At 38.2% G+C, this 83,382-nt stretch carries 59 protein-coding genes; 40 read left to right on the top strand and 19 right to left on the bottom strand.

Annotated features, from left to right (window positions below):
• Positions 1-602: M57 family metalloprotease (locus D9O48_RS18215; protein ID WP_126974432.1), on the top strand; the 602-nt coding region annotated here is incomplete at its 5' end.
• Positions 603-770: 168 nt separating this feature from the next.
• On the opposite strand, the gene D9O48_RS18220 is transcribed toward D9O48_RS18215, so the two are convergent.
• Together D9O48_RS18220 and fbaA are read right to left on the bottom strand one after the other, a co-directional pair.
• Positions 771-1,829, bottom strand: a complete 1,059-nt coding sequence (locus tag D9O48_RS18220) for a class I fructose-bisphosphate aldolase (protein ID WP_126974433.1) — start codon at positions 1,827-1,829, stop codon at positions 771-773.
• Between the two features lie 368 nt (positions 1,830-2,197).
• The gene (fbaA, locus tag D9O48_RS18225; RefSeq protein ID WP_126974434.1) at positions 2,198-3,265 is read right to left on the bottom strand and encodes a class II fructose-bisphosphate aldolase; all 1,068 of its coding nucleotides are present in this window, start codon (positions 3,263-3,265) and stop codon (positions 2,198-2,200) included.
• A gap of 420 nt (positions 3,266-3,685) precedes the next feature.
• On the opposite strand from fbaA, the gene D9O48_RS18230 reads away from it, so the two are divergent.
• From D9O48_RS18230 to D9O48_RS18265, 8 genes are all read left to right on the top strand, one after another.
• Complete coding sequence (locus D9O48_RS18230; RefSeq protein WP_126974435.1) at positions 3,686-4,441, top strand: helix-turn-helix domain-containing protein; 756 nt, start codon at positions 3,686-3,688, stop codon at positions 4,439-4,441.
• A gap of 27 nt (positions 4,442-4,468) precedes the next feature.
• The gene (locus D9O48_RS18235; protein ID WP_126974436.1) at positions 4,469-5,617 is read left to right on the top strand and encodes an FAD-dependent oxidoreductase; all 1,149 of its coding nucleotides are present in this window, start codon (positions 4,469-4,471) and stop codon (positions 5,615-5,617) included.
• A gap of 400 nt (positions 5,618-6,017) precedes the next feature.
• The gene (locus tag D9O48_RS18240) at positions 6,018-7,016 is read left to right on the top strand and encodes an alpha/beta fold hydrolase (protein ID WP_126974437.1); all 999 of its coding nucleotides are present in this window, start codon (positions 6,018-6,020) and stop codon (positions 7,014-7,016) included.
• Positions 7,017-7,026: 10 nt separating this feature from the next.
• Positions 7,027-8,274 (top strand): MFS transporter, encoded by a 1,248-nt coding sequence (locus D9O48_RS18245; RefSeq protein ID WP_126974438.1) that lies wholly within the window; start codon positions 7,027-7,029, stop codon positions 8,272-8,274.
• A gap of 38 nt (positions 8,275-8,312) precedes the next feature.
• A complete protein-coding gene (locus tag D9O48_RS18250) occupies positions 8,313-9,107 on the top strand; it encodes an SDR family NAD(P)-dependent oxidoreductase (protein WP_126974439.1) in 795 nt (264 codons plus the stop codon).
• 41 nt (positions 9,108-9,148) lie between these two features.
• A complete protein-coding gene (locus tag D9O48_RS18255) occupies positions 9,149-10,093 on the top strand; it encodes an aldo/keto reductase (RefSeq protein ID WP_126974440.1) in 945 nt (314 codons plus the stop codon).
• Positions 10,094-10,168: 75 nt separating this feature from the next.
• Positions 10,169-10,552: a DoxX family membrane protein gene (locus tag D9O48_RS18260; protein ID WP_126974441.1), complete on the top strand. Its 384-nt coding sequence runs from the start codon at positions 10,169-10,171 to the stop codon at positions 10,550-10,552.
• Between the two features lie 351 nt (positions 10,553-10,903).
• Entirely contained in the window at positions 10,904-13,222 is a 2,319-nt protein-coding gene (locus tag D9O48_RS18265) for a cation:proton antiporter (protein WP_126974442.1), read from the top strand.
• A 281-nt stretch (positions 13,223-13,503) separates the two neighbouring features.
• Here the strand turns inward: D9O48_RS18265 and D9O48_RS18270 are convergent, their stop codons facing one another.
• The 3 genes from D9O48_RS18270 to D9O48_RS18280 form a co-directional block, all read right to left on the bottom strand.
• Positions 13,504-14,601 (bottom strand): hypothetical protein, encoded by a 1,098-nt coding sequence (locus tag D9O48_RS18270; protein ID WP_126974443.1) that lies wholly within the window; start codon positions 14,599-14,601, stop codon positions 13,504-13,506.
• A gap of 70 nt (positions 14,602-14,671) precedes the next feature.
• Positions 14,672-15,490 carry a helical backbone metal receptor gene (locus D9O48_RS18275; protein ID WP_126974444.1) on the bottom strand — a complete coding sequence of 273 codons (819 nt, stop codon included), beginning with the start codon at positions 15,488-15,490 and terminating at the stop codon, positions 14,672-14,674.
• 1,556 nt (positions 15,491-17,046) lie between these two features.
• Positions 17,047-18,411 (bottom strand): pyridoxal-phosphate dependent enzyme, encoded by a 1,365-nt coding sequence (locus D9O48_RS18280; protein ID WP_126974445.1) that lies wholly within the window; start codon positions 18,409-18,411, stop codon positions 17,047-17,049.
• An 80-nt stretch (positions 18,412-18,491) separates the two neighbouring features.
• On the opposite strand from D9O48_RS18280, the gene D9O48_RS18285 reads away from it, so the two are divergent.
• The 5 genes from D9O48_RS18285 (at position 18,492) to D9O48_RS18305 (ending at position 24,799) form a co-directional block, all read left to right on the top strand.
• Positions 18,492-19,154 carry an alpha/beta fold hydrolase gene (locus tag D9O48_RS18285; RefSeq protein WP_126974446.1) on the top strand — a complete coding sequence of 221 codons (663 nt, stop codon included), beginning with the start codon at positions 18,492-18,494 and terminating at the stop codon, positions 19,152-19,154.
• 249 nt (positions 19,155-19,403) lie between these two features.
• Positions 19,404-21,662, top strand: coding sequence for a Tex family protein (locus D9O48_RS18290; RefSeq protein WP_126974447.1), 2,259 nt, complete (start codon positions 19,404-19,406; stop codon positions 21,660-21,662).
• A gap of 365 nt (positions 21,663-22,027) precedes the next feature.
• On the top strand, positions 22,028-23,101 hold the full coding sequence (locus D9O48_RS18295; protein ID WP_126974448.1) for a hypothetical protein: 1,074 nt from the start codon (positions 22,028-22,030) through the stop codon (positions 23,099-23,101).
• A gap of 103 nt (positions 23,102-23,204) precedes the next feature.
• Positions 23,205-24,122: an ABC transporter permease gene (locus D9O48_RS18300; RefSeq protein ID WP_126974449.1), complete on the top strand. Its 918-nt coding sequence runs from the start codon at positions 23,205-23,207 to the stop codon at positions 24,120-24,122.
• Entirely contained in the window at positions 24,119-24,799 is a 681-nt protein-coding gene (locus tag D9O48_RS18305) for an ABC transporter ATP-binding protein (RefSeq protein WP_126974450.1), read from the top strand. The genes D9O48_RS18300 and D9O48_RS18305 overlap by 4 nt, the downstream gene beginning before the upstream one ends.
• A gap of 63 nt (positions 24,800-24,862) precedes the next feature.
• Here D9O48_RS18305 and D9O48_RS18310 read toward each other — a convergent pair whose 3' ends face one another.
• On the bottom strand, positions 24,863-26,437 hold the full coding sequence (locus tag D9O48_RS18310; RefSeq protein ID WP_126974451.1) for a S41 family peptidase: 1,575 nt from the start codon (positions 26,435-26,437) through the stop codon (positions 24,863-24,865).
• Between the two features lie 91 nt (positions 26,438-26,528).
• Here D9O48_RS18310 and D9O48_RS18315 point away from each other — a divergent pair, with 91 nt between their 5' ends.
• The 9 genes from D9O48_RS18315 to D9O48_RS18355 all read left to right on the top strand — a co-directional run bounded on the left by D9O48_RS18315 (position 26,529) and on the right by D9O48_RS18355 (position 40,539).
• A complete protein-coding gene (locus tag D9O48_RS18315) occupies positions 26,529-27,383 on the top strand; it encodes an N-acetylglucosamine kinase (RefSeq protein WP_126974452.1) in 855 nt (284 codons plus the stop codon).
• A 7-nt stretch (positions 27,384-27,390) separates the two neighbouring features.
• Positions 27,391-28,212 (top strand): N-acetylmuramic acid 6-phosphate etherase, encoded by an 822-nt coding sequence (locus tag D9O48_RS18320; protein ID WP_126974453.1) that lies wholly within the window; start codon positions 27,391-27,393, stop codon positions 28,210-28,212.
• 750 nt (positions 28,213-28,962) lie between these two features.
• Positions 28,963-32,280 carry a SusC/RagA family TonB-linked outer membrane protein gene (locus D9O48_RS18325; protein WP_126974454.1) on the top strand — a complete coding sequence of 1,106 codons (3,318 nt, stop codon included), beginning with the start codon at positions 28,963-28,965 and terminating at the stop codon, positions 32,278-32,280.
• 19 nt (positions 32,281-32,299) lie between these two features.
• Positions 32,300-33,871 carry a SusD/RagB family nutrient-binding outer membrane lipoprotein gene (locus D9O48_RS18330; RefSeq protein WP_126974455.1) on the top strand — a complete coding sequence of 524 codons (1,572 nt, stop codon included), beginning with the start codon at positions 32,300-32,302 and terminating at the stop codon, positions 33,869-33,871.
• 148 nt (positions 33,872-34,019) lie between these two features.
• Positions 34,020-35,444 carry an alpha-L-fucosidase gene (locus tag D9O48_RS18335; protein WP_199750619.1) on the top strand — a complete coding sequence of 475 codons (1,425 nt, stop codon included), beginning with the start codon at positions 34,020-34,022 and terminating at the stop codon, positions 35,442-35,444.
• Between the two features lie 16 nt (positions 35,445-35,460).
• Positions 35,461-38,133: a glycoside hydrolase family 3 protein gene (locus D9O48_RS18340; RefSeq protein WP_126974457.1), complete on the top strand. Its 2,673-nt coding sequence runs from the start codon at positions 35,461-35,463 to the stop codon at positions 38,131-38,133.
• A gap of 104 nt (positions 38,134-38,237) precedes the next feature.
• Positions 38,238-39,479, top strand: a complete 1,242-nt coding sequence (fucP, locus tag D9O48_RS18345) for an L-fucose:H+ symporter permease (protein WP_126974458.1) — start codon at positions 38,238-38,240, stop codon at positions 39,477-39,479.
• Complete coding sequence (locus tag D9O48_RS18350; RefSeq protein WP_126974459.1) at positions 39,476-39,805, top strand: L-rhamnose mutarotase; 330 nt, start codon at positions 39,476-39,478, stop codon at positions 39,803-39,805. The genes fucP and D9O48_RS18350 overlap by 4 nt, the downstream gene beginning before the upstream one ends.
• 167 nt (positions 39,806-39,972) lie before the next feature.
• Positions 39,973-40,539 carry a hypothetical protein gene (locus tag D9O48_RS18355; RefSeq protein WP_126974460.1) on the top strand — a complete coding sequence of 189 codons (567 nt, stop codon included), beginning with the start codon at positions 39,973-39,975 and terminating at the stop codon, positions 40,537-40,539.
• Positions 40,540-40,599: 60 nt separating this feature from the next.
• On the opposite strand, the gene nagB is transcribed toward D9O48_RS18355, so the two are convergent.
• The 12 genes from nagB to D9O48_RS18415 all read right to left on the bottom strand — a co-directional run bounded on the left by nagB (position 40,600) and on the right by D9O48_RS18415 (position 59,556).
• Complete coding sequence (nagB, locus tag D9O48_RS18360) at positions 40,600-42,519, bottom strand: glucosamine-6-phosphate deaminase (protein ID WP_126974461.1); 1,920 nt, start codon at positions 42,517-42,519, stop codon at positions 40,600-40,602.
• Positions 42,520-42,751: 232 nt separating this feature from the next.
• On the bottom strand, positions 42,752-44,149 hold the full coding sequence (locus tag D9O48_RS18365) for a DUF4434 domain-containing protein (RefSeq protein WP_199750621.1): 1,398 nt from the start codon (positions 44,147-44,149) through the stop codon (positions 42,752-42,754).
• 23 nt (positions 44,150-44,172) lie between these two features.
• Complete coding sequence (locus D9O48_RS18370; protein WP_126974463.1) at positions 44,173-45,681, bottom strand: DUF5018 domain-containing protein; 1,509 nt, start codon at positions 45,679-45,681, stop codon at positions 44,173-44,175.
• Between the two features lie 6 nt (positions 45,682-45,687).
• The gene (locus D9O48_RS18375) at positions 45,688-47,859 is read right to left on the bottom strand and encodes a hypothetical protein (RefSeq protein WP_126974464.1); all 2,172 of its coding nucleotides are present in this window, start codon (positions 47,857-47,859) and stop codon (positions 45,688-45,690) included.
• A 48-nt stretch (positions 47,860-47,907) separates the two neighbouring features.
• Complete coding sequence (locus tag D9O48_RS18380; RefSeq protein ID WP_126974465.1) at positions 47,908-49,050, bottom strand: hypothetical protein; 1,143 nt, start codon at positions 49,048-49,050, stop codon at positions 47,908-47,910.
• A gap of 21 nt (positions 49,051-49,071) precedes the next feature.
• Positions 49,072-50,169, bottom strand: coding sequence for a hypothetical protein (locus D9O48_RS18385; protein WP_126974466.1), 1,098 nt, complete (start codon positions 50,167-50,169; stop codon positions 49,072-49,074).
• Between the two features lie 22 nt (positions 50,170-50,191).
• Positions 50,192-51,316, bottom strand: coding sequence for a hypothetical protein (locus D9O48_RS18390; protein WP_126974467.1), 1,125 nt, complete (start codon positions 51,314-51,316; stop codon positions 50,192-50,194).
• Between the two features lie 16 nt (positions 51,317-51,332).
• On the bottom strand, positions 51,333-52,013 hold the full coding sequence (locus D9O48_RS18395) for a DUF3823 domain-containing protein (RefSeq protein ID WP_126974468.1): 681 nt from the start codon (positions 52,011-52,013) through the stop codon (positions 51,333-51,335).
• A gap of 12 nt (positions 52,014-52,025) precedes the next feature.
• Positions 52,026-53,918: a RagB/SusD family nutrient uptake outer membrane protein gene (locus D9O48_RS18400; RefSeq protein ID WP_126974469.1), complete on the bottom strand. Its 1,893-nt coding sequence runs from the start codon at positions 53,916-53,918 to the stop codon at positions 52,026-52,028.
• Between the two features lie 11 nt (positions 53,919-53,929).
• On the bottom strand, positions 53,930-57,028 hold the full coding sequence (locus tag D9O48_RS18405; RefSeq protein ID WP_126974470.1) for a SusC/RagA family TonB-linked outer membrane protein: 3,099 nt from the start codon (positions 57,026-57,028) through the stop codon (positions 53,930-53,932).
• A 62-nt stretch (positions 57,029-57,090) separates the two neighbouring features.
• Complete coding sequence (locus D9O48_RS18410; RefSeq protein WP_126974471.1) at positions 57,091-58,323, bottom strand: sugar MFS transporter; 1,233 nt, start codon at positions 58,321-58,323, stop codon at positions 57,091-57,093.
• 15 nt (positions 58,324-58,338) lie between these two features.
• Entirely contained in the window at positions 58,339-59,556 is a 1,218-nt protein-coding gene (locus D9O48_RS18415) for an AGE family epimerase/isomerase (protein ID WP_233589277.1), read from the bottom strand.
• A 193-nt stretch (positions 59,557-59,749) separates the two neighbouring features.
• Here D9O48_RS18415 and D9O48_RS18420 point away from each other — a divergent pair, with 193 nt between their 5' ends.
• The 17 genes from D9O48_RS18420 (at position 59,750) to D9O48_RS18495 (ending at position 82,824) form a co-directional block, all read left to right on the top strand.
• Complete coding sequence (locus D9O48_RS18420) at positions 59,750-60,985, top strand: ROK family transcriptional regulator (protein WP_126974472.1); 1,236 nt, start codon at positions 59,750-59,752, stop codon at positions 60,983-60,985.
• A 421-nt stretch (positions 60,986-61,406) separates the two neighbouring features.
• Positions 61,407-62,270 (top strand): prephenate dehydratase, encoded by an 864-nt coding sequence (locus tag D9O48_RS18425; RefSeq protein WP_199750623.1) that lies wholly within the window; start codon positions 61,407-61,409, stop codon positions 62,268-62,270.
• Between the two features lie 86 nt (positions 62,271-62,356).
• On the top strand, positions 62,357-63,523 hold the full coding sequence (locus D9O48_RS18430) for a pyridoxal phosphate-dependent aminotransferase (protein WP_126974474.1): 1,167 nt from the start codon (positions 62,357-62,359) through the stop codon (positions 63,521-63,523).
• 1 nt (position 63,524) lies between these two features.
• Positions 63,525-64,373, top strand: coding sequence for a prephenate dehydrogenase (locus tag D9O48_RS18435; protein WP_126974475.1), 849 nt, complete (start codon positions 63,525-63,527; stop codon positions 64,371-64,373).
• Positions 64,374-64,530: 157 nt separating this feature from the next.
• On the top strand, positions 64,531-66,243 hold the full coding sequence (locus tag D9O48_RS18440) for a DEAD/DEAH box helicase (protein WP_126974476.1): 1,713 nt from the start codon (positions 64,531-64,533) through the stop codon (positions 66,241-66,243).
• A gap of 87 nt (positions 66,244-66,330) precedes the next feature.
• The gene (locus tag D9O48_RS18445; protein WP_126974477.1) at positions 66,331-67,419 is read left to right on the top strand and encodes a chorismate mutase; all 1,089 of its coding nucleotides are present in this window, start codon (positions 66,331-66,333) and stop codon (positions 67,417-67,419) included.
• A 33-nt stretch (positions 67,420-67,452) separates the two neighbouring features.
• Positions 67,453-67,884 carry a transposase gene (locus D9O48_RS18450; RefSeq protein WP_126974478.1) on the top strand — a complete coding sequence of 144 codons (432 nt, stop codon included), beginning with the start codon at positions 67,453-67,455 and terminating at the stop codon, positions 67,882-67,884.
• Between the two features lie 30 nt (positions 67,885-67,914).
• A complete protein-coding gene (gene aroB, locus D9O48_RS18455; protein WP_126974479.1) occupies positions 67,915-68,934 on the top strand; it encodes a 3-dehydroquinate synthase in 1,020 nt (339 codons plus the stop codon).
• A gap of 3 nt (positions 68,935-68,937) precedes the next feature.
• Entirely contained in the window at positions 68,938-70,194 is a 1,257-nt protein-coding gene (gene aroA, locus D9O48_RS18460) for a 3-phosphoshikimate 1-carboxyvinyltransferase (protein ID WP_126974480.1), read from the top strand.
• A gap of 14 nt (positions 70,195-70,208) precedes the next feature.
• Complete coding sequence (locus D9O48_RS18465) at positions 70,209-71,222, top strand: chorismate synthase (protein WP_126974481.1); 1,014 nt, start codon at positions 70,209-70,211, stop codon at positions 71,220-71,222.
• Between the two features lie 55 nt (positions 71,223-71,277).
• A complete protein-coding gene (locus D9O48_RS18470; RefSeq protein WP_126974482.1) occupies positions 71,278-72,141 on the top strand; it encodes an SMP-30/gluconolactonase/LRE family protein in 864 nt (287 codons plus the stop codon).
• A 538-nt stretch (positions 72,142-72,679) separates the two neighbouring features.
• Complete coding sequence (locus D9O48_RS18475; RefSeq protein WP_126974483.1) at positions 72,680-76,195, top strand: hypothetical protein; 3,516 nt, start codon at positions 72,680-72,682, stop codon at positions 76,193-76,195.
• A gap of 61 nt (positions 76,196-76,256) precedes the next feature.
• On the top strand, positions 76,257-77,486 hold the full coding sequence (locus D9O48_RS18480; protein WP_126974484.1) for a hypothetical protein: 1,230 nt from the start codon (positions 76,257-76,259) through the stop codon (positions 77,484-77,486).
• A 16-nt stretch (positions 77,487-77,502) separates the two neighbouring features.
• Positions 77,503-81,924 carry a DUF6443 domain-containing protein gene (locus D9O48_RS18485; RefSeq protein ID WP_126974485.1) on the top strand — a complete coding sequence of 1,474 codons (4,422 nt, stop codon included), beginning with the start codon at positions 77,503-77,505 and terminating at the stop codon, positions 81,922-81,924.
• Positions 81,924-82,223: a hypothetical protein gene (locus D9O48_RS18490; RefSeq protein WP_126974486.1), complete on the top strand. Its 300-nt coding sequence runs from the start codon at positions 81,924-81,926 to the stop codon at positions 82,221-82,223. The genes D9O48_RS18485 and D9O48_RS18490 overlap by 1 nt, the downstream gene beginning before the upstream one ends.
• Positions 82,224-82,344: 121 nt before the next feature.
• Positions 82,345-82,515: a hypothetical protein gene (locus D9O48_RS18825; protein WP_158624942.1), complete on the top strand. Its 171-nt coding sequence runs from the start codon at positions 82,345-82,347 to the stop codon at positions 82,513-82,515.
• 9 nt (positions 82,516-82,524) lie between these two features.
• Complete coding sequence (locus D9O48_RS18495) at positions 82,525-82,824, top strand: hypothetical protein (RefSeq protein WP_126974487.1); 300 nt, start codon at positions 82,525-82,527, stop codon at positions 82,822-82,824.
• Between the two features lie 9 nt (positions 82,825-82,833).
• Here the strand turns inward: D9O48_RS18495 and D9O48_RS18500 are convergent, their stop codons facing one another.
• Positions 82,834-83,037, bottom strand: coding sequence for a hypothetical protein (locus D9O48_RS18500; RefSeq protein WP_199750625.1), 204 nt, complete (start codon positions 83,035-83,037; stop codon positions 82,834-82,836).
• Positions 83,038-83,382 lie beyond the last annotated feature (345 nt).

Here is an 83,382-nt window from a genome sequence, read left to right on the forward strand (position 1 = left end):
TAGAAGGCGATCTTTTTATCAGTAATGATCATCTCCTGCAAGCTGAAAATTATGCCATTCAATCATTAAATAGTAATGAAGAACATTACAGGCATGTGAATCTGGTGACCGGTTTACCACGGGTGATTTCAATCAGAGTGAATGCTTCGTTACCTGCTTCTTACATTACAGCTACCAATGCTGCTATCGCGCGCTATAATGCTTTAGGGTTAAGTTTAACTTTTACCAGAGTAACTACCGGAGGGAGTATTGTTATCAATGGAGTTACCGGTACTTCTTATCTCTCTATGTCAGGCTTTCCGACTGGGGGTAATCCGTATGGTAGTATAGATTTGAACAGATCTTACCTGGACACCTGGGCCAGTAATACAGTAGTTTCTGTTATTACTCATGCAATCGGTCACTGTATCGGGTTTCATCATACTGATTATTATTCTGCTACTGCTTGTAACATGGATATCGTTTCAGGACCGTCCGGTATCCCTGTGATTATTCCCGGAATTCCTTCAAGTGTACCTTCATGGATGAACAGTTGTATCAGTAATGGAATGAATATCCCTTTTAGTGTAGATGACGTATTAGCTCTTAATTATGTTTATTAATTTTAATACTACAATTTTTAAATTGCTTGTTTATGCCTGGAGATTACCTTATTAAGGTATTGGGCTAACAGGTCATCCGTTTTGTTAATAAGGAAAATAAAAGAATGGAGAGTAGAGAACCTATTTCATTCTCCACTCTCCATTCGTAATAATTAATTTTTCACTCTATTAAGCGATCGTAATAGAATCATCCAGATAAACATCCTGTACTGCGTTCAGTAATTCTATACCTTCATTCATCGGACGTTGAAATGCTTTTCTGCCCAGGATCAATCCCATACCACCGGCTCTTTTGTTGACTACTGCAGTATAAACCGCATCTGCCAGATCGCTCGAACCTTTACTCTCACCACCACTGTTGATTAAACCAACACGACCGTTGTAACAGTTGAGAATCTGATATCTTGTTAGGTCAATCGGATGATCTGAGCTTAGTTTATCGTATACCAGTTTATGTGTTTTACCATGTTTGGTAGCAAGGTAACCGCCATTATTGGTAGGTAATTTTTGTTTGATAATATCTGCCTGTAAGGTAACTCCTAAATGGTTTGCCTGGCCGGTTAAATCGGCACTGGTGTGATAATCAACACCGTCTACTTTGAACGAGTTGTTTCTGGTATAACACCAAAGAATAGTTGCCATTCCTAATTCGTGTGCCATTTCAAATGCTTCCGCTACTTCTTTTAACTGGCGTGCACTTTCTGCAGATCCCCAGTAAATAGTAGCACCTACCGCGCAGGCACCCATTTCCCAGGCATTTTTAATAGTACCGAACATCGTTTGGTCAAAACGATTCGGCATGCTTAAAAATTCATTGTGATTGATCTTTACGATAAAAGGAATTTTGTGGGCATATTTTCTACTCATTAATCCTAAAACACCATAAGTAGAAGCAACGCCATTACACCCGCCTTCCATAGCCAGTTTAATTATATTTTCAGGGTCGAAATAAATAGGATTCGGTGCAAATGCTGAACCTCCGCTGTGTTCAATACCCTGGTCTACCGGAAATATACTGCAGTAACCTGTATCTGACAGTCTTCCGTGCGACAATAATCTTTGTAAGTTGTTTAACACCTGGTTACTTCTGTTACTGTTGATCCATTGTTTGTCTACATGATCTGCAGAAGGTAGGTGAATTGTGTTGGAAGGGATTGTTTTACACTGATGGTCTAATAAATACGCTGCTTGATCTCCTAACAGATCAATCGTTTTTTCTGATGGCATAACAAGTCTTATTTTGTGTTTGAAGGATCGGTTCGTTTGTCTGATAAGCCACAAAGATAATGTCACTTTCAGCAGAAATAAAAGCCGCAGCGCCTCTCAGATTGACGGTTGATTTGAACGCTGTGTAAGAATGAATCGAAAGAATTGACGAGATATTAAGAAATCAATACGAGCGTTGAATGAGACTAGCCTATACTTATAAGATATTGAATTTTAATGAAATTTCCAAAAAACACATAAATTGCTGTAATTCAACTTGTTATTACTTGTAATGGAATTTTGCAAAAGCTGCGTTTACTGCACACGCTTTTTATTGCCTTGTAATTAAAAATGGAGAATGAATTTCATTCCCCATTTTTAATTTTTAATTATGAATTTCTATTAATGCAGTTCAGATCTTCAAATGCTACTTCTAAGCGTTTGTTGAAGCTCTCTTCACCTTTTCTCAACCAAACGCGTGGGTCATAATGTTTTTTATTCGGTTTGTCAGCTCCTTCTGGGTTACCTAACTGGCCTTGAAGATAAGCTTCGTACTTTTTGTAGTTGTTCAGTACGCCTTCCCAGAATGCCCATTGTAAGTCAGTATCGATGTTCATTTTGATAGCACCATAGCTGATAGCTTCTCTGATCTGGTGTTGAGGTGAACCTGAACCTCCATGGAATACAAAGTATACCGGTTTTTCACCTGTACCGTATTTCTGCTGGATATAATCCTGGCTGTTTTTCAGAATTTCAGGGCGTAATTCAACATTCCCCGGGCTATAAACACCGTGTACGTTTCCGAAAGCAGCAGCAACACTGAATAAGTTACCTACTTTTTTCAGCTCTTCATAAGCGTAAGCTACATGCTCAGGTTGAGTATATAATTTATCGTTTTCAACACCGCTATTATCCACTCCGTCTTCTTCGCCACCGGTAACACCTAATTCGATTTCAATACCCATACCTAATGGTTGCATACGTTTGAAAAACTCAACACTGGTACCGATATTTTCTTCGATTGGCTCTTCTGATAAATCAAGCATGTGTGAACTGAATAAAGGCTGGCCCTTTTCTTTATAGAATTGTTCGCCTGCATCGATCAAACCACTGATCCATGGTAACCATTTGTGAGCAGCATGGTCTGTATGTAAAACTACAGGAACCCCGTAGTATTTAGCAACATTGTGAATATGTAATGCACCGGAAATAGCACCTGCGATATTTGCCTGTAACTGATCGTTCGGCATTCCTTTACCTGCAATAAACTGAGCACCACCATTCGAAAACTGAATGATCACTGGTGAGTTAACTTTTGCGGCTGTTTCTAAAACTCCGTTAATGGTATTGGTACCGATTGTATTTACGGCAGGAAGGGCATACTGGTTTTGTAATGCATCTTGATACAATGCCTCTAATTCTTCACCGAATAATACCCCTGACTTGAATTTACTCATGGTATAAACTGATTTTTAATTGCGCTTGTCATTTACGGGCTCTAAGATACAGCTATATTTTTCCAACCTAAAATATTTCATTATAGAATTTTCTTAATATTTCATTGAGGTTTCGTTTGCTTTCACACAAACAACTGTAAGTTTTTTACTCATTGGTATTGGGTATATTCCTGTACTGTCAATGCCCTGTGTCCGGTAGCAGGTTTCATTCGCTTTCTTTTCTTTGCGAATACTTGTGTAATTTAATTTCCGGTGCTGAGGATTTTCTTTTTTAGATTTCATCACGATTGTAAATGAGGTGATTATCCGATTATAAATCTTTAACGCCATGAAACTAATCCGCAGATTCGTTCCGTATTTTGAGATAAGTGTATTATATCTTAAACTTGCCTTATACCGCACCTTAATCTTCTACTTAAAATGAGTAAAGAAATTGAATACCATATTGTGACACCCGATGCACTGTTGGCGGATTTTGTGGACAGCTTCTGGTGTTTGTATAATCATTCTGATACTGATCAGGAAGTGGTGGTTCTTCCTGATGGAAGAATTGACCTCTTTTTTTCCCGGTCTGCTACCGAACCATTTCATATCACTTTACTGGGTCTCAGTACTTATCCGGAAAAAGCAATGATTAAAGCCGGAACCAGCACGTTTGCCGTCAGCTTTAAACCGTTGGCGATTGAGTATATTTTAAATGAATCAGTGGCTGACATTATTAACAATGCTAAAAATATGCCTCCGGATATCTGGGAAATCAATACTATTAATTGTACGGATTTTAATGGATTTTGTAATGAAGTGGCTACCAAAATAAAAGAACGGATTCCTCATGATGTTGATGACAGAAAAAAAAGTCTTTTTCATTTGCTGTATCAATCAAATGGAGCACTTACCGTAAAAACATTGTCTGAAGAAGTATTCTGGAGCAGCCGGCAGATTAACCGCTATTTTAATCAGCTCTTAGGACTTTCTATGAAAACCTATAGCAGTATTCTTCGTTTCAGAGCTTCTTTCCCACATATTAAAAAAGGGAAACTTTTTCCCGAACAAAACTTTACAGATCAGTCTCACTTTATTAAAGAAGTAAAAAAGTTATCCGGCGTTTTACCAAAAGAACTTAAACAGAATCAAAACGGCCGATTTATACAATTTTCAACACTCAACGAAAAATAATTTTGTACCGTAAATAAATCATACGGTATGTTACTGAATAATAAAAAAATAGCCATCGTTGGTGGAGGACCGGCAGGTTTAACACTCGCCAGACTTTTACAGCTGAAAGGTGCAGTTGTACAGGTATATGAACGCGATTTTAATGAACGCGTTCGATCGCAGGGAGCAACACTTGATTTGCACGAAACATCTGGTTTGGAAGCGATCAGAAGAGCAGGAGTCTTAGCCGAATTTTATCAAAAGTATCGCCCTGAAGCAGGCTTACTAAGAGTAGTAAAGAATAATATGGAAATTGTATTCGATGACCATGTTGCCGGTAAAATCAGTGAACAACGCCCTGAAATAGACAGAGCAGATCTGCGGGATATTTTATTACAGTCATTGCAACCCGGAACAGTCGTATGGGATTGTCATTTTCTTTCAATGGAAAAAGCTGCGGAAGGGTGGGAGTTATTTTTTAAAGACGGCCGTTCTTTTTATGCCGATATCGTTATTGCCGCAGATGGAGCAAATTCAAAAATCCGTCCGCTCATAACAACAATACAACCGGTTTACTCGGGTATAACAATTGTTGAAGGAAATATTTATTCTGCAAAGACACATGTACCGGATTTATGGTCGCTGGTGAAAGGAGGAAAAGTGTTTGCCCTGGGAAATGAACAGTCTCTTATATTAAGTACTAAAGGTGACGGTAGCCTGTCTTTTTATTCAGGAACTAAAATTGACGAATACCGGGCATCATCCGGAGTAATAGATTTTACCAATCAGCAACAGGTATTCCATTGGTTTAAGACAAGCTTCAGCAATTGGAGTAAGGAATGGGAGGTACTGTTTCAGACTGATCAGGCCGAATTTATCCCTCGCCCCCAATATCATTTTCCGGCAGATCAATATTGGAAAACACAATCGAACCTGACGATGATCGGAGACGCAGCACATCGTATGCCGCCTTATGCGGGAGAAGGTGTAAATATGGCTATGCAGGACGCGTTTGAATTGGCTGAATGTATGACCGGTACAACGTTTAACACGATTCAGGAGGCAATCAATGCTTTTGAACAAAACATGAGAAAGCGTGCAGCTGAGGTAACGCAGATGTCGCTGGAAGCTACTGAACAATTACACTCGCCACAGGCTATTCGTTGGATATTGAAGGCTTTTCAAGGCACACATTAAACGTTTACAGTGATTACCGTCACCGGCCGGCCAGCCGGTTTTTTTATGTACTTATTTATATAGGCCATTTGTTATGATAACGTGAATATTGTTAAAATACAAGATAATCTTCTTTTTTTACAACTGATTATACTGTCATAATCATCAATTTTGTAAGCGCAGACCAGGTAATTGTAAATAACCCCATGCCTGGTGTTGATAATGATAACAATCTATTAAAAACATTTGGGGTTATTTTTTGTTGAATAAAACAGCACTCTTCCGAAATTTTCTTTTAACGATTTCAGCTTTGCTCCGAAACGGAAAATAAACTTTATTATTCCGCGGTCACATTTTTGTAAGATAATTAGTATCAATTATATGATTTTGTTCACCAGGATGTTCTATTAAACCATCTACTATGAAAAAATTATCCCTGACTATTTTATCGTTGTTTGCTTTCATTATTGTTATGGCGCAAACTGACCGGCCTGTACTTGACATCATGCTTACTAATTATAAGTATCCGTTCGAAGTAAAATACCTGAGTTTGCAGAACCAACAGGAAAATTTACAAATGGCTTACATGGATGTGCGTCCTGTTAAGCCGAATGGAAAAACAATCGTGTTATTACATGGTAAAAACTTTAATGGAGCATATTGGAAAACAACTATCAATGAGCTGGTCAAAGATGGATACAGAGTGGTGGTACCCGATCAGATAGGGTTTGGTAAATCATCTAAACCGGCCCATTACCAATTTACATTTCAGCAATTGGCAGTAAATACTAAAGCATTGCTCGATGAGCTAAAGATAGACCGGGTATTTTTGTTAGGACATTCGATGGGAGGTATGCTGGCCACCCGCTTTACTTTAATGTTTCCTGAGCGTGTGGGTAAATTAATACTTGAAAATCCAATCGGACTTGAAGATTGGAAATTGGTAGCACCTTATACATCAATTGATGAGAACTACCTCAAAGAGCTTGAAGTGGATGATGCATCTACCCGGCAATACCAGCTCAGATTTTATTACGATAATAAATGGAAACCGGAATATGATGAATGGGTTTATTTATTAACCGGTTGGACGAAACACCCCGAGTATCCTATTGTAGCAATGAATAATGCGCAAACCAGTGATATGATTTTTACACAACCCGTAGTATATGAGTTTGATAAAATAAAAACCCCCACTTTACTGATAATCGGTACACGCGATCGAACAGCTATTGGTAAAAATAATGTGAAAGATGCAGGTATCAGGGATAAGATGGGATTGTATAACGAATTAGGTAAAAAGACGCAACAAAAAATAAAAGGTTCAGAGCTGGTAGAATTTGAAAATGTAGGCCATCTGCCACATATAGAAGTTTTTGACCGGTTTATAGAAGTTTTGAAGTCGTACCTGAAAAAATAAATGAATGTAGATGACTACTACACAGCAACCGCTCTCTAAATCATTATTGTTGTTAATGGCTGTTACTACCGGGCTGGTGGTAGCTAATAATTATTATAATCAGCCGATGTTAGGATTAATGGCTGATTCATTTGGCGTTTCTGAATTTGAAATCAGCAATGTTCCTATGCTCACGCAAATAGGATATGCCATCGGGTTATTGCTGATCGTTCCTTTGGGGGACATGCTAAAGAGAAAAAAACTGATCCTGATCGATTTCGTACTGATCATATTGTCTTTGCTTTTTGCCGCTTATTCTACTACACCTTTTCAACTGAAGTGTGCCAGTTTTATGATCGGGCTAACCTCTGTGGTGCCGCAGATCATGGTACCAATGGCTGCTCAGTTATCGACAGATGAAAAAAGAGGTGCAGCCATCGGCACAGTAATGACCGGTATGTTTATAGGTATTTTAGGATCACGCACTGTTAGCGGTTTTGTAGGTGCATATCTGGGATGGCATGAAATGTTTCTGATTGCCGCAGGTATTATGCTTGTTTTGTTCATTGTACTGGCAAGGTATCTCCCTGAAATTTATCCTGACTTTAAAGGAACTTACACTCAGCTCATCACCTCGATAGTTGTACAGTTCAAAGAAAATCCTAAACTACGACTGGCAGGTTTCAGAGGTGCGCTGGATTTTGCCTGTTTCAGTATATTCTGGACGACACTTGTTTTCTTACTGGCTGAACCTCCTTTCAAAATGGGGAGTGATATAGCAGGAGCTATCGGATTGGTTGGAATAGCAGGCGCACTGATAGCCTCTGTAGTAGGAAAACTCAGTGATAAAATGAGTAAAAATAAAATCATCATCATAGGTATTGTTATTGTGTTGATCTCGTGGGTTATTCTTGGGTTCTCTAAAGAAAGCCTTATCGGTATTATTCTGGGTGCTTTTATTTTAGATATAGGAGTACAATCGGTGCATATATCAAATCAAACCATCATTTTTGAAGGTAACCCTGTAGCCCGAAACAGAATCAATACAGTATACATGGTCATGTATTTTACCGGTGGTGCACTTGGCACTTTTATTGGCGGATATATCTGGCATTTCTTTAAATGGGATGGTATTGCAGTAACAGGCATTGTACTCAGTGTGCTGATATGGATTGTACACGTAATGGGAAACAAAATAATGAGAAAGAATACTGTTATTACAAAAGAAAACCTGCAGGGTGACCCTGAACTCTGTTCACCCGCAAACAATATTCAATAAGTAATCACTCTATCGTATTAACAATAAAAAATATTTCAATGGATTTAAAGTTAAAAGATAAAATAGCTCTGGTAACCGGGTCTACAGGTGGTATCGGACTGGCTATTGCAAAAGGATTACTGAAAGAAGGGGCAGTGGTTTATATCAACGGTCGTACACAATCTAAAGTAGATGATGTGAAAAATCAGTTACAAAGTGAAATTCCTGATGCAAAAGTTAAAGGTATTGCTGCTGATTTTTCTAAAGTAGAGGAAATAAATGCTTTACTGAAAGCATTGCCTGATATTGATATTCTGGTTAACAATGTAGGAGTGTACGGAGATCAGCCTTTCGAAACCACTGGCGACGACGTCTGGTTGAACGATTTTAATATCAATGTAATGAGCGGAGTGCGTTTGTCTCGTTATTATGCTCCAAAAATGCGTGAAAAAAACTGGGGCCGCATCATCTTTATCTCCAGTGAATCGGCAATTAACATTCCCGATGATATGATTTTATACGGCGTTACAAAAACGGCTTATTTGTCATTGAGCAGAGGGCTGGCTAAACACCTGAAAGGTACCAACGTAACAGTTAATGCTATTTTGCCGGGTCCGACGATTGCCGAAGGTTCTGATCAGATGTTTGAACAGATCGCAAAGGAAAAAGGTATTCATCAATCGGAAGCTCCTTTAGCTTTTATCAGAGAAAAGAGACCGTCTTCTATTATACAACGGTTTGCAACGGCAGAAGAAGTGGCCAATCTGGTGGTATATACCGTAAGTCCGTTGGCTTCGGCTACCACCGGCGCCGCCTTACGTGTAGACGGTGGCGTGGTAGATACAGCATTTTAGTATGGATGTAATAAGAATAGTAAAACCTTAAATAAAATGGTATGAATAAGATTAAAATTGCTAATACAGATCTTGAAATAGCGCGTATTAATTTCGGCGGAAATGTTTTTGGGTGGACATTGGATGAAAAACAATCTTTCGATATGCTGGATAAGTTTTATGATGCCGGATTCAATTTCATTGATACCGCTGATACGTATTCATGGTGGGTGAATGGCACCGGTGGACAGTCGGAAACTATCATTGGCAAATGGTTGAAAAACCGCGGTAATCGAGATAACGTGGTCGTTGCTACAAAAGTGGGATCAGAAACAAAAGAACATGGATACGATATCAGTAAAAAACATATACTGAAATCAGTGGATGAATCTTTACAACGCTTACAAACAGATCATATCGATTTGTATTATACACATTTTGATGATAATGTAACACCGGTAGAGGAAACACTGGAAGCTTATAATGAAATTGTGAAAGCCGGTAAAGTAAGATACATTGCTGCCTCCAACCTCAGCCCTGCCAGATTGAAAGAGTCGTTAGAGGTAGCGGAGAAAAGCGGATTTCCTAAGTATGTAGCTTTGCAACCCCATTATAATCTGGTGGAAAGAGAAAAATATGAAACGGAATATTCAGCATTAGTAGAAAAACATGGATTGACTGTTTTTCCTTACTGGTCGCTTGCTGCAGGTTTTCTAACAGGTAAATATCGCTCTGAAGCTGATTTAGGAAAAAGTGTAAGAGGCGGAGGAGCAAAAAAATACCTGAATGAAAAAGGATTGGAAGTATTAGCTGCATTAGATACGGTAGCTGCAAAACATACCTCCCAACCTGCTACCGTTGCGCTGGCCTGGTTGCTGAACCAACCTCATGTAGGTGCACCGATAGTAAGCGCAACCAACGAAAAACAATTAAAAACCTTGTTTGATGCTCCTGAATTGCAATTAGATGCCGAAGACCTGGAAGTGTTGAATCAGGCAAGCAAATAAAGTGGATGATTTTAATTTAAAATTTATAATACCATTACCGATACATCCTGTATAGAACTATTCTAATATCAAAGCATGAAGAATTTTAAAACAATGTTTTTTTATTTACGTCTTCCTGTGGCAATGTCATTGCTCGGCCATGGATTGGTACGATTACCCAAGCTACAGGCATTCAGCAGCTGGATGGTAGAAACGATGGAGAAATCTGCTATTCCTGCTGCTTTGATTATACCTTTTAGTTATATACTACCCATTGCAGAAGCAATTCTGGGTGTTTTGTTAATGGTTGGTTTTCAGTTTCGTTATACATTAATGGCTGCTTTGATTTTGATGAGTGTATTGATTTTGGGTAGCAGTTCTATTGAAAACTGGAGTGCTATTGAAGCTCAGTTGATACATGCCGTTTATTTGGGTGGATTGTGGTGGTTTTATGAAAAAAATATTTCTGTTACGCCCTGATAATCTTTATATAATGACTTTCTGCGGGGCTGAAATTTTGAAACAGAACGATCCTGATAGGAAAATGAAGAAATGTAGGGTGAAGACATAGCTGTGAAAAGTTCACAGTCAGATCTTTCACCTGCTCTCTTCATTTTTTTGTTTCGGCTACTTCGAAAGTATTTGAAATCAGCTTTCTGTAGAGTGAAGTTTACTTCAGAATATCCAATATTATCATTGTTTGAAGTCCAAAAAAAATCTGAAAAAATATTATCTTCGTAAGCCTTGTAAAAGGTGTTGCCTGCAGTTAAAACATGTCGTAACTACAACCGGGAATATTCTCATTTGATCTTAAAAAATTAGGAGAAGCGTATGGGTAAATACAGAAATTTGATATTTTATGTTGCAACGATTGGTGGATTTTCAGCACTCATTTATTGGATTGCTACTATCGGAAAGGGCTTAGAAACAGGAAAAGAAGTTATTAAGGTAACATCTGAAAAATCGCAATGGGTCGAATTTCTGGATTCATTTTCACATAATATTCAACATCCTTTAGCATTGTTATTAGCACAAATTGTAACGATTGTAATTGTTGCACGTTTATTCGGATGGATTTGTGTTAAAATCGGGCAACCTTCCGTTATAGGTGAGATGATTGCAGGTATTTTATTAGGGCCTTCTTTTATCGGAATGTATTTTCCTGAATTTTCTGCCGCTCTTTTCCCTGTTCAGTCATTAGGTAACCTGCAGTTCCTGAGTCAGGTGGGATTGATTTTGTTTATGTATATCGTGGGTATGGAAGTAGATCTGAAAGTTCTCAGAACACAGGCTCATGATGCAGTGGTGATCAGCCACGCAAGTATTATTTTTCCTTTCGCCTTAGGCTTTGGCCTGGCTTATTTTATTTATTCTTCTTTTGCACCGGCAGGAGTAGAGTTCTTGTCTTTTAGTTTATTTATCGGTATAGCAATGAGTATTACCGCCTTTCCGGTGCTTGCCAGAATAGTACAGGAAAGGGGAATACAAAAAACCAAACTGGGTACCATTGTAATTACCTGCGCTGCCGCAGATGATATTACCGCCTGGTGTATTCTGGCTGCCGTAATTGCAATTGTAAAAGCCGGTTCATTAACCAGTTCTTTATTTGTAATTGTATTGGCGATAGCATATGTACTTCTTATGATTAAAGGTGTTCGCCCTTTCTTAAAAAGAATAGGTGAATTATATCCTACCAAAGAAACCCTTAGCAAACCAATCATTGCTATTTTTCTGTTGGTACTGATACTTTCGTCTTATCTGACTGAAATTATCGGTATTCACGCTTTATTCGGTGCGTTCATGGCCGGAGCAATTATGCCCGATAAAATTAAGTTCAGAGATATTTTTATCGAAAAAGTTGAAGACGTCGCAATGATTCTCTTCCTTCCACTGTTCTTTGTATTTACAGGATTGCGTACTGAAATAGGTTTGATTAATGATATTGAATTATGGAAATTGACAGGTTGGATTATTGTAGTAGCAGTTGCCGGTAAATTTCTGGGAAGTGCTGTTGCTGCAAAATTTGTGGGTCAGAACTGGAAAGACAGTCTTACTATCGGTGCATTAATGAATACCCGTGGTTTGATGGAACTGGTAGTATTGAATATAGGGTACGACTTAGGCGTATTGTCTCCCGAAATGTTCTCAATGATGGTTATCATGGCACTTGTAACTACCTTTATGACCGGCCCTGCATTAGATCTCATTAATTGGGCATTCAAATCTAAGAAAGAAAAAATATTGCCGGTGGTGGAGATGGGGCCTGACTGCGATTATAAAGTATTACTATCATTTACAAATCCGCAAAAAGGAAGAACCCTGTTAAAGCTGGCGAATGGATTTGTTAGTAAATCAAAAGATAAACAGGCTATTACAGCAATGCATATTACCTCTTCTGATCAGATTCATGGATACATATCAGATGAAAGAGAGGAAGAAACATTACAACCGATTGTAGAAGAAGCGCAGGCGCTGAATCAGCGGGTAATAACTTTGTCGAAAGCATCCAGCAATATCAATAGTGATATTATTGAAATTTCCGAACAGGGTAATTTTGATTTGTTACTGACCGGTATTCAACATTCAATTTATAAAGGAACTTTGTTAGGTAATATACTTGGTTTTACAACATCGATTATTGATCCTGAAAGACTGGTTAATAAGTTGATCGGTAAAGAAAGCTTTCTGAATAAAGAGGTGTTCGGTGAGCAGTTGCAAACATTGATTGATAAAATGGATCGCCCTATCGGTATTTTAATAGATAATGATCTGCAGAATATGAACAAGGTATGTATCCCTATTTTCTCTGATCAGGATATCTCATTATTACGATACGGAAAAATGCTGGCCAGAAATGCTCAGTCTAAAATCACTATCATTGATGTATCAGGGCGACATGAAAGTATTATTAAACAAAAGATGAATGCGTTAAGTGCTTTTGAAGCAAATAATATTAATGTATATACATACAATGATATTAATGAAGAACTCATGGCTGACTACTCATTGGTGATAGTAAGTATCGAAAGCTGGAAACAATTAGTGGAGGAAAAGAGTAAATGGTTAACCACTATTCCTTCTACATTAATTATTACAGCTCCTAAAAAAGTAATTGATACAGAACCGATGCTGCCTGAGCCGGCTCTATAATAAAATCTTGATTACTTAATTTCTTCTATGTATGGAAAATTGAAAATGGAAAGTGCAAAAAACTCTTATTAATTGAACACAGCAATGATATTGAGTTTAAGAACTGCGTAGCCTTCTTAATTATTAATTTATCTACGTATCCGTTTTCAATTTTCCATTCTCAACTATCAATTTTTTTTAATTGAAAATGGAAGTGCAAAAAATCTTTTATTAATTGAACACAGCAATGATATTGAGTTTAAGAACTGCCTAGCCATTCTTAATTATTAATTAAGAAGTGTTTAATCAGAAAAACGCCCCAGGCTTTTATTAATCAGCAGCAGATTTTTTTGAAGGGTTTGCTTCATCTGGCGTTTCACTAATTGTCCCATCGATTTACACTTAAAAAAGTGTGCTGATTGAAAATACTCTCCCAATTCGGTTTTGAGCTGTAAAAGCTTGTCCGGATAAGAAATATTATCCCTCGACATAATATTGAGTAATTCCATTAGCCGGTGTCGTGTGGAAGCCACTCTGAATGCCATAATTGTTCTTTCCTCCATCTGATATTGTAAGATAGATTCCTGGTTCAGATGCTTCTGACAAATATCTACTAATGAACGGTTTTCTTTGAAGAACTGCGGCAGATAAAGATTTTTTCTGCCTTCATATGATTGTTGATCAAAGTCAATAGCGCGTATTCGATACTGATAGTCTTCTACATCAGGAGTTACATCTACTACAAAGTTATAGGAACGCATATCTCCCAGCAATCTTACAAAACAACGTTCATTAAACTTTACAAATTCTTTTGCAAGACGTACCTGATTGGTGTCTGATCGATAGAGATGATCTTTGATAAACAAATCACCCGGGATGCCGGGAATGTGTTCTTCAACCAGCGTATCTCCCGACGAAATGAACGTAATACGATTGGGCGACAGAAGATGTTCCAATTCTAATCCGTATAATCTCGACGCATCAGCTTTTTTAATATAGTAATGGTCGTAGTTGTCATTGTACTTATTAACAATTCTGATCCGGAATGGATTGGAATTGCCAAATCCGCAATAATCTATCCGGGCAACATCCAGTTGATTGATAAAAGTATAATCTCCTTCGGTTTTCAGAATAGCATAAATTTTAACCAATCCCTCACGGATATAATCCCATTCTCTCAGGTCGTAAATGGTCGTTTCCCAATGTGTATCTACTCCGTTTTTATCCTTTAACGGAATGCTATAGGTGATACGCATCAGGTCATTATAAGTAACCGGTAACTGAACTTCGCGACCATGCGTTTTCAGGTATCCACGCAACTCATCATTTACCGGAAACATAGGTTTCCTTTTAGACGGTTTATTGTCTGCAAAGTTCTGATGAAAGAATGGTTTATACATGAAAAATGCTTTTCATGTAAGTTACGAAAAGGTAGATAAAGTTAGTAGTGAGGGAGGTGATTTAGCATAATTAATGCATATCCGTATCATAATAGCGGTCGAGACCCACCATTTCCTGAATTTTTCTGAAATAAGCCGGTGCGTAGAGGAGCCTTGCGCCGTACCAGCTGAACATTTCGCCGTCTACCAGTAAAATATGGGCATCAGGGAGCAGTTTTTCTATTTCGTTCAGGTGTTTTTCATCAAAAGGGAAGGGCTCTGAAGACAATAAAACTACCTGTGGCTGAAGAGCTACAATTTCTTCCACTGTAATTTCAGGATAACGGGTCCGGTTTTCCAGAACGTTTTTAAATCCTACACTCTCGAGCATGTCATGAATAAAAGTATCGTTCCCTACACTCATATAAGGATTTTTCCAGATGAGATATAAGGCATCCATATAAGCATTCGGAAAAGGCAGTGCATCAAATGCCTGGGTAATCTTGATGTTGATTTTATTCGCCTGAACGGAACGGTCGGTGATAATACCTATCTCTTCAATTGCCGAGATCGCTTGTGGAAGAGTATTGATATCGGTCACATAAACAGGATAGCGCTTTTCGAGCTCCCGGATATCTTCCGCACGGTTTTCTTCCTTATTCGCAATAATAAGGTCGGGCTGTAATTGGTCAATAAGGTGGTAATGCACGTTTTTAGTGCCGCCGATTCTCGTTTTTTGACGAAACCAATGATCGGGGTGCACACAAAATTTGGTGATGCCGACCACTTGCTGTTCTAAATCTAAGTGGTAAAGTAACTCTGTCAGGGATGGAACCAAAGAAATAATTCTTTGAGGCTTATTGGATAAACTGAGTTTCCTGTTAAGTTGATCAATAATTTCCCTTTGCATAAGCTAAGTTATGCAAAAATTGATACCGATACTGCGCCTCCTGCTATTAGATAGGGTGTAGCAGGAGGGTATTGGATTGCAGTCGGTTCTTAACACACAGGAATTGGTAATGGTTTTTCGGTTGGATTCGATAAATGGTTTTACTAGGATTGGTTCTTTAATGTTTTCATCTAGGTTTAGGACTGTTTGGATTTAGACGGTTTTTTACCGGATCTGGATTTTGGTTTGGACTTTGGACTTTTTGGACTGGTTTTTCTTTGGATAATTGGTTTGTTTTTCTGGACTTAATTGGATTTGGACGGTTTTTTAACGGATTACCTGGATTTTGGTTTTAAATGGATTTGGTTTAGGTTTTTAGGATCTTATTGGATATTGTTTTTCTTGGATATTCGGTCGAGAACTATTTAAAAATATTGGATTAAAAGAAAAAGAAGTTGACTGATACTGGATTTTTACATCTAGTTTTTTCATTGATATTGGAATGGTTCTCTTTAATTGGATATTGGTGGATCTTTCTTTGGATATTGTTATGATTGATGTTATCTATCAATCAACTTCTACAACAAAGATATATCCACATCGTTCCCAAAACAAGAGCACTATTTCTCTTTCTTTTGCTTTCAGAATTTACCACACAGATAGAAAAAGATCGATAGTGTTTTTCGTAGTTCAACTGAACTGGTATCGGAGATCTACGAAAAGCCGTAGTTTTACTGTCTGTTTTAAGCACTTCTGAACCCAATATGTGGAAAACGTTAAAAGAAGGCATTTATTATTAATCGAAGAAAAGCTTCATTCAAACGAAGGAATACTGACTTTGATCGAAATTAGTTGCGGGGAGGAGTAAAGAATAGGAATTTTACAACAGATACGCAAGATACCACAAGAAAGAAAAGAAAGCATACAGTGAGTATGTTCATTGCTCACTTCTGAAACTAAAAAAAAGACGCCTTTAATAGCGTCTCTTTTTTTGTATATACCTAACTGGTAGATGTGATATAGGCGCATACTCTGGCGCCGCTTTGTAAGCGGTGCCGCTTTATAATGGTGCATTATTGAGTGAGTATTGTTGTAATATAGATCAAATAGGCTGGCACACCGGATGCAATCCGGCGCGAGTTAGTGGCATAGTCTGGCGCCGCTTTGTAAGCGGTGCCGCTCTATAATGGTGCATTATTGAGTGAGTATTGTTGTAATATAGATCAAATAGGCTGGCGCACCGGATGCAATCGGGCGCGAGTTAGTGGCATAGTCTGGCGCCGCTTTGTAAGCGGTGCCGCTCTATAATGGTACATTTTTGAATGGTATTCTTATAATATTAATCAAATAGCTTGGCACACCGGATACAATCCGGCGCGAGTTAGCGGCATAGTCTGGCGCCGCTTTGTAAGCGGTGCCGCTTTATAATGGTACATTTTTGAATGAGTATTGTTGTAATATAGATCAAATAGGCTGGCACACCGGATACAATCCGTCGCGAGTTAGCGAAACAAAAAGAGAGACACTTTTAAAAGTGTCTCTCTTTTTATATAGTATAGTCTGTTTTAAATTCAAACTTATTTATTCAGAGCCTGTAAAATATCATATTTAGTTACTATGTGATATAGACCGCTGATTTCATCTTTGCTCAGCACTGCTCCGTTATGTTTATTAATAAGGCTACTCAACTTTTCAACGGGGGTATTCATCGGTACGATAGGTAATGCTGCTTCCATTACTTCATGGATACCAGCCGTTTTCAGAGATGGATTGTCGAATAGCTTATCAAATAAGCCGCTTTCTGAAATACTACCGGTAAAATCACCACCGTCTAAAACAGGAATATGTTCAATGCCGTACTTTTTCATCAAAGCAACGGCGTCGGCCACTGTAGCATTATGATCGATGGTAATCAGTTTTTGATGGGCAGCTCTTCCATTTACAATATCCTGGAATGATTTTACTTCGAGAAAGCCTCTTTCCATCATCCATTGATCATTATATATTTTACCTACATATCTTGAACCGTGGTCGTGGAAAATACATACAACCACATCGTCTTTTGTAAGTTGATCTTTTAATTGCATTAATCCCTGTAAGCAGGAGCCTGCGCTATAACCACAGAATATACCTTCTTCTTTTGCCAGCTTTCTGGCCATCACTGCACCGTCTTTATCGGTTACCTGCTCAAAATGATCAATCACGCTCATATCGTAATTTTCAGGAACAAAATCTTCTCCGAAGCCTTCTGAAATATAAGGGTGTACTTCGTTCATATCAATTTCGCCGGTACGGAAATACTTCGTTAATAAAGAACCGTATACGTCGATAGCCCAGATTTTAATATTAGGATTTTTTTCTTTCAGATACATTGCAGTACCGGTTACAGTACCGCCGGTTCCGGCAGTACATACAAGGTGTGTGATTTTACCTTCGGTTTGCTTCCATATTTCAGGACCGGTGGTTTCGTAATGCGCTAAACGGTTAGCAGGATTATCATATTGATTACAGTGAAATGAATTAGGAATTTCTTTGTTCAGCCTTCTGGCTACCGAATAATAAGAACGTGGATCATCGGGTTCTACGTTGGTCGGACAAACAATTACTTCTGCACCTACTGCTTTCAGAATGTCCATTTTCTCCTTTGATTGTTTGTCTGTAGTGGTAAAAATACATTTATAACCTTTAACTACAGCCGCCAACGCCAATCCCATGCCTGTGTTACCACTGGTACACTCGATAATTGTTCCGCCTGGTTTCAGTTTACCTTCTTTTTCAGCTACTTCTACCATCTTCAACGCCATTCTGTCTTTGATAGAGTTTCCAGGGTTGAAATAATCAACTTTCGCTAATATGGTTCCCGGAACTTTCTGGGTAATTTTATTTAATTTTATTAAAGGGGTATTACCTATCGTTTCGAGAATATTATTTTTAATGTCCATGGTCATTTATTATGATTAGAACAAAGGTACTATTTTGTTGTGAAGACTAATAAGTGTTAGTTGCTAAATATCGATGAAGTATGAAGATTTACGCGATTCCCGGTATGGGGGCAGACGGCCGTGTATTTCATAAAATTCAGTGGCCGGAGGGGTTTGAGTGTATAAGAGTAGAGTGGATCGACCCCTTAAAAGACGAAAGTTTAGCCGCTTATTCGATGCGGTTATTATCGATGATCAACACCGGGGAACCTTACGCGTTGATTGGTTTGTCAATGGGAGGAATGATTGCCAGTTGTTTTGCACAAAAACACCCACCTGAATTTTTAATATTGATTTCCAGTGTAAGCGCTTATAGCGAACTTCCTCCTTATTATCGTTGGTTAGGAAGTACCGGAATTGCTAATGCTGTACCAATGCGGTCTTTGAAGTTTTTGTCAAAACTCAAAAGAAGAATTTTTAAAGAATCCGCAGAAGACAAAGAGTTGTTACTCGAAATGATTGAGGCCAGCGATGAAACATTTTTAAGTTGGTCCATAAAAGCTATTTTAAATTGGCGCGGCACCAGGCCGGCTACCAGAATTTTTCATGTACATGGTAAACACGACTGGTTATTACCTGTCAGGTATATACGTCATGCCCCTCAGTTAATAACGGGTGGGCACGCTATGATATTGTCTTCAGCCAATGAACTTCAAAGAGCACTAAATGCTTTTTTATCGGAATATCCCGGAAATGCTAAATAATCCGGTCACTTACTTTTTGCGTATATTAAAATAGGAAAATGAAATCACACCCTTCCTGCTCTGATAAATTAATTTCAGTTTTATAGGGAATAAAATCGGTGATTATTTGTAATGTATTGATAATCAGAAACAGATTTTAGGTTAGTATTATTACATTAATCACAAATTCTTAAAAAAACAAAGTTTTTTTTGTGGCGGCATGCAGTACATTTGCCTCCTTAAAGGAAGACGCTCTAATTATATAAACTTATGGAAGTAAAGTACATACAAAAGATTGCAGAACAGTTGGGTTTATCGATCAAACAGATTATAAGTGTTCATGATCTGCAGGCCGAAGGCGCAACAATTCCATTCATGGCGCGATACCGTAAAGAAGCAACCGGTAATCTGGACGAGGTAGCTATCGGGAATGTGGTAGAGAAAGTCGCCTATTTTAAAGAATTAGACAAACGTAAAGAAACCGTTATTAAAACAATCGAAGGTTTGGGAAAATTAACTCCTGAGCTGAAACAACGTATTGAAGATTGTTTTGATGCAACTGTACTTGAAGATATTTATCTTCCATACAAGCCAAAACGTAAAACCCGCGCTACGCAGGCAATTGAAAAGGGGTTGGAGCCTTTGGCTAAGTTGATTTTTGAACAAGCAGCCGGTAATGCGGAAGAAGCAGCCCAACCTTATATCAACGAACAGGTAAAGGATGTGAAAGAAGCTTTACAAGGCGCCAGAGATATTATTGCTGAATGGATTTCAGAAAATGAGCAGGCCCGTAATAAAATACGTCAATATTTTACTGAAACCGCTGTTATTTCTGCGAAGGTATTAAACAGTAAAAAAGAAGAGGAAGACGCCCAGAAATATCGCGACTATTTCGAGTTTAACGAACCATTAGAACAGACACCTTCGCATAGAATGCTGGCTATCAGAAGAGGAGAGAAAGAAGGTTACCTGGTGATGGATATCAGTATTGCAAAGGATACTGCGGTAGAAGGGTTAGAGAATATCTTTATCAAAGCCAGCAATGAAAATGCTAAAGAAGTGAAGAAAGCGATCGAAGATTCTTTCGACCGTTTACTGAAACCTTCTATTGAAAATGAATTCAGATTAGTAGGAAAAAATAAAGCAGACGAAGAAGCTATTCTTGTATTTACAGAGAACCTTCGTCAGCTGTTATTAGCTTCACCTCTCGGATCGAAGAGAGTATTAGCAATCGACCCCGGCTATCGTACCGGTTGTAAAGTAGTATGCCTCGATGCACAGGGTAACTTCCTGTTCAACACCACAATCTATCCACACCCTCCTCAAAATGAATGGGAGAAATCAGTCGCTGAATTGAAGTTTTTGGTAGACCGTTTCGAAATTGAAGCTATTGGTATCGGAAACGGTACTGCAGGCAGAGAGTCGGAGCAGTTGGCAAGAAGTATCGATTTCGGAAAACAGGTAAGTATTTTCCAGGTAAATGAAAGTGGCGCATCTATTTACTCTGCATCAGAAGTGGCCCGTGAAGAGTTCCCTGATCAGGATGTAACCGTTCGTGGTGCCGTAAGTATCGGGCGCAGATTATTAGACCCCTTGAGCGAACTGGTAAAAATCGATCCTAAATCAATCGGTGTCGGGCAATATCAGCACGACGTGAATCAGACAAAATTAAAAGATGCGCTTGACAGAGTGGTTGAAAGTGCTGTAAACTTTGTGGGCGTAGATGTGAATACTGCTTCTAAGCATTTATTGGTATATGTTTCGGGCCTGAGCGCTACTCTTGCTAAAAACATAGTAGAATACAGAGCGAAAAACGGTGCTTTCAAAACAAGAGATGAATTGAAGAAAGTGCCAATGATGGGGCCTAAATCTTTTGAACAATGTGCCGGCTTCTTACGTATTCCGGGAGCTGATAATCCTTTGGATAATTCTTCCGTACACCCTGAAAGTTATCATGTGGTAGAACAAATGGCAAAAGACGTGCAGGCATCTTTAGAAGAATTAATCAAAACAGCCGATTTAAGAAAACAAATCAATAAGAAACAATATGTAACCGAAACAATCGGTGAATATACCATTGAAGATATCTTAAAAGAGTTAGAAAAACCAGGTCGTGATCCTCGTGCTCAGATCGAAGAATTCAAGTTCGATGATACGATCAAATCAATCGAAGATGTTAAAGCAGGTATGACCGTTCCTGGTATTGTAACCAACATCACTAATTTTGGCGTATTTGTAGACATTGGTGTTAAACAAGATGGCCTGGTACACATTTCCCAGTTAAGTAACACTTATGTATCTGATCCTACCACTGTAGTAAAACTAAACCAGAAAGTAACTGTAACGGTTACTGAAATAGATGTAGCGAGAAAGCGGATTTCGTTAAGTATGAAAGACAGTAGTGCACCGGTTGAACGCTCTGCTCCAAGAAAACAACATAGCGGAAAACCAAATACTCCGAAAAAAGAAGAACCTTTAAATCCATTCCAGGCAAAACTGATGGAACTAAAGAAAAAATTTAAAGACTAGTTTTTGTTTATAGTATGAATGGACTGCTCCGAAGGTTGCAGTCCATTTTTTGTGCAGAAAAATCCGTCAATTGACGGATACCCAATATTCCGGTAACGAATTGCAGAAAAATTAGTCAATGATTTGATTATGACAGGGATAAATGACCTCAAGAAGAATTTTAATATTAAAAAAATATGTTGTAAATTGTATTCGAATAGAAGTAACATTCTATTTTTTTGCTATTTACTTTAAGGTCTTAGGAGTTGTCTTTGCGGACGACTCCTTTTTTAATACTTGCTCATATGAGATCAGCAATTACCCCGTGCAACAATAGACTATTCCGGCAGATTTGCTTATAAAAACTCATCTTACAAAAAAGTTCAATGAAAAAAATTCCCACATTTCTTAAAGTAGTAATTATTATTTTGTTGGTAATTATAGCTGTTGTCAGCTTTTTCTTTATTCGTAACAGTATCTTTTTGGGAGGTACGGATAAAGAAAACGTAGCTTATCTGAGCACGCATCAGTTGGTTATCGATAAAAATGAAAATATTTTATCCGAAGCTTCTTTTTTCTCAGCGGGTTTTGATGCTGCAAATGTTTATTTGTTGGGAGAAGTACATGGTTTCGGAGATGTTCAGGCGCTCGACTTACAATTATTGAAGCTGCTGCATTCAAAAGGTGTACGTTATTACATTGCCGAGATGGATAGCTTACAGGCGAAGCTGCTAAATAAATTTTTACTGGGTGAGGAAAAAGACACGTTCTTACTGAAAGAAGTAGTACAGAAACATAAAAGCTGGATTCCACAGCAGGCCGGTCGCCAGTTTTATGAAAAATGGCTATCTGTTTATGATTTCAATCATTCATTACCCGATTCTTTAAGAATTACTGTACTGGGACTGGATAAAATTGCTGGTGATACTGTAAATACAGGTATATCACGCGATTCGGCAATGATGTTCAATTTCAGACAGCTGGTACAGGAAAAAGGCTTACAAAATGAGAAATTTTATGGTTTATTCGGATATTTCCATGTATTACAGTCGATGGTGGGCGAAAATAATTCCAGACCATTTGCTGCACGGCTTAAACAGTCGGGCGTGGATGTCAAAAGTATAACGATTTATACGATAGCCGGCAAAATGTATTTACCTAAAGGGCTGGGTATTCCTACACCTGAAGATGAGCAGATTGGTATTTCTAACGCAGACGGGCCTATCATGCTGGTAAAAGGCATCAAAGATTTGAAAGCTGCGGCCGGAACACAAAATATAACTTTATTTAATCTGGAAGCAGACCAATCTCCTTATCGTAACGGACAAAGATTAGCAAGAGTAAAATCTACTATGTTCGGCGATAATATAGAACCGTCTGATAAAGAAACGCCCTCTACCGAATTTTTTCAATATGTTGTTTTATTGCAACAGTCTCCGGCTATGATGCCGTTGTATTAGTTGTATATCAATTCTGTGAAGCCACCGGGTTGGTTATCAAATAATCTATTCGGTGGCTTTTACGCTGAAGCGCAGCTATTAGTTATCAAACAATAAATTCACAATGAAAGTTTATTGGCAGTTACAGGCTAAAATGATCCACCGAAGATTTAAGGATGCTGGTACAGAGCCATTGTTCGCCTATATATTGATATTGATCGGTTTTGTCGGCTTCTCCCTGTATTTGTTTTATAAAACCTCTTATGCTGAATACATTTATGCGTTTCTGGCATTAACCCTTACAGTGAAACTTTCTGACAAAAAAAAGAATGATTTTCTGAAAACCTGTTTTTTAGCGCATGAATTGAAAAAGATCAGAGTGCTTGAAAATATGATAACAGTCTTTCCTTTTCTTTTTTTTCTGTTATATCAGCAATGTTTTCTGACTGCATCTGTATTATTCCTGTTGAGCTTTTTAATGGCATTTGTAAATTTAGATACACAGGTTAATATCGTTATACCCACTCCCTTTGGCCACAAACCTTTTGAATTTACCGTAGGTTTCAGAAATTCATTTTACCTGATAATTGGTGTTTATGTGCTGGCTGGTATTGCCGTAGCAGCAGATAATTTTAACCTGGGCCTGTTCGCTATCGGGATAATCTTTTTATTGGTACTGGGGTTTTATACACAACCGGAGAATGAATATTATGTGTGGATACACGCTTTAACTCCGAAAAAATTTCTTTTAGAGAAAATAAAAATAGCTGTTCTTTTTTCAATAGTACTGGTAATACCTGCTATATTGTTAGTGCTGTTTTTTTACAGGGAACAGTTTGGATTAATATTATTGGTAATGACAGCGGGCTGTTTTTTTGTAATTTATATGATTGTATCAAAGTATGCTGTTTTTCCTGATGAAATGAATGTGATACAGGTATTGTTTCTGGTAGTAGCTGCTTTTTATCCGCCGTTATTATTGGTACTGATTCCTTATTTTTTCTATAAATCAGTTCATCGCCTTAATAGTTTATTGAAATGATCAGAATTGAAAATCTATATAAAAAATTTGGTACAAAAGAAGTTTTAAAGGATATCAATATTCAGTTTGATAGAGGTAAGGTTTATGGAATTGTAGGAGAGAACGGTGCTGGTAAAACAACCTTGTTTCGTTGTATCGCTGCGCTTGAAAACTTCGAGGGGAAAATTGAATCGGACTTGCATCCGCTCAAAAACCATCTCGGACTCTTGTTTGCAGAGCCTTACTTTTTTTCTAAAATTACAGGAGAGGAGTATCTCCGCTTATTGTGTAATGCACGAAACAAGGAGATCACTGATATGGAGCATAAAAATATTTTTGAGCTTCCATTACAACAGTATGCTTCGGTGTATTCTACAGGTATGAAAAAGAAGTTAGCTATTACTGCAATTCTTTTACAGGGAAATGAATATTTTATATTTGATGAACCTTTTAATGGTGTAGATATTCAAAGTAATCTGATCATTACTGAAATTATTCATAAACTGAAATCATTGAATAAAACGGTTATAATCTCTTCTCATATTTTTTCAACGCTCAGCGAAACCTGCGATGAAATTCATTTACTTTCAGGAGGGGCTTTTGTAGAATCGTTCGATAAAGAAGCGTTTCCTAAGTTAGAAGCTTCGATGAAAAAAGTAGTGATAGGTAAGAAACTTGATAAACTAAACCTGATATAGTCTATTTGAAAAAAGAGCAATGATCACCAGATCATTGCTCTTTTTTAGTATGGATAATTAATATTATTTATTTTCTTCTTTCAGAATGCTCAGTGCTTTTTGAACCATATGGTCGCTTGGGGAGTTTGTCAGATAAAATCCGTTTGGCCCCCAGATTTGTGCAGCTAAATTAACTTTAAATCTTTTCATTATAATGTCTTTATCTCTGGCGGTAAAGTCACTATTTTTCTTTTGGGTAATAGTTAACAGGTCATTCCATATTTTTTCATCAGGCTGGAAGTTTTGTAAGTAGTCACTCGAATTCTGATAAGTTTTTAACTGTTCGCGATTTTGTAAATAGTATTGCAGAATAAACTGTGCAATCTGATTGCTGATTAATACCTCATATACTGATCTGCTATAAGTGGTTGTATCCACTGCTACAAAAACATCGGGAGTAATACCACCACCGCCATAAACGGTGCGCCCGCCATGTGTTTTATAAGCTTCACCCAGATGTGCTGTATCTTCGGTTGTTAAAGCACCTCTGTTATATCTGTCAATCAGTTCATGATGGTATTCTGATAAGTCTTTGCCGTAAGGTTTTTGAATATTTCTTCCGATGGGTGTATAGTATCTTGCTGTGGTTAAGCGGATTGCCCCACCGTTTGAAATGTCAAATTGTTCCTGAACCAGTCCTTTTCCAAAACTTCTTCTTCCAACAATAGTAGCCCTGTCCCAATCTTGTAAAGCGCCGGCAAGTACTTCACTGGCAGAAGCCGAACTTTCATTAATTAATAAAACAACGGGTTGGTCTTCAAATAAGCCCGGGCGTCTTCCTTTATATTCGATCGTTGGTTTTTTATTTCCCTTTGTATAAACAATTAACTTATCGCCTGATAAAAATTCATCTGCAATATCAACGGCCTCCATTAGAATGCCTCCGCCATTATCTCTCAAATCAACGATTAACTTGTTGATACCTTCTTTTTGAAGTTTCTCTAACTGAAACATAAACTCTTCATATGTAGTAGAAGAGAATTTGTTGATACGTATAAAACCGATACTGTCTTGCAATACAAACGCTGCATCTACCGAATAAACCGGAACATTTCCTCTCTTGATGGGTACTACGAGCGTTTCGGTGTTTCTCAGCACGGTTACATGAACGGTAGTGCCTGCCGGTCCTTTTAAAAATTTCTTTACTTTATCAGAACTGCCAAGATTTACCAATAAGCTGTCACCGGCTTTGATCAGTTTGTCGCCGGTTTGTAATCCTGCTTTGCTACTTGGTCCGCCTTCGAGAACATTTGTTATATTCACAGTATCTTTGATAAGCATGAATTCAACACCGATACCCTGGAAATTTCCTTGCAAATCTTCATTAACAGATGAAAGATTCAATGGTGGAATATAAAGAGAGTGTGGATCTAACTGAACCAGTGCTTTAATAGCCTGCTCTGATATAGAGTCGCTATTAACAGGATCTACGTAATTATTTCTGATCAGATCGAATACTTCCTGAGTAGACGAACGATTACCTGTATTTAAAATATTTCTTTCAAAAGGGATATTTTTTCTCAAGCCGGCCCCGATCAACATTCCTGCAATGACCGCCACTGCGATAATTAAAGGAGTCCAAATCTGTAGTTTTTTCATGCTCTATCTAAAGTTTATCAAATTTATCGGCGAAGTTCATAATTAATTCTTAAATACGAACTTTAGAGCCATTTAGTTCAAAATTTTTTTCATGTTAATACTCATTGCTGATAGCGGAGCGACCAAAACCGCCTGGACAGTGCTTGAAAACGGCCGGAATGAAACTTTTTTTTCGCAGGGGATTGCCCCTTATTTGATGAGTCAGGAGCAAATAGAGTCAATTTTGACTACAGAATTGCTACCATCCATCAAAAAAACGCATTTTGATGCGATTTACTACTACGGCACAGGGTGTAAAAACCCTAATAATGCTGCGCTTGTACACCAGGCGCTTACAGCAGTGTTTAACACTACACCTGTTGTGGAAGTGAGCCATGATATGATGGCTGCTGCTAAAGCTACGTGCCAGAATGAGGCCGGCATTGCCTGTATCTTAGGCACAGGCAGCAATTCAGCTTATTTTGACGGAACTGATATTGTTCACAACCGTTCCGGAATCGGGTTTATTCTGGGTGATGAAGGAAGTGGAGCTTATCTTGGAAAGAAGGTGATACAGTACTATTTGTATGAAACTTTTGATGTTGAATTAAAGGAGAAATTTGATCAGAAATATCAAACAAATCCTGCGGAAATACTGGAAAACGTGTATAAAAAGCCACTCCCAAACCGATATTTAGCTGATTTTACAAAATTCCTTGCAGAAAACCGCAATCATTTTATGATAGAAAATATTATAGAAGATGGCCTAAATGACTTTTTCTTTACTCATCTTTGCAGGTATGAACAGTCTGAATCCGTACCAATCCACTTTGTTGGAGGAGTTGCTGCAGGCTTTTCAGACGTGTTGGAATCGCTTTGTTCAGACTATGGTTTCCAGCCCGGTAAAATTTTGAATAACCCAATGACTGGTTTAATAGAATACCACCAGTCGGCTATGGAAAAATAGTAGGTACATGGAGTCATTTATAAAAACTACAGAACAGGCAAGTAATTACAGACATTTAGAGCAGATGACCGTAATGGAAATTCTGACTAATATCAATCAGGAAGACAAATTGGTTCCTGCTGCGATCGAAAAAGCAATTCCGCAGATTGAAGAATTAACTGCGGCGGTGGTTGATAAAATGCTGGCCGGAGGCAGGTTATTCTATTTAGGAGCCGGTACCAGCGGCCGGTTGGGAATTTTAGATGCATCAGAAATTCCTCCTACATTCGGTTTGCCGTTCGGGCTCGTCATCGGTTTGATTGCTGGTGGTACCGAAGCCATCCAAAAACCGGTAGAGCAGGCTGAAGATGACTGGGACCAGGGTTGGAAAGATCTTCTCGAATATGATATTAACGAAAAGGACGTCGTGATCGGAATTGCCGCCAGCGGTACCACTCCTTATGTTATCGGCGCTCTTCAAAAAGCCAACGACAAAAATATAATCACCGGAGCAATTACCTGTAACCAGGGAAGCCCGTTAGCCGCCGCAGCCCGATTTCCTGTTGAAGTGGTGGTAGGCCCTGAATTCATTACCGGCAGTACACGTATGAAAAGCGGAACTGCTCAAAAGCTCGTTTTGAATATGATTTCTACTACTGCGATGATTCAGATTGGCCGGGTAGAGGATAACAAAATGGTGAATATGCAGCTGACCAATAGTAAATTAATAGATCGGGGAACAAAAATGGTCATGGAAGGTACAGGTATTAAAGAATATGAAGTGGCGCAGAAGCTACTGGTTGAATTCGGTAGCGTTAAAAAAGCAACTGACGCATATTTGAGAAAATAATTCTTATACAAACACCGGCGCATAACCGGTGTTTTTTTATCCGGTCATTTCGTAATCGTTTTAGCCTATCCTGATTATATGCAGAAATTCTGCATGATTTTTGTATTATAAATTTAGTGAATAGTCCTTCTGCTGCTTTTATGATTAAATCATTTTCGTTCATTGACGAAGATCGATCATACATGAAAAACATTCTTTCTTTTCAGTTTCTGTTAACCGGATGATAAAAGCACTCATAAATATTGAAGAATCAAATTAAAGTTGAAATTTTATTGTAATCGGCTTAGTTTGTATTTGTACCATCGAATGGAAAAAGTCAACTTAAGGCTTTGTATCTTCTGCAATCGTAAAGTATAGTCCTATTTATTAGTTTCTGGTCAATTAAGTAATACTAACGGTATTGCTATTGAAAGGAATTCACTTTAGTGTGTACTGTATAGTTATGTCCTTTTGTAGTAATGTCGGATAAAACTTTTGTTGCTATTAAGCGACACTTATTACTGTGCGCGTAACTCTCCCGATCCCTAACCCTGAATTTGTAGAAATCCTTAATTTTTAAACTAATATAATGCCTATGAGAGAAGTTTTTACCACTCTTGCTTTACGGAAATATCTTCCTTAGCCTTTCAATTTTTATACGCTTTTGCTATGTCTTTTCAATTTTTTGAGAGGATCGGGATTGTCGTGTAATTAATTGACTACTCAAATTAAATCACATTAATCAGCAACCATTTATTCAAAACAACACTTATGAGTACAAGAATTCTAAAAAATTCTATGGGAATCGTATTGCTATTGCTTTCGATATCTCCTTTGTTTGCTCAGAATACTGTAACCGGGAGAGTTACAGATAAAGAGCAACAGCCCTTACAAGGGGTGTCTGTTATTATTAAAGGACAAACAACCGGTACCCAAACTACAGAGAACGGAAATTATCAATTAACTGTTGAGCGTGGAAAAACATTGGTTTTCTCAATGGTTGGATATCGTACTGCAGAAGTGACCGTTAGCCAGGCGGTTCACAATGTTGTATTATTGACCGACGAAAGTTTACAGGAAGAAGTGGTGGTTACAGCTTTGGGCGTAAAGCGGGCACCACGCGAGTTAGGTTATTCGGTAAGTACGATACAGGCCGAAGAGTTAACTAAAACCGGTTCTCCCAATATAGCAGGCGCTTTATACGGAAAAGCTCCCGGTGTGCGGATTTCTACCTCTCCCGGCGGTGCTACCTCTGGCGCTAATATTAATATCCGCGGTATTAACTCTATTACCGGCCACTCACGGCCGCTCATCATTATTGATGGTGTTCCAATGCGTAACAATGATTTTAATAATAGTGATTATTGGAACGATCAACGTTCACGGGGTAATGGCCTGGAAGATCTGAATCCCGAAGACATCGCTTCACTTTCTATTTTAAAAGGCGCTTCTGCTGCTGCATTGTATGGCTCCGAAGCACTCAATGGAGTAGTGATGATTACTACTAAAAGCGGAAGGGTCAGAAAAGGAATAGGACTCGATTTTAATGCTACCTATACAAAAGATGAAATTGCATACCTGCCAAGATTTCAGGAAGAAAGAGGACCGGGTGCACCGAAATGGGTGGCAGATGGCGGCCAGGCAGACGATGGCTTTTTCTGGTATGATCTGAATAACGACGGAGTAAATGAAACCAGAGGAGCTTATAACGGAACGCTCAACTTCGGGCCCTCGTTCGATGGACAACCTTATCTTGCCTGGGATGGTCAGATACGGCCTTATTCTGCTCAGAATGCCTATAAAAACTTCTTTAATAATCCGCAAAGCACCATTATTAACGCGGCTATGTCATACGGAACAGAAAATGTGAAAGTCAGATTTTCTGTTACACGGCAGGATAATGAAATGACGACGATCGGATCGTACAATAAAAAAAATATTCTGAACTTAAATACTTCTTTCAAATTAGCGAAAAATTTTACTACTGATGTAATTGTAAATTTTATCAATCAGCGAACACATAACCGTCCGTTTATGACAGACAGATTAATCAACAACTTCGCAGGTATGATTTCTACTTTTGATAATCCGGACTGGTATATTAATAAATACCAGACCAGTCTTGGATACAAATATGTAACAGCTAATAATCAGAGTTTAACACCGGCAGAAAATATCAGGTATAACGGATACAGGGTAGATGTGCTGGATTATTTCTGGAATTCAATGGCTAATAAAAGTGATGAATACTCCAACCGACTGATCGGTTCATTTACGAATACATGGGAAGTAGTGAAAGGACTTACACTGAGAAGCCGATTCTCGGCAGATGTAACTTCATTAGACATAGAAGACAAACGCCCGAATGAACTTCCGCTACAATTCGGAAATACCGGAGGTTTTGATTTTACATCAAATGCTTACAATATTTACTACACCGATTTATTGCTTTCGTATCATTATCCTGTTTCGGAAGATGTTACCATTTCTGCAATGGCAGGTTACACCGCTACTAAAAATGAAACTAAAAATCAGAAATCGTTAACCAATGGCGGATTAAGTGTTCGTAACTGGTTTGATATCAGCTCAAGTGTTAATCAGGCTACCACTACTCTTAAAAGAATTTATACACTAAGAGATGCCGCTTTCGGAACATTGAGTTTTAATTATAAAGACTTCTGGTTTTTAGAAGGAACTATCAGGAGAGAAAGAGTTTCTACCATGCACCCTGATAATAATGCATTGTTATATCCTTCTGTAAACACAGGAGTTGTATTCAGCGATTTTATCAACTTTCCCACTTTTATATCATATGCTAAACTGAGAGGGTCTTTCGGTATTGTAGGTAAATATCCCGAACCTTATCAAAGTGCCAGCAGTTATACGCAAAATACACTTGGTGACCAGGGAAATGGAACCGCTGTATTGTATACCACTATTCCGAATGCTGAGTTCTATAATGAAAGAATTAAACCAGAAAATAAGCACGAGGTGGAGTTAGGGCTTGAATTGAAGTTTATGAACGACAGGATGGGATTTGATGCAACTTACTATAACGGAAGGGTGGTAAATCAGATTTTATACTATAGCCTGCCGATATCAATGGGGGCGTCTTCGATTTTATCGAATCTCGGATCGTTAAGAAATACCGGTTGGGAATTTTCATTGAATTATTCAGCAATTAACACACCCGATTTTAGTTGGTATACAGCGATCAACCTGGCGATGAACAAAAATAAAATTGAAGAATTACCCGGGCAGATTACTCAATTACTGCATAGAGATTATGATGGTGCAGCTGCTCAACTCGTATCAAAAATTGGCGAACCGATCGGTGATATTATGGTACATCCCATTGCCAGAAATGATAAAGGTGAATTACTGGTACAGGATAATGGTTTGTATCAGCTGGATGGTACTAACTGGATTAAAGCCGGCAATTATATGCCCAAAGGAATCGGAGGTTTTATCAACAACTTTACCTTTAAAAATTTTTCTTTAGATGTATTGATCGATTACCGTTGGGGTGGCCACGTAATGCCCACCGGTATTAATTGGATGATCAGCCGAGGATTGTTAGAAGAAAGTTTAAATCACTCCACCACTGAAAGAGGAGGTATTAGTTATTACCGGGATGCAAATGGAAAAGGTGTGCAATGGAGCGGTAGTGCCGGCCCAAATGGTGAAACGGTTTATCATGATGGAATGCTCGTAGAAGGAGTTACTTCTAACGGACAGAATAATCAGAATGTGATATCACAGGCATTCTATTATAACAATACCTATAACTGGGGAGGACCTCAATATTCCAGTTCACGGTATGAATTGTATATAAAGGAAAATAATTATATAAAGATGCGTGAACTCTCACTGGGGTATCGCATTCCATCTGCCCTTGCTTCAAAATTAGGAGCCAACAATTTACATCTTTCCGTTTTTGCCAGAAACCCATTCTTTATTTACAGATCGATCAAAGACCTTGATCCTGAACAAATGACCGGTGGATCGTATTGGGTAAATAATGTCAGTAATGCCGGTGTTGGCCCTGCTACAAGAACTTATGGTGTAATGTTAAGAGCAAGTTTCTAACCTTAAAGATTATCTGAAAATGAAAAAATTAAAATACATACTCGGTGCACTCATTTTATTGAGCTGCTTTCAGGCTTGTAAAAAGTCGGACTTTGGAGATTATTATCGCGACCCCGGTAAAGTAACGGAGAGTTCTGTTGAAAAACAGTTTGCCGGATATATTTATACTTCACGTGAATTAGTGGTTCCTTCTTACTGGAATTATTTTGTTGTGATGCGTACCACTATGGTTCGGTACGTGCAGGCCGGAGGTTATGTGAATGAGCAAAATCTGTTAAACCTGGGTGCTGCTGCTTCCGGCGACAGATGGAGTAACTACTACACGGCACTGGCGCAATACAGAGAGCTGGAATTTATTTACAGCAATGTGTCGGAAGAAGAAAAAAATGATAAAAAGATTTTCATGCTGGCTGCGAAAATTTTTATATATGATCAAACACAGCAGGTAGTGGATCTGCACGGAGCTATTCCCTGGTCGCAAGCCGGAAAATTAAGAACCAACGACGGTAACTACGATTTATCCTATGCTAAATATGACGCCGCCGAAACCATCTATACCACCATGCTCGATGACCTGAAATCAATGAGCGATGAATTAAATACGATTAATCTTTCTGCTTCAATTGCTGCAATCTTTAAAGGTCAGGATATTATCAACGACGGCGATCTTAACAAATGGAAAAAATATTGTAATTCGCTTCGTATCCGAATGCTGATGCGGGTAAAAAGCGCTCCGGCATTTGCTGCGCGTGTTCAAACTGAAATCGATCAAATACTGGCAGATCCCACAGCTTATCCCATTGTTTTAACTACTCCGGAAAATATCCGGATTGATATTTTTAATGTAGGATCGCCGATCAATTCAAGTGGCTTAAGAGATGCTTTGGAAAGCTGGAATTTTAATCTGGCCGGCGAAAAAATGATCAATCAGCTGAAAACAACGAATGATCCAAGAATAAATTATATGTTTCAGCCGGGCGACAGTGCCGGTAACGTAATCACCGGCCTCGATCCGATGTTGAGTTCCGGAGCACAAAACGTTCTGGTGGCCAGTGGTGATCTGGCAATTTATAACCGGTCTACCTATTCCAGAAATCAGTACTTCCCCGGTATTATCATTTCCGCCGCCGAAATTCAGTTTTATCTTGCAGAACATTGGTTAGATAAAAGTAACGCTGCAAATGCAAGAACAGCCTTTGAAGAAGGAGTGCGCGCATCAATTGAACAACTGGTTCGTATACGCACCGTAAGTAATGATAATTCAGTACCTGCACCGACAGTTCCTTCAGCCGGTGCCATTACCACCTTTATCAATGGATTAAACTGGGCCGGAACGGCAAACAAAATGCAATTGCTGGCTACTCAGAAATGGGTTCACTACAATATTATTCAACCGCTTCAAAATTGGGCAGAAGTAAGACGGTTAGATTATCCGACCTTCAATTTCAGAATCGACGCTTCCGATATTCAACAAGCCGTACCGGTCAGATGGACGTTACCTCCTTCCGAAGTAAATTTCAATGCTGAGAATTACAAAGAAGTAAGTGCAAACGACAATTTAAATACCCGATTATTCTGGGATATTCAATAAATTCTGACTAATTTTCGAATGAATAATCAACGTTAATATAATTATCCCGGCTGTTTGTTGGGTAAACCGGACAGTCGGGATAAAATCTGTTATTCAGGAATATAAGAAGTTGCTCATTTTTAAGATTCCGATTCTAAACTAAATGCACATGAGACTTTTACTGCTTGCTGTTGTTTTATTAACCGGTGTTAATGCCTTTTCTCAGGCTCACCATACAACCAAAGAATATACAGCTCCTAACGACCCGTTGGTACTGAAGCACCTGGATGAGTGGCAAGACCTTAAATTCGGTTTATTTATGCACTGGGGCACGTATAGCCAATGGGGAATTGTAGAAAGCTGGAGTCTTTGCCCGGAAGATGAAGACTGGACGCAACGCGAAACCAAACACGGTGCTACTTATAATGAATATAAAAAGAATTACGAAGCATTACAACTAACGTTTAACCCTACTGCATTTAATCCGCAGAAATGGGCGGATGCTGCAAAGGCTGCAGGAATGAAGTATGTGGTGTTCACTACCAAACACCACGATGGTTTTGCAATGTTTGATACCAAAGTGTCTGACTATAAAATAACCTCTTCGAAAACACCGTTCTCCTCTAATCCGCAGGCTGATGTAACCAAAGCTATCTTTGAAACATTCAGAAAAGACAATTTTAAAATCGGTGCTTATTTTTCAAAACCAGACTGGTATAATGAAAATTACTGGTGGCCGTATTTTCCTCCGAAAGACAGACACGTTAACTATGATCCGAAAAGATATCCCGAACGTTGGAATAATTTTAAAAACTTTGTGCATACACAAATTAATGAACTTACTTCTAACTACGGTAAAGTAGATATTTTATGGTTAGACGGAGGCTGGGTTCGTCCGTCAAAACCTTCCGATTTTGACCATGAAGGAAAACCTTTACGCCCTGATCAGGATATTGATATGGACAAACTGGCTGGTATTGCATTGAAAAACCAACCCGGAATTATTGTAGTAGACAGGGCAGTAGGTGGTAAGTGGGAGAATTATGTAACTCCTGAACAGTCTGTTCCTACCGAACCTTTAAATGTTCCGTGGGAAAGTTGTATTACCATGGGCGATTCATTTAGTTATGTACCTAATGATAATTATAAAAGCGGGAAAAAAATAATTGAAACACTTGTAAAAATAATTTCAAGAGGTGGAAATTACTTATTAAATATTGCTCCCGGGCCCACAGGCGATTATGATCAGGCGGCTTACGATCGGTTAAAAGAAATTGCAGAATGGATGTCGGTGAATCAGTCTGCTGTATATTCAACCAGAACAATTGCACCTTATCAGTATGAGGAATTCTATTATACCAGAAGTAAAGACGGCAGAACGGTAAACGTTTTTCACTTACAGGAGAAAGAAAATAATTATTCACTTCCTGAAAAATTTTCTATTCCCTTACCGGTAGGTTATTTTCCTAAACAGGTAAAATTATTAGGAATAAAAGATAAATTGAAGTGGCAGATAAAAGACACTACTCTAGAAATTACCTTACCGAAAAATGTATCAATTAATAAAGCAGCTGTTGTTCAGTTGAGCTTATAATTTTTAATAAACAGCTATGAACAGGATTTTTCTATTGTTGATTCTCTTGTATAGTGCTGGTGTAACGGGCTATGCACAGGTTAAAGTTCCTTTGTATAAAGATGCTAAACAGCCGATTGATAAAAGGGTAGAAGATCTGTTACAAAGAATGACACCTGAAGAAAAATTCTGGCAATGTTTTATGATACCCGGAGATGTTACGCAACTATCTGAAGGGAAATATCAACATGGAATATTCGGACTACAGGTAAGTGCCGGCGCACAACAAGATGGGGCTGCCGGTCAGTTATTACAGTACAATACCACCGAAGGCCTGCAAACACTCGGTGTGAAAATAAATCAGCTGCAACAATTTTTTGTTGAAAAAACAAGACTGGGTATTCCCATGCTTCCGTTTGATGAAGCCTTACACGGTTTGATCCGAAAAGGCGCTACCGCTTTTCCACAAGCCATTGCATTTGCCGCCAGTTTTGATACCGCATTGGTAAAAGAAGTAGCCGGTGCCATTGCCACAGAAACAAAATCAGTTGGTATCCGGCAGATATTGAGCCCCGTAGTGAATCTTGCCAATGATGTGCGCTGGGGGCGTGTAGAAGAAACCTATGGTGAAGATCCTTTTCTTACTACAATGATGGGCAATAGCTTCATGAAAATGTTTGAACAAAATGGGGTTATTACTACCCCGAAACATTTTGTGGCAAATGTAGGGGAAGGAGGGAGAGACTCTTATCCGATACACTGGAGCGAACGTTATCTGGAAGAAACACATCTGGTTCCCTTTAAATATGCTTTTCAAAAAACAGGCAGCCGCTCGGTAATGACCGCTTACAACCTCGTCAATGGCCGCCCGGCTACAGCCAGCCACTGGTTGTTACAGCAAAAGCTGAAAGATGAATGGGGGTTTCAAGGGTTTGTAATCAGTGATGCCAGTGCTGTAGGCGGCCCCACTGTATTGCACATGACTGCAAAAGACTATGAAGACGCCAGTGCACAGGCTATGAATGCAGGGCTGGATGTAATCTTTCAAACAGAATATGACCACTATAAGTTATTCATGCCGCCATTTCTCGACGGTAGAATTACACAGCAGAGAATTGATGATGCAGTACGAAGAGTGTTACGGGCAAAATTTGAATTAGGCTTATTTGAGCAACCCTATCTCGACCTTCAGAAAATAGTTTCCACACAACAATTGAATGCCCATGCTTTAATTGCAGAGAAAGCTGCACTGGGCTCAATGGTGTTGTTAAAAAATAAGCAGCAAACATTGCCCATACTGAAGCAATATAAAAAAATACTGGTGGTGGGTGAGGAGGCTGAACTCGGCCGTTTAGGTGGTTATGCAGGGCCCGGTAATAAAATTATCAATCTTTTAGAAGGCATAAACGAATATCCTCACGATCCGGCATTACAAATTGAATACAAAAAAGGCGTTTTGAAGGATGACGGCCAGTGGGAAATCATCCCTTCTGCTTATTTGACTGCAAAAAATCAAAAAGGTTTAACCGGACAATATTTTAATAATCCGAATCTGGAAGGCAACCCGGTAGCAGAAAGAAGCGATGAGCATATTAATTTTTCCTGGACCTTGTATCCACCCTTCCCCGAAAAACAAGTTCGCGACTATTACAGCGTTCGTTGGGAAGGAGCTTTGCAATCGCCCGTAACCGGTAAATATATGATCGGTTTAAGAGGCAATCAGGGGTTCAGGTTGTATCTCAATGACCGTTTGGTGATAGATCAGTGGAACCGGCACGGCTATTCTACTGATACCTATCCGGTAGAGTTGAAAAGCGGTCAACAGTACAAATTGAAAATTGAATTTCGTGAAATGACCGGCAATGCGTCATTACAGTTAATCTGGAATTTACCCGCTTCAGCTAAAGAAAAAGAATATCAGCAGGCTTTACTATCTGTTAAAGATAAAGACCTGATCATTGTAGCTGCGGGAATAGAGGAAGGAGAATTTCACGATCGTGCATTGTTATCATTACCCGGTAACCAGCAAAGGTTTATCAAAGAAGCTGCAAAATCAGGAAAACCGGTGGTGGTGATTCTGGTAGGCGGATCTGCTATTACTATGACCGATTGGTTAGAAGATGCAGCTGCTGTATTGCAGGTTTGGTATCCGGGAGAACGTGGTGGGGCAGCCATTGCCAAAGTATTATTCGGTGAAGTGAGCCCTTCAGGGAAACTTCCGGTCACTTTTCCGTTACACGAAGCCCAGCTTCCGTTGACTTATAATCACCAGCCTACCGGCAGAGCCGATTATTACGGAAATTTTAGCGGAGAACCATTGTTTGAGTTTGGTTATGGAATGAGCTATTCAACCTTTGAATGGAGCCGGTTAACAGTAGATAAAAAACAATATCAGCTCACGGATACCATCGTAGTAGCCTGTCAGCTAAAGAATACGGGCACCGTAAAAGCTGCAGAAGTAGCACAGTTGTATGTGCATGATGAATTGGCCACGACGGCCCGGCCGGTAATAGAGTTGAAAGGTTTTCAAAAAATAATGTTGAACCCGGGCGAAACACGCACGGTGCAATTCAGATTACCGGTAACGGCATTGGTTATGTTGAACGAACAAAATGAGTGGGTGGTGGAACCCGGAATGTTCAGAATAATGGTGGGCAACTCATCAAAAAATCTTCCGTTAAAAATAAATATAGAAGTAGTTAGTAAGTGAATGTAAGCAGATTATTCATAAGGAAGATAATTGATTTGAAAAACTGACGTAATGGCTCACGGAAGTGGAATTAAATCAGTAAATTAAATAATAAACCTTATCGAATGACGAAAGCCAGCCAGGCGATTTATGCCATCATACTAACGACCTCCCTGTTTTTCTTTTGGGGGTTTATTCATAACCTTGACCCTATTCTGATTCCCCATTTAAGAAATGCTTTTAGCCTGAATACCTTTCAGGCTTCGTTGGTAGATGCCTCGGTGTTCTTAGCGTATTTTTTCTTTGCCATCCCTGCAGGAATGTTGATGAAAAGGTACGGTTATAAATGGGGAATGATCGTTGGCCTTATCTTGTTCGGCCTGGGGTGTTTTTTGTTAGTATTGGCTGCTTCTACTATTGAATATTACTATTTTCTTCTTGCGCTGTTTGTGGTGGCTACCGGTTTAACAGTATTGGAAACAGTGGCTAATCCATATATTACTTTGCTCGGAGACCCTTCAAAATCTACCCGGCGTTTAAACTTAGCACAATCATTTAATGGTTTAGCTGCATTCATTGCACCGATAATCGGCGGCAGGTATATATTGAGCGAAGAGCCGCTGCCAGCCGAAGCCATAGCTGCTTTAAATGCAGCAGATCGGATCGCTTATATTCAGTCAGAAACAGAATCTGTAAAAATGCCTTATTTCATACTGGGTATTGTTATATTCGTAGTAGCGATACTAATTTATTTTACCAGAATGCCCGAGCCGGAATCAAAGAATAAAAAAGAAAATCTGCAGTTGTTAAAAGCTTTAGGGTTGTACAGAGTGCGATGGGCGGTTGTTGCGCAATTCTTTTATGTAGGGGCACAGGTATGTGTGTTGAGTTTTCTGGTATTATACGCAACAGATATGGCTGCACTGCTTCCACAGGAAGCGAAATATTATGGTGCTATTGCCGGACTGGCATTTATGCTGGGCCGTTTTTTCGGAACGTCGCTGATGAAATGGTTTTGTCCGCTTAATCTGGTGTTCGTGTTCTCACTCGTTTGTATCGCATTAATATTGACAGTGGTATTTGCTGGCGGTTATGTTGGTTTAGTAGCATTGGTCATTGTATCGTTTTTTATGTCGATTATGTTTCCTACCATCTTCGCCGAAGGAATTAAAGGAGCGGGTGAAGATACTTATTCTGCATCCAGTCTGATTATCATGTCGATTGTAGGCGGTGCATTACTACCTTTGTTATTTGGTTTGTTATCTGATACGACCGGGTTGTTATTAAACGGTTACTGGGTGGTAGTGGTTTGCTTTTTTGTAACGGCATTATTTGCCGTACGAATAAAAAAAATGAAACAATCATGAAAAAATATGCTCTGACGTTAAACCTGAAAAATGATGCGATTTTGATAGAAGATTATATCCGGCAGCATAAGGAAATATGGCCGGAAGTTGAGGCCTCAATAAAAGAAGCCGGCATTATAGCCATGCATATTTACAGGTGGGGTACAAAACTGTTCATGATCATGGAAGTGGATGAAACATTCAGTTTCGAAAAAAAAGCGGCCTCCGACCGGCAAAATAAAAAAGTACAGGAATGGGAAGCATTAATGTGGAAGTATCAGGCTCCGGTAGAAGGTGCCAATGAAGGAGAGAAGTGGGTACTGATGGAAGAGATTTTTAGTCTGTAGCGAAAAGTCAATAAGACAGATTCAGTTGTTACTATAAATCATGTGCCAGCAAGAAATTTAATAAAGGTTTAGTTTTTAATGTATTGTGTAAACTGTTAAATAAAAAAATATCGCTGGGTAAAAGAAGTAATAGTAATAAATTTGAGTTGAATAGAGGAGATATCGTTATGCATGAAATAGAACCGTTTTATAATTGGAGACATATTTATACCAGCGAAACTGATGAGCGATCACCGTTTTTTGGACGGGTGTACAGTGAGTTTGAGTTTTCCCAAACAATTTATAATTATTACATACATCCGCAATGGGATGAATTCGGTTCAAGAACACTTTATCTGAAAGTATTAATGGCCGATTACGAAGAAGGATATGCTATCATAGAACTCATCGGAGAATGGAATGATGCTATTGAAGATGATATCATGCAATTTAAAAGAGATGTGATTGATCATTTTCAAACAAATGGAATTTATAAGTATATATTGTTAGCAGAGAATGTTTTGAATTATCATAGTGGCGACAGGGATTATTACGAAGAGTGGTATGAAGAGTTTATGGATGAAAACGGATGGGTCGTTATCTTAAATATGCCGGAAGCTACGCAATACGATTTCAGAAAAGCAAAACTGCAAAGATATCTCGAATTAATGCAGATGGATAACTGGCGTACTTATAAACCGTATCACCTGTTTAAAAAAATTGATCAGGATATGCAATTCAGATTAAATATGTAAAAACTACCAGTACTGCTATAAGCGGTATGGTAGTTTTTATTTTCTGAAGTATTTCAATTTCTAAAAATTCCATTTTACAAATGCTTCGATTGCGGAGTAATGAGGTAATCCTAAATCAGCATACAATCTTGCGGTTGCAGCATTTCTTTCTTCAGCTCTTTGCCAGAATTCTCTGTTATCACTTCCCTGAAAGGGTACGCTGTCTTTTTGTGATTGGTGGATAAAAATTCCATTTCTTTTTTGTAATACCTGCGAAGGGCTCATGGGAACAGCCATTTCAATATCTTCAATATTCCATTCCTGCCATGCGCCTTTATACAACCAGAGCCAGCAGTCTTTAACCCACTCGTCTTTTTCGGCTTTAATTTCCTGTAACGCTTTTAAAACTACGTTAAAGCAAACTAAATGCGTACCGTGAGGGTCAGCAAAATCACCGGCACAAAACAGCTGATGGGGTTTTATTTTTCTTAAAAGCTCTTTAGTGAGCTGAACATCTTTTTCTCCCATCGGTTTTTTTTCAATCGTACCAGTTTCATAGAAAGGCAGGTTTTGAAAATGTATATGTTCGGGATTTATTCCTACATAATTGCAGGTCGCTTTTGCTTCACTTCTTCTGATAAGCCCTTTGATCTCTCTGATGATTGGCGTATCAATCTGTTTAGGTTTTTTGGAGGAAATATATTCTTTGGTTTCATTCAATATCTGTTCCGGAATAGCAGATTCGATATTTACAATATGGTTGAAGCCGACTGCAAAATCTACAAATCTGGTTACGAATTCATCAGTTACTGCTATATTTCCGGAGGTTTGATAAGCCACATGTACTTCATGTTCCTGATCGTGCAGACGTTGAAATGTACCTCCCATGCTAATAATATCATCATCAGGATGCGGTGAAAAGATAATTACTTTTTTAGGATAGATATCAGATCGTTCAGGGTGATTTGGTATTTGAAAATCTTTTTTTCCGCCTGGCCAGCCGGTGATGGTATCTCTGAGCATATAGTAAACCTGTAAATTTACTTCATAAGCATCGCCTTTTTCAACTAACAGGTCACTTAATCCGTTGTTATTGTAATCTTCAGTGGTTAAGCTTAAAATTGTTTTTTTTAATTGTAATGCTAAATGAATCACTGCTTTTTTAATCAGAGGGGGTGTCCAGTTACACTCACCAATCAGCCAGGGTGCATTTATCCTCGTAAGCTGAGCAGCTGCAGCCTGATCGATGTAGAAAGTAGTACTATCATGATTTTGTAAAAATGAAGCAGGTACAATTTCAGTTTCTTCTCCTTCTACGGCTTTCTGAATGGCTGCAGCTTTAGATTCACCCCAGGCCATCAATATAATTTGCTTTGATTTCAGAATAGTATTAATACCCATTGTTATGGCCATGCGAGGAACTTCGGATAATTTATTAAACTCATAAGAGTTGGTGTATCTGGTACTGCTTGTGAGGTTTACCAAACGCGTTTTTGTATGAATACCCGCTCCCGGTTCATTAAAACCAATATGTCCGTTAATTCCGATTCCTAAAATCTGCAGATCTATTCCGCCTGCTGCATCAATCTTTCTCTCATATTCAGTACAGGCTGATTTGATAGCTTCCTTGGTAACCTCACCATCCGGTATATGGATATTTTCCGGAGCAATATCTACGTGTGAAAATAAATGTTTATGCATAAAGTTGTAATAACTTTGAACTGCATTTTTATTAATGGGATAATACTCATCGAGATTAAAGGTCACTACATTCGAAAAACTCAGCCCTTCTTCTTTATGCATCCGTACTAATTCTGCATAAAGTTGTTTTGGAGTGGAACCGGTAGCAAGACCCAACACACAAGTCTGATTTCTTTTTTGCTTGTATCTGATCATCTCTGCAATTTGTTGCGCCGCTTTAAGTGTTCCCGATTTTGCATCCGAACAAATGTCTACATTGATTTTTTCGACACTAGCGGGTAAAGAGGTAATGTTTGACATATCATTCAGTTTATATCATTCACTTCGATTCAATATTACATGGATGAATACCGGTCAGTGAATGTAAATTGGCATAGTTTATCTACTGACAATTTTATTTAATTATTTGTTGTTTATTTTCCAGGCAATGTCAATCGTTTGTTATACATCTTAATAACTGATCACAATATTTCTTCCTCTTAGAAAATACCATCAGTTTTTATCATTATAAAAACTGATGGTAAGTGAAGTATTAATTCTTTTTTCTCAGTTTGTTCCTTTGGGTATTCTGATACTCTTTATATTTGGTGAAAAGAGATAAAGATGTTGTATCACCCACTACGAATGTTTCTATCGGGTCATTAAATACACCTGGATACTGATAACATAATATTTTTTCAAAATTTTTAAACAGGTTTAAATCATGTAAGATACCTTCAAAGTCTCTTGGATAAAGTGAAGTATCCGGATTAAAAAGAAATACTTCCTGATCGAACCAGAGGTGTGCGCCTGCATCGTCACAAAATTTTTGTAACATGTTGGCGGCCTGTTCACCGGTTAAATCATTTTCAGGCATTCTGGCAAAACCAAAAGGACATAATATATCGAGGTATTTCAAGAGTTCTGGGTAAGTGTCAGCACCTTTGGGAACTTCCATACTATTGGTTGCCAACATGACCGGCTTACCCGGAGCAATAGAAGTGGTGTAGGATTTAAACTCTTTGAAAAAATGTACCATTTCTTTTTTTCTGAACTGTTGCATCTCTTCGGTAGTTTCCCAATTATCCAGACTACCACCCATTTCTTCCGATACATAGAATCCATAAAAGGAAGGATGGTGCCCGTATTTTTGCCATAACTCTTCAGCAATGCTGATATGCCATTTTAATGATTCAGGAGAGAAGTCGAACCAGGCAAATAAACCGACGCCCATCCAAACATTCATGTCTAAACGATCGGCTTCGGAAAGAATTGCTTCAATGGGATCTTCGGCGGAGATATCCATTCTGCCTGGATATATTGAACTTGGATAAAAAGCTTTACCATCGTAATTCTCAACAGTGAGTGAGTTCTTACCTGCGTATGCATCTTTTCTGAAAACTTCCTGAATAACAATCATATTCATATTTAGCTGGTGCATTCCTTTTATCATTTTTTTCCATTGATCATCAGTAAGTTTTTGAATATCCGGATTCCAGTGTTTTCCTTCAATTTCACTCCAATGATAAATTCCGGCCCAGGCTCCATCAATCGTTTGGGTAGAACGAAACGCTGATTCAACCACTTCCACTTTTTTTTCTGCTTCAAGAGTAGCACCATTCTGATGGGTGAGCTTTAGCTTAACGATATGTTTTCCTAACAGGCTACCTTTCGGAATGATGTGTTTAATTTCAATCGCTTCTGTTGCAGATAAGGATATTTTTTCCTGGTGTATCAATGTTTCTTTTGAAGATGAATAAACAAATAACTCTACCGTCCAATTCTGATTTTTGTCAGAATTGTTTTTAATTCCGGCTCTGATATCAAGGTCAATTTTATTGGTAATCATTCCCGGTGGTATGAGGGTAAGATGAACATCATTATTCAGGTCTGGTTTATTGATTGTGCAACCCATACCCAGCAATAATATCAATGCAGTAATTATTCGCATAAGTTTCATTATGATAGCTATTTTTAGTTTGTTTTAGAAACGGCCAGTTTATATGCTGCTACATTTGCCTTAGTTGCATCCGGATTGGCATAATAAACATAAATGATCGCTTCATTTTCTGCGGATTTGCTTATTGCAACATGTCCATATCTTCCATCGTTTGAAGTAGGTAAAGATTCCGGTGAAGAGAAAATTCTCAACTTTTCGTGTTCATTATCTCCGGGTTTTAAAGAATATCTGCCAGGATCAGATAAGTTGAACAGATTTAATTTCATCGTTCCTGCTGTTGAATAAGACTGTTCCAGCATTGCCATAAATGTTCCTTCTGATAAATTGAATACTTTTGTATCTAACATTCTGTAACCGAAATTTTCATTTGCTACCTGTTGAGCGGGTGTAGTACTACCTGGTTTAAAAATGTGGAAATTGATTCTATGAAGATTTGCCCATGTTTCGAACGGGTCGGAAGGATAACCGTCTTCATTTACCCAACTGATGTAAAGTGTATTGTCTTCAACGGAAGCTCTCTGTATTACCGCATTATACCATCCGTTGCCGGCAGCCGGATAAGTAAAGACTGTTGGTCTGACGTTGACCGGCGTACCATTATTAAACTCCCAGACTGCATATTGCGGAGACTGTTTGACTGCTCCGAAATAATGTGCTGCTGATGCATAAACATAAGAAGTGCCTTGTGTTATATCACCTGTTATGTTTATTCTTTTACCGGTATTATCAGGTAAATCTGTACCAGCAATACTGTTGAGTTTGATAAACGGAACACCGTCGATCTCCGGCCATAAGTCTAACATAAACCCTGCGCCGCCAGAATTCAGACGTCCCATTAGCAGGTGACCATTGTCGTCTGTTTCCAGGTTCCAGGAATAAGACCGTGGATCTGTCCATCCACCCTCGTAGTGGTTGATATTTTTTACGAACTCACCGGTCAGTTTATTATATAATTTGATAGAGGCGGAAGCACTTTTATCAACATTATTGTCTAACATTACCAGATAATCGCCAATTACAGTCATTCCTTTATTTGAACCGGGAAAGTTGAGCTGAAGATCTGTTCCGGATTTATTCCACAGCTCGGTAATAGTGGTTTCAAATTGCGGGAAGACCTGATAAGGTTCAGATACGATTGCTTCAATGATGTATTTCTGCGTAGTACCGTCTTCTGCCTGAATGATGATTTCTTTCGGTGTAGTCAGGTCAAACGTTACTGGTGATGCAGGAGTGATAACAGATTTTTTGTAAGCCTCTATTTCGATAGTAACCTTCGAAATGTCGATAGGCGGTAATCCGACCATTAAAGATTTAGTGGTCAGATAAATAGTATCCTTTAAATCGCTGAAGCTGACATTTAAGGTATCGTTAGTGGCTGATACATTTTTTACAAATGCCACGATACCTTTTATATTTGTATCAGTGTTATAAATATTTTCTTCTGATGTTGCTATATCTTTTTTACAAGCAAAAAAAGCAGTGAATAAAAGAGAAGCATACAGAATACGATTGATTCTTTTCATTTTAGATTATTTTTTCAGCATCCATAATGATTCTTCAAAATCTTTTTGAAGGTTTAAGTTTTGGGTAGTTTCCCAGTAGCTGTTTTTATTTTCGAGTAAAGCCTGTGTACCTACAATCCATGACTGAATCCAACCAGTTAATGTTGACCATGCGCCCCATCCGTTATCAGCATTTGATGCCCAATAGTCCCATCTTCCAAAATCAAAAGCTCTGAACCAGGCGCCATCGAGATCATCATGTTTTTCACTTTTAGACTGAATTCTGATTAAGAAATCTGATAGGTTTTCCAATGCTTTAAAATATGTAGGATTTTTAGTAGCGTGCGCAGCTTCATTTAATCCGAAGAACAAAAAGTTACAGGTATATAACATATCTGCTACCGGGTCGCCATTGATAGCAATGAGTGAAGCTTCATTTTTGCCATATGCATCATTAGATGTTACCAGAATTTTATGTGTATCGGTTTCTGAATTTCCAAGTTCTTCACGAATGGCTCCGAAGGTTTCCTGATATTCCAGTACTTTGGTAACCACTTCGTCTAACCATTTTACATGCTCCGGTGTATTTTCAATTCTAACCAGCCATGCTAATGGTAATACCATTCTTGCTCTTTCCTGTTGAATACCATTTTGGGTTTTCCAGTTATCAGGGTAAGCTTCCATCATCAGCCTGATACCTGTTTTTGCTTTATCCAGTAAAGGCTGATATTTTGTTTTATCGTATAGCCAGAGATAACAAGCCCACATCCATGATTCGAAATGAGGATGCGTATTCACAAAATCGCGATCATAATAATATTGCCAGCCTTTATTCTCAATTTCTGACTGATTCAATGCATTACCCTGAAATCCCTGTTTGCTGGATGTTCTGAAATTTCCTAAGATATTTTCAATGATGAATTTATTCCATCGGTCATTTTTCATATAAGAGGAAGCTCCGATAGCACCCAGAATACATCTGGCATTATCATCATTAAAGAAAGTGCCTGGATGTGTATTTGCCCAACTGATTAAACCGTAAGATGAGCTGTCTTTATGATTTCTGGCATCTCCTCTGAAACCGGAAGTATAGAATAAGTAATCCAGCAATTTTTCAGCGGTTTGAGAGTAGCCTGGTTGATTTAAAGTTTTTCCTGCTGCTGCCAGTAAAAAGGCAGATTCGCCCTGAACGTCTGCACGAATAAAATATCTGTAATCCTGTGTTCCGTCATGGTAGATGGTGGAACCATGTCCTTCCATTATACCACGACTTCCATCGCCCTGTAAGAGGTCTTTGGTAATAGGAGGTCCGAAGTATAGATTAGGGTCACCATTTTTGGGTTGGTATAAATCCATTTTTTCCTGCTCCCACGAGGGGTGAATGAATAGTCTTGCTTTCCATAACCATTCGGTTCCTTTAGCTATTGCTATTTTAGATGCGTTTGCCGGTAATATTTCATTTTTTGCATACATGGGTACGGGATCAGCACTAAAATTTGTGAATCTGAATTTTTCATTTCGGGTAATCCATTTCAAAATTCCTTCCCAGGTATATTTCCATGAGTCTACCGGACCGAAACGGCCGGTTTTAAAATTAGATAGAGATGTAGTTGCAATGAGGGCATTGTCTTTCTGAAACAGTAAAGGATAATAACGGGTACTGTCTAAGCCGAATTGCGCGTGATCGAATCCAGCTATTTTAGCCATTACGAGTAATGGTTTGTTTACATTGATATCAATAAGATGTGCGCCGTTAATTCCCAATATACTCATAGATGGCAATTCTTTTCCGAAGAAATTATTGAATACAACACCACGTTCAAGTTTGTCATAGTGTGTAGTATCTGGTAGCGTATATCCTGGAATGCTGGAAGGGTATTCAAGGAATAATCTTATCTTTTTTTTGTTTGCCAATATATAATCGGCATTTTCAATATTCAGTCTTTTGCCGGGGTATTCCGAAGCTACAATGATCAGGTGTTTACCTTTAGGTACTTCCTGAATAGCCGTTTTTATGTTCTGATAAGTTTTTATCTGATAGCCTTCATTTGATAGTTGAATGTATAAGTCATTCGTTGTAGGGCCACAGAAGTAAAAATCCTGCGATATAGCCTTATTAATACCAACAGTTAATAATATCGCCAGAAGCGTACTGGTCTTCTTCGATAAAGATGTAGAAAGTATGCGCACTAAAGTCATGATGAATTATGTTTTTAATTTCATTTATACAATCCTTAAACAGTTTCTTTAATGATCATATAAAGAATAAATATCTCCGATTTCATTGATTGCACCCGCAAAATATCCGGTATACTGAATATCGTTTTTAAGTTGATTATAAAAGTTATTGGCTTCTCCGTTTCCTGTACTGTTCATTTGTACTATTTTCAAATCGCAGGAATAACCACCGAATTTAGCATTGGAACTACCTCCCGGAAATGCTCCTACAATGTAATTATGTGCTAAAGTAACTCTGCCCGGAATTGGCGGATCATTCGTCAGTGCATCATCGCCGGGGAAGATGTATCCGTACGGGTCAAGTGGTGCATCATAATCCCATGCTACAGGAATTAAACAATAAGAAACCGGTTTGGTGTCTCCTGAAATTCTTTGATTTACCCAATCGAGTAATAAATTTTTTCCCCAGTTATTAGTTCCCATATAAGTAACCGGTGTTTCCCATAATGCATTCGTTTTTCCCTGACATTCTGCACTCCACATATCCTGTACTGCTCTTTTAATGTATGGGTTGATGGCTTCTCCCGGTTGCTGACCAACGCGAACTATTTTATTCCCAATTCTTGAATACATTATTCCCAACTGTGTATTCTGAGCTGTTCCCGTTGCCTGTCTTCCTGAGTAAATATCATATACTCCGATTTCCTGGTTATTAATACTATCGATTAACCACTCTGCAAAATCTCCTATTTCCGTATCTGTAAAGTTCATAGCGGCGGTAGGCATATAATCTTCCAGAACCAGTACCGGAATAACTTTCATACCCATATTTTCAGCGTGGTATTTCCATAGTTTGAAAACAGATTTGGCATCATCAATTTCGAATTGACGGTGGTAGATAACATATAATGATAGCCCGTGATAAGTAAATCTGCATCTGGAAGATGCTCCCCAGATTTGCGCACTGGTGGGTAAGCTGTCAGCAGGTAATCCCGCTGTATGAAACCAATATCCTCTTCCGTTATTTGTTCTTAAATCAATATCAATCCAGTAAGAAATTTCAAAACCACCGTCTTCTAAAAGCGCAGCAGGTGGCAATTTTTCATTCGTTGTTTCTGGCGCTCTTAAAAAAGTATCCTCTTCAAATTGTCGCGAACAGGCTAAAACAAGAAGTATGATTGATAAAAATGATATGGATCTGATGAATTTCATCTCTTATGATTTTTTGAATGATTATTTGTATTTAGCATATACACCTGCAATTTCCAGCATAGCATCTGAGAAATACCCTTTATATTCTTGGTTCGATTTTATTTGCTGATAAAAACTTGGTCTTTCAGGTTTTCCATAGCTGTTTGCTTCAAGAATATGCAGGTCGCATGAATAACCATAAAACTTCTCCATTGCGTTATTCTCTTTATACCACTGAGCAATGTATTGATCGCATAGTTCAATTCTGCCTTTCAATGGCGGGTCGTTGATCAGTGCATCATCACCAGGGCAAACATATCCGAAAGAATCTACCGGTTCATCATAATCCCATGCTACAGGAATTTTATTAAATACCACTCTTTTGTTTTCACCGTTAATTCTTTCCAATATCCATTCTTCTAATAAGAGTCTTCCATATTTATTGGTTCCATGAACTGTTACAGGATGTTCCCAAAGTTCATTGGTGATACCCTGACATTCTGCCGTCCAGGTATCTTCAACACCACCGGCAATATGCTGGTTTATTTTTTCACCCGGCTGCAGGCCTACTCTGATTAATTTATTTCCTACTGCCTGATTGATTGCCGCCATTTGAATGTCCTGAACAGAGCCTTCAGCATGTCTTACGTAAACATCATAGATTCCAAATTCATTGGCATCAATATTTTCTAAGCACCATTTAGTAAACATTATGATTTCCTCATCACTGAAGTTTAGTTTTTCTTCTTTTGCATATGATTGTAAAACAACAGTAGGAACAATGGTTAATCCGTACTGGTTACCATATTTTTTCCATAGGCTGAAAACTTTTTTAGCATCTTCCAATTCAAATTGCCGGTGATAGGTTACATATAATTTGTTTCCGTTGTATGTTGTACTGAGTGCTTTGCATGAGTTTTCTATTTCTGTAGCCGTAGGTAATGAGTCAGGAGACCGGTCATTAATATTTTGCCAGTATCCTCTTCCATTATTGTGTCTGAGGTCTATATCTATCCAGTAAGATCTTTCAAAATCTCCGATGGCCCATGCTTTTCCGAAAGTAGTGCTGGGGCTGTGATCATTACAACCGGTTATTTCGAAACAGGCAATAACAATTAGTAGGTTATAAACAATTTTCATCTCGTTAGTTTTTATATTTTGGTTATTTAGATAATGATTGATAAACTTCGCCAATTTCTTTCATCGCTTCGGAGAAGTATCCTTCGTAGGGCTGATTGTTTCTTATTCTGTCATAAAAAGTCGGGCTTTCGGGTTTACCATAACTATTAGCTTCAAGGATATGAAGATCGCAGGAGAAACCTCCGAACTGTTGGTTGCTGGTTCCTTCAGCATACCATGAAATGATATAATCTTTTGAAAGAATTAACCGGCCGGGGATTGGTGGATCATTTGTTAAAGCGTTGTCTCCGGGAAAAATATAGCTGAACGGGTCTAATGGCTCATCGTAGTCCCATGCTACAGGAATAAGATTCCAGATAATTTTTCTTTTTTCTTCATTTATTCTGGCGTTCACCCAATCTTCCAGTAATTTTCTTCCGTAATTATTAGTGCCTTTATAATATCTGGGAAATTCCCAAAGTTCGTTGGTAATTCCATGGCATTCGGCTGACCATGTATCCTGTACACCGCTGGTGTAATAACTATTCAATCGTTCACCCGGTTGAATACCTACTCTAACCAGATCAATTGGTACGTGTTGTTTTAAAAATTCCAATTGTAAATCCTGTATACTTCCACTAGACTGCCTTACATAAACATCATAGATTCCAAATTCTTTTGAATTGATGTTTGTTTTGCACCATTCGGCCAGTTCAACTAATTCACTATTCGTAAAATTCATTGTTGCGGGGGTCGCATAAGTTTCCAGTACTATTGTGGGAACGATTTCGATATTATACTGGTCACCATAAAGTCTCCAATACTGAAATACAGCTTTTGCTTTGTCTATTTCAAATTGCCGGTGGTAAGTAACATATAACTTATTTCCCCGATAGTCAAGCGCCAGTGCTTTAACAGAATGATTAATTTCCTGTTCTGTAGGAGTGATATCTTCTGCCATAACATCACGGTTAAACCAATAACCTCTGCCGTTGTTATGTCTGACATCAATATCTACCCAGTACGATAATTCGAAGGCTTCATCAATCAGCACTTCTTTATTTTCCGGGAGAATGGAATTATCAAGCAGGGATGATTTATTTTCACATGCTGTATTAAAAAGCAGCAGAAAGAAAAATAAAAAGTATATAGAATTATAAAACTTCATTTTGATTACTTTAAAATTATAAGGTGAGTTCTATTGATCTGGCATAATTGAATTTTGCCTCAGGAGCATCAATTACGCCACCTACTCTAAAGAAGTAAGACCTGCCTTTAATAAGTTTGCTATTGTTTTCTGTGTTTAATTCAATTGTGTAGTACTGATCTTCATTCACGGTTGAACCAACGGGAATTTCAACATAATCCAGATTCACATTTGCACCAACCGCTGCGTCGCCACCTGCATATAATCCTAGTTTCAGCACGTTATCGAAACCTGTTTGTTGTACTTTAAACAATGCTCTGATTTTAGTTCCGTTTTTGAAGATGCTTACATTCTTGATTCTTAAAAAAGGGAGCACTTTAAAATCGAGTTTAGTGTCGCCGTTGATATCAACAGTGGCAGTTTCGACGGGTTCAAAGTTTCCTCGTACGGGAGTAATCCTGTAGGTTCCACTGAACAACTGGCTATTGTAATAGCTGCCATCAGCTTTAACTATAATGTATTGGTTAGTTGTAAACCGCCCTTCCTGATATTCGATTTGTGTTCCTCTGATAATATCCTGTTCAATCAATTCACCTGTTTCTTTATCGATAAAAGAGCCATGTAAAGTAGAGGAAGGGATAGTGTAATTGTCGAGTGTACAAGAAAACAATGAACAACTGACAGCAAGGCAACTGAGTGCTTTAAGTATATTATTCATAATAAAGAATCGTTAGTATTGAGGATTTTGTATCAGATTATTAGAACCAATTCCTGGGATATACCTATAGTATTGGCGCATATCGAAAGTGTATCTCCAGCCTCTTGGAACTTCAGTTCGTAAAAAAATGTATTTGGCGGGGGTTACTCTTAAATCAATGACCGGCAAAAGGGCATGAACGATGGTATTATCAAATAAGGTATGGTATTCTCTTCTCCGGATCAGGTCCCAGAATCTTTTATTTTCAAAAGCCAGTTCAATTCTTCTTTCACGATAAACATTTGCAGCAGTCAAAGAAATATTTTGTGTATGCCCTGCTCTTCTTCTGATGGCATTTAAAGCATCTGTTGCCTTAGCCACGGCTCCGTTATCGGTAATTCCGCTTTCTGCAACAGCTTCAGCATAGTTTAGTAACACTTCGGCATATCTGAAATCGATATAATCAGTGAGGCTTTTTGAATAGCCATATACAACGGGTTCCTGTGCATTTAAGAATTTTTTGAATGCGAATCCGGTTCTGGTATAATTACCTCCGTAAGAATCAAAGCCGGAATATTGCGTTCTGTCGGAAGAACCAAAGATGTGGTAAGTTTTACCATCTGTGTGAGTATAAGGGTTACCTGATAAAATCTGGGGAGTACCATCGGGTTTTATAAAACCTGCCTGAATCACTATTTCAGTTTGTTTCCAGTTAGTACCGGGGAGAATAATGCTACCCCACAGGCGTGCATCTTTGTTTTTGAAAATGTCATAAGGATTATCAAAATGATAATAATTTTTACCGGCATCAAAACCTCTGTAGTCTGTAATATCATTAGCAGCGCTTGAAGTTCTGACAGGAGTACTCACGCCTGGTTGGGTATAGGATTCATATAAATCTACCAACTCTAAAGCAGGGTTCATTCTGCCGGGGTGGGGCCATCCGTTACTGGTTTGAGCCGGGTTAAAATAGATGTCATAGTTATGGCCAAAGTCGAGTTTGGTATAACCCTTAATAAAAATAGCTTCTTCTAAAGCAGCATTAGGATCTTCAAAAAGTTTTCTATAGTTTTCTGCTGCTTCTTCAGGCGATGCGGGATTGGGTTTGTACAAAGAGTATTCATTTGAAGACATAATCAATTCACTGGCTTCAATTACTTTTCTGTAGTAATCATTGGCGTACATTTTATCAATACCTACCAGTTTTCTTGAGGCGGCATCTCCTGAAAGAATAGCATTTTCTCCAAATTTTGCTATCGAAGCAGCGTGCAATGCAGCTCTTGATTTTAAAGCTGCAGCAACCCATTTGGTAGCTCGTCTTTCGCCACCGGGCCAGGTTTCAGGCAGGTTCAGGATAGCAATGTCACATTGATTCATCACAAAATCCCAGGATTCTTTTTCCGTACTTCGTGGAACTTTTAAAACTTCTACATCTCCTTCATATTGCTGAACATGATCAATAAGAGGAATGCCGCCATATCTTTTTACTAAAGCGAAGTAAGAATATGCTTTGATAAAAGCGCTTTCACCAATCATTTTTTTCTTTTCATCCTCAGTTATTTTAAGATCAGGAACTGCATTGGAGAAAATGTTTACATCTCTGATTAATTTGTATCCTTTTTCCCACCAGTGATTATTTTCGGGATTATAAAACGCTGAATATTCAGAGTGTGTAGCTTCATCGGTAAAATGGGCCATCACCATATTTTCACCAATCCAGTCGTTGAATCCTCCTCTTAAAAAGTTGAAATCTTCAACGGGTAACTGATAATACAGGTTAGCCATGTAGAGTTTCACACCCTGCGGATCAGAAAACATTGCGTTTCCGTCGAGTTTATCTAATGGTTTTAAATCTAACACCCTGCTGCAGGATGTGGTGATAGACGCTATCGCGATTAGTGGTACTATATATTTTTTATAATTCATTGTCAATCGTTTTAAAAGTTTAGATTGATACCCAGATTAAAACTTTTGGTAAGCGGGTAAGAAAAACCGGCACTGTAGGCTCCTTCAATTTTTTCCGGATCAAAAGGTTTAACAAATGCATCAGCGAAAGTGATCAGGTTGTGCGCGTTGAAATAAACCCGGATACTGTTGAAACCTGCTTTTTGAATTATTTTGTTTGGGATTGTATAACCTAGTTGAATACTTTTTAAACGTAGGTAGGAAGCATCTTTTCTCCATACTTCACTTTCTAAATAATTAGTACCGGCATTGGTTACAAATCTGGTGGCCGGCCATTTTCCGGGAATCCATTCACTACCCGGATCATAAGGATCTGCCTGATGCCATCTGTCAAAGAAATATGCGGGAGTATTCAAACCGAAAGCGAATACTTCTGCATAAACTTCCCTGAAGCGAATGGTATACCGGGCAGCGCCCTGAAATAGTAAGTTAAAATCAAAACCTTTGTAAGAGCCGTTTAAGGTTAAACCATAGTGCATTTTTGGTGTGCCGTTATAAAATAACGGACTCATATCATTATTGTCAATTACACCATCTCCGTTTATATCTTTATATTTAAAATCTCCCGGTCTGATCTGACTGTTTCCGAAGTTACCACCCTGTATAGGAGCGTTTGCAATTTCTTCGTATGATTGAAACTGACCATCTAATGTATAACCCCAAATCACATCATTCCATCTGTATCCGTTTCCTGATCTCCATTTATCGGTATTATTCAAAAAATCTCCACGCTCAATATATTTGTTCATGGTACGCGCATAGTTGAAATTTGCACTTATACCATAATGAAAATCACCAATGCGATTATTATAACCAATACCCAGTTCAATACCTTTCACTCTGTCACTGTTTAAATTCTCGTCAGGTAAAGTTCCTCCAAAGGTGTTGGGTAAACTTACGAGCCGGCGTGCTAATAAACCTTCTCTGTCTCTTTGATAAACGTTTGCTTCGATATTTAAGCGGTTATTGAAAAAGCCTAATTCTAATCCCAAGTTTAAAATAGAAGAGGTAAACCAGGTTAATTTTTCATTTACAATTGAAGGGGAGGAGGCCCCTGTTAGCCAGGTTCCGTTTACAAACTCATATCCGCCTCCGCCTGTTGTAGTAAATCCTTGTACATATTGAAAAGGTTCTCCTGCATCCTCACCTACTTTACCATATGAAGCTTTTAGTTTAAGATTAGATAAGAAGTCTATGGATTTCATAAAATCTTCTTCAGAAATTCGCCACCCCGCTGAAATTACAGGAAAGAATCCCCAACGTCGATCAGGGTGATACCGGTACGAACCGTCATATCTGAATGCGTATTCCAGCATATATCTGCTTCTGAAATCGTAAGTGAATCTTCCAATCACTGACTGACTGGCTCTTTGTTCTTCGAAGCCGGCAGTTACCTGATTATTTAAACCCGCCTGATTGATCTGATCATTGGTATAAAAGTCATATTCTCTGCCGAGGGAAGAATACCGGCTGAGGAATGTATTCTGTTCATAAACGACCGTGGCACCAAACTGATGGTTTTTATAGTTTGTATTATATATCAGATGCGATTGAAGAATAACAGCATCTGAATTGAAGTTTGCATTTGAAATTTTTGAAGGGTTGTTCATAATATGTCCGATATATGGATCATTTTGCGCCGGGTCATAGGTATAAAGCCTGTAAGATTTTTGCAGGGTTTTATTCATGCTTTGATTATTCATGTATCCCGCTCTTCCTTTTAATATTAACCCTTTGATATAAGGAACAGTGAAAGTTAATGTGCCGTATGCGTTAAACTCTTTCCCTTTATCTTCAAGGTATCCGCTGATATCACTTATTGAAGAAGAGATAGGGTTGATATATTGCTGAAGGGCCAGATATTCAGGATTACCGTTGGCGTAGGCTTCTGCATAAGGAAGAGCTGTTCTTGTTCCATTAAAAATATTATAAAAACCTGCGCTGGGCATATTCTTCGTATCGAACCTTCCGGCGAGATTAACTTCTGCTTTCCAGTTTTTATGTAATTGAACCTCGATATTATTTCTGAAATTATATTTCTTATAATTCAGGTCACCTGATTTTAATAAACCCTGCTCACTTACATATCCCATACTCAGAAAATAGGAGGCCGTTTCGCCGCCACCTCTGATAGAAATATTGTTTTGCGACTGTGTTGAAGCATTTTTCATAGTTAAGCCGTACCAGTCAGTGGTTTCTCCGTTTATATGAGCTTCCAGCTGTTCTTTGGTGAAATAGGGAATACCGCTGACGTTTATGTCAGCCTCATTTCTAAGAATAGCCCACTGAGCACGGTCTGCCATTGCCGGCATATCTGTTGGTTTTTGAGTACCGATCACTCCCTGATAATTGAAGGTTGGTTTTCCTTTTTCACCTTTTTTGGTTGTAACAATAATAACTCCATTGGCCGCTCTTAAACCGTACACCGCTGCCGACGCATCTTTTACAACAGAAATAGATTCGATATCATTCGGATCGATTCTTTGAAAACTTTGTCCGTTATCATTTTGAGGTATTCCGTCAATTACATACAAAGGATTACCAAACCCTCTGATGTTAATGGAAGTACTGAAATCACCGGGTTCACCCGTATTCTGACGGATCTGTAAACCAGGAATTTTACCCTGTAAGCTTTGTGCAAGGCTGGCATGAGTAGTAGTGGTGATTTCTTTATTATTAATCTGACTGATAGCTCCGGTCAAGTTCGATCTACGCCGGGTTCCGTAACCTACTACGACCACTTCGTCTAAACTGGAAGAAGCGACCAGTTGTACAATAATGTTTCCTGATATGGAAGCCACTACAGATTTCGGATCATATCCAGCCATCGAAATGTGCAGCGTATCTGTTAGTGCCACGTCTGTAATTGAAAAATTACCGAGCTGATCTGCTATAGTAGATTTGTTAGTGTATTTCACAGATATCGTAGCGCCTGATAGCGCCTCGTTTTTTTCATTTACTACTTTACCACTAACAGTAATGCGTTGAGCATGTATCTGTAGAGAAGTAATTGTAGTAACAAAAAGAACAAATCCTATTTTCAGCAATCGTTGGTTTAAATCTTTTTGCATTCTGTTTTTTTTAAAAACAATTAAATAAGTTGATGAACCGGAATGGATTTTAAAATGAATTTTTATGTTGTTTGTATTTCTGTTTTTTTAATCAACCGTGGAAAACAAATGATATAGATGTAACATAAGAGTGGGAGAATAAAAGAAATAGTCCAGTTGAACTGATCAATAAGTATTCCCTGAAAATATGGAATAACGGCACCGCCTACAATCGCCGATGACAATAAGCCAGATGCCTGTGTAGTATGTTTGCCTAAACCAGCAATGGCAGACGAAAAAATAATGGCGAACATTACAGAATTGCAGATGCCTACAGCAACCATTAACCATACGGCTGCATACCCGTCTGATAATAAAGAAAGAGTAATGAGAGTGATAGCAGCAATACTTAAAATGACCAGTACTTTCTGAGCGTTGATGTATTTCAGAATAAGTGCACCTGCTAAACGTCCAACCAGCATGCCCCCCCAATACAGCGCAACATATTTGTTGGCGTCATGTTCCTGAATGTGGACGGTGTCTACAATATAATTGGTTAAAAATGTGCCAATAGAAACTTCTGCCCCTACGTACATAAAAATTCCCAGCATACCAAGTTTGAGATTTTTAAAAGAAAGGGTTTCTTTTAGTAAAACCGGCGTAGTACGTATCGTTTTTTGAATTTTTGGGAGTGAAATAGTGACAAGGATAACAGCTATAATCAGAAGAACAGCTCCTATACCTAAATATGTTGAACTCAGTGTTGAACTATCTTTATCAGAAACTGTAATATTTGAAAGGATGAACTGAGCGCCAAAAAACGGAGCAACAGTTGTTCCAATAGATCCTACCCCTTGTAGCAAAGTTAATCTTGAAGGAGCTGTTTTTGCTGGTCCGAGTAAGGTAATGTACGGATTAGCGGCTACTTGTAATAATACAATTCCTATTGCTAAAACAAATAAAGCTCCCAGAAAAAAGTAGTACTCATGAAAAAGAGAAGCCGGATAAAATAAGAAGGCACCTGTTCCGGCCAATAGAAAACCGATTACCATGCTGTATTTGTAGCCTACTCTTTCAACAAATTTTCCTGCGGGAACAGACATCATTAAATATGTTAAAAAGAAGTAAAACTGAACAAGCGAGGATTCTGCATAAGTAAGGGTAAATCCTTTTTTGAAATAAGGTACTAATGTATCATTCAAACAGGTGATAAATCCCATCATGAAGTATAATACAGCAAGCAGTATCAGTGCCGGAGTATAATTTTTTCCATCATGGGTGTTTTGTTCATGAAGATCAGATACAGCTAAAGCCATCGTTTATGATTTGGGTTAAAATATTTTTTGTTGAGTAACTTCTTTTTCAAGAACAGATTCAAAAGTCTTCCAGATATTCAGAAGTGCTCTTGGAACATGAAAACAGCATTTCCACTTTCCACCTTTCAATGGCAGTAAAACTTCCCCTCTTCTGTTCAGATAAGCGAACCACTCTCCGAATTCCGGGTCTCTGAATTTTTCCCATGAATAATTGTGTAATTTCACAAACCAATTGAAACACCGTGGATCTTTTGTCAATTCATATCCCTTCGCTAATGCCACTAAAGCTTCGAGATGTACCCACCATAATTTTTGATCCCATTCCAGTTGTTGGGGAGGAAAGCCTTTTCTGTCAAGAAAATAAAAAATTCCACCATATTCACTGTCCCAACCGTATTCAATTTCTTTAATAGTTAAATCTACAGCTTTCTGAATAAGAGAAGAATCATTGAGACGTACTCCAAGGTCCATTATAAACCACATTGCTTCAATCGCATGTCCGGGGTTCTGAAGCCTGCCGTCAAAACTGTCAACGAGCTCGCCGTTCAGACCAACGTTTTCTACAATTAATCCCAGTTCGGGTTTATAGAAAATATTCATTACTTCATGAATCACTTCGGGAATGAATGCGTCTACTTTTTGTTTTCCCAGAATCGGTTCCATTTCCAATGCCAGATTGCATAAAATCATTGGAAGTGAAAATCCTTTCATTGGCCTCGTGCCCGGCACTTCTTTATTATAAATACCCTTTGGATTGGCTCTTTTTTCCAGAATTCTCTCAAAAGTCTGTAAAGCAACTGCCCCATAGCCTTTGCCAGGGATATTTTTGTCTAAAGCACTCAATGCCATTGCAGCAAAGCAATCGCTAAAAATACTATATGGTTGAATGAGCGGTCTCCCGTCTCTGGTTAGAGAAAAATACCAGTTTCCTTCCTTGTCTCTGCCATTTTGAAGAATAAATGCTGCCCCCTGCTCTGCCATGTCCAGCCATTCAGAGTTGGGAGAAATTTTTTCATACATGGTAGCAAAGGTCCATACCTCTCTCGCCTGCAGCCACATGAATTTGTCGGTATCGTATACAGAGCCGTCTCTGTTCAGGCAATTATAATATCCCCCATACACTTCGTCCCGGCTATGTTTCATCCAAAACGGCAATACATTATCGAGTAATTCCTGTCGGTAAAGCGAGCTGTATTCGGCTAAAGTTTCAGTAATTTGTTGATTGTTAATCACTTGAATTGTTTAATTAAAATTTTTATAGTTTCAAGACCTAAATTAGTAAAATATTTTATTAAATAAGCCTCAAAAGAAAAAATAATTTATAATATGATACATTTTAGTGGTATTATTTAAGTATGTGTGGTGTATAATCTTATCTTTGTTATATTATTATGTGCAAAAGAGATTAATTAATAAATTATTGAGAATGAGCTCTAATATTTCGAAACTGGACTTTTTGTTAACTCATGAAGAGCAGGGGGGAGTAGCTTTTAAAAATGTTATCAGAAAAAGAGAGATTATAAGTCTTTTAGATCTGACGGAAGAATCAACGATACCGGAAATCGCACAAAGCCTGAATATCAGTGTGCCTACTACTACAGCTATTGTGACTGAACTTTTAGAAGATGGAATTATCGAAGACTGTGGTAAGATTGATTCCATTGCCGGCCGGCCGGCCAGCCATTACGGGTTAGTGAGTGAAGCCTGCTATTTTATTGGAATGGATGTGAGGGATACTTACATTAATATAGGATTACTTGATTTTAAGAAAAATCTTACTTTAAGTGAACTCGAAATTCCTTTTCATCTAGAGAATACAGCTGAAAGTTTAGAGCAGCTGATCGTTATCCTACAAAAATTTATTAACCACCCGCAGGTTGGTAATAAAACCATTTTATCGATTTGTATCAGTTTAACCGGCCGTATCAATATCGACAACGGATATAGTTATAGTTTTTTCCATTTTGACGAAGAACCCCTCGCTAAACATATTGAAAACAGAATTGGTATTAAAGTATTTCTCGAAAATGATTCCAGAGCAATGGCTTATGGAGAGTTTCATAAGGGAGTTGTGAAAAATGAAAAGAATGTTTTATTTGTTAATATAGACTATGGGTTAGGGTTAGGTATACTGATTGACGGCAAGGTATACTATGGCAAATCAGGTTTTAGTGGTGAATTCGGACATATACCTTTGTTCTCTAATGAAATGATTTGTCATTGCGGTAAAAAAGGTTGTCTGGAAACAGAAGCTTCCGGAAGAGCGTTGTTAAGAATGTTTGGTGAGGCTGTAAAAAGTGGGTCTGTTACCGGTATTGTTTCAGCTTCTTCTGAATTAAACACTGTTACCGTACATGATATCATAAAAGGAGCTCAACAGGAAGATGTACTTTCCATTGAATTGATTTCTAAAATTGGTTATCATTTAGGAAGAGGTTTAGCAGTTCTTGTAAATCTGCTGAATCCCGAACTGATCATATTAGGAGGAGCGCTCACTAATACGGGCGATTACTTGTATCTCACTACCAAAATTGCATTAAATAAGTACTCTTTAAGTCTTGTAAACAGCGATTCTAAATTGAGCATTTCCAAACTTAAAGAGAAAGCGGGAATAGTAGGGGCGGCATTAATAGCCCGTAACCGAATTTTATCTTTTTATTAGTCATTCTTTGTTAATGAAACTGAAAAAAGGAGGTTTATACAACTTCGTTCGTTTTTTACCTTTCTAAACGAACGTTAGTTTTTGTAATTTTTTTGTTATCGTTTTTTTTGAAATTGATGAAATCAAACCAATGAAACATAGAGTGGTAAACGTTTCTACGCTTTGAGGTAAGCTTTGAAGACTGTATTTCCGGCTCAAAAAAATAATTTTGTCATTAAAATTTCTTCATTACTTTTACACCATGACAATCGTAACAAAAGCATATCGATACTTTAACTTTTTCTTCTTCTATTTTTTTGGAAGCAGGCCGGGTATGCTATTGTTGAACTAAAAATGTAAATAGTTTATAACAATATCAGGTCCCGGCTTATTAAGCCGGGACTTTTTTTTTACGCTATAGAAATTTATGAAAATGGAATCAATGATTACACCCACAGCAAGTCAGATCACCACTAAGACAGTGGCACAGGCTACCAAAGTATCCATTCAAGGGTACGAAGGCTCTTTTCATCAGGTGGCTGCAAGAAAGTTCTTTGGTGATAATGTAGAAGTGGTTCCGTGTGATACTTTCAGACAAGTAGTGAAGCTCGCTTCTGATAAGAATGCTTGTAACGGTGGGGTAATGGCCATTGAAAACTCTATAGCAGGTAGTATTTTACCTAACTATAACTTATTACAAAAGAGTGATTTGGTAATTACCGGGGAAATCTATTTACCTATTCAGCAACACTTATTGGTTAATAAAGGTGTAAAGCTTGAAGAGATAGAAGAAGTACATTCTCATCCGATGGCTTTGTTACAATGTATGGATTTTTTAGACAAGTATCAGTGGAAGCTGGTAGAGTCTGAAGATACGGCATTGAGTGCACGTAAAGTAAGTGAACAGGGCACCAGAAAAGTAGCTGCCATTGCCAGTGCATTAGCAGCTGAATTATTTGATCTGGATATCATTGTGCCGAACATTCATACGATGAAGAATAACTATACACGTTTTCTTGTAGTACAACCTTCTTTAATGGATCCTATCCCTGATTCAAATAAAGCGTCTATTTATTTTCAAACCGATCACTCCAGAGGTTCTCTGGCTACGGTATTAACAGCAATAGCTGCCGGCGGAATCAATTTATCGAAACTGCAAAGTTTCCCTATTCCCGGATCTGATTGGTTGTATAGTTTTTATGCAGATTTAGAATTTGACCACATCGATCAGTTTAATGAAGTAATGAAGGATGTTAAGAACCATACGGTTGCTACCAAGATCTATGGTATTTATAAAAAAGGATAATTTCATTCTTAATTGATAATTAGGAATGAAGAATTATGAGTGTTGGGAGAATTATATCAAGAAATTTTTAAAGGATAGAAGAATTTATGATCAGTATTGCTAACAGGTTAAGCGGAATCGGAGAATATTATTTCTCTCAAAAATTAAGAGAAATAGATCAGCTGAATCAACAGGGAAAACAGATTATTAATTTAGGAATTGGTAGTCCGGATTTACCACCGCACCCATCCGTTATTCAGGTATTACAGGAAGAATCTGCTAAATCGAACGTACATGCTTATCAGTCGTATAAAGGATCGCCTGTATTGAGAAATGCTTTTGCTGCATGGTATGAGCAATGGTACGGAGTAAGTTTAGATGCCGATACTGAAATTTTACCGTTGATTGGCAGTAAAGAAGGTATCATGCATATCTGTATGACTTATCTGAATGAAGGTGATATCGCCCTGGTGCCGAACCCCGGATATCCTACTTACAGAAGTGCTGTAAAACTTGCGGGTGGAACCTGCATCGATTATTCTCTGGAAGAAGCTACCGGCTGGCAACCTGATTTTCAGGCATTGGATGCCATTATCAAAGCGCATCCCAGAAAGGTAAAGCTGATGTGGGTGAATTATCCGCATATGCCTACCGGACAAAAAGCGGATGACGTTTTATTGCAGGCTTTGATAGATTTCGGTAAAAGAAATGATGTACTGATTTGTCATGATAATCCTTATAGTTTTATTCTGAATGAATCACCGAAAAGTTTACTGAGCGTACCCGGTGCTAAAGAGGTGGTGATTGAACTGAACTCATTGAGTAAGTCACATAATATGGCCGGCTGGAGAGTGGGAGTGATTGCAGGTGCGGCAGACAGGATCAATGAAATATTGCGATTTAAAAGTAATATGGATAGCGGAATGTTTTTACCATTACAACTGGCTGCAGCCAAAGCACTGGGTTTAGGAAAAGAATGGTTTGATTCGGTAAATGAGCAGTATAAGAAAAGACAGGTAAAAGTATTTGAAATACTCGATTATCTGGAATGCTCTTATGCAAATGATCAGGTAGGAATGTTCGTATGGGGAAAAATACCTGTTTCGTATAAAGATGCTTATGAACTGAGTGATAAAATTTTGTATAACGCAAACGTATTTATTACACCCGGCGGCATATTTGGTAAAAACGGAGAAGCTTACATACGTATCAGTTTGTGTAGTACGGAGGATAAGTTAGCCGAAAGTTTAAAAAGAATTCAATCGTTGAAATAAAATGTTTAATACAGTTACTATAGTTGGGGTTGGTTTGATTAGCGGATCATTTGCGCTGGCATTGAAAGATCATGGACTGGCGAAGAAAGTGATAGGCGTCAGCCGGTCGGGAAATTCTGCAAAAAGAGCATTGGAGTTAGGGATTATTGATGAAATAGGAACGATTGAAGAGGCTGTTCCGGTGAGTGATCTGATTTATGTGGCAATTCCTGTAGACGCTACCATTCCGGTGATGCAACAGATTATGAATCTGGTGAAAGCCCCTCAGATAGTAGTAGATGCAGGTTCTACCAAAGCAGCTCTATGTGCTTCAATGGCAACTCATCCGCAGAGAAGCCGTTTTGTAGCCACACACCCGATGTGGGGTACGGAATTCAGTGGTCCTGAAGCTGCAGTACATAAAGCTTTTGCCGGCAGAGCCTGTGTAATTTGTGAGAAGGAAAAGAGTGATCAGGAAGCGGTGAAAGTGATTGAGAATGTATATGAAACGATAGGGATGAGAATGGTTTATATGGGAGCGGAAGCACATGATGTACACGCTGCATATATTAGTCATATTTCGCATATAACTTCTTTTGCGCTGGCGAATACAGTATTGGAAAAAGAAAAAGAAGAAGATGCCATTTTTCAATTAGCCGGTGGTGGTTTTGAAAGCACTGTTCGTTTGGCTAAAAGTTCAGCCAGTATGTGGGTGCCGATCTTTCAGCAAAACAAAGAACATGTACTGGATGTGTTAAATGAGCATATCAGCCAATTGAGAAAATTTAAGGCCTGTTTAGAGAAAGACAACTATGAATACATGGAAGAATTGATTGAAAATGCCAATAAAATCAGGAAAATTCTCCATTAACAAAAATTTACCGGATTGTTTTTTGAAAGATTAGGGGTTGTTTACCATTGATTTAAGCGGATAAACCTCCTTTTCATAAGAATATTTGAGCTCTTTGATAATAGAAATTAGGCTAAAGCGCTTAGTTGCAGTACCTTTGCGGAAATTTTTATAGAATATGACGACTTTTGAAGCGTTGGGTTTAGATGCGAGATTGGTTCAGGCAACCGATGCATTAGGTTATAAAAACCCGACACCTATTCAGGAACAAGCGATTCCTGTGTTATTAAGTGGCACCAAAGACTTGGTTGGTTTGGCTCAAACAGGTACGGGGAAAACTGCTGCATTCGGACTGCCTTTGTTGCACGTGATTGATGAGAAACAAAAATATCCGCAAGCTTTAGTTGTATGTCCTACTCGTGAACTGTGTTTACAGATCGTAAATGAGATTGAAGCATTCAAGAAATTTATTCCTGGAATGTATGTCGCAGCAGTATATGGTGGTACTTCTATCACACAGCAAATTCGCGAATTAAAAAGAGGAGTGCAGGTTGTAGTTGCTACTCCCGGACGTTTAATTGACTTAATCGAACGTAAGGCAATTAATCTAGAGCAGATAAAATATGTTGTTTTGGACGAGGCGGATGAAATGTTGAACATGGGCTTCCAGGAAGACATTGAATTCATCTTGCAGAACACACCTAACAGAGAAAGTACCTGGTTATTCAGCGCTACTATGCCACCGGAAATTCGTCGTGTAAGCAAACGCTACATGAAAGAGCCGGTAGAAATTACAGTAGGTAAAGTAAACACCGCAAACAAAAACATTGATCACCAGTATTTTGTTACCAGCGCACAACACCGCTACGAAACATTAAAACGCCTGATCGATTTTAACCCCGGTATTTACGGTATCATTTTCACCCGTACAAAAGCGGATGCACAGGAAATTGCTGAAAAGCTGACCCGCGAAGGATATGATATCGATGCTTTACACGGCGACTTAACACAGGTACAAAGAGACAAAGTAATGGGAGAGTTCAGAGAAAAAACTCTTCAATTGTTAATCGCTACCGACGTAGCAGCACGTGGTATTGACGTACAGGGAATTACGCACGTAATTAACTACGAATTACCTGATGACGTGGAAGTGTACACACACAGAAGCGGCCGTACAGGTAGAGCCGGTAACACCGGTGTTTGTATGTCTATCATTCATACCCGTGAAATGGGAAAGATGCGCCAGATTCAGTCAATTGTTCAGGCCACTTTCAACAAACTAGAAATTCCTAGCGGTAAAGACGTTTGTAGAAAACAGTTTTACCACTTCATGGATAAATTATTGACCGTAGATATTACGCAAAATGACTACGATGTTTATTTACCTATGCTGGAAGAAAAATTTGCAGATATGTCGAAAGAAGACATCCTGAAAAGAGTAACAGCAATGGAATTTGACCGTTTCTTAAAGTATTACGAAAATGCAGGAGATCTGAACGCCAGAGATACCCGCAGAGAACGTACCGACAGAAGCGGAAATGATAGAAAATTCGGCAGAGATGGCAGAGATGGCGGTAGAGACAGCCGTTTCGGAAGAGACCGTGATGGTGGTGCCCCAAGAGAAAGAAAAGAATACGGCGGTAAACAAAATACTACCCGTTTGTTCGTAAACCTGGGAACCAAAGACGGTTTTTATAAAGCCTCTTTTTTACAGTTCATTTTAGACATGAGCGACCTGCGTAAAGACGTATTAGGACGTATCGATATGAAAGAAATGAACAGCTGGATTGAAATCGATAAAACTGCCGCAAGGCAAATGATCACTTCTATTGATGGTAAAAATTACCGCGGTAGAAAAATCAGAATGAACGAAGCCGACAGCAGAAGATAATTATAGATGGATCGAAAGGTTCCATTTATGAAAATCCTGCAACGGTATAAATAAATGGAACTTTTTAATCTATCAAATTAAACTGAAATGGAAGCAACTGTCATGAACATCAAAGAGATCGTTGAACAAAAATGGAAAAAACGTCCTTTGATCATTTCTGGTCCCTGTAGCGCAGAAACAGAAGAACAAGTAATTGCTACTGCCGAAAGATTAGCAAAAACCGGTAAAGTAGATATTTTAAGAGCCGGTATATGGAAGCCGAGAACCCGCCCCGGGTCATTTGAAGGAATCGGTACCAAAGGTTTACCCTGGATGCAGGCTGCTAAAAAAGCAACCGGCTTGCCGGTTACAGTAGAAGTCGCTACTGCTAAACAAGTTGAAGACGCTCTCCACTTTGATATAGATGTATTATGGATTGGTGCACGCACCACCGTTAACCCTTTCAGCGTACAGGAAGTTGCCGACGCACTCAGAGGTGTAGACGTACCCGTATTAATCAAAAATCCGATTAACCCGGATCTTGAATTATGGACAGGTGCCGTAGAACGTGTAGCTAAAGCCGGTATCAAAAACATCGGTTTGATTCACAGAGGATTCAGCGCATATGGTAATACCGAATTCCGTAACGCCCCTATGTGGCACCTTGCTATTGAAATGAAAAGAAGAAACCCGGAATTGATGATCATTAATGATCCGTCACATATCTGTGGTAGAAGAGATATTTTATTTGATGTTGCCCAACAAGCCATTAACCTTGACTTCGACGGCTTAATCGTTGAAAGCCATATCGACCCTGATAAAGCATGGAGTGATGCAAAACAACAAATCACCCCGGAGCAATTAGGTGAAATGATCGATAGAATCGTTTGGCGCCAGGAAGCATCCAATTCAGAAGAATTGCAATCCGCATTAGAAAAATTACGTCAGCAAATCAATCACCTCGATGACGAATTAATGCAAATCCTCGGTCAGCGTATGAAAATCGCTGAACAAATTGGTGAATTCAAAAAGAATAACCAAATTACAATCCTTCAAACCAATCGTTGGAATGAGATATTAGATAGAGCTGTTCAAAAAGGAAATAAATTAGGCCTTAGCCAGGAATTTATTACCAAATACTTTGATGCCGTTCACATGGAGAGTATTCAACATCAGAACAAAATCATGAACAGCTAGTGATGATCGACAGTAGCTTTAAATAAATTACACATGGCGATACTCAAATCAAGAGTTTATTTGTTTGTTCATATTATTTGGGCTGTTAAGTCGCAGGAAGCTACGCTATCTAAACCTATTCGTACAGTTTTATTTCCATACATGCAAAAGCAGGCAACGGAGAGAGGTATCTCGCTGATCACTATGAACGGTGTAGAAGACCATGTTCACTGCCTGCTGCAATTGCATGCCACTCAAAACCTGTCGCAAGTGGTTCGTCTGCTGCAACAGGATGCTTTAACCTGGGTAAATGAGAGTAATTTTCAAAAGCAACAGGTTGAATGGTCTGATGAATGGTTGGCCTACTCGGTAAGCCCCAGTGCTTATCAGTCAACTGTTGATTATATTCAGAAACAAGAAGAATATCACAAAACCAGATCCCTCGGGCAAGAGTTGGCAGTATTTGAAAAGATGCCTGTACCTTAGTATTTTTTCACTCTAAAACGATTGAATGAGATGAAAAAAAAATCTGTTCAATTTGCATCCGGTCAAGTTGATTTTTACTTCGACGGAAAATTCTCCGACCTTAAAACGCTGACAGGTCAGCCGCATACTGTTTTAATTACAGATGAAAATGTTTTTCAGGCAAATGAAAAAAAGTTCAAAGGCTGGAATACCATCGTGCTAAATGCCGGTGAACAATTTAAGGTGCAACAAACCGTCAATGAAATTATTGAACAATTAATTGATTTCGGTGCCGACAGAAAAACCTGGCTGGTAGGAATCGGTGGCGGTGTTATTACCGATTTAACCGGTTATGTAGCGGCTATCTATATGCGTGGTATCCGTTGCGGATTTATTCCTACTTCAATTTTAGCGATGGTAGACGCTTCTATCGGTGGCAAAAACGGTATCGATATAGGTGTTTATAAAAACCTGGCAGGAACAATCCGTCAACCGCAATTTTTATTATACGATTATCAGTTTTTAAAATCCCTTCCCCAACAGGAATGGATCAATGGTTTTGCTGAAATTATTAAACATGCCTGTATCAAAGATGTCAGAATGTTTAATGAACTTTCGGCAAATGATATCGCTTTTTATCAAAAAAATAAAAAAGCACTGAGTGAACTGATCAGGAAAAATGCCGGTATCAAAATTAAAGTAGTGAAGAATGATGAGTTTGAACAGGGCGAAAGACGCTTATTGAATTTCGGACACACCCTGGGACATGCTATTGAAAATCTCTATGAATTATCCCATGGCCAGGCAATTGCCGTAGGTATGGTGGAAGCATCAAAACTTTCACAAAAAATTCGGGGATTTAAACAAACCGGAAAAGTTGTAAAAATACTGGAGCAATACGGTTTACCAACCACTCTTCCTTATGATAAAGAAAAAGCACTGGAAGTGCTGAAGATGGATAAAAAACGTGAGCGCGCTGCCATGAATTACATTTTATTAGATAAGATTGGAAAAGGGATAGTAGAATCTATTCCGATGCAACATCTGTCGCAAATGATACAAGAATTATAATTAATGAAAGTTACTATACATCCGGGCCGTTTGCAAGGGCCTGTCACCGTTAATATTTCTAAGTCGTCTATGCAACGCGCCTGTGCTGCTGCTTTACTGGCAAAAGGTACTTCTACCATACTGAACCCGGGTTCGAGCAACGATGATAAAGCCGCTATTGACGTTATTCAGAAATTAGGTGCAAAGGTTACCGAACTGTCTGCAAACGAATTAATCGTCAATAGTAATGGTGTGCAGCCTGTTTCAAATGAAGTCAATTGTGGCGAAAGTGGTTTAGGAATCAGAATGTTTACACCGATTGTTGCTACAAGCAATCAAAAAATCACTGTTACGGGTTCGGGGTCATTAGTTACCCGCCCGATGAATTTTTTCGATGAGATATTTCCGCAACTGGGTATTCAGATACAATCAAATAATGGAAAATTACCCTTGCAAATACAAGGTCCGCTACAACCAAATAATATTGAAGTTGACGGCTCTTTAAGCTCACAATTTTTAACAGGATTGTTAATGGCTTATGGGAGTATTGATCAGGAATCTGTTATTCGCGTAAAAGAATTAAAAAGTAAACCTTATATTGATCTGACTTTGTCAGTAATGAAAGCCTTTGGGGTTACCGTATCACACGACCAATATGAAGTATTTCACATAAAACCGGATGGAGGGTTTAAACCATCTGTGTACACAGTAGAAGGAGATTGGAGCGGAGCAGCCTTTTTATTGGTTGCAGGTGCTATTCATGGTGATATTCTGGTAAAAGGGTTGCAACTTGAATCTACACAAGCCGATAAAGCGATTGTAGAAGCATTGGTATTGGCCGGTGCAAGAATGCGTATCGATCAGGAAGGTATTTATTTATACGGCGGTGCATTACAGGCATTTACCTTTGATGCCACCGAGTGCCCCGACTTATTTCCTCCACTGGTTGCTTTGGCTGCATTCGGAAATGGAAAAACAGTTCTGAAAGGAGCTTTACGCCTGACGCATAAAGAAAGTAACCGGGCACTGACTTTACAGGAAGAGTTTGGTAAGATGGGGGTTACAATTGAATTGAATGGTGACGAAATGATTGTTTACGGCGCAATTTCCTTAAAAGGCGCTGCTACGCATTCACACCATGATCATAGAATTGCAATGGCCTGCGCAGTAGCTGCTACAAAGGCTGAAGGAATAACTACAATAGAAGATGCAGAAGCAGTGAATAAATCATATCCTGACTTCTATCAACATATACAACAACTAGGCGCTAGCGTTAGTTAATAAAACAAAAGCGTATGAATACATTTGGAAGAATACTGAGAGTGAGTATATTCGGTGAATCGCACGGTAATGGTGTAGGTGTGGTGTTGGATGGTGTGCCCGCCGGAATAGCAGTTCCTTTAGATGATTTTTTGCCTGACCTCGAAAGAAGAAAAGGCGGTATTCAGAAAGGAACCACTCCCCGTAAAGAGGATGATATACCTTTCTTTAAAAGTGGCACTTTTAACGATTATACAACAGGTGCCCCACTCACTTTGTTATTTGAAAACAATAATACCCGTTCGGGAGATTATGAAAAACAAAGAGATGTGCCACGCCCCGGACATGCAGATTTTGTTGCACATCAGAAATTTGGCGGATTTGAAGATTTTCGCGGTGGTGGTCATTTTAGTGCGCGCATTACCGTTGGTATTGTAGGAGCTGGTGTGATTGCTAAAAAAATGTTGAATCATTCAAAGTCTGGTACAGTATCAATAGAAGCTACGATTATTAAAGTTGCAGGACAAGATACCGTAGAAAAAGGCCTGGAGAAAGCAATTGCCGCTAAAGATTCTGTTGGAGGCATTGTTGAGTGTTGTGTAAAAGGATTGCCCGTCGGATTAGGAGAACCGTTTTATGATTCGGTAGAATCATTACTGGCACATGCAATGTTTGCCATTCCCGCCGTAAAAGGAATTGAGTTTGGTGCAGGTTTTGCAGCAGCAGAAATGTTCGGATCAGAGCACAACGATGCTATTGAAAATATGACCGGAAAAACAATAACGAACCATGCAGGCGGTATTGTAGGTGGTATCACCAACGGTAATGAACTGGTATTCAGAATTGCCATTAAACCCACTTCTTCCACACCTAAAGAACAATTCACCCTGAATTGGCAAACCGGTGAAAAAGAAAAGTTTAGTGTTAAAGGACGCCACGATTTATGTGTGGCTTTACGTGCTCCGGTAATTGTAGAAGCAATGACGGCGCTTGTGCTGGCCGATCTGATGCTGTTGGAGCAACAAATACCGAAAGTGGTAAATAGTTAACAATTAATAATTAATAGTTATGAATTGTTTTGATGTTCAAGTAAAACCTTCAAATATGAAAAGAATCTTTTACGCAACAATGGCTTCGGCGTTGGTATTTACAGCTTGCCAATCAAACGCAAAACCAACTCCTGAACCAAAAGAAACTATTCCTGCTGCTGTAACAAAACTCTGGGAAACAGATACGATTCTAAGAACCCCGGAATCTGTTTTGTATGATGCAGGAGGTAACCGTTTGATTGTTTCATTAATTAATGGAAACGGATCAGAAAAGGACGGTATTGGTGAAATTGCTATTCTTACCCCTGATGGTAAAGTAGTGAATACGCAATTTACGCAAGGTTTAAATGCTCCGAAAGGGCTGGCACTACATCAAAATAAACTATACGTTTCTGATATCGATCAGGTGGTATTGATTAATGCAAATACCGGTGAAATACTTAAGAAAATCGGGATTGATACCGCTAAGTTTTTAAATGATGTAACGGTTGACCCCAAAGGTACAGTATACGTATCAGATAGCCGTACAGGAACGATTTATACCATCAGTAATGATATTGCCAGTGAATATAAACACGGCTTCAATAATGTAAACGGCCTGAAGTTTAACGATGACACTTTGTGGGTATTGGCACATGATGAGTTAAAGAAAATTCACAACGACTCGGTGACCACGGTTGCTAAGTTTCCGGTAGACGCAATGGACGGAATCGAAATCGTAGATGACAGTACTTTTATTACATCTTCGTGGCACGGACAAATATTTCTTGCAAAAAAAGATGGTACCGTAACTGAAATTCTGAATACAAGAGAAGAAAAGAAGAATACGGCAGACATTGGGTATGATGCAAAAACACGTACCGTGTTTGTACCCACTTTCTTTGGAAATACGGTTTCTGCTTATAAAATAGATGAATGATTTAAATATGATAAAATATAAACTCTTATATGTGTAATTTTAGTTATCTTTTTTATAAGAGGATTTTCTAAAAACCTGCCATCTGGCAGGTTTTTTATTTAATAGAGATATTTTAATGAAACTAACGTATTATTAAAATCGTATATGCAATGGTGTAATGATTTGATATATGTCATTATTTTAGAAATTATAAGAATTATATAATAGTATTACCTCCCTTTCTTGCCTCTTGAATTATATTTGCCAGATTGATGAATCGATCAATCAATTTCTCTTCTCCATACCAATTTATTAATTTAATAACCTTAAGCCCCTATTATATGCTTGAAGTTTTTGTATCAGGTTGTGTCTTCGTTTTTTAGATTACTATTTTATATTATTAATTCTACTAATAATATAATAGATGGCTATTGAATAAAATAGAATGCTGAATGTCGTTAGTAAATGATGACAGTGGCTAACACAGACTTCTATTGCCTTAGCCTTGCCTCAATAAAGTGTATTAAAAACCTCATTACTCTTTTCATAATAATCTTTTATGAGTTTAAGAACTTGTTTAACAGTAATTGTACTAAAGTTGTTTGTTATAGACCTGAGTGCACAGAATTCAAGTCCCTATCAGGCTACAACTATTCATCCTTCGTCGCCCGAAGTTGCTTCATTAGGAAAATATCTTGAGATGCCGGTAAGTTATTCCACCGGTGTACCTGAAATAGGTATTCCTTTGTATGATTTTTCAGCAGGGAATATAAGTTTGCCTATAGGATTAAGTTACCATGCATCTGGTATAAAAGTAGAAGAAGCAGCCTCATGGGTAGGATTAGGTTGGGATATAAGTACTGGTCCAACTCTTTCCAGAGTAGTGAATGGCCTTCCGGATGATACAGATTATGGATACATGAATAATAGTGTAACCGTACAAGCATTTAATGCTGCATCGTCTAGTATTGCTTTAAAGCAAACTTACTATAATGAATATGCTAATAATCGGCTTGATCTTGAACCAGATATTTTTATGTTCTCGATTTTTGGTTACTCTGGCAAATTTTTTCATAATCAACAGCAAAATAAATTTATTGTTGCACCTTATCAAAATATTAAAATAGAAACGCTCAAAAATGGAGCTACTATTGAAGGTTTCAAAATAACTCTTCCTAATGGGGTTGTGTGTAGTTTTGGTAAATCCGAGAATAATAATCGTATTGCGCGCGATTTGTTGCAAGGAGGTGAATCATATGTTACAACATCGGAAGGTTCATCTGAGGTTCCTCCGCTCAATCCTCATATTGTAGCTTGGAAGATATTAGACATTGTAGCACCTGATGGTAAAACTATTGACTTTTTCTATGAAAATTCTAACCTTTCTAAAGATTTTTATTATGGCGGGCAGTCAAAAATGTATCGCAATGTTTCTTGTCCTTTTCTTCCCTGGTTCTTTTTTGGAAATAATACTTATAGCACCAGTTTTGGTATTCAGAATTATGAGAAAGCGATCCTTAGCCATATTTCAAGTGATCAGGGTGATATTTATTTTAAACTATCAGCAACTAACAGATTAGACGCTTTAGGTTTAAAAAGCCTTGATAGTATCATTATAAAGAATAAAAATAATAAACTTATTAAAGGTTTTAAATTTGGATATGATTATTTTCAAAGCTCAGATGCTGCTCCGGCTATAATGGGTACAGTTGTAAAAAATGCAGCTGAGAAAAGATTGGCTTTACTTTCTTTAAAAGAATTTTCTGAAACAGATACGTTAGCGCCTTATAAATTTTATTATGATACGAGAAATCAATTGCCTAACAGAATATATGGGGCAAGAGACTACTGGGGATTTTATAATGGTAAGTCAGGAGGTGGACTTTTGATTCCTACTGTAAGTATGTCAATATATAATCCTTCTTCTTCTGGATATTTGGAAGGAGCAGACAGAACTGTAGACTCTGTATTTGCTAAGGCATCTTCACTTTATAAAATTCAATATCCAACAGGTGGTTCAGTGGTATATGAATACGAATCGAACACCATTGCTTCTGCAAGAGCCTCGGATTTACGCTATATAGAAAGATCTGGGATTGAGCCCCGAAATGTAAGCCTGCATGATGGTTCAGCTTACACAGTATCGGGTTCCAGTAAAATATATTCACGTACATTTGAAATACCTGATAATGTATATGGCCCTACCGCTATTACCTCTAACTATGGATGCGAAGATATGAGCGGTGATTCTTGTCCTATTGAAGGTTGGATAAGGGGGATTACTGACGCAGGAATAAATGTAAGAATTAATCATCCCTCTGAATTACATCTTTTGTCTCCTGGAGTATATAAATTGGAGAGCATTGTAACACCTACTTTCATAACTGGACCGAATATTCCCTTTTCCAATCTGGTTGAATGGAACATTATCCCAGATACACTAAACTACATAGTGGGAGGGCTCAGAATAAAAAAAATTATTAGTAATGATGGTAATGGAAACAGTTTAGTTAGATCTTATAGCTATGATAATTTTAATGAAAATGGGATAAGTAGTGGAATTTTAACTACTCTTCCTCTTTTTACGACTTGGGTCAGCTGTGATCTTTCTTTCCCAGATGTCTTAAAAATTTCTTCAAATAGCGCAACTACCATCGGGTTTGGAAATGGAAGGATTATAATGTACCCGAATGTGACAGAGTATTACGATGACTCTGCTTCTTCCTTTAAAACAGAATATACTCTGTCTTACCACATGGAGTATCCTTCTGCAATGCTGCACGATGCTTATGGAAAGCATCTTACAAAAGAGTGGACAGTAGGGCAGTTGTTGAAAAAGGAAATGTTTAAAGTAGAAGATAGTGTAAGCCATTCTATTTATAAACCAGTTACTGTAGAAAGGAACTTCTATAGCCACCGTGAATCGGTATACAGAGGGGATTTTGGTGTAGTACTTCACCCGTCTGTAGAGATAGGGTATTATACAGAATATCCCTACAACTCTGTATCTGAATGGTATGTTTTAGATTCAAGTAGTATTGAAAATTTCGAGTATAGTAAAAACTTTTTGCGTTCATCTAAAACTACTTCAAAGTATTATTACAATAAACTTTATCAATTAGCTGAAACTAGATCTGTAAACAGTCGTAATGACACTATTATAGAAAGAACCTGGTACCCGGGTGATTACAGTATGCTCATAGGCAATAATATTCCTGAGCTGGTTAATCGTCATAACATAGAAAATCCTATAAGAAAAGAAACATCAGTGAACGGAAAAGTACTTTCAGGTAGCTTGTATTATTATAATCTCAGTGGTCTGGTAGACTCACTTTACATCTACAAAACACCATTCCCTCTATTGAATGTAGCTGAGCATGATAGTTTTACGGTTAAGCCCGATCATTACTTTATTGAGAGTTCTGCTAAATATGACTTTTTGAATAATTTAATTGAGATCAATGATAAATCTTCTCTTACAGCAGTAATATGGGGATATGATAATGTTTACCCCGTAGCTCGTGTATTAAACGCTCAGTACACACAAATAGCTTATACATCGTTTGAAACCAATACACATGGTGGTTGGATATTATCTGATACGGTAAGAATAAGAACTCATTCCTTGTCCGGAAAACAGGCTTATAACGTTCGCAGTGGTTTCAGTATAACAAAACCAGGATTGACAACTGGTAATGAATATATAGTGACGTACTGGTCGAGAAACGGTTCTCTCAATGTCAATGGAATAGCTGGTGTTTCTGGTGTACAGATAGATGGCTGGACTCTATGGCAGCACGTACTGCCGATAACGACATCTGCGGTAGCAATATCAGGTAATAATATTATTATTGATGAACTGAGATTATATCCCAAAGGAGCTCAGATGGTAACTTATACCTATAATCCTCTTGTTGGTATGGAAAGTGAATGTAGTGCTAACAACTACATGACATATTATGAATATGACAGCTTTAACAGATTATCGTATGTATTAGACGAAAAAAAGAATATTCTTAAACGTATTTGTTATTCTGTAAATGGAATTGCATCAGAATGTAATTTAACTCCCTGATCGGAAGTGTTAATTCATTCGAAGCCGAGATCTTAAATTCATTCAAAGAATTATCTTATATATGAAAATGATATTATTAATAGTTATTCTTTTATTCTCAATCGAAAAAGTACATACTCAGAATCGGATATTAAAAGAAGTTAGTAAGTTCGAAAATAAGCAAAATGAATGGAAAGATAGTTTTAACGAAGTGGAAAAATTTGTTTTCCAAGCCATTGATTCTTCTGTTTTTTTTAATAAAATAGACTCTCTTAACAAAAGAGGGAAAAAATATTTATCAGAGTTAGACAGCTTAAATACCTACCTGAAGTATTTATCCGAAAAAAAACTTATAAAATCATTTGCTGTAGACGATTCTCAGCAGTATTTAAAAAAAATAAACCTTTATAGAAGTATTCTTCAAAGTGATAATCTGAAAAAAAGTATAGGCAGGAAGGAATTTAAGAAGTTATACCGCGATTTGTCGGTGCTGGAAGGAAGGGTTTTATCAGTAACTAATATTAAAGATAAAATCCTTAGAAAGCTACTGATACAATCAAGAGCTGATACTGATTTTTTAGACTTCTTCAGTCTGAATTCTGAATACAGCAGATTATTTTCTAACCCATGGATGCTAAATGATGCTGCCGGATTATCACCATCTTATCAGAATATTGAATCAGTACAATTCCAGATAGGAAGTATTATTCCGCAGAATGTTGATATGTCATCTGTTGCCGGACAGGTTCAGGAAAAGTTTTCTAATATATTTAATTCAGTCATTGCTAACAGTAACGAGACATATGAGAATGCTGATTCTGTTCCATCGTTTGGAAAAAAACTTAAGAATAAAATAGAATACAGCTTTAATCTTCAATCTCAGCGAAGTACCCCCTTCTGGCCAATGACGAGTGATCTGGCCACCAACGTTGGATACCGATTGAATTCTTCTGGTGTAATAGGTATTGGAATCAGTGCTAAGGTTGGATGGGGAAGCTCTATTCAGAACATTCGTATTACGCAGGAGGGATTTGCTATACGTTCATTTATTGATTATAAGGTAAAATCAAGTTTTTACCTGAGCGGAGGGTTTGAACTGAATCATCAGCCGGTAAAAGATTTTCAGAATACTTCTGATAAAGAAGTACTTCCTTTTTTCTCACAGAGTGGATTAATAGGAATTTCAAAAATAGTTTCTATAAATCACAAGTTTTTTAAAAAAACAAAAGCACAGGTTTTTTGGGATTTTCTGAGTTACCGGCAAATTCCGTTTACCAGTCCGATAAAATTCAGAATAGGCTACACTTTATAACCTTAACCTAACTGTAATGAAATACAAAATTTTTATATACCTCATTAATTTCTTTTTTTTTATAAAGGTTGCAATTGCACAGGGACCAGATCCTATACCACCCCCATATGTTAATCCGGTATTGAATTCAATAGCAACATACACAGCTAAAGTTCCATTGAAGGTAAAAGACTCAATGCTGACATCTGATTATTCTAAAGTGGCAAAAACTACTCAGTACTTTGATGGATTAGGACGACTCATTCAGACTGTAGCTGCGAAATCATCAATGGTGGATAATGAAGGTCCTATGGATCTTGTCAGTTCCGTTGTATATGATAAATATGGAAGAATTCAAAATGAATATCTGCCTTTTGTGTCAAGTGTACCCGGAGGAAATTTTAAGAGCAGTCCTTTTCTTGATCAATTACAATTTTATAATGATTATTTAACAAACGGGGATGGTTCTGGTGATGAGGTCTGGTCATATACAAAAGTTTTTTATGAGCAGTCACCACTGAGTCGTATTAAAGAAAGTTTCTCTGCAGGGCCATCTTTCGTCGGTTCTTACGGTAATACAAACCCTCAATTAAGAAGAAGTTTAAAAACTCAGCAGAACTTTAATACAATTGCTGATAGTGTTAGGCTTTTTACATTGATGAATGTTTATGATGCAGACGGTTTTAGCTTTGTTGAAATTCAGGATGACTATAAACCAGGTACACTTTTTAAAACCTTAACTCTGGACCCACAGGGAAATGAGCAGGTAGAATTCAGAGATAAAAATGGTCAGCTCATATTAAAAAAGGTGAACCTGAATGGAATTAAGGATAGCGGTGACGGAGCGAGTCATATCGGATGGGTAAGTACATATTATATATATGATAACTGGAATCGCCTCCGACTCGTTATTCAGCCTGAAGGTTTAAGGCCTTTGATAGAATCTGAATGGGATAGCAGTAATATGTTGCCTTCATGGTATGATGAATTTACTTTTCGTTATGAGTATGATGTACGTGGAAGATTAATCCGAAAAAAGGTTCCCGGTGCAGCACCGATATATTATGTTTATGATAACAAGGACCGGCAGGTAATGTCACAAACCGGTAAACTCCGTGAAGAAGGAAAATGGATTTATACTTTATACGATCAGCTGAACAGGCCTGTTGAAACAGGAATGGTGAATTCCTCTTTACCGCATAGTTCCCATTTGAATGCAGCGGCTTCTTCAAATAATTATCCTGATTTGTCAGGAAGTACCTACACTGTTCTTACCAAAAGCTTTTATGATGATTATAACTGGATGAGCAATCATTCAACAGGATTAACCTCTTTATACGACAATGCTTATGACTCAGAACTTCTGACTGCCTCTGATGTAACCTGGCCATATGCTCAACAGAATATTCAGTCGAAAAGAACGAAGAACTTGTTTACGGGAAAAATGGTTCGTGTATTAGGAACTGATGATTTTCTGTTTAGTGTAAATATTTATGATGAAAATGAAAGAGTAATTCAGGTTAAGAGTACTATTTTAACTGGTGGAGTAGAGGTAGTTACTTCTCAGTATAGCTGGAACGGTAGTACCCTCCTTACAGTAAATAAGCAAAATTTTGGAGGTGCAATCAATCAGAACATAATAGTAATTGATAAAGTGGAATATGATGGTTTGTGGAGAGTCACTAAAAAGAAGCAGGCCATCAAAGGAAGTTACCATAAATCAGAACACGATCTGGTATCAATAGCTTACGATCAACTCGGAAACATTAAAACTAAATGGCTTGGAGGGCGCGATAATACTATTGAAACTTTAAATTATGAGTATAATCTGAAAGGTAGCCTTATTGCAATGAATAAAAACTATATTCTCAATAGCGGGAATAACTACTTTGGGTATGTAGTTGGGTATGATAACCAGTTTTTGGGAGACGAACTTTTTCTTTTATATCCTCAATATTCAGGAAATGTAAGCGGAATTCACTGGAGATCAAAAGGAGATGGAGTCATCAGGAAATATGATTATAGTTATGATCGTATGGGTAGAATGACAGGTGCCCTATTTGTAGAATTTGATGGATATGAAGATGGTGTAGCTTATAGTACTTCCAAAGGTAGAGACTTCAGTGAGAGCGGTTACCAGTATGACATGAATGGGAATATTCTTGCGGTAAACAGGAAGGGATGGAAGTTGGGCGGATCAACCTTTATAGATCAGTTAACATATAACTATTTCCCGCTTTCTAATAAATTAAAAAATGTAATAGATGCCAGTCAGGATGTAAATAGCAAACTGGGAGATTTCCATTATGGAGAACGCTACCATAATGAGCTGGGAGGTGTTAAAACCAGCGCAGCTGTTGATTTTACTTATGATGTTGATGGCAATATGGTAAGGGATTTAAATAAATATATTGGTACTAATAATGTCGATGGTATCGAGTATAATTATTTAAACCTTCCTCAAAAAGTTTATGCCTTTGCTGAACAATGGGAGTGGCAGAAAGGCACCGTAGACTTTATCTATACTGCAGAAGGAATAAAGCTCGGAAAAGTGGTACGTAATTCTCCGGGCTGGATACCAAGTATCACTTACTATTTTGGGAATATTGTTTATAAAAATGATACACTCGAATTCATCAGTCATGCTGAAGGTCGAACAAGGATAGCAGATCACACGAAAACGGAAAAAAAATTGGTGAATGATTACTTTATCACTGATTATCTTGGAAATGTTCGTATGGTTCTGACAGATCAGACTGATACTACAGTCTATATGGCTACAATGGAAGCGACCTACCGGAATATTGAAAAACAGTTTTTTGTTAATCTGTCTGAATCCAGTTTCCCTACAGCAAATGTACCAGGTGGTTATCCTACAGGAACTGTGGGAAATGATTCACTTGCCAGAGTAAATGGCAGTGATCAGAAAGTGGGCCCTTCGATGCTTTTAAGAGTAATGAGTGGTGATGTTGTAGACATCTCTGTTAAATCATATTATGTAAATAAAACCATTACGCCGAATAACCAAAACCCTGTACTTGATATCTTAACTAATCTGTCAGGAGCACTGATGGGTGTAACCGGCGGAACACACGGTTCTTCAGCTCAGTTGAGTAATCCGATGGGTAACCCACTGGTGAATGCACTTAATTTTATCCGGTCAAATGTTAACTCTGCTACTCCGTCCAAACCCAAAGCCTGGTTAAATTGGGTATTGCTGGATGAACAACTGGAAGTGGTGGCTGAATCTTCCGGTGGAATACATGTAGGAAATGCGGATGCCATCAGATTATTGGCGCAGTCCAATATCCAGTTGAATAAAAATGGATATCTTTATGTATATGTTTCGAATGAAACTGAGCTCTGGGATGTTTTCTTTGATGATTTAAGAGTTTCGCATAGAAGAGGGCGAATCGTAGAAGAAACTCATTACTATCCTTTTGGATTGGTAATAAAGGCAATCAGCAGCAAAGCATTGAAGTTTGGTGAACCATTAAACAGGTATAAATATAATAGTAAGGAAGAGCAGAGCGGGGAATTCAGTGATGGCAGCGGATTAGAATGGCTGGATTTTGGTACCAGGATGTACGACGCGCAGCTGGGTAGATGGTTTACAATAGACCCGATGGCAATGGCTATGACTTCCTGGAGTCCATACTCTTATGTGTTTAACAATCCTGTCACGCTGATAGACCCGACGGGTATGATGCCTGAAGAACCAGAGGGTGTAGGTGATCCAGGAAAAGAGGCGGCCATAGTAACCAGAACTACATTTTTACCACAGGTAGTAGTGTATGGTAAAAGGGGTGGTAATGCTGTGCAGGAAAATAGTAACAGTGGTTTTTACTTTTCTAATTCATTAGGAACAGGAAAGTTTGGTTACAATAAAGGTGATGGCTTTTTTAAAAGGGTGGGTAAATTTGCTGCTAATACTGTATCTGATGTATGGAATGGTGTTGTAGGGACGGCAGATGCTGTTTTACACCCGATTCAAACCTTAGATGCAGTGGTTAACGGGGTTGAAGGGCTGATTAAATATATTGATGAGAATTCAATCGAACAAATAATCAGTGATGCGGGAGAGAAGGCACAAGACCCCCACTTCTGGGAAGGAATGGTAGCCACTGCTGTGACTTTTAAAGCAGTTCCTAAAATTAAACCACCAGTTGCCGCTAAGACGGTACTTCCAAACTCAGGGCCAATAATGAGAAGCCTTGGCGCTGCTTCAAGGGCTGAAATGTTGGCGAAGAAACTCAAGATGAATATTAATAGTCCAACGACAAGGCAGGTACTTAATAGTCTGGATGAATCTGTTGAGTCTTTTATTTCAACATACAGAAAATCCTCAATTAGATCGGAAATACCAGGTGAATTCTTAGGTCAGTCAGTCGAGCAAGCATTAAAGAGTGGCAACACAACGATACGAAAACTATTAACAGACGGAAGATTTGTAAAATAATGGAAAAAGATATAACGATATTGAAATTAATAGAAAGTTTGAAATTAATAATCAATTTTTCCTTACTCAAAGTTGTTGACTATTGGGAAGCAGATCTTTGTGCAATAGGGTTAATGAAGGGAAATAAGTTAGTGTATATTTCAACTTTTAATTATGCACAAAATGAAGATTTGATGTACGATTTTGACTTGGAGACAATTGATGAAGATGATAAAGAAGAATTTAATGTTGTTAGAGTTGGCAGGAATGTTTCAGAAGCTGAACTTGTTAGTGAAATTAAGTTGTTTTTAGACGTGTGAAGTAGTTGCCGCTAAGGGGGGAAAAGAATTATTTAAGTTCACAGGTACAGCCGCTAAGCATATGGATGAAGCAGGTCGTATGATACCTATTCAGACTTTAGATGATATAATAAAAGCCCCAATGTCAGTAGTTAAAGATCCTCAGGGTACGAAGGCATTAATGCATTATTCACAAATGTGGAAGAACGGCAAGCTATATAATGTAGAGGTTTTATATGATAAAGGAGCTAATACAATAATGCACTTTAAATATACCCAAAAGCCCTTGGGTTCTTTACCGGCAATAAAGTGATAGTAAATTATGTTTGAAAAAAATGATAAAAGAAGATTGTATTGGCTTATTGACCAATATTTGTCTGAACAAATAAATGGTTGGACATTTTGTAATGAATATTACTACTCTTATAGCTTGGAGATTAAAAGTGATGATTTAACAGACATAGAACAGTCTGCGTTTTCTGAATTGGATAAAATAAGCAGTAGATATACTGATGTTCAAGAGGATTTAGTGAAATATCCAGGCACTTATTATAATGAAGAACAATTAAAGCAGAAGATAATCGAGACGAAAGAGAAGTTACAAGAGCAAAGCCCGCAGTAGCGGGCTTTGTTATTTATTAAAGGCTTTTTTTGTTTTATAGTTTTGTATAACGTTGTCAATGAGAAAGAACAGGTGCTTTTTGGTATCCTCGTCCAGCTTCTCAATATCCTCGATGCGTTTTAGCAGATCCTTGTCCAGTGCGGCCAGCTCCCCTTCACCGATGAGGAAATCCACGCCCCTCTCGCGCCGGATTTTATCCGGTGTGCATAACATAATACTTTTGAAGTGAAAAAATATCTGATCATTTAATAACGACAGGCTTTAATCCCTGTCGTTTTATTTATGGGATAGTATAAATGGTATAATATGGCTGATGTTGAATTTCCATTATTTTTTTGTATCTTATTATGATGTGGTAACCCCACCGGAAGAACTGTAGTGTAATCCATATCATAATAAAAACCTTATATTAGTTGCTAAAGGCATTTCTATGCTTTTGGTTTGGTGATGCAGGGCATCAGTAGCAAAGCTTTAGGGTGTAGGTGATCCAGGAAAAGAGGCGGCCATTGTAACAAGAACTACATTTTACCACAGGTAGTAGTGTATGGTAAAAGGGGT

This window comes from Gynurincola endophyticus, from assembly GCF_003991195.1.
In the GTDB taxonomy this organism is placed as follows: Bacteria; Bacteroidota; Bacteroidia; order Chitinophagales; family Chitinophagaceae; genus Gynurincola; species Gynurincola endophyticus.

Excerpts from the sequence above, each read along its gene's own strand:
- D9O48_RS18220 (WP_126974433.1), bottom strand. The coding sequence starts at position 1,829 with ATGCCATCAGAAAAAACGATTGATCTGTTAGGAGATCAAGCAGCGTAT.
- fbaA (WP_126974434.1), bottom strand. The coding sequence starts at position 3,265 with ATGAGTAAATTCAAGTCAGGGGTATTATTCGGTGAAGAATTAGAGGCA.
- D9O48_RS18230 (WP_126974435.1), top strand. The coding sequence starts at position 3,686 with ATGAGTAAAGAAATTGAATACCATATTGTGACACCCGATGCACTGTTG.
- D9O48_RS18235 (WP_126974436.1), top strand. The coding sequence starts at position 4,469 with ATGTTACTGAATAATAAAAAAATAGCCATCGTTGGTGGAGGACCGGCA.
- D9O48_RS18240 (WP_126974437.1), top strand. The coding sequence starts at position 6,018 with ATGAAAAAATTATCCCTGACTATTTTATCGTTGTTTGCTTTCATTATT.
- D9O48_RS18245 (WP_126974438.1), top strand. The coding sequence starts at position 7,027 with ATGACTACTACACAGCAACCGCTCTCTAAATCATTATTGTTGTTAATG.
- D9O48_RS18250 (WP_126974439.1), top strand. The coding sequence starts at position 8,313 with ATGGATTTAAAGTTAAAAGATAAAATAGCTCTGGTAACCGGGTCTACA.
- D9O48_RS18255 (WP_126974440.1), top strand. The coding sequence starts at position 9,149 with ATGAATAAGATTAAAATTGCTAATACAGATCTTGAAATAGCGCGTATT.
- D9O48_RS18260 (WP_126974441.1), top strand. The coding sequence starts at position 10,169 with ATGAAGAATTTTAAAACAATGTTTTTTTATTTACGTCTTCCTGTGGCA.
- D9O48_RS18265 (WP_126974442.1), top strand. The coding sequence starts at position 10,904 with ATGGGTAAATACAGAAATTTGATATTTTATGTTGCAACGATTGGTGGA.
- D9O48_RS18270 (WP_126974443.1), bottom strand. The coding sequence starts at position 14,601 with ATGTATAAACCATTCTTTCATCAGAACTTTGCAGACAATAAACCGTCT.
- D9O48_RS18275 (WP_126974444.1), bottom strand. The coding sequence starts at position 15,490 with ATGCAAAGGGAAATTATTGATCAACTTAACAGGAAACTCAGTTTATCC.
- D9O48_RS18280 (WP_126974445.1), bottom strand. The coding sequence starts at position 18,411 with ATGGACATTAAAAATAATATTCTCGAAACGATAGGTAATACCCCTTTA.
- D9O48_RS18285 (WP_126974446.1), top strand. The coding sequence starts at position 18,492 with ATGAAGATTTACGCGATTCCCGGTATGGGGGCAGACGGCCGTGTATTT.
- D9O48_RS18290 (WP_126974447.1), top strand. The coding sequence starts at position 19,404 with ATGGAAGTAAAGTACATACAAAAGATTGCAGAACAGTTGGGTTTATCG.
- D9O48_RS18295 (WP_126974448.1), top strand. The coding sequence starts at position 22,028 with ATGAAAAAAATTCCCACATTTCTTAAAGTAGTAATTATTATTTTGTTG.
- D9O48_RS18300 (WP_126974449.1), top strand. The coding sequence starts at position 23,205 with ATGAAAGTTTATTGGCAGTTACAGGCTAAAATGATCCACCGAAGATTT.
- D9O48_RS18305 (WP_126974450.1), top strand. The coding sequence starts at position 24,119 with ATGATCAGAATTGAAAATCTATATAAAAAATTTGGTACAAAAGAAGTT.
- D9O48_RS18310 (WP_126974451.1), bottom strand. The coding sequence starts at position 26,437 with ATGAAAAAACTACAGATTTGGACTCCTTTAATTATCGCAGTGGCGGTC.
- D9O48_RS18315 (WP_126974452.1), top strand. The coding sequence starts at position 26,529 with ATGTTAATACTCATTGCTGATAGCGGAGCGACCAAAACCGCCTGGACA.
- D9O48_RS18320 (WP_126974453.1), top strand. The coding sequence starts at position 27,391 with ATGGAGTCATTTATAAAAACTACAGAACAGGCAAGTAATTACAGACAT.
- D9O48_RS18325 (WP_126974454.1), top strand. The coding sequence starts at position 28,963 with ATGAGTACAAGAATTCTAAAAAATTCTATGGGAATCGTATTGCTATTG.
- D9O48_RS18330 (WP_126974455.1), top strand. The coding sequence starts at position 32,300 with ATGAAAAAATTAAAATACATACTCGGTGCACTCATTTTATTGAGCTGC.
- D9O48_RS18335 (WP_199750619.1), top strand. The coding sequence starts at position 34,020 with ATGAGACTTTTACTGCTTGCTGTTGTTTTATTAACCGGTGTTAATGCC.
- D9O48_RS18340 (WP_126974457.1), top strand. The coding sequence starts at position 35,461 with ATGAACAGGATTTTTCTATTGTTGATTCTCTTGTATAGTGCTGGTGTA.
- fucP (WP_126974458.1), top strand. The coding sequence starts at position 38,238 with ATGACGAAAGCCAGCCAGGCGATTTATGCCATCATACTAACGACCTCC.
- D9O48_RS18350 (WP_126974459.1), top strand. The coding sequence starts at position 39,476 with ATGAAAAAATATGCTCTGACGTTAAACCTGAAAAATGATGCGATTTTG.
- D9O48_RS18355 (WP_126974460.1), top strand. The coding sequence starts at position 39,973 with ATGCATGAAATAGAACCGTTTTATAATTGGAGACATATTTATACCAGC.
- nagB (WP_126974461.1), bottom strand. The coding sequence starts at position 42,519 with ATGTCAAACATTACCTCTTTACCCGCTAGTGTCGAAAAAATCAATGTA.
- D9O48_RS18365 (WP_199750621.1), bottom strand. The coding sequence starts at position 44,149 with ATGCGAATAATTACTGCATTGATATTATTGCTGGGTATGGGTTGCACA.
- D9O48_RS18370 (WP_126974463.1), bottom strand. The coding sequence starts at position 45,681 with ATGAAAAGAATCAATCGTATTCTGTATGCTTCTCTTTTATTCACTGCT.
- D9O48_RS18375 (WP_126974464.1), bottom strand. The coding sequence starts at position 47,859 with ATGACTTTAGTGCGCATACTTTCTACATCTTTATCGAAGAAGACCAGT.
- D9O48_RS18380 (WP_126974465.1), bottom strand. The coding sequence starts at position 49,050 with ATGAAATTCATCAGATCCATATCATTTTTATCAATCATACTTCTTGTT.
- D9O48_RS18385 (WP_126974466.1), bottom strand. The coding sequence starts at position 50,169 with ATGAAAATTGTTTATAACCTACTAATTGTTATTGCCTGTTTCGAAATA.
- D9O48_RS18390 (WP_126974467.1), bottom strand. The coding sequence starts at position 51,316 with ATGAAGTTTTATAATTCTATATACTTTTTATTTTTCTTTCTGCTGCTT.
- D9O48_RS18395 (WP_126974468.1), bottom strand. The coding sequence starts at position 52,013 with ATGAATAATATACTTAAAGCACTCAGTTGCCTTGCTGTCAGTTGTTCA.
- D9O48_RS18400 (WP_126974469.1), bottom strand. The coding sequence starts at position 53,918 with ATGAATTATAAAAAATATATAGTACCACTAATCGCGATAGCGTCTATC.
- D9O48_RS18405 (WP_126974470.1), bottom strand. The coding sequence starts at position 57,028 with ATGCAAAAAGATTTAAACCAACGATTGCTGAAAATAGGATTTGTTCTT.
- D9O48_RS18410 (WP_126974471.1), bottom strand. The coding sequence starts at position 58,323 with ATGGCTTTAGCTGTATCTGATCTTCATGAACAAAACACCCATGATGGA.
- D9O48_RS18420 (WP_126974472.1), top strand. The coding sequence starts at position 59,750 with ATGAGCTCTAATATTTCGAAACTGGACTTTTTGTTAACTCATGAAGAG.
- D9O48_RS18425 (WP_199750623.1), top strand. The coding sequence starts at position 61,407 with ATGATTACACCCACAGCAAGTCAGATCACCACTAAGACAGTGGCACAG.
- D9O48_RS18430 (WP_126974474.1), top strand. The coding sequence starts at position 62,357 with ATGATCAGTATTGCTAACAGGTTAAGCGGAATCGGAGAATATTATTTC.
- D9O48_RS18435 (WP_126974475.1), top strand. The coding sequence starts at position 63,525 with ATGTTTAATACAGTTACTATAGTTGGGGTTGGTTTGATTAGCGGATCA.
- D9O48_RS18440 (WP_126974476.1), top strand. The coding sequence starts at position 64,531 with ATGACGACTTTTGAAGCGTTGGGTTTAGATGCGAGATTGGTTCAGGCA.
- D9O48_RS18445 (WP_126974477.1), top strand. The coding sequence starts at position 66,331 with ATGGAAGCAACTGTCATGAACATCAAAGAGATCGTTGAACAAAAATGG.
- D9O48_RS18450 (WP_126974478.1), top strand. The coding sequence starts at position 67,453 with ATGGCGATACTCAAATCAAGAGTTTATTTGTTTGTTCATATTATTTGG.
- aroB (WP_126974479.1), top strand. The coding sequence starts at position 67,915 with ATGAAAAAAAAATCTGTTCAATTTGCATCCGGTCAAGTTGATTTTTAC.
- aroA (WP_126974480.1), top strand. The coding sequence starts at position 68,938 with ATGAAAGTTACTATACATCCGGGCCGTTTGCAAGGGCCTGTCACCGTT.
- D9O48_RS18465 (WP_126974481.1), top strand. The coding sequence starts at position 70,209 with ATGAATACATTTGGAAGAATACTGAGAGTGAGTATATTCGGTGAATCG.
- D9O48_RS18470 (WP_126974482.1), top strand. The coding sequence starts at position 71,278 with ATGAAAAGAATCTTTTACGCAACAATGGCTTCGGCGTTGGTATTTACA.
- D9O48_RS18475 (WP_126974483.1), top strand. The coding sequence starts at position 72,680 with ATGAGTTTAAGAACTTGTTTAACAGTAATTGTACTAAAGTTGTTTGTT.
- D9O48_RS18480 (WP_126974484.1), top strand. The coding sequence starts at position 76,257 with ATGAAAATGATATTATTAATAGTTATTCTTTTATTCTCAATCGAAAAA.
- D9O48_RS18485 (WP_126974485.1), top strand. The coding sequence starts at position 77,503 with ATGAAATACAAAATTTTTATATACCTCATTAATTTCTTTTTTTTTATA.
- D9O48_RS18490 (WP_126974486.1), top strand. The coding sequence starts at position 81,924 with ATGGAAAAAGATATAACGATATTGAAATTAATAGAAAGTTTGAAATTA.
- D9O48_RS18825 (WP_158624942.1), top strand. The coding sequence starts at position 82,345 with ATGTCAGTAGTTAAAGATCCTCAGGGTACGAAGGCATTAATGCATTAT.
- D9O48_RS18495 (WP_126974487.1), top strand. The coding sequence starts at position 82,525 with ATGTTTGAAAAAAATGATAAAAGAAGATTGTATTGGCTTATTGACCAA.
- D9O48_RS18500 (WP_199750625.1), bottom strand. The coding sequence starts at position 83,037 with ATGTTATGCACACCGGATAAAATCCGGCGCGAGAGGGGCGTGGATTTC.